Below are 112,354 nucleotides of genomic sequence, written 5' to 3' on the forward strand. Positions count from 1 at the left end.
CTGTGCCTTATAGCAATGATGTACTTGCGCATATGCGTCAAACATTAATGTTGGCATTGCGTGGACAGGGTGATATGCCATTTGATTGGCGTATGGACTGATCCAGAAAAATAGAATAAATACAGTATTCTATAATAAGAAAAGGAGGATAGGGTGCCACTAGATAGGTTGATTGATAAAGAACCTAGACAGTTCGCTTATTTTCATCGTTTGATGGGATATTCGATTCTGTCACTTATTTTGGTAATTTATGCATTTACCTCAACCAGTGCTAGCTATCAACTCTACCTTCTTCCTTTATTATTCATTTATTTTTTGCTCTGTCCTCGTTTAGAAAAATGGCTGCAATATAAATTTGATAAAAAAATAGAAAAAAATGTTCTGTTTGCCAATGAGGCGGTGATCGTCGCATTGGTGCTTGCTGCAATACATTTGAGTCTAGTTCCGACCTTTACCATTTTATTTGCACTGCTCTATGTCGGATTGAATAACCGAATTTCTTTGCCTGTTTCCTGTTTGATCGGGCTGATAGGTGTCATTACATTCTACTTCAGTACCTACATCATTTTTGGTGCAGAAGAGTATTTTGAACCTACCAATCCAGAACTGACCGTTGTGAGCCTTTTAGGCTTAATGATGTTTATTGTGATTGGTAATTATTATCAGCATCGTCGTTTGAATATTTTGGGGCAGCAACGCCAGCACTATCATAATCAAATGACGCGTTATATTGCTTTTGCCAATCAGTTGAGCCGTTATGCGCCGTTACAGTTGTGGCAATCAATTATGCGCGGTGAGGCAGAGGCAAAAATTGAATATAAGCGTAAAAAATTAACCATTTTCTTTTCTGATATACAAGGTTTTACGGAACTTTCTGAAACGCTAATTCCAGATGATTTGGCTTTCTTGCTGAATGATTATTTGAGTCATATGACTGAAATTGCCAAGCAGTACGAAGCAACCGTCGATAAGTTTATGGGTGATGCGATTCTTATTTTCTTTGGGGATCCAAACTCGCAGGGTGTCGAACAGGATGCAAAATCTTGTGTCGAAATGGCCATTGCAATGCGTCAGCAAATGAAACTGTTGCGTGAACGCTGGAAGAAGATGGGTTATCCTGCTTTACATATTCGTATGGGCATCAGTACGGGTTATTGCCACGTCGGTAACTATGGTGCTTCACATCGTATGGCTTATACCATTGTTGGTCGTGACGTAAACTTGGCAGCCCGTTTGCAGTCTGCGGCAGAAGTCGATGAAATTTTGATTGCCGATGACACCCATCAGCTGATTAAAAATGAGTTTTTGTGTGTGCCTAAAGTACCTATTTATTTAAAAGGTATTCAAGGTCCTGTTAAAACCTGGCAGGTGATGGAGAAATTCACAGGCAAGAAATCAGATACACAAAAATGGTTTGATTTCGATTATAAAGGTTTCCATTTAGTTTTGAATTTAGAAGAAGTACAGAACTATGAATATCCTGAACTGGTCGAGATCTTGGAAAATATGGTTCAGCGTATTAAGACCCAGCAAAAAATTACCAATGCACAGGGTATTCCTAAATTGACTCTGGATGATGAAGTCAGATAATCAAAACCAGCGTACCTTCTAAAGTTATTTTCTATGCGCATGCGTCTCATATAAATGATCAAACTCAGTAGCTAACGATGCCAATGTCGTGGCTTTAAGTTGTTGCGTCAGAATATTTTGTGCATCTTGTATTGCATGATTTAAAGCGGCATTCACCACACGTTCGACTAAGCATTCTGGATTTTCTCGTTCGTTGCCAATCGCAAAAATCGTTGGCTCACCCACGGCTTGATAAATATCCCACAGCGTAATTTTTTCTAAATCACCTGTTAACTGCCAACCACCACCTGCGCCTTTTTCTGAATGGACAAAACCTGCCTTTTTAAGACCTGACATGGTCCGTCTGACCACAACTGGATTAGTGGAAAGCATTTGTGCGATTTCATCAGAGGTAAAAGTCTTGTTTTGTCTTGCCATGTGAAGTAGCACATGAAGCATTCGTGAAAGTTTACTGTCTGTACGCATTGAATTTATAAAAATACAAAAAGGGATTACATTAAATGTAACATCAAAAGTTGCAAATTAAAATAAAAAGCATTAATGTAACTTTTAAAGTTACATTAATGGTTGAACTTATGCAGTACGATGTTGCGATTATTGGTGGAAGTTATGCGGGTTTGTCAGCAGCGATGCCCTTGGTAAGAGCGCGTAAAAAAGTGGCAGTGATTGATGCTGGGCAAAGGCGGAATCGCTTTGCAGCGCATTCACATGGCTTTTTAACGCAGGATGGGAGTAAAGCCAGTGAGATTGTACAGATTGCCAAGCAGCAACTTTTAGCTTATCAGACGGTTGATTGGGAAGATGGTCAGGTGAAACGTGTAGAAAAAGTTGAGGATGGTTTTGCAATCTGTATTGATGCCACTCGTTCAATCACTGCAAAACGTTTGATCATTGCCGCAGGCATCACAGATCGGCTACCTGAAATTTCAGGTTTAGCTGAGCGTTGGGGGAAAAGCATTTTTCATTGCCCTTATTGTCATGGTTATGAGCTTAATCAAGGTAAGATCGGGATTATTGCTAGTTCTGAGCATGCGGCACATATGGCGATGATGTTGCCAGATTGGGGGGATACCACGCTGTTCTTAAATGATTATCCTATAGCCGAGGAATTGCTTGATCAATTAGCCACCCGAGGTGTCCGCGTAGAAAAACGATTGATTCAAGAAATTATCGGACACAGCGATGTGTTACTCGCAGATGGTTCTGTTATTCAGTTGGATGGTATTTTTGCAACCACAAAATGTAGCATCGCTCAGGACTGGATATTCAAGTTGGGTTGTGAGATTGAACAGAATGCGATGGGTGAGGCAATAAAGACCAATGCAATGAAAGAAACATCAGTGACAGGTATTTTTGCCTGTGGTGATGTTGCTCGTTTAGGCGGCTCAGTGCCTTTGGCTGTTGGAGATGGCACCATGGCAGGTGCTGCTGCACATCGATCTTTAATTTTCGCTTAGAAAATAAAAAAGCTAGAGATTGACTCTAGCTTTTTTATGTTTGAGAAAGTCAGTTGAATTAATGATTTTCCGAAGCATGGTTGATGGTGTATTTAGGAATTTCGATTTCTAAATCTTCATCTACAATTTCAACTTGGCAAGACAGGCGAGAATCAGGCTCTAGGCCCCATGCACGGTCAAGCAAATCTGCTTCAACGTCATTCATTTCTTCAAGGCTGTCAAAGCCTTTACGCACAACCACGTGACAGGTCGTACAAGCTGCTGACATGTCACAAGCATGTTCAATTTTAATGCCGTTTTTTAATAAACTTTGGCATAAATTGGCGTTATGTTCGACTTCAAATTCTGCACCTTCAGGGCAAATTTGTGCATGAGGAAGAACTTTAATACGTGGCATATTGATCACCTATACCTTTAGTTTGAGTTTGACCAATCTTCAAGTTTTGTACCTTTTAAGGCATGGTCAATATGTCGGTTCATACGCAATGCAGCAAAGGCATCACTATGAATTTTAAGTTGCTGAACAGCATGTTCAATCGCTGCAAGCTCATCGGTTTTCAGACGGGCTTTTAACGCTTCAGCGGCAAGAATTAAATCTCGAGCTTGTTGCTGTGAGAGTAAATCCGTATCTGCTTTTAACGCTTGTTCGAGTGCTTCTAGCTCACGTTGCGCTTCGACTTTGGTTTCTTGCAAATGACGAAGGTGTTTGTCTTCTTCGGCATATTGGAAGCCTTCAACCAATAAACGTTCAGTATCCGCTGCGGATAAACCATAAGATGGTTTGATATCAATTTGTGCTTGAACACCAGAGGTGGTTTCTTTTGCTGAAACGGTGAGTAAACCATCCGCATCAACTTGGAAAGTCACTTCAATACGGGCTTGACCCGCAGTCATTGGTGGAATGCCATGTAACACAAAACGGCCCAATGAGCGGCAATGCTCAACTAAGTCACGTTCACCTTGCACTACATGAATCAACATCGCAGTTTGACCATCTTGATAGGTGGTAAATTCCTGACGGCGTGCTACAGGAATTGCGGTGTTTCGTGAAATCAAACGTTCAACCAGTCCACCCATGGTTTCTAGACCAAGAGAAAGTGGGGTCACATCAAGCAATAATGAACCATCTTGGCTATTACCAATCAACTGATTGGCAGTGATTGATGCGCCAATGGCAACCACTTCATCAGGGTTAATGGTGCATAATGGTTCACGTTGAAATAATTCACCCACCGCTTTCTGTACGGCATAAGAGCGCGTAGAACCACCGACAAGGACTACATGTTCGATTTCGTCGAGATCAAGCTTGGCATCACGTAATACACGTTTGCACACACTCATGGTTTTATCGAGTGCGACTTGAATAATTGCTTCAAAGGTTGGGCGATCTAAAGTGAGACGATCATCCAGTAATTTTAATTCGGCAGATTCGTGATCGGTTAAATATTCTTTGGCTTGACGTGCTGCCACAACAAAAACGGCATATTCTTCATCAGTTAAGGTTTCGATGTTGAGCTGTTTTTTAGCCCATTTTACGATTAAGCGATCAAGGTCATCACCACCAAGGGCAGTGTGTCCGCCAGTCGCAAGAACTTCAAACACACCTTGTGAAAAACGTAAGATCGAGACGTCAAATGTACCGCCCCCTAGATCGTAAATCACATAGTTACGATCGGTGCTGAGATTGGTGTCTTGATCCAATCCATAAGCAACAGCCGCTGCTGTAGGTTCGTTCAATAAACGTAAAACATTCAAACCTGCAAGCTGTGCAGCATCACGTGTTGCTTGACGTTGTGCTTCGTCGAAATAGGCTGGAACGGTAATCACAGCACCATTCACAGGGTTGTTGAGGCTGGCTTCGGCACGGTCTTTTAACTGTTTTAAAATTTCTGCAGAAATTTCGACAGGTGTTTTACGACCAGCCGCAGTTTCAAATGCAGGCATTTCATTTTCTGCACCAACGAGTGTATATGGGTGCTGGAATTTGATATCTGCTTGTGAACGACCCATAAAGCGTTTTACTGAAACAACTGTATTTTTTGGATCAGTCAGCATAAAGGGTTTAGCTTCATAGCCAAACGTCGTTGCATCCTTTGCATAGTGAACAATAGATGGGAGTAATACTCGCTCTTTGTCATCTTGTAGAACTTTCGGTTTTCCCGATAGCACTGTCGCCACTAAAGAGTGGGTTGTCCCCAAGTCAATGCCAATCGCAATACGATGTTGATGCGGGGCGGTAGATTGACCAGGTTCAGCAATTTGCAAAAGTGCCATGCGTGCGGTATCCCTTGAAAATAATTGGTAACAGCGGATTAAAAATCATCATCGAGGTCGAAGCTTTCTTCTTCGTCCAGCATGCGATCTTCAGCTTTATCAATATCATTCATAACACGTTGGAAAAAACGTAACTTACGAACAGTATCACGTGCTTCAGCCCAGTCTTCGTCAGCAAAATCAATTTTAAATTCGCGAACTAGACCATCGATCCATTGCTGAATTTCAACTTTTAAAGTGTGAAGTTGCTCTGTTGAGGTGGCTTCATCAAGTTGTTCGCGCATTTCGAGTGCAGATTGCAAAAATTCAAAATCGCTAATGGATTGGTCAAGATGGTGATCTTGTTTTTTTAAGGCAAGTAGATATGCCGCACGACTATCAACTTGTGAGAGTACTTTATACGCTTGGTTGATTTCGCTTGACTTGATCAAGGCCTGATCTTTGTCAGTGGCTTTATCTGGGTGATATTGCTGTTGCAAACTTAAAAACTGTTTTTTTAAAGCTGCTAAATCTATATCGAGTGCTTCGGGTAATTGGAACAACTCAAAATGATTCATGGGAGATGAATTCCGCTAGTGATAAATACGTTAAAACAGTGCGGAACACACTGTTTTGACGAGAAGAAAGAGGGTGTTTGCTTAGACGGTAAATGATTCACCGCAACCACATTCACCTTTTTGATTAGGGTTGCTAAATTCAAAACCTTCGTTTAAACCATTTTTGACATAGTCCATCTCTAAACCATCGAGATAAACTAGACTTTTAGGATCAACAAAAACTTTAACACCAAGTTGTTCAAAGACTTGATCGTGTGTATCGACATCGTCGACAAACTCAAGTACATAAGCCAACCCAGAACAACCCGAAGTTTTCACACCAATACGAATCCCTTCACCCTTACCGCGGTTTTGCAGGTAATTGCTGATGTGAGTCGCAGCATTTTCAGTTAAATGGATCATGAAAACTCCAATGTTATTTCGGTCATCAATTAAGCTTTCGCTTTTTTACCGCGATAATCTTCAATCGCAGCTTTAATTGCATCTTCAGCTAAGACAGAGCAGTGTACTTTCACTGGTGGAAGTGCAAGCTCAGTCGCGATATCAATATTCTTGATTGATTGAGCCTCATCAAGCGTTTTACCTTTTAACCATTCGGTTACCAGTGAGCTTGATGCAATTGCAGAGCCACAGCCGTAAGTTTTGAAGCGAGCTTCTTCAATTACGCCATTGTCATCCACTTGAATTTGCAAACGCATTACGTCGCCACACGCTGGTGCACCCACCATACCTGTGCCTACGTTTTCTGCATTTTTGTCTAAAACACCAACATTACGTGGGTTTTCGTAATGATCAATTACTTTTTCGCTATAAGCCATGTCGCTTCTCCAAACCTCGGGGTCAGCCTAATATTAATATGAGGGTTAAAACACGTTTTTCAATGAAGTGCTCAATTGAGCACTCAGCAAATTAGTGTTCAGCCCATTCAACTGTTGAAAGGTCGATACCTTCTTTGTACATATCCCAAAGCGGAGAAAGTTCACGCAATTTCTCAACCGCAGCTTTGGTAATTGTCAACACATGGTCAATGTCCGCTTCAGTTGTGTATTTACCAAAACTGAAACGAATTGAACTGTGTGCCAACTCATCAGATAAACCTAAAGCACGTAAAACGTATGAAGGTTCTAAAGTTGCAGATGTACATGCTGAACCACTTGAAACAGCAACATCTTTCAGTGCCATCATCAGTGATTCACCTTCAACAAAGTTGAAGCTGACATTTAGATAGTTTGCAACGTTTTGCGTTGGGTGACCATTCAAGAACACTTGTTCAAGGTCTTGTAAGCCATTCCAAAGTTTGTCGCGTAATTTACGAATGCGCTCTTGTTCTGCCTGCATGGTTTTGCCTGCAATTTCAAAAGCCTCACCCATACCAACAATTTGATGTGTCGCTAAAGTACCAGAACGCATGCCACGCTCATGACCACCACCGTGCATTTGTGCTTTTAAGCGAACACGTGGGCTACGGCGAACGAAAAGTGCGCCAATGCCTTTAGGACCATAAACTTTATGACCAGAGAAACTCATTAAGTCGACTTTCATGGTTGAAAGATCAATCTCAACTTTACCCGCAGCTTGTGCAGCATCGACATGGAAGAATGTCTTGTTGGCGCGTGTTAATTCACCAATCGCAGCAACGTCTGTCACTGTACCGATTTCGTTGTTTACCATCATCAGTGAAACAAGAATCGTGTCTGGACGTAAAGCAGCTTGAACCATTTCAGGGGTAATTAATCCTGTGCGTGGTTCAGGCTCTAAATATGTAATTTCAAAACCTTGTTCTTCAAGCTCACGGCAAGGGTCTAACACAGCTTTGTGTTCGATTTTACTTGTAATGATGTGTTTGCCTTTTGAACCGTAGAACTGAGCAATACCTTTTAATGCTAAGTTATCAGATTCTGTTGCGCCTGAAGTCCACACGATTTCACGTGGGTCAGCTTTGATTAAGTTTGCAACTTGCTCACGCGCATATTCGGCTTTTTCTTCTGCTTGCCAACCATAGGCATGTGAACGTGACGCAGGGTTACCAAAAGTTCCCTCGAACGTTAAACATTCCATCATACGTTCTGCAACTTCAGGCAGTACAGGAGTGGTTGCTGCGTAATCAAGATAAATTGGACGTTTCATGTCAGATACCTGTAACCGATAGAAGGGCTGAATCTAAACTTGGTGAATTTTGGCGTAGAGCAACGGTTTGAACGTTGTCACGCGCAATTAAATCAGCAAGGGTGATTTTTGCGAGATAATCGGCAATATGGTGGGAGAGTTCTTGCCATAAGTCGTGCGTTAAACACATTGCACCATTCTGGCAGTTGCCTTTGTGGTCACAACGAGTCGCATCAACAGTTTCATTTACAGCTTCGATAATTTCTAGCACTGTGATTTCACTTGCATTGCGCGCAAGGTGATAGCCACCATTTGCACCGCGAACGCTTGAAACTAACCCATGTCGTTTAAGTTTTGCGAATAACTGTTCTAAATAAGCGACTGAGATGGATTGGCGTGCTGCTATTTCCGCAAGCGTGATCGTTTGTTCAGTTGGCTGCAAAGCTAAATCAAGTAGAGCAGTCACTGCGTAACGACCGCGAGTTGTAAGACGCATGATTCGGTACACATGGTTAGACTAGATGACTAAATTTTATGAATTCCGACTAAAATAGTCAAGTTTTAAATTGCCATTATCAGCGTGAAAAGTAAAATATATTGGAATTATTGTATCCACGTATTATAAACAAAAAAGGCGATGAAAATAAAGCTCAATACCGCAAAGCTGATATTGATCAAGCGCTGACGTTTTTGTAGGCGGTGAATACGATTTTGATATTGTTTTACTTCAACCAGCAAAGTATTGATTTCTGAGCGCTGCTGGTCAATTTTATCCAAAAGTGGGGCAATACGTTGCTGAGATGCAACTGCTTCAGCTTCGTCGTTAAATAAATTGAGCCATTGTTTCCAGTTTGCCAGAATACTAGAGAGTGTGAGATGTGGAACTAAATCTAAGAACTCTTCTGCAAGAACTGCATCACCGAGAATGCGCATATTGCTAATACTGCGCTGATTGTTAAACACAAAAATCTTAATCAGATCGATGAGTGTGCTATTAATTTCCAAATCGATGTTACGATCCAACGCTTTCATATCAAATAAAAGACCTTTTTCGGTAAATTGGATATAAAAGTCGAAGAACGGAATATAGCTATTGATGCGAATAGTGATTTTTTTGTCGATCAATTTTTTCGCGTGCAAGCGCAACCCTGCATCGTGCGTCAGCATGAAGGAGAAAAAAGTTTCTAAAACAATGATGACAATGTTTAGCAACAAATGGGGGTGTTTATGTCTTTGTTGCGTATCACTCATAGATCTCTTTTTCCTTACCAATAACGTTATGAAACAATAAAATCTGTAAACTTGAGCATCCGTACTCAAATTGTGAAAAATAATTTACATGACTTTATTGCTTTGTAGAACAGTTTTTTAAAACGATCAAGTCTTAACTTTGATATTATAAAAACATTTTTATGGTTAAATACGACATACTGTTTGTAAAGAGCTTAGGAGTAATAGTCAATGGATAACTCAAACATAGAAAATCCTAGTGAAGAAGCTGAAGTAAAAACTAAGCCAAAATCAAAGAGTTCTAAAAAATCTGCACTTGATTTCAAAAAATACACACAACAAATCTGGCTGGCTGGTTTGGGTGCTTTTTCACGTGCGGAAGAAGAAGGAAATAAATTGTTTGACTCGCTGGTCAAGGTCGGTGAGGAGCTTGAATCAAAAACAGTCGATTTTGCCGATAATACCGTAGTGAAGGTAACAGAGAAGGCTAAAGAGTCAGTTACAGATACCAAAGACAAGGTTGAAAAGATTCTGGATACAGGTGTCAATCATTCTTTGAATCGTATTGGCTTGGTTACTCCCAAGGATCTCCAACACATCGAGCAGCTCCTTGTTCAGCTTCATATCAAGGTCGATGCGTTGATCGAAGAAAACCATCAATTGAAGGCTAAATTGAATAAAAAGTAAAAAAAAGGCAGGTAACTCGTCCGTTTATGTCGTATTTCAGTATTTATTTTAATTAAAAGGTCTTTCTAGTATTGCGTTCTCCCCCAAAGCATTGCTATAAAGGCGTCATGGCCTTTTAAACTATAGCCTTGGATCTTAACAAACGATATTAAGAGGATATTTTTTATCATGAATAAATCAGAATTAATTGATGCGATTGCTGAAAAAGGGGGAGTGTCTAAATCGGATGCTGGTAAGGCACTCGATGCGACAATTGCATCAATCACTGAAGCACTTAAGAAAGGTGACACGGTTACTTTAGTTGGTTTCGGTACTTTCAGCGTGAAAGAACGTGCTGCTCGTACAGGTCGTAACCCTAAGACTGGTGAAGAGCTGCAAATCAAAGCAAGTAAAGTACCTAGCTTCAAAGCTGGTAAGGGTTTAAAAGATTCGGTTGCGTAATCTTTTTAAATCAATAAACGCACCATTTAGGGTGCGTTTTTTATTTATTGAATGAAAAAGTTAATTTGATCCTTATTCTGCATTCATTCGTCTTTGTTTTTCAGTTAAAATTGCCCCGAAATAAAATATTGGAATTCTTATGGAATCGTTTCGTACTCTCATTAAGGGTTGGCTTGGCAAAGTCCTGCTAGTTTTGTTTTTGACCCCTTTAGCACTTGTAGGTATTGAAGGATATTTTAGTGGTAGCAATAAAGCAGACGTTGCGAAATCGGTAAACGGTCAAGATATTTCTAATAAAGAATTAGAAAGTGCAACCAAGAACTATAAAGACCAGTATTTGTCATTGGTCAAAGGTGACGAGTCCCTTTTAAATTTACCTGTCATTCAGGAAAAAGCATTGGATGCACTTGTTGCACGCAGTCTGTTGCAGCAGCAAGCTGAAAAGCTGGGTATGACTTTAAGTGATGTACAACTTGAACAAATGTTGGCACAGCAACCAAGTTTTCAAGAAAATGGACAGTTTTCGCAAAAATTATATGAAAACTATTTACGTTCTGTTGGGATGACTAACCAAGCCTTAATCGCGAGTTTACGCCAAGACCATGCATTGAAGATGATTTCAACATCTTTGATGGATTATGCATTGGTGAGTAAATCAGATGTGCAACAGTTAGCTAATCTACAAACAGAACAACGTACCTTACATCTAGCAAGCATTAAGTTAGATGATTATAAAAAAGGCGTAACGGCATCAAATCAAGAAATTACGGATTACTACAACAAGCATAAAACTGAATTTAAGCAAGTTGCCAGTGTCGATGTTGATTATGTGGTGTTAACCCCAGCATTATTGCCTAAAGCAAATCTTGCGGTAACTGAAGCAGATTTACAGCAGGCTTATACGGCTTTTGTTGATGAGCAAAAGAAAGCGATTAAACCTCAGGTTAAGCATATTTTAATTACCACGGATGCACGTGATGACGCTGCGGCACAGAAACTTGCCAATGAAGTCTATGCAAAAATTCAGGCAGGTATGAGCTTTGCTGATGCTGCGGCTCAATTCTCCGATGATCCAACCTCTAAGACCCAAGGTGGTTTAGTTGAAGCTTATGCGCCAGGCGCATTCTCGGCGGATTTTGATAATGCAGTCAATGCCTTGAAAAATGGTGAGATTTCAAAGCCTGTTAAAACGCAATACGGTTATCACATTATTGAAACAGAATCACCAATGCTCAAGTTACCATCGTTTGAAGCTGAAAAAGCACGTTTGACCGCTGAGGTTGAAAAATCAAAAGCTGCGAATTTATTTAGCGATACGGTTAACAACCTTAATGAAATGGTAGTTGGTGGTGATTCTTTAGATGTCGTTGCACAAGAAGTGAAGGGTGCGCGTGTTGAATCTGTAAATGGTGTAACACTGACCACTGATAATCCATATTTAAGTGATTTAGGTGTAAAAGCAAAATTGTTTAATGATGATGTGAAGAACGGTGACCGTAATGCATCTTCAAATATTCAATTGGCGAATGGTGATACCATCTGGATTAAAGTTCGCAATTATCATGCAGCGGGTATCAAACCTTTGGATCAAGCAACTGCTGATGTGAAAGCAAAAGTGATCGAAGCGAAGGCTTATAAAGCTGCGCAAGCGAAAATTGCAACGATTCTTGCAGACTTTAAAACTCAACCTGCGGCACAAGTGGTTGCGAAATCTCAAGTCACTTTTGAAAATGCAGGGACATTTGCACGTTCACAAGGCTTGAAGCGTGCGATTGAGCGTGCTGCGTTTAGCATTCCTGCACCAAGCAAAGAAGGGTTGTGGTCTGCAACCACTGCGAAACTTCCAAATGAACTCGTGATTGTTGCTGTTTCAAATGTAAATAGCAGTGTTGCGAGCACATTACCTGCTGAGCAGTTGCAAGAGTTGAACAAGCTTTATCAACAGTTCCGCGGTCAGCAAGTTTTGGAAGATTATACCGAATACTTGAAGTCGCAAGCAAAGATCAAATAATTTTGTTCTAAGCATAAAAAAGCCAGTTTGTAAAAACTGGCTTTTTTATTGGCGACTGTAAATTACTTTTTCTGAATGAATTTGGCTTCTTCAGATTGTGGGTATTGACTGAGCAACTTACTTCGGTATTGATTTGCCAAGGCTGTATTTTTATCGACTTCTTTGGCAATACTATACAATTGATAAACTGCACGCGATGCTTTGGCAGAATTTGGATAGCGTGTTGCGACAATATTATAGTTTTGCTTGGCTGCTTTGTAGTCAACAGGCTCAACGGCCAAGTAGAATTCAGCTAGCCAAAAATATGCATTGCCGACATAAATACCATTGGGGTGATTTTTAATGAAGTTTTGCATGGGTTGAATGGCTTTTTTGGCACCACCTTGCTTATAGGCATCAAGCGCAACGGTATAGGCTGCTTTTTCTAGCTCGATTTGATTGGTGGTATTACTTGTAGTCGCAGTGTTGGCTTGTGATGGTTGCTCGGCAGTTGGTGCTTGTGGCTTCACAGAAGATGTTTGTTGCTGTGTTGCGGGTGCTGTTGGTGCAATCACTGGAGCAGCAGCGGTATCCGTATTGCTTGCTCCGGCTACAGCACCATCTTGAGCTTCAGGGTTATCTTCTGGTGGATCAATTTTTTGAGATAAAAGCTCTAAGCGCTGATCAAGATCGGTATAGCGATTGGTTAGTTCTTTTTTTAACTGTTCAATTGCATTGTCATGTTCTTCAAGTTGACCACGTAACTTACGAATTTCTTCTTCAAGCTTCTGGTTTTTTTGCATGATTTCCCAGTTTAAACTTGGAGAGCCTGCAACAACATTATTGGCTTGTTGTTGACTTAAAGAGCGCGATTCAATTGGAACATTAGCATATAAGTGCGCACTACTGAGCAGGGCAATAAAAAGTACGGAATGCTTTTTTAGCATAAAAATTCATCCATAAGTTGAAATTAAAGCTGTGGTCGAACAAGTCTTCACTTTTTACTTGCAACACACCAGATATAGATTTTTGATTTAGCCATTAAAACAGCAACTCATTTAAATGCAATAAGCATTTACAATCTTCAAGCACTTTTGCAGGAAATTACTGGGTTGTTGTTTAATGTTTGTTCATCTTGAAAGTAAATAGATAACAAATATATAGCAGTTGATGATGAATTAGGCAGTTGAATGCAAAACTCGCTGAAAAACAGCAACAAGGCTTGCAACTCGGGTAAAAATCTCTATACTTTGTCAGGCAATGGTAGCCCTGCTGGTAGCTTCGCAATTGTACTCTACGAACCCCGCCAGGACCGGAAGGTAGCAACGGTAGTAGAACTATGATGTGCCGAAGTCATGCTAGTAGGGCTGCCACCAGTTATTCTTCTTCGCTCGTTCGAGCAATCGCTTTCATAATTACCCCCATATCAAACCCACGATATTGTAAAAATCGAATCTGTTTTGCTTTGATTTTTGGGTCAGTTGCAACTTCTTGTCCAAATTTTTTCAGTTTGAGTTGATATGCTTGGTCAAGCCAATCGACGTCTTGCAGCTCTTCAGTAATTAGCTCCGCATCCAGTTGCTTTGCTTTTAATGCCTGTTTGATCCGTTGTAAACCTTTGCCTTTTCTGAGTTGACTTGCCAGCGTCAGTTCTGCCACGCGTTGGTCGCTCTGATAATTTTGTTGTGCTAATTCTTCGACCAGCTTTGCGACTTCCTCTGGGTTGATCGCATATTGATTGAGCTTGGTGATTAACTCAGCTTGAGAATAGTCACGACGCGTGAGCAGGGCAAAAGCATAAGAGCGTAATCTTGAGCCTGTGAGGGTTTTGGGTTTTTCGGTTTTTTCGGAATTAAACATGCTTTCCTCATTAAAGAAAAACGCCCCGAAGGGCGTTTCAGTTTAGCTTTCTAAGAAATCTGGTTCTTCTTCTTCAATATCTGTGTTTTCGGCTGGCTTGTTCTTGGTAAGCAATTGTTCACGAATCAGCTTCTCAATTTCTTGAGCCATTTGTGCATTCTCTTCAAAATGACGAATTACGTTATTTTTACCTTGGCCAATTTTATTGCCTTGATAAGAGTACCAAGCACCCGCTTTTTGTACGATATCTTGTTGAACTGCAAGATCAACCAATTCACCGAGTTGGTTAGTCCCTTTACCATACATGATCTGGAATACAGCTTCTTTGAACGGAGGCGCCATTTTGTTTTTCACAACTTTAACGCGCGTTTCGTTACCCGTAATTTCGTCGCCTTCTTTTACTTGACCGATACGACGGATATCTAAACGTACAGAAGCATAGAATTTAAGTGCGTTACCACCGGTTGTGGTTTCTGGGCTACCAAACATCACACCAATCTTCATACGGATTTGGTTAATGAAGATCACCATACAGTTTGAGCGTTTCGCATTACCTGTAATTTTACGCAGCGCCTGACTCATTAAGCGTGCTTGCAAGCCCATATGTGAGTCACCCATTTCGCCTTCAATTTCGGCTTTCGGGGTCAATGCGGCAACAGAGTCGACAACGATAAGATCAATTGCACCTGAACGCACTAACATATCGGCGATTTCGAGCGCTTGCTCACCATGGTCTGGTTGTGAAACCAAAAGGTTATCAATATCTACACCGAGCTTACGTGCGTATTCAGGGTCCAATGCATGTTCAGCATCGATAAAGGCACAGGTACCGCCATTTTTTTGACATTGAGCAATGGCCTGCAATGTCATGGTCGTTTTACCTGATGATTCAGGGCCGTAAATTTCAATGATACGGCCTTTAGGTAATCCGCCAATCCCTAATGCGATATCGAGTGTTAAAGAACCCGTAGAAACTGCTTCAACTGCTTGTACGGTATTATCACCTAAGCGCATCACTGTATTTTTACCAAATTGTTTTTCAATCTGGCTCAATGCAGCTTGTAACGCCTTACTTTTATTATCATCCATCTCAAAACCTCAAAACTTTATTTCTTAACGACTAACCCAAGTGGATGTATTGAATCTCAACTTGTTGGGACTTGAGTATAGTGGCAGATTCTCATTGTTTATTCTACATCTGATCTGTGTCTATGCGACACAAGATGACGCGTCCAAAATGAGAAAATATCCATCTCATCTATTCATCATGATAAGACCAGGATTGGACATTTTCTTGCTTAAAACGATTGATATCACGACGATCTTTTTTACTTGGTCGATGATCGGGTCGGGCTAGATTATGCAATTTTCGTTGTGATGCATGCAACTCTCTACGCGCAATACTTTCTGTTGTTTCTTCATAAAGTAACTGAGCTGCTGGAGCACCGCCTCGGACGGCAGAAAGAGCCTTCACCACCACCGTTTTTTTCTCGAAACCTTGTTGAATGGTGAGTTCCATTCCAATCCGGACATCTCTAGAAACTTTAACCCGATCATTGTTGTGGTGAACTTTACCACCTTCAATCGCGGCCTTGGCAATCGAGCGTGTTTTAAAAAAACGAGCTGCCCAAAGCCATTTATCAATGCGCATGGCATCCATGCTGTCTGGTTCATGCTGTTTTGGCATCTGTTACCTGTTGGTTGGTTTCAAGATAATCAAAAAGTTCGGTTAAATGATCAAGGGCAGGGTACGGCAACTCAGTTGCGGCTCTTGCAGCTTTACTGCTGGAAGGCTGTAATATACTGAATAACTGTTGGATACCGAAGCCTTCTGCGCCTTTGAGTACAGCAACTGTGTCATCAATAAAGACCGCTTGTGCAGGGTCAAATGGATGTTGTTGCTGCAACTTTTGCCAGAATGCCACTTCTTCTTTGGCATGCCCGAGTTCTTCACTACTGATCATAAGTTCAAAGTAGGGGCTGAGTTCGACATTTTCAAGTTTAAGTTGTAGACCTGCACGATCAGCATTGGTCAATAGCCAACAACGATAGCCATGTGCATTCAACTGTTGCAAGAGCTGATGACAGCCAGTTCGTGCACGTATTTTTTCACGATGTTCGTATTGCAGTTGCAACACATCAACACCTACTTTAGCCGTCCAGTGCGCCGAAGAATACCAAGATAGTGTATGCTTATGTTGTTGGTAGAATTGAAATAGTGTTTGCTGGCTTTGCTCAAGTGTACATTGGTGAACTTGGGCGTGTCGTTCAGGCAGACAATGATTCCAGATAAAATCATCAAAGGCTAAATCGAGTAATGTACCGTCCATGTCAAACATGGCAATCGGTTGCTGCTGTAAATCTGAATATGACATAAGGTTGGTCTATGTTTATTAAAACGCTTGCTCCCCAAGATCAGTTAATCTCTCAACTTGTTCCGATCATGGCGCAGGCTAGTCAAATATTGCTGGAAGAATACCAAAGTTATTGTGCTGGGTGCGAGTTTAATATTCAGGAAAAAAGTGATGATTCGCCTGTCACACAAGCTGATTTAAAGGTAAATCACTTTTTATTAAAGCACTTAGCAACAGTTACGCCACAATTACCTGTGTTATCAGAAGAAAGTGATTATTCTGCCCGAGCGGCATGGCAACGCTGTTGGATGTTGGATCCACTGGATGGAACTAAAGAGTTTATCCATGAGCGTGATGAATTTACGATTAATCTTAGTTTGATTGAAGATCACCAAACCACGTTCGCGATTATTGCGGTGCCGTGTGAGCAGGTGATGTACATCGGACATACCTCGCAATTACCGTATAAATATAGTTTTAGCCGTCAAGAATGGTTCCAATATCAGCTTGAAGATCATGATTTTGCTGCACCGTTGCAAATTGGTTTGAGTCATAACAGTAAAAATCCAAAGTATAAAAACTTTATTGAGCCAATTTTACAGAGTCGTCAGGTAGAGCGTCGTGAAGCAGGCAGTGCTTATAAGTTTTGTATGATGCTGGAAGGGGAAATTGATATTTATCCTCGTTTCCATCCAACTTCGGAGTGGGATACGAGTTCAGGTCAAGCCCTGCTTGAAAGTATTGGTGGTGGTTTGATGACTTTGGATGAAAAACCTTTTATTTATAATCAACGTGAAACGGTTTTAAATGGTGGCTTTATCGCTTATCGAGATCAGCATTGCAAAAATATTGCATATGATGCGTTAAGTCGGTCTGGCATTTTAGATTGAGACTTATCTGGCTCATGCTATAGTGGGTTAAATTAAAGCTTGTATGTGAATATGACTCTGCATTTATTGCCTAAAAGCATGTTTGAAGCCATTGATTTACTTCCTGATGCTTCTACCCCTGTAACTTTATTTACGCGTCACTCTTTGCGTGAATTGGTCAATGGACAAGGTTTGGCTGGTTATGATCTTCAGTTAACTGAACAAGGTCGTGAGCTGGCCTATGCTTGGGGGCAATATTTAATCCAGAATACCGATCGGGCGATTCAACATTGTATTTCTAGCCCGATTCAGCGTTGTGTTGATACGGCAGCTTTAATGATTGAAGGTGCAGATGAAACGCGCAAAGCCGTCAATACGCATCAAATTGAAATTGTTGAGCAACGTCTATTGGTCGAACCCGGCAGCTTTGTTTTGGATATCCAGCAGGCAGCGCCTTATTTCCGTAAACAGGGTGCGCTAGGGTTTATCAATAGTTTTGTGAATAATGCCTTACCCGGAATGAAGCATCCGATCACAGGTGTATTTGATGTCTTAGAGCTGCTTTATCATACCCATCCGACCCAACAGGGTGGTTTAAGTTTGGCAGTGAGCCATGACACCATTCTTGCAGCAATCGTTGCGGTGATCTCTGGTAAAAATCAAATTGAACAAACCGATTGGCCAGAGATGATGGAAGGCCTCTTTGTATGGTTTGAAGGTGATGATTTTGCGGAAAGTCAATTAAAATGGATCTGGCGTGGTGAGCGGAAAACGTTAGAAATAAAGCAGTTTTTGAATCGTTAGTGTTGATTGATCATAGCAATGTTGCTTTGGAATATTAAAATAAAATCACATAGTGACTCGGCTGAGACATAGAGTGAAATTGCTGTTGATGTTTGAATCCAAACCTAACATCTGGATTCAAACATCAACATGATTGGATTGAAGTCTGATCAACCACATTTTCCAATTTTTTGTCCTTCGATCTGACTGAGCTTTGCTTGCAACTGAGTTGAAGCTGAGCAGTGAATATTACCTGAAATAATCGACTTATCTAAACTCAATGTTGTTGCAGCTTGTGCAATATCTATGTCACCACTGACACTTGAGTTGATTAATCTAATTGCTTTTGCTTGCTTAGCTTGAATGCTGCCTTGGATAGAAGAGCTATTTAAAATTAAACTGCCACCTTTCGCAATATTTACATCGCCTTCAATTGATGAATTGTTGAGTGTGCAATGTGCACCTGCGGGAACGCTGAGATCACTGATCGTGTTGTTCTCGATGGTATTTGTGCAGCTTGCAGCAAAACTTAGACTACTGCATGAAAAAAGTGTTACTGCGATGATGAGCTTCCCATTCTTGTTCATTTGGCTCTCCAATTTTTGTAGATTGATTGTTGCTCAAAATTTAAATTTAAATGAATTCTAACTGGATACAATAGGTGGTTTGAGTGAGGGAAATGTGGTGCTGGTGGGTGAGTTGTGTTTAATTTAGAAATGTAAATAAAATTGAATTGGGTTAAAAGTGTAATAAATCCAGCATTTCTTGTTTTTGCGATAAATTAATTTCCCTTCTTGTTGATTAAGTTGCTAATATGTATAACTATATGATTTATATTAATTTTAACTATTTAACGTAATTTGTCATTAACGATAATTTATCAAATTTTTCTTGGGGAAGTGTGATGCAATTGCAACTTAAGCATTTAACGGTCTGTTTACTGTCGATTATGATGGTTGCTTGTGGTGGTGGAGGTTCAGATCATTCGGGCGCCACAACCAATACTGAACCACCAAGCAATAATAATGTTGCTGGTGGCGGTAGCAGCATAATACCTGGTGAAGGCAGCAATGAATTACCAGGTGATGGAACATCCGAAACGCCTGACCAAGGTGAAGAAGAAACACCTTCGATTCCACCAGTGGGAGAAAAGTATCCAGAGCCACAAAGGGATATTGTTGATGAGGCCGTTTTAGGCTTTTATGATTACGATAAACTTGGGTTACCAAGGTTATTACGCAATGATTTAAATGGCAGTTTTGCTGCGATGCTACAATTTGCACAAAGTCATGTGGTCAATCCTAAAAATAATGAAAAAGATTCAATGCCGCGCTTAACCACAGAAAAAGATGCCTTGTTATTGGTGACACCACTTGCGGAAATGGGTGACCTACAGAAATTACAAGTTGAGATCTATCAAGGTAATCAACTGCTCAGAACGGTTAAGTTGAAAGAACCATCAAGAATTGCAGCATCTGATCAGTCCAATACGGATGGGCGCCCACCAGTGAGCTATTCAAAGCGAGCGTGGACAGTTGCCTTAAAATGGAGTGAGATCCGAGCTGGTCTACATCTTCGTGTGGTTGATCCACTGAATAATCGTAGTGGTGATTTAACTGCGAACAATATTGATTTAGCCGCACCGGGTGAATTGGTATTGCAAAATATCCGTCTAGGCCTATTGACCGACCCACCGAAATCTACAGGTCATTATATGCTGCTCGAGCCTGCAAAGGCGGGTACGGATTATTTCCAGACCATTCCTGCGGCACGCATGATTGTCGCTAAATATGATGACTTGAAACTGAATAAAGTTATGGTGGCAAGCGGTGTTATTTATGATGCGGTGAGTGCTACGACAGGTGATGTATATACTGGTGATATGCGTGAAGATACGGCCAAATCGACTTTTGGTGTAGGAATCAACTTGGCCAATGTTGGTGCGACCAGTGCATCTATGCTAGACCAAGTTCAACCAATGGTGTTTGATAATGTGGAGAAAAAATATAAACCACTTAATCAAAGTGTCGTTGCGCATTATGCACGTGGTAAATATAGCAACGGTGAGGCAACTCATGGCTTAAGTGGTGGTAATGGCATGTTGACGCTGATTGATTCTGTGGGCAATGAATTTAGCCATGAGATTGGCCATCATTATGGGTTGGGACATTATCCTGGCGCTGCAGGTACAAATATGTTTTGGGCGGCACATCATGCGGATAGTGGTTGGGGCTATATTGCCTTTAGAAATAAAATGCGTGGTAACCTCAATTGGACCACCACCAATTTAGGCGATGGTGCCAATGGCGTACCAAACTTCTTAAATAAATATGCCTATGGTTGGGATGCGATGTCGGGTGGTGCAACTGCAAGTGGTATCTCTAAATATACTCATTACACCGGTTATAGTACTTATTCAAGAATCCAACCTGCATTTGATCGTTATGTGTGGGATGCAAGTTCACCAACAGGCTATAAAAAATGGAATGCAACAACACGGGTGATGGAGGTTGCACAGCCTAAGACCCCAGACTCGGGCAATGTTTGGTATAACCGTACTGATGGCAATTACTTGAAACCTAAAATGTTTGGTGTACCAGTCTATACAATCTTGGGTGGATATGATCCAGAGGCGCAGATTGGCTTGGTTTATCCTGCCGCCAAAGGGAACTGGGGTAATGTATTTGATTTACCACAAGCCAATCCGAATGCAGCAACAGCAAGTTGTTGGCTGAATGTGCAGTTTGCCAGTACGAGTCAAAATATTGCTTTGGCGCCGCAGCGTATGGGTGCTAAAAGCAATGCCAATAAATTTCATGTCAACTTTGCACAAAGTGAGGCACCACAGCAAGTCAATCTATATTGTAAAAAGGCCAATCAGGCGGCAGTATTATTGTCGAGTATATCGATACCTGCCAATACCACTGTCCTAGCGCCAGCAGTTGAGATTGGTAAAGAGGCTGAATATTCAGCTCTGAGAACAATAGAACTGCCACAGTTAGAACAGGCTTTGCTAGAGAATAAAGATAAGGCAGTTGTCAATCTTTCGCCTGAATCTAAGTTGTTGTTTGATTCATACCGAACTTTTAAAGATCAACTATCACCTGATGCACAAAATGAAATGGTGCGTTATACCCAGCAGCAAATTAAGCTTTATCGACTCAATCGCTGGATCAATGTCTATCGTTCGGATTTAAATAATTTAAACACCGATGCAGTGAAAGCATTTCAGAGCTTTGTCGAAAAACTAGCGCTTAAAGGCGATCTGAATATTGTATCGAGTACCAGTCTATTGAATCGGAACAATTGCCTCAAAGCTGAAACGTTAGCAAATGGTCAGCTCAATGCATTTATCAGTGGCCCGATAGGTTGTGTGGGGGATGATTCTGAGAAGTGGGTCTATGATGCCTTGGGTAAAATTCATAACAAGCAATATATTGATCAATGTTTAACGACGACTGCAGGCAATGTGATTAATCTGATGCCGTGTAGTGGTACAACAAGTCAGGTTTGGGGAGTTGATGTGACTGCACAAGCGATTAAGCAGTCAAATCAGTGCTTTGATTTGGAGGGCGGTTATTTAAGCAATAATCGTGCACGCTTAATTCGTTATCGTTGTACCAGTGGTTCAAATCAGAAATGGACGATCCCTGTTGTCAATAACAGCTTGATGCTCGCTGGATTGTCTGCAAAGAATTTACCTGTTGCAATCAAGGTGCTGGCTGTTAGCCCTTAATTGCTTAACAAGTTTATTTAAATGTCATAAATCAATGATATGAAGTTCTGCGGAGCTTCATATTTTTTTATCCAGAATATAATTTTTGGAAAGTTAAAAAAATAATAAAAGTGCACTTTTAAAATCTGTCGTTTTTCGTCATGATAGGCTTATAAAAAGAGAAACTTGACACATAATTGGATAAAAAGATGTTATCAAACACGATTTATTTATGGGAGCCTGAAATTTTTACAGGTAAGGTTCCTGCAGAAGATGATTCACATCAAGTTGCCTTTGAATTGCATCAACAATATCGTCATATTTCTAGTCATGGCAGAACTTTGCATGCGTGGTTGGACTTATTTAGCAACAAGATTTGTGATCCACAGTACCAATCTTATTTTTCTGAACAAACGCAGCAATGGGTGCAGGGGATTAAGAGCAAGTTTGCTCAAGGATTGTATGCCAGTGTGCAAGTCGATATTTTGGAAAATGAGGCACAAAATGATGCGGTCTATCGAGTCTTTTATGAGGCCGCACATGAAACAGGAATTGGCTTCTATGAGTCGAATTATAATGTCTGGGCCATAGGGGAGTTACAATCTCCTGAAAATGCGGTGTCCAATATGTTGCAGCCTTATTTACTCGAGCCTTTGCAAGTCAAACAGCTTGAGTTTGCTCCTGAAGTTGAGCCTGCTGTATTAGTGAGCGATTTTCAGATGCCACGGAATATGCCTGAAGCAGAACAATTAATTAGCCAGTGGTTTGAACAACAAAAGGATACGCAGTATCTTAAGCTTGATGTCTTTAATGTTGTGCATGATTTTATTTCGAATTGGGGCAACATTGGCCGACCTGAGTTGGCATTGGATACAGGTTATCGTTGCTTTTTGCTGACCCAAAAACAGTTGGGGGTTTTTTATCAAATCAAGATGGTGCTTAGAAAGTTAACAGTTAGTCCAATGCTGTCTTTTGCGATGGATTTTACCGATCGGTTTATTCCTGAGCAGTTGCAAGAGCAGTTGTCTGAACGTTTGATTTTTCGCCTACGTTCAATGGATATCCATAAAAATACAGGACAGAAAAATAATAGTGAACTTTGTTTTGCATTGACGGGACGTTGGGATTCGCAGGCTGATATTCAGGATTTTTTCAAAAATTTAGATGCTTATATTGATTTTATCTTTACAAATCTAGGGCAAGGTCGACTAGAGGTGTTGCAGGCGTGGGCCTATGGCGAGATGCCGGCAGATTTTAAAATTGATCTGGATTTTCGTTTTGAGTTGATGATGATTGCATTAAGCCAAGATCTCGCATATTTAAAACAACGCTATCAATACCATAAGGCCGTATTGATGCAGAATAACGCACGGGCCAGTGATTTGGGTTTATTGGAAGAAAGCTATAAGTTCTGTCAGAAATTGATCAAGATTGTGATTGAGGCGGGTACAGGTTTACAGCCCTATATTCCAAAATAAAGACAATAAAAAAGCCCGAAAAATTCGGGCTTTTTTATATGCTTCAAATTAGTTAGCTAATGCTTTAACTTGAGCGTTTAAGCGGCTCTTATGACGAGCAGCTTTATTTTTGTGGATGATGCCTTTATCAGCCATACGGTCGATAACTGGAACAGCAGTTTTATAAGCTTCTGTAGCAGTAGCATAATCACCAGCAGCGATCGCGTTTACAGTACGTTTGATGTAAGTACGAACCATTGAACGCAAGCTTGCGTTGTGTTTACGTGCTTTAACGTTTTGACGAGCACGTTTTTTAGCTTGAGCAGAGTTTGCCACTCGTGCACTCCTTGAAAATAAGTTGGTCTGGGCGGGCTGAAGTTAAAACCAAAATAACATTGGCAACATTCACCAGCCCGTAAACAAGTGCCATATTTTGAGGAAACTAAGCCCCGAAGTCAAGCCTTGTGATACTTTTAAGTACATTTTACAGGTGATAATCGTGCAAGAAAACGTTACATTAGGTTTATTCATGGCTTAGAGCGAATAAAAATGAAAATAGGTGAGAAAAAAGCAATTATCATTGGTGCGACAGGATTGGTCGGTCAGGCGCTTGTAGATGAGTTACAGCATTCTGATGACTTCAGTGATATTACCGTGGTCGTAAGAAAAAAATCAGATACATTAAAAGCTTATAGTAAGGTCACTCAGCTTGTTTTAGAAGATTTTCTGCTGCTGAATGATGAAGATGTCAGTCGCTATACCCATGCATTTAGTTGCTTGGGAAGCACCATAAAACAGGCGGGATCGAAAGAGGCCTTCTATGCAATTGATTATGAAATCAATGCTCATTTTGCAGATTTGGTTCAGGATAAAAATATTCATTTATTGGTGGTCAGTGCGTTGGGAGCGAACGCTAATTCACCAGTTTTCTATAATAAAGTAAAAGGTGAGCTGGAAAATTACCTGAAAAGTCTGTCAATTTATAAGCTATCGATCTTCCAGCCTTCACTTTTAATTGGAAAACGCAGTGATGTTCGCTTGTTAGAAGATCTGGCACAGACAGCATTTAAGTTGGTCGAAAAAGCGTGGACCAGACCGTTTAAACTTAAACCTGTATCGGCAGAGCAATTGGCGCATACTATGTTGCTTGCGGCACAAACGCAGACAGCTGCATTCAAATGCTATGACAATTTAAGTATACAACAAAGCAAATAATGGAGAATTTCAGTGACAACGATCCCTTTTGTAACTTGTGATTTATTAGATGATAACCCTGAAAAAGATTTGCAAGTGGTCACACCATCCTTAGATGGCAAGTTTTTTAAAAGCTATGGAGCACGTAAAACTTTTGGTGGGCAAGTCGTCACTGTAAAGTGTTTTGAAGATAACTCCCGTGTAAAAGAGCTGTTGGCAACCGATGGTACAGGCAAGGTCTTAGTTGTTGATGGTGGCGCTTCAATGCGTTGTGCCTTGATGGGTGATTTAATTGCGGAGTCGGCGGTTAAGCATCATTGGAATGGTGTGGTGATTTATGGCTGTGTGCGTGATGTCGATGCCATTGCAGAACTTGATTTGGGTGTGCATGCATTGGCTGCGATTCCACAAAAAAGTAATCGTAAAGGCATAGGTGAAGTGGATATCACGTTGTATTTTGGCGGTGTAACCATCAATTCTGGCGATTATATCTATGCAGATAATAATGGCATTGTGATTGCAAAAGAAAAACTAACTGACTGTTAAAGGATAACCCGATGCTAAAAATGGTGAGCCACCAATTCAAGGTTTTACAATCTGTATGTGCAACGCTGATTGAAGGTGGGCGAGGTGTCTCTGGTACACCATTTCCCAATCAACCTGCAAAAGCACTTAAGCTCTATGAGTTTGAAGGTTCTCCATTTTGTCGCCGTGTCCGTGAAGTGATCACTTTGTTGAATTTGGATGTGGAGATTTATCCATGTCCAAAAGGTGGTCAAAAATATCGCCACATCGTGAAAGCTCAAGGTGGGAAAAGGCAGTTTCCATTTTTGATTGATGAAAATACGGGTGATCAGTTATATGAATCACAGCAGATTATTCATCATCTGTTTAAGCATTATGGGAAAACGGGTCAAACACCGAAAAAGTTTAGTCATTATCCAAAACTTCCTTATATCTCTGCGTTAGCGACTGTGGCGAATGCAGCACGTGGTGTGTGGATTAATCCGCAGATTGTTGAGCGTCCAGCACCAGCGCAGTTATTAGAGCTGTGGAGCTTTGAGGCAAGTCCTTATACACGTTTGGTGCGTGAAGTTCTGACTGAGTTGGAGTTGCCATATATTTTGCATAATGTGCCGAAAGAGCGTTGGCAGGATATGGGACCTGCAATTTTACGTTTAAAACCGGGCCAATATATTCCGTTGCCTAATGGTAAGCGCGAAAAGGTTGTTGAACTGATGGGCCGTGATATTCAAGTTCCGTATTTGATTGATCCTAATACCAGCGTGAAAATGTTTGAGTCGGCTAAAATTGTGGAATACCTTAAAAAACAGTATGGCCAATAAATTACGAGAAAGCATCTTTTAGAAGATGCTTTTTTTATAGGTGCAGTCAGTGGTTGCTTCAATGGATGATTTAGCGGTTTAATAGGCTCGAAAATCGCTATATGATCAATCCGAAAATGTTAAGCCAATTAAGCAACCTATTTAAAAGTTCCAAAGCAACGCCTGAGCAATTATTTTTGCAAGAACATGCTTTGAGCTTTGATGCTGAACAAGGGCCGATTCTGAATGGTATCGTCTTAAATGAGCTAGGCTTTCGTTTGGAATATTTTTCAAACCGAAAATTAGACCGGTTTGATGATTTAGAAAAGCTGTTTCGAATCGCACCGCAAATCAATGAAAAGATTGATTTAGAATTATACTCTCAGTGTTTTGTTGAGCGATTGGGGAATACGGAGGGAAATCTTAAAGAACTTAAGCAAGCGATTAAAGTTTTAAATGATTATTATGTGAAGTTTAAACGGGCAAGATAAGTCCTAGATTACAGACAAGACGGATGGATCATATGAAAAGATCGCTCAGTTGTTTGTCATTTTGTATTTGATTGAAAGTTAATACGAGAATAATTGAAATTCAATTTATAATTCAAAACATCGAGTGAATATCTGTTCGGTATTTCTCTTGGAATTCTATATTTCAATTTATAAAGATAATGATTTAGGGTCGATAAATGGCGCATCGTATTTATTTATATAATGTTGATCACGATAAACAAAATACTTATTCGGGATATTTAGGCGAGTGGAAATATGAAATTCCACAGCTGTTACTTCCTCTGTTTTTTATACAGCCAACACGCAAAGGGCATTTACTTTACTTTGATCGTTTGGGGGGTATTGCTTATTTACAACGGTTCTATGATTTGTTGAATGCAACCTATCAATTGGATGGTCAAGCTGATTTTGTTGAGGCTCAGCAGACGATGTTTGAGCTCTTGCAAAACTTACCTTATGAACAGTTTGAAATGGATGCAACTGATGTTTTTAACATGAATGAGGACAGCCATCGTCAACAAGCTCAGGACTGGCTAGAGGAAATAGTAGAAAAAAAATTCTTGTATGACCAAGCGATCACATTAAGGGATTTATCTGTTTTAAATCCGATATTGGCCAGAAGTGGTTATGAGAGCTTTCTTGAGATTTTACAGACAGATTGGATTCAGTGGGGGCTTGGTTATTGGGAAGCATGGCTTTACCGAGACGCAACCGAAAGTTTTGAAAAAAACGGTCTGTGGGGGTTAAAGAATCGTAAAGGAGAGACGGTTGTTACACCACAATTTAGTCAGATTTCAGCATTTAATCAGGACGGAATTGCCGTATTTACCTGCCATGAAAAAAAGGGTTACATCAATCATTACGGGAAGATTTTAGTTGAAGCTCAATTTTCTGAAGCCTATGAAAGTTTCCAAATTGAAGAACAAAATTATGCCGTAGTACATCCACAACACGCGCCTGAGCGGCAAGGGGTCATTTGTCTCGATAACGGGGAATGGAAGATCCCAGCTTGTTATGATGCTATTGAGCAACTACTTTATTCTGATACTTTTAATATTCTACATCAGGCTAAATATCAACTTTTTAATCTTCAGCATCAACTGGTTATTACAGAATCTTCGGGTAGTCCCTTTGAGCAACATTATTTAAATGAACAGCACAAGCTTTATTCTTATGAGCTAGTAGGAACAACAAAGAGACGGTATTTTCTGAGCGATGGAACTTACTTAGGCGAGTTTCTTGAAGATGTACTACAACCACTCAGTCATGGTTATTTATGGATTAATCCGAATAAGTTTCAACGCAAGATCTCGATATTAAAACCGAATGCTGAATTACTGATTGATGAGGTCGATCAACTCAAAGATTGGTCTGCCTATGGCTATACCAGCTTTGCTTATCGAAAACAAAAGAAATGGTATGTATATCAAACCGAAACCCATGAGTTTTTGCTGCAACAGGGAGTGGATAAACTAATAGAAGGTAATTATCTAAATGATCTTAATGATATTTACCCATTTGAAGATGCTGGGAAATATGGATTGTTTGATGCAGCTCAGCAAAAATGGTTAATTCCTCTTTCTCATCAGTTTGAACGTATAGAGCATGTCAGTCATGGTTTCTTTCAGTGTGTGGCGGCAACTGGACGCTCTTATTATGATGCTCAGACAAAGTATTTAAGTGAACATTTTGATTACATTGCGCCTGCGATTCTCCGTTATGACCTTGGATTAGGGCAATTGACATTATTTAAAGGGTTGGAATTATTCTTTATTAATCAGCAACGCCAACTGGAAAAAGCAGAACCAGATCAAGTCGGTCAATTTTATTTGCAGCGTTTTAATTTCCAAGGTAAGGATTTCAAGTTTTTCGAGCAATTTTATTTACGCTGGAAGACTGCCCAAGGCGATATTTATTTTGACCAACTCAAAGCCAAGACTTTGTTGAAAATAGCCCAATCTTTTGAAGAACATGATGATATTGCCCAAGCCATACAATATTATCAGGCTGCTGTAGATCAGGGTGATTGTGAGAGTATGGTGGCATTAGGCCTGATGTATGATAACGGTGAAAGCGTCGAGCAAGATTATACGCGAGCGTTGAACTATTATCAGCAAGCAGCGCATCTGGGCAATGCTTGGGGATGGAATAATTTAGGCTGCATGTATCTGAAAGGGCATGGTGTAGATCAGAATATTCAACAAGCCATTGACTGTTTTAAACAGAGTATACAGTTAGGAAATGGCCAAGCCTGCAAAAATTTAGCAGGACTGTATTATGATGGTGTTGAGGTTGAACAAGATCTTGAAGCCGCGCAAGACTATTACCAACGTGCCGAGAAACAATTGTATTTCTGTGGGGAGCAACTCGCTGATCTTTATTATAGAAAGGCGGCCTATGACCAACTGGCTAAATTGATCAAACGAGATAAAACTGATGCTTATACTGCAATCTATTATGGGTTGATGTATGAGGCAGGACATCAGTTTAAACAGAATATTAAAAAGGCAATTCAGTATTTTGAAAAAGCATTAGATTATGCTGATTATCATTATGTATTGAAGCAGTTGCTTTTTTATTATGGAGAGTCAGAGCAATTTAAAAATCCTGCAAAGTATAAACATTGGAAAAATTATATTGACAGCAATGAAATACAATTGAGCTAATCGTATCCTGATTCAATAGGGTATGGTCATCATAGAAACACCAGAAATAAAAAAGCTGAATCAAATGATTCAGCTTTTTTATGGGCAGATGAACAATTATTTTTCAATAATCGCCGTTACACCTTGACCACCAGCAGCACAGATCGAAACAAGAATACGACCTGAACCTTTTTCATTTAAGATTTTCGCAGCAGTCGCAATGATACGACCACCTGTTGCAGCGAATGGGTGACCTGCAGCTAAAGATGAACCTTTGATGTTCAGCTTGCTACGATCAATTGAACCTAAAGGTGCATCTAGGCCTAAACGCTCTTTACAGAATTTCTCGTCTTCCCATGCTTTCAAGGTAGAAAGAACTTGTGATGCAAATGCTTCATGGATTTCATAGTAGTCGAAATCTTGAAGTTTAAGACCAGCACGCTCAAGCATACGTGGAACTGCATAAGCAGGTGCCATCAATAAGCCTTCTTTCTTACCAACAAAATCAACCGCAGCAGTTTCAGAGAAAGTCAGGTAAGCAAGGACTTCATGACCATTTGCTTTCGCCCATTCTTCAGACGCTAAAAGTACACATGACGCACCATCAGTCAATGGGGTCGAGTTACCCGCTGTCATGGTTGCAGCTTCGCCTTTACCAAATGCAGGTTTTAATTTTGCTAATTTCTCAGCTGTAGAGTCAGCACGTAAGTTGTTGTCACGGCTTAAACCCAAGAATGGCGTGATTAAGTCATCGAAGAAACCTTCTTCGTATGCTTTTGCCATTTTTTGGTGAGAAGAAGCAGCAAGAATATCTTGCTCTTCACGTGGAATACCCCATTCAAGCGCAGTGATTGCTTGATGGTCACCCATTGATAAACCTGTACGTGGTTCACCATTCTTAGGTGCATCCATAAGATCTTTTACATTGATTTTCGCTAACGCTTTTAAACGGTCTTTACCTGTTTTAGCAATGTTAAGTTCAAGTAGGGCTTTACGTAAGCCATCACCGAAAGCGATTGGTGCGTCAGAAGTCGTGTCAACACCACCAGCAACACCCACTTCGATTTGACCTAAAGCGATTTTGTTTGCAACGAGGAATGCTGCTTGTAAACCAGTGCCACATGCTTGTTGAATGTCATATGCAGGTGTTTCTGGTGCAAGTTGCGTATTTAAAACACATTCACGTGTCATGTTGAAATCACGGCTGTGCTTTAATACTGCACCCGCAACCACTTCACCTAGGCGTTGACCTTGTAGGTTGAAGCGCTCAACCAAACCGTTTAACGCAGCTGTAAACATGTCGATGTTAGAAGCTGTGAAATAAGCGCCGTTAGAGCGAGCGAAAGGAATACGGTTACCGCCGATAATGGCAACACGGCGCACAGTGTTTTGGCTCATGGTTTTATCCTGTTGAACAGAAGGTTTGGTTGTTTTAGCTGTAGCTGCTTTGGTCGTTGTAGACGCAGCAGCACTTTTTGTCGTACTCGCACTACGTGTTGTAGAGCGAGCACGCGTTGTTTTTGGTGTCGTCGTTGCCGCTTTCGGAGTTGTGCTTGCAGTTTTACGTGAAGTTGAAGCTGCTTTTGATGTATTTGACACAGTCTCTTGAGCGGAAGTCTCGACTGCTGGATTTTCTTGAGTTGTTTTGCTCATAAGGCTTTTCCAAGCATAATTGCGATATTCTTGCTACAAACATACCATATTTCCGATAGTGCTGTATTGACTAGAATGACGCTTGAGACCACATTCAGGTCAAGACATCTAGACATGAACTCAAGTATGATTTGCTATGAGTCAATCAGACATTGATTTCATGCCATATCCCAACATGATTCATGTGTTTGTAACAAATTCATTTGTATGAGAGATAATAACCATGACTGATCAGTACCAAGCATTTACACAATCACCTTTAGGTAAGTTTGTCGTAAAAAACCTAGGTTTACCATCACCAGTAGCACTAGATCGTTTTGAAAGTGCTCAACCAGTTGTAAATGGTGCAGTATTGCTTGGCGCAGCACCATCTAGTACGATTTCTGCTGCGATTGCTCAAGTTTTGAGTAATATTCATGCAGATAGCTATGTCGGTAATAATGTTGAATTACAACAAACGGCTGCAAAGGTCGGTTTAAATCTTCGTCCTCTTAATGCCGATGACAAAGAATCTAAATTTAAAGCGGTTGTATTTGATGCATCTGGTATTCAAGATTCAGAACAATTAAAAGCGTTATACGACTTCTTCAATCCAATCGCGCGTCAAATCTCAAGTTCAGGCCGTGTGATCGTGATTGGTACCACACCTGAAACTGCCAAAAGAGTCAAACAAGCGATTGCACAACGTGCGCTTGAAGGCTTTATCAAGTCGGTTGGTAAAGAATTCAAAAAAGGGATTACTGCACAAGTGGTTTATGTGGACCAAGGTGCAGAAGCAAATCTTGAATCAACTTTACGTTTCTTGATTTCACCGCGTTCCGCTTATGTCTCTGGTCAAGTGATCCGTGTGTCTAAAGCAGATGTGGTTGATTTAGATTGGGCTAAGCCACTTGCGGGCAAAACAGCATTAGTGACTGGTGCGAGTCGTGGTATTGGTGAAGCGATTGCACATGTATTGGCGCGTGATGGTGCGCATGTCATTTGTTTAGATGTTCCGCAACAACAAGCCGATCTTGAGCGTGTTGCTGGTTCAATTGGTGGTTCAGTATTGGCAATCGATATCACTGCTGCCGATGCAGGTGAGAAAATCAAAACTGCTGCTGCAAAACAAGGCGGTTTAGATGTGATCGTGCATAATGCAGGGATTACCCGTGACAAAACTTTGGCAAATATGAAGCCAGAGCTTTGGGATCTTGTAATTAACATTAACCTGTCTGCAATCGAGCGTGTTAACGATTACTTACTCTCTCATGATGGTTTAAATGCAAATGGTCGTATCGTTTGTGTATCATCAATCAGTGGTATCGCAGGTAACCTTGGTCAAACTAACTATGCTGTGTCAAAAGCAGGTGTCATTGGTTTGGTTAAATTTACTGCGCCGACATTGAAGAATGGGATTACCATCAATGCGGTTGCACCAGGTTTTATCGAAACACAAATGACTGCCGCGATTCCATTCGCGATTCGTGAAGCAGGTCGTCGTATGAACTCGATGAACCAAGGTGGTTTACCTGTAGATGTGGCTGAAGCAATTGCTTGGTATGCATCAACGGGTTCAACTGGTGTGACCGGTAACGTTGTTCGTGTCTGCGGTCAAAGCTTGTTAGGTGCGTAAGCATTAGGGTTTTGAAGAGGGGTGCTTGTGCATCCCTTTTTTATAAAAAATATTGAAAGGTTTATTATGAATACACGTCATTTTAGTCAGTTGCCAAAACCTTATTTAGCTTATCCAAAAGTCATTCAAGGTCTGATTTTTAAAAAGCCAAAGGGCGAAAAGGTATTGCCACAGGTTGAATATGTGGTGGATACACTTAAAATTGATGCCAAGCATTTAGAAAGCTATAACGAGATTTGTGGTTTTAAAAATGATGGTTTCGTGCCAGCAATCTATTTGGCAGTTTTGTCGCAAAGTCTGCAAATGCACATGATGACCAGTGAAGCATTTCCATTCCCAATCTTAGGATTGGTGCATATTCGTAACCAAATCAAGCAAACACGCAAAATTGCTGTGAATGAGCAAATCACTTTATCGTGCAAGTTTGGCGAGCTAAAACCACATGACAAAGGTTTGCAGTTTGATTTCATCACGACTGCAAAAGTCGGTGGTGAAGTGGTGATGGAAAGTTTAACCACTTATTTATCACGCCAAAAAACAGAGAAAAAAGCGACTGAAAAAGCCAAAGAAGTGAAAGAACCTGCTTACCAGCCCCAAGCAGAATGGAATATTTCTGAAAATACAGGCCGTCGTTATGCCGTGATTTCGGGTGACTTTAACTTGATTCATATCCATGCTGTGACTGCAAAAGCGTTTGGCTTTAAACAGGCGATTGCACATGGGATGTGGAGTAAAGCTAAAGCTTTGGCAAGTATTGAGTTGCCAGCGGCTTATGAGGCCGATGTTTGGTTCAAGTTACCGATGTTCTTACCTTCTACAGTAGAGTTTTTAACTGCAGCTGAACCAAAACAGACCGACTTCTTAATTCGTAATGTGAAATCGAAAAAGCCACATGTTGCGGGTACAGTAAAAGCCCTTTAATACCATCATCTAGTGCAAATGATCCCTGTTGTACACAACAGGGAGATTATAAAAAACATAAATATCATAAGGAATTGAGCTGTGATTAAAGAAATACTATTTGCCGATACGCACCATTATCAGGGCAGTGTTGATGAACGCTTTATTGATTTAGCAAGCCAATTTAGTCGCTTGCAAGATGCGCGTAGCCAGCAAGGTGGTGCGGCATTGGTGGTGTATTTCCAAGGTCAAAAAGTGGTTGATATTTTCACAGGTAAGAAATCTCAACAAGAAGATTGGCAATCCGATACTTTAGCGATGTGCTACTCAACCGGAAAAGGTATTCTGGCAACACTTGCCCATATATTGGTCAGTGAAGGTGTGCTGGATTATGAACAGCCGATTGCCTATTACTGGCCTGAGTTTGCTCAGAATGGCAAAGCCAATATTACGCTACGTCATGTCCTGTCTCATCAAAGTGGTCTATTTGATATTCGCAATAGCATTGAAACTGCAACAGAAATGCTGGACTGGTCACATATGTTGGAGGTTATGGCAGCAGCGACACCACGTTTTGCAGCAGGACAAAGTTTTGCTTATCAGCCTTTGACCTATGGTTGGATTTTGGGTGGTGTGATCGAGAAAGCAGCTAAACAACCCTTAAGTTGGTTGATGCAACGTTATCTGGTGCAACCGCTTGAGCTGGATGGTGCGTATTTTGGTACACCAGCTTCAGAATTGGGTCGAGTGGCTCGTTTATTGGAAAAACCAAAAGCACCATCAACAAGTGCGCCACAAAGCAAGAAAAACAATGCCCCACGTAAAGCATCTTTGTCCGAAAGATTATTAGAGCTTTCAGGTCAAAACCCACAAGATTTTCAGGATGCCATGATCCCTAAAGGCATGCGCAATTTTAGTTTCTACAGTGATGAAGGGTTGCAAGCTGTCATTCCTGCGGCCAATGGCGTATTTACTGCGGATAGTTTGGCAAAAGTCTATGCCATGCTGGCCAATCAAGGACAATGGCAAGGGCAGCAACTGATTCGTCCAGAGGTATTTAAGCAACTTAGTACCGTACAAAGTAAAGCGCGTGATCGCGTAATGCCGATTCCAATGCATTGGCGTTTGGGATACCACCGTATTTTAACCATGGGCAAACGTGCGCCACATGGCTTTGGACATGTGGGCTTTAATGGTTCAGGTGCGTGGTGTGATTTTGATCGTGAACTGAGTTTTGCTTATACGCATAACTTTAACGTAACCTCGGCAACAGGGGATTATCGTCTGTGGGGCTTGAGTCAAGAAACGTTACGCTGTGCAGATGAACGATTAACAGGTCGCAAAGGCTGGTTCTAATTGGACTTTGCTTGATAGGGCGGAATATGATAAATCACGGCATCATATTTCTTTTCGGTTTTATGAGCAGCCACTGTTCCACCTAAAAATTCAGCCAGTTTTCGACTTGGCTGATTTTCAGTTGCAACTGGATATAAGAAATATAGAGCGGATAGATGCAAAGAAGCCCATTTGAATACTTCAAACAAGGCTTCTTTAGCAAAGCCTTGTTGATGGTAATCTTCTCGAATCCATAATCCTAATTCGGGTGTTGGGCTATCTAAATGATGTACGCCAATTAAGCCAATAAAGACCTGATCTGGTTTATTCCGTAACACAAAATGGCGATCTGTATGGTTGGTTTCAGCAGTCAGCCATGTTTGCCCAATCTGTTCGAGTTCGGCAAAGCTCTGCGCAGGTTCCCATGCCATATAACGGGTTAAAGTTGTTGTTACACAAGGATAGATGTCAATCAGATCATCCATTTCAAATCGGTATAAATCGAGTCTTGATGTGTGTAGTGCTGGTTGCATCATTTATTACTCATTTTACTTTTTAAATAGTTCGGCTTGAATAATGGCTTCGGTATGACGCTTAAAATCAGTCTCATTCAACCCTAGCAAACCTAACTTATAAATACCTTCTAGACCACAAACAAATGCGATGAGCCGCCATGCAATGTCATGGCTATTCGTATCAAATTGAAACTCGCCGTGTGCTTGGCCTTCATCAATCATACGGACAATGGAATGGTGCCAATCCTGCATGGCGATATTATAAGCCAGTTTGATTTCTTGATCTTGGTCGATTAAAACTTCTGCTTCGTTCCAAAGGCGTAAATAGGGTTGGATTTGTTCAATATTCTCACACCCAAGAAATAATGAGAGACGTTGTAGGTAATTGGCAGTCTGGACCTGATTTTCAATTTCGTCCAATTGCTGCATCAGTTTAATAAAAGCTTCAGCTTTGAGATGTGAGCTAGAGGCAAAGTGATGATGTACTTGCCCTGTTGAGGTTTGGGCTTCAGTGGCGATACGGCGAACCGTCATCGCAGAAAAACCTTCGTTTAAGGCAACCTGCATGGCGGCTTGCAAAATCATTTCACGGCGTTGTTCACGGTTCAAATAAGCCATTCTTTCTCTAGCACCTATCAGCATATACAAATCAGAAACAAACTCACTTAAATCCAAAAGTTGGACAAGTGTTCAATTTTGGTTATAATAACGCCAATTTGAACAGTTGTCCAATTTAGAGGCATTTATGTCACGCAAGTGGTTAATTCTTGCAATTGTTGTATTGATCTATATTCCTGTCGCGATTGATGCAACCATTTTACACGTGGCGACACCTACTTTAAGCGAGTCGCTTTCTTCTTCAGCCAATGAGCTGCTATGGATTATTGATATTTATTCACTGGTCATGGCAGGGCTGATTTTACCGATGGGTGCCTTAGGGGATCGTATTGGTTATAAACGTCTCATGATCATTGGTGCGGTGTTATTTGGTCTGGCCTCATTGGCAGCTGCATTTTCACCAACGGCATTGGCATTGATTGCTTCACGAGCTTTATTGGCCGTGGGTGGGGCAATGATTCTGCCTGCAACTTTGTCGGCAGTGCGTAATACCTTTCTGGATGAAAAGCAGCGTAACTTCGCTTTAGGGATCTGGGCGACAGTTGGTGGTGGTGGTGCAGCTTTTGGTCCCTTACTCGGTGGCTTTTTGCTTGAGCATTTCCATTGGGGCTCAGTCTTCCTGATTAATGTGCCTATCATGATCACCGTGGTGGTATTGGCAGCATTTTTGATTCCAAAACAAACAGGTCAGCCAAAACAGAATCTCAATTTGTTACAAGCATTGGTCTTGGTGATCGCCATCCTGAGTATGATTTACGCCGTGAAATCGGTGATGCATGGCTTTACTGTGTGGTCGATTTTAATTTTTGCCGTTGGTTTCAGTTTGTTGGTTGGTTTTATTCGTCAGCAGTTAACATCAAAATCACCAATGATTGATATTCAATTGTTCAAACACCCCGTTATTGCGACTGGTGTGGTCATGGCGATTGTATCGATGATGGCCTTGGTGGGGTTCGAGCTGTTGGTTTCGCAAGAGCTGCAATTTGTGTATCAGCTTTCGCCATTGGCCGCTGGGGCATTTATTTTACCGTTCATGATTGCGATTAGTTTAGGTGGTCCAATTGCCAGTCTGTTGGTGAACCGTTTTGGTCTACGTTCTGTGGCTTCACTGGGTATGCTGATGAGTGCGATCAGTCTGTGGGGCTTGGCCAATACCGACTTTATGCAAGCACAAATCCATGCATGGGCATGGATGGTGTTATTAGGTTTGAGTGTGGAAATTGCCTTGCTGTCTTCAACTTCAGCAATTATGTCCTCTGTTCCACCAAGTAAAGCGACAGCTGCGGGTGCGATTGAAGGGATGGCATACGAGTTAGGTGCAGGTTTGGGTATTGCATTTTTTGGTCTGATGCTCTCATGGTTCTATGCCAACTCGATTGTGATTCCAAGTGATGTACCGAATAACATGCTGCAACAGGCGAGTAGTTCAATTGGAGAGGCGATTCAAGCGGCGAAACAATTACAGCCAACGCTTGCTGAACATTTGATTCAAGCAGCGAAACAGGCTTTTAGCCAATCGCATCGTTCCGTATTGAATGTGGCTGCATTATTGTTCTTGATTCTGTCGATTTTTATTTGGTTTGCTTTACCAAAAAGAGTCACCGTGGTCGAGGAATAATGATTGACCCTGATCTAAATTAAGTTTAGGTCAGGGTGTTTGTTAAGGCGCACTTATTCCAAACTGACGTAAGATCTTACACAGTTGAATCATGGGTAAGCCCATCAAGGTGGTTTGATCATCACCAACCATTTTTTCAAATAAGCTAATCCCCAAGCTTTCACATTTAAAGCTGCCCGCACAATGCAAGGGTTGATCAATTGCAATATAACGCTCAATTTCAGCCAATGTCAGCTGACGAAATTTGACTTGGTAATGCTCAACCAGTGTGGTTTCAAAGCCAGATTGCAAATGTTGAACACTGAGTGCGGTACTAAAAAATACAGTTCGACCGGAATTTTCCTGTAATTGCTGAATAGCATTTTCAAGGCTTAAAGGTTTACCAATAAAATCATAGGGGGCATGTTCGCGCCAAGCCACTTGGTCTGAACCAATCACAATCGCATCAGGATGTTGTTGCGCAATGACACGCGCTTTCTCAAAAGCAAGTCGCTTGGCTAAATCATCGGCATGTACTTCACCATCTGCTGACTCATCAATATCAGGTGAAATACAGCGATAATTGAGCCTTAAACGATCCATCAGATCTTTACGGGTTTGACTGCTTGAAGCCAAAATTAGTTCATGTTGATACATTAGACCGCGTATTCCACAAGAATATTCAAAGGAACATAATGTAGAACGGCATTGTGGCAAGCATTCAATTTAATCGGTGGCGCTTGTCCTGCCTGATAAGCCTCAACCCAACGGGTCACACAGATACACCAGAAATCACCTGGTTTAAGCCCTGGAAAGCCCACCTCAGGTAAGGGGGTGATCAAGTCATTGCCGACTTTTTGTGAGAAATTTAAAAACTCAGAAGTCATTTGCGCGCACATGGTGTGCTGACCAAGATCGGAGACCGCCGTGTGACAAAAACCATTACGAAAATACCCTGTGATTGGGTCATAACAACAGCTGGCTAAAGGTTCGCCAAGGACGTTTAAACGATTAATTTTAGGATCTGGATGAATAGACATAATAATATAAAAATTTAGTGATCTCGATTATCATAATCAAATCTGAAGCTTTCGGCAGCTTTTCTGCAAAAAAACTCACCTTTATTTCAGAGAATCATTTAAAATTACGCCGTTTTTAAAATCAACTAGAGAGCCATCCATGAATTTTCAGCGCATGACTGATCTTGATTTAGCAGGTAAACGTGTCCTTATTCGTGAAGACTTAAACGTTCCTGTAAAAAATGGGGAAATTACCAGTGATGCACGTTTACGTGCAGCATTGCCTACAATTAAAGCGGCTTTAGAAAAAGGCGCGGCAGTGATGGTATTTTCTCATTTGGGTCGTCCTGTAGAAGGTGAGCCAAAGCCAGAACAATCACTTGCACCAGTCGCTGCTTATTTAAGTAAAGCATTAGGTCAAGATGTAAAATTATTCACAGATTATTTAGAGGGCGTTGAAGTTGCTGCGGGTCAAGTGGTTTTACTTGAAAACGTTCGTTTCAACCATGGTGAAAAGAAAAATAACCAAGAACTTGCAAAAAAATATGCAGCTTTATGTGATGTATTCGTGATGGATGCATTTGGTACGGCGCATCGTGCAGAAGCTTCAACTGAAGGCGCAGCACGTTTTGCACCAATTGCAGCAGCAGGTCCTTTATTGGCTGCTGAGCTAGATGCACTTGGTCGTGCAATGCAAACTCCAGAAAAACCAATGGTTGCGATTGTTGCAGGTTCTAAAGTATCAACTAAACTTGACGTCTTAAATTCATTGTCTAGCATCTGTGATCAACTCATTGTTGGTGGTGGTATTGCCAATACTTTCCTTGCAGCAGCAGGTTATAACGTTGGTAAATCACTCTATGAAGCTGATTTGGTCGAAACGGCAAAACAAATTGCTGCAAAAGTAAGTGTTCCATTGCCAACGGATGTTGTGGTTGCTGATGCAAGCCAAATCAACTTTGAAGACTTCTTGGGCTCATTGGCAAACGCTCAAGCTGTGGTGAAAAACGTTGCTGATGTAACTGATACCGATATGATCTTGGATGTTGGTCCTGAAACTGCCAAAGCATTTGCAGAGATCTTAAAAACGTCAAAAACCATTCTTTGGAATGGCCCAGTGGGTGTATTTGAGGTAGATCAATTCGGTGAAGGGACTAAAACACTTTCATTGGCAATTGCTGAATCTGCTGGTTTCTCAATTGCGGGTGGTGGTGATACGCTTGCTGCGATTGATAAATATCAAGTTGCTGATCAAATTGGTTATATCTCAACAGGTGGTGGTGCATTCTTGGAGTTCGTAGAAGGCAAAACTTTACCTGCTGTTGCAGTTCTTCTTGAGCGTGCATAATCAAGTTTCAATGAATTGATTAGTCAAAAGATATTTCAAAAAGAGTCGATGTTTATCGGCTCTTTTTACTTTTGTACAACGTTGTCGTCATCAAAATGTCATATATCTGAAATATGCTTGTCATAAGTTAACCAAGTAACTGTGGAAAGCCGTGATGAAATTTAAATTAACCCTTGCCGCTCTTATTATTGCTCCAATTATGCTGACTGCATGTGCAAAGAAAGAAGAAGTGAAAAATGCTGAACAGCAAGATCAAGCAGCTTCTGCTGTAACAACACAAACGACTCCAGAGCAACAAGCTGCAATTGATGCGATTGATAAGCCGAATTTAGATGAAAACAATACTGATGTTGCAGAGCAAGGTGCAGCATCTGAAGTCGCTGCGAGCGAAGCGCACTAAGTGACAAAGCAGAAAAAAAAGCCGATGTTTCAAACATCGGCTTTTTTGTGTTTACGCGTTGGCTTTACAGTAGAAAGTCAAGGTCGTTTGATAATCATCATCTTTTGCTAAAGAGGCATTTTTACCAGTAATCGTACCAATTACGCCTGCTGCTGCCTCAACCATTTTACCTGTTTGTTCATCGACAACACCTTTTAATACCCCTTGGTATGCAGTTTTTTCATCTACAACGACTGGGGAAGTGTTACGGGTACAGGTTTTCTGAGCAGCAGTAACTGCATTATTTTTCGCAATTAAGCTGGTTTTACCAATACCAGTCACTTCATATTGATTATTTTCTTTCTGGATCGCCAATGTGTTAGTTGGTGTTGATGCACACGCTGTTAAACCAAGGGCTAAGCCACCCAGTAAACTCATGATGAAAGTTTTTTTCATGTTTTTCTCAAGTTGCTGTTTAATTGTATTATTTGAACACAGAAATTCTGAGCGCTTTTGCAGGTTCTGTACAGTTTATGCAGGGACTCTGTTAATTTTTTCAAATGAATGATGGATTTAGCATCAATAGTATTTTCAATTTAGCTACCAAAATCTATAAATACACTTGATACAAGCACGAAGAAAGCATAGTGGAAATCATTCAGATTATGCTAATCTAGCGCCATCCTTGTGTTAGTTAGATTCATTTCAATGACGGACTCAAATATAGAGACAATTCATCAAAATATTCATCAACGTCAATCTATTGGACAACTTATTGAGCCAGCGCCAAATACAGAACAACTCGAAAAAGCAGTGCAGGCAGCACTGACTGCGCCTGATCATCATCGTTTGAAACCAACCCGTTTCGTGATTATTACACCTGAACAGCGTGCGGCTTTTGGTGAGCATTTAGCTAAAGCTTTGGCTGACTTGGGTGAAGTTGATCCAGCGCAGCTTGATCGAGTTAAACAGCATCCTTTCCGTGCACCATTATTGGTTTTAGCTTTAACAACGATTCAAGATCATCCTAAGGTTCCGCATTTTGAACAGATCTTAAGTACGGGTGCGGCAATTCAAAACTTCTTGCTGTCTTTACAAGCACAAGGTTTTGCAACAATGTGGCGTTCTGGTGCTGTGGTTGAATCGAATTGGCTAAAACAGCAGTTAGGTTTAAAACAACAGGATTTAATTTCAGGGATTATTTATATTGGTACGGCAGCTAAAGCGATTGCACCGAGAGCAGAAATAAGTAGCCAAGATTTTGTAAAAGAATGGCAAGCGAGCTAAGCTTTTTCAGCCATTTATTAAAGAAAGAAATTCGTTTCAGGATAAAAAATGTCAGAGTTAAATTTTAGCGATTTGGTCGAGCCAGTTGCCGTAGATCAGAAAACAGCATTAAGAATTACCGTCTTAGGTGGTGGTAGTTTTGGTACGGCCATGGCAAATTTAGCGACCAGAAATGGCTGCGATACCATGATTTGGATTCGTGATGCTGCTGTTGCCGAAGAAATTAATCAAACGCATATCAATAAACGTTATTTACCTGATTATCCATTGGAACAGGGATTACGTGCGGTTGCCGATTTGGAGCTTGCTGTGCGTGATCGTGACATTATTCTGGTTGCGATTCCAAGTCATTCATTCCGTGATGTATTAAAACAAATTGCACCGTTTATTAGCTCACAAGCAGTCGTTTCATTGACTAAAGGGATTGAAGCAAAAACCTTTAGTTTTATGAGCGATATCATTCGTACTGAATTACCAGAAGTGCCTTATGGGGTACTATCAGGTCCAAACCTTGCCAAAGAAATCATGGCAGGCATGCCATCTGGGACGGTGATTGCCAGTGAGTCGGAGTTAGTCCGTTATGCCGTTCAACATGCGCTACACAGTGCATTATTCCGCGTATTTGGTAGTGATGATGTACATGGTGTTGAGTTGGGTGGTGCATTAAAAAATATTTATGCAGTTGCCATGGGGATGGGTGGTGCGTATAAGATTGGTGAAAATACCAAGAGCATGATTTTGACCCGTGCTTTGGCAGAAATGAGCCGTTTTGCGGTGAAGCAGGGGGCTAATCCTTTGACTTTCCTCGGTCTGTCTGGTGTCGGTGATTTATTTGCCACCTGTAACAGCCCACTAAGTCGTAATTACCAAATTGGTTTTGCGTTAGGCTCTGGGAAAACCCTAGATCAAGCGACCAAAGAGCTTGGTCAGACGGCAGAAGGGATTAATACCATTGTTCAGGTGCGAACCAAAGCCGAAGAACTGGATGTGTATATGCCGATTACCAACGCATTGTATGATGTAATTTTTGAAGGTGCACCGCCAATGACCATTGCATTGTCTTTGATGAAAAATGGGCATCGCAGTGATGTGGAATTTGTTTTACCGCATCAAGAAGTCTAATCAAAAAACTGTCATCAATCTTGGTTATGATATAGGAATAAAAAATAAGGTCGTTTTATGCAGTTAACTTTAGTTCGTCACGGTGAAGCATCTCCAGCTATTAATGGAAATGATATGCAGCGTCCATTAACAGTGCGTGGACATCAACAAGCTGAGCAAACAGGACATTTCTTAAAGGATGTGATTCAACCTGAAATCTTTGTGGTGAGTCCTCTATTACGTGCTCAGGAAACTTTGGCTCACATCAAAGAACATTTTCACGGTATTCCTGTGCTAATTTGCGATAAGATTAAACCTGATGATGATGCCAAAGATGCAATCGAATGGTTGTCAAAATTACCCTATGAGTCAATTGCAGTGGTTTGTCATATGAATGTTGTGGCGCATATTGCAGAACAATTGACTCATGAAAATTTTAATCCATTTGCATTGGCCGAAGCACGTATTTATGATCAAGCGGTGATTGCGAATGGCTTATCGACGCAAAAGAATCGTTTTACACCAACATTATAATTTTATCTATCCTCAATAGGATAAGGGTACTGAACACCGATGCTGTATATATGGATGCTTTAAGTCTGAAAATGCAGCTTTTTAATTATTTTGTTGATTAAAAATATAATAAAAACAACACAATAAAAGACATCTTTGAGTTTGTTTATTAAGTTCTAGCCACCCATATTTACATCAAAAACACCACTATTTTTACTACTTTTTCAGAAATATTGGTAGAATTGAAAATTATCTACACCAAATCTGCACCAAGAATGAAGCTACCTAAACCTATTAAACGTGGTGAAACGTATCGCATCACTGTGACTTATGAGAAGAAACGCTACTCATGCACACGGGACACAATAAAAGAGTGTGAACAATGGGCCGCTATGAAACTTTTAGAGCTTAAAACTGGAAAAGCTTTAGAAGAGCAAGGCGTTAAACCAAATTTACCATTCAGAAGTCTTTGTGAACGATATTACTTAGAAAAAGGTTTAAAGCTAAAATCTAAAGATGGTATTCGAAACAAATTCGACAATATTGATAAGATACTTGGAGAGCTTGCAGATAAATCTATTTTTGATATTAAGCCAAACGATATTGTCAAATGGAGAAATAAACGAGTTAAAGAAGTCCAAAGCAGTACAGCACTATACGAATTTTCTATATTTTCTTCTGTTTTCACATACGCTCAAAAAGAACTATTTTTAATTGAAAGTAATGTATGGCAATCAGTTGTAAAGCCAGAAAAGGGTAAAAGCAGAAATCAGCGCATTACAGACGAAGATTTAACTAAAATACTTAAACAAGCTAAGTGGGACAATACAACTATACCTTTTTATGTGAAGCACTATGTGTGTTGGGCATTTTCATTTGCCCTAGAAACTGCGATGAGGCAGGGTGAAATTCTAGCCATGAAAAGAGAAGACATAAAAGATGACTTTATACATTTACCTATTACTAAAAATGGCGACTCTAGGAATGTCCCTTTATCAGCTGAAGCAAAAAGACTTTTGACTCTTATACCTACTGGAAATGATCTTTTACTCCCAGTAAATATCAAAACATTTAAAAGAACTTGGATAAAAATAAGAGATGCAGCAGGATTAGATCAAATTAACTTCCACGATACGCGCCATGAAGCTATTACAAGAATGGTTAGAAATCGAAAATTACCAGTAGAAGTTTTGGCTAAAATCACAGGGCACAAGACAATTGGTGTCTTAATTAATACTTATTACAATCCAAATGCACAGGATTTGGTCGCAATGTTTAATGGTGAGGAGAGCTAATTAGCTCTCTTTCTACCACGCTTAGTGCTTTCCTTTTGTGTTAGCAACTGGTGAGCTAGTTCTGGATTGTACATGTGTTTACCGCCAGTACCTTGATTAATAGTGATCAATTTGTCCCTGATAGTTGGCACACTCCAATTATAAATTTTTGCTAACTCAGCAGCACTTACTAGCTCTTGCTTTTCCTGCTCAAGTTTGGTGACAATAGCGCCACCAAGATTCTGTCCGAGTAGAATATGTGGAGGAGAATCAGCCTCTACAGTAATTGTATATTTGTATGCTCCCATTGATTAAACCTCCACAACATATCCAATGCGAGAAAAAACACTTTCTGCATCTTCAGTGGCTTGTAAAGTAAGTGGCTTGTCCGTTCCTCTAATTTTCCCATTATATTTTGGGTTGAAGGTTTTTATAAAAGCAGTCTCAACATTATTTAAATCCTGCTCAGGAATAGGGAGTAAATACACCCGATCAAAAACCTTTTTTCCTTCTAATACATGATTAGCAATACGAGAGGCTGGTGATGTGCTTTGACCAACATAAACTACTTCATTTCCAAAACATAAGAAATAAATTCCAGAGTTAAAGCCATACTTTGGGACTTGCTGAAGGTTGGGTAGATTGCTAATGGCTGATGGGGGATATACGCTAATCTTCTCCGCAGGAACTGTAATCTTCAGTTCATAGGGTAAATCAGTTCCATCACAACGGCCCATCAAGTTTTTAGCTATCCAATTTTTTACTTCTCCAGACTTGTAAAGAAATTCACCCCCATCAATTCTATAATGGGGAATATAACCAGCTTCGGTATAAGCAATAAGCTTCTCAAGAGGCAATGTGTCACTTCCTGCAATTTCTAAAGCAGTTTTAAGGGCACTTGGATATTCGCTAGTTTTATGCATGACTACATGTTGTTGAATCTGCATATTCACCCCTCCGCATCCGCTTTAAAATCAATTCTAAGTTCTCGACCGTCTTCACACTGAAAGCTATGTCGCTGGTCTTTCTTTTGATCATCATGCCAAGTGATTTCATCAAGGCCATTGTGAATATCTAGTGCTTCACAATTAGCTTTAAAAGCTATAATGCCATCAGCAAGCTCAGACATGCAGTCATGTAGTCTGTCAGAAGGAACCTTTAATAAGTCAGACAAGGTTCGAATCTCGTAAGAATTAGACATCATGATTCCTCCGCATCCGCTTTTGGTTCTTCTAAAAGTGGTTGCCAATGCGTAATTTCATATTCATCCGCATAGGCATCACTTTCTAAATCACCTTCATATCTTGCCCAACACCAACCATCATCTTCGTCATATCTTTCATATACCCACCAAGTGAACTCACCATCTCTATAAAAGCCTGCAAAAACAGGAGCTCTAAATTCTGGTAACCTATCATTCACACTAATCCAATTACTCATTTCCGCCCCTTGCTGCTTCTACAACTAATTGCCAAACTTTCCCATGATCTAAATCTGCCATAGGTATGAAACCATCACTTTCACTATTAACTACTGAGATATCATTTGAATACATATATAGAGCATCATCAAATGAATCAGGCATTTCAACAGGCACCACCACGCAGCCTTCGAGTTTTTCTTCGGCACGAAGGGCAGAGGCTTGCCAAGCTTCCCAACTATCATTAATGAATTTCACCCAACAAGGATCATCGAGCCAGGCTTCATGCCGACGATACTTATTTTCTTGGTCGATGTAAGTAAAAGAAACCAAAGGTTTAGAACATGGCAATTTTGTACTGATATATGCCTCAAAAGCCTCGCGTTCTTTTTCAATATTAAGCATCAGCCTTCTCCCGTAGCTCAACTTTAAAATCAACTTCTGGTGCAGGAATAAATATTGATCTAGGCAACTCTTTAACCAGTCCAGCCATTTTTAATAGTTCCCAAACCAACTTGCCTTCAGCGGTGACTTTTAAACATGGATAATTAGGATCACATGCATCAGCAGCAGGGACAGATTCAAGCAATCCTTTATCAATCAACGCTTGTGTAGACTTTGATGGGATATGTACAAACTGCTCTACAGAAGCGAAGTAAGTAAAAGATTCGATTTGTCGACGACTAAGGTTCAGGTTGAATGCACCGCCAGTCGTATACTCGATAAAATTATGATTCATTCTGCCACCTTCGCTTTAATACGCTCTTGATATAGTTTTGAGTAGTACTCTTGAGCGTGTGGAATTTTGTCTTTGATCTTCTGAATCATTGATTCATCACGTTCATAACGAACAGTTGTCAGGCGTTCGCGCAAATCAATCTGCTCAACAAGATCAATCAATTGTTCTCTGTCATCCCAATCGCTTGTGAGTTCGACAGGGCAAGGGAATAGCCAGAAATCGACCTCAGCTGCTTCGCAGTTGTATAGCCACATGTAGCCTTGCATCTGCCAGTCGTAACCAGCTTTCTTTGCCTTCTCTTGAGCCTCATCCTGAAAGAAGGGGTGAGTGCCAATATCCCATGTACATTTCGTGTCGATGATTAAGCTATTGTTTAGGTCAAGCACATCACACTCACCTGTGATCAAGTCATTGCTGACTCGACCACTGTGTTTTTGAAGCTGACGAAAGCGAACCTTTCCAGATAAATCAATCGCAATATCTTCAAACGCATTGCCTTTAGCTGTGTACTGATTGCCCTTGAAAGATTTAAATGTGGTCAAGTCTTCTTTAACAATTGTTCTGATTTCTGACTTTGCTGTGTCAGATAAAGATTGAACCTTGAGTTGATCAATCATTTCGTTTTCAGCGTCAGAACGTTTACGCTTCTTGATTAGAGCATCAATTTCATCAGTTCTAAGCTCTTGAGCGATGCTTTGAGCATCACCCATTAACTTAGATAGGCTTGAACATCGGAATAGCTTCATAGTGCATTCACCTCAACTTTTTGAGCATCCGTAAGCGCATAACCTTCTAGAACATAGTCCTTAGAAATTGCATCAGCTTTGAGTTGATCGATTAGGGAAGGGAAGTCCTGCTCTGAAACAGTAGGCTTTTGCACTTCAACTTCACCAACTTCCTTAGATACTGCATTTTTAAACCAATCCTTTGGTGTACTCATTCCATCGCGCAGACTTGTGAAAATCTTGCGTAAAGACACAATGTTCGCAGCAGTAATAGCCTCAAGACGACGTTGGATGTAATCCTCAATATCCTTCTTACTTACACTGAACTGTTCAAATGCTTGGACCAGTTTCTGTACTGCTTCTGGTGAAGTATCAGCACTTGCATGAATTGTTCTTTCACATTGAGCAACTGCATCATCGATAACATCACCTGGAATAACACCCAAGATACAAGCGCGAAGTCGACGAGCACCATTGTTCGCTACAAGTTCGTAAATATCCCGTGGATCAGAAAGCTTTTTAGATCCATTGCGTGTGTAACGCATGTGTGGCACTTGGAACACTTTGGTCTGACGTGTATTTGTTTCCACATCCCAAGCAAATGCCTCAACAGTAGATTCACCATTTTCCGAAGATAGTTCCCGAATACCGTACTGAATATTCCCCCAGTTTTGAGCAAGCATTTCAGCCAGACGAATAGAAGGTCCTGTAACTGAGCTGCCACCACGGGCATAAGAATAAACAGCAGATTGAGCCAAGCCTGAACGCTGGCAAGCATTCATGATCTTGTCGTAAGCTTCAATCGGATTGCGTGGGAACTGTTTTGCAATAACCAAAGCAGCTTGAACCTCAGCAATTGCACGTTGACTATCTGATTGAACAGTTGACATTGCTTGAGTAGTAGGGGCTGATACCGCAAAAGGATTCTGCCCTACGTGTTGTACTGGCGCATTCATTAGCAAGCCTCCCCGATATAATTCTGTTCAATGTCAGTTTTGATTTTTGTGAAATCTCTGACCAAATTTTTTGCATAGTTGATGCGATCAATTGTCTTGAAAGCTTCTGATAGACCAAGACCGAATATCTCTGAGCCTCTGCCTAAATAAATCACTTGAAACGAGTCTTGATTAATCGTCGCAATCACATCTTCTGCTACTGCTGTCAAAGCTATGATGCTGTGAGCTAAAACAATCACTTCCGCATTTAACTTTGCCAATTCAATGCTTTCTAAGTTGACTTGAGCGTTCATTGTTGTGGCTCCAAATATTCAACATGTGCAAAGATAAATAGTTCATCTTTTGACATTTTTTCTTCATTGATTGGCTGACCACATTTGCAACTTTTTGCAGCAACTGGTTGTCCCATGCATCCGCATTGATTTCCAGAACAGCATCCTAAAAACACAATTCCCGTGTCTTGGCAGATAGAGCATTTCATCCCTTAATCCCCCTCAGCGCTGCAACAACTTGCTTGATTTCTTCTTCTGTGCGCCATGCGCCAATAGTGAAAGGAGTGTCATTAGGATCAAGTTCCATCAATCCATACCCATCAGGGAAACCATCATTAAGATAGTAGACTTGACCTTTCATCTGTTCTGCATCACTCAATGGGACTGGAATCTCTAGCTCAATCTTTATGGTGCGGGGTTTGAGGCGGAAACTCCAAGTTGTGTCTTTGTTAAGAAAAACCCCAAGGTTGTACTGATCCCAAAAATGGTCAGTAATTGTTATCCATCTGTCTTTAACGGGATCTTCAGAGCATGAGTACTGAACAATTCCTTCAGCTACACGCTCAAGTGCTTCACGCCCACTAATCAGGCCTTGTTCTTGGATAGGCTCTCGAGACCACAAGATCTCTGCACCTGCATCGCCATTCTTGATTTCCTCAACAGAAAACGAGCATAAATTCCAGCTGCCATCTTCATAAAACCCTTGTCCAGATTGAAAGTGGTAATCTTTATCATGAGGCCAATAAACATAGAGTTCTGCCTCATCAGGTACTTCAATAAAGTTTTCAGGAGGGCATGACATACAAGTCCAATTAACTAGTTTGTATGTGCCATCATCTTGAGGTTCAAGAAACTCAATTGATTTAGCCTTACTTTGTGCAACAAGGTCTCGAAGCTGAGGTAGGGTGAGTTCTTTTTTCCCACATTCGTTAAAAGTCGAATGGTAATCACCACACCACAAACCTAAATCTTCTGAGGTGTACAGGTATGGAGAATTCATATTAGATGTAGTTGTGCAACCACTTAACCATGTGTAACCCAACTTAAAAAACAACTCCTGAGCCTCTTTACTTTCAGCCTCATCATTCACTTTGATTTTGTAGTTACTCATCTCAATCACCTTGATAACGACCAGCAGGGTAGATCGGATTAGCGACGTACCAAGACGGTAAGGTTTGTTTAATTCGTACATTTGATTTTGTTGGCACTGGTCCATAATTCGGATTCTTGCAAGTGCCTTTGCCGCTTTCTTTAAACCACTTCTCGAAGCGTTCAATTGCTGCTACTGCATCACTCATGCTGACCACCAACACGAGCTGTCATCTCAATGACTTCGCCTTTTTCTAGTTGTTGGAGAAGGGCTTGGGTTTCAAGTTCTTGTTTAGTCTGGTAATAAGCTGCAATGTGAAGCACCAAACCAATAAATGAAATGCACATCACTAAGACAGCAAGTAAGGCAATCGACTGAAGAACCACAGATTTAATCGTGGTGAACTTCTTAGTGTTCTGACGCTTGATGCACTTAGCAATGAAGGCTTGATGCTCTTCGTTGACTACGTTCGTTTTTATGTTCATGACGTAGACTCCTCTACTGGATGAACATAGCTATCACACATGCTTAAAAGCATTAATTTGTGTTGATTCCAAAAATCAAGCGCATTACTATCCATGAGCGAAATGCGTTCATCATCAAATGATTTCCATTCTTCTACTTTGTGATTTTGACAACCAATCCGCATATCCCCAGTGCCATTGATAACCACATCCCAGCGAAGGCCATAAATGACCAGTGGAGCTGCTTTGGCACCGCTAAGGTTGGCATCGCGAAGGTAGGCACCGTAAAGGTTGGCACCGTAAAGGTTGGCACCGCTAAGGTAGGCACCGTAAAGGTTGGCACCGCTAAGGTTGGCACCGCTAAGGTTGGCACCGTAAAGGTTGGCACCGCTAAGGTTGGCACCGCTAAGGTCGGCACCGCTAAGGTTGGCATCGTAAAGGTTGGCACCGCTAAGGTAGGCACCAGCAGCTATCGCAGCCTCAGCAACATGACGAGCAATCATTCCTGATTCCATTCCTTCAGGAATTTCACAAGTAAATAGAACTTCGCCAGTCCAACGGTTTTTGATTTCATGATTTTGTGTCATACTTATCTCCGCATGTAATGCAAACCGCCTAGACTTCGATCCCTATGGCGGTTTTTGTTTATTTGATGAGATAAATATAAGAAAACTTAGTTTTATTGTCAATAAGAAATCTTATTTTTTATTAAGAAACCTTATTTTTTTGTTTTAATAGACAAAAGAAAACCCACGCTGGGTGGGTTGAATGTTAATAAACGTTAATAATTCTTGATGTACATGATAGCTTTATCTATAATGCATTCATGGATTGGGCATTCCCGGTCGGCAAAGAGCTTTGGTGCATACATCAAGGCTCTTTGTTTTTTTAAGGGTATATTTTTAAACCATATCCATTATAGTTACTTCCAACTGCACCTCTACCACCTTTGCAATAAAACTTAGCTTTTAATATGTCAAATGCTCTATTTGATTGAGAAGGGTTAATAACATGTCTTCCGATTGGTCTAGCCACTAGATCCGCAAATTGCAAGCCAGATGAATTGGTTTTTTTTGAAGCAAAAATTATTTCAAAAGGGAGAGTTTTCTTGTGATAGTTTCCAGATGGATCACAAATTCTTCTAAAACCAAGCTCTAGTTGTGAATCTTCGTTTTTTCCTCTTGATTCAACAACAATATGCGTTAAACGACTGTTTTGATTCTTTTCTCTAAGAAAAAAATAAAGTCGCTCTAGGCAAAACTTCATTGCTACTTCATAAGGATTTGCATCACGCTTGATTAACTTATCTTTGCGAATAACAGAACTAATCAAAATAAAGTTATTATCACTCATTAATCCATTTAGGTCACTCATTAGCGATTCCATGCGGATTCTATCGAGACCTGCAAAATGTGAAGTTCTTTTTCTTATATCTCTTTCATGCAAGATTATTATATCGTGCCCGAAGTGCTTGAACTTTAATTGCTCAACCGATTTGACTACTGTATCTGTGTAATATCTCTTATGAAAAACACAAAAAGATAAAACAAAAACTGGAAAGTCTGGATCATTGTTAAGCATATCAACACTTCCACTTTCATCAACGTAAACTATGAAGTCACTGTACTCCACTTTATTATCCTTATTTTTAACTTTTCCTAACACGCTTTGGACGTGAGCCACCTAATGGTCTAAATGCATCAATTACCAAACCCACAAGCTCCATTCCATCCTCAAATTCAATGATATTCGGGTTAAAGTTTGGGTTAAGTGCTTGTAAATACTTGCGTTCATCGCTTTCAATGACAAGTTTTTTAAAAGTTGCATCTGAGTTATTTCGAACAACAATTAAATCTTCAGAGAGAAGGTCACACACTTGATAGTTAGGATTCACCAAGATGTAATCGCCTTCCATATAAATAGGGAAGTTACTTACACCCACTACACGTAAATAAAAACAACCATCTGGATCATCAGCACTTAATGGCGGTAGCCATTCATTTATTTTGTTTGGATCAATTGCTTCTACTGATGTCATAGCACCAGCTTGCACCCATGAGAGTACAGGAATCAGTTTTGTGCTCACTGGAACAACGTTATTGTCAAGTTGAGGTCCACTCTCATCACCATGGGTAATGTAAGAAGTAGACACCCCAAAATAAGAAGCCATCTTACTTAAAGGATCAGCCTTTGGCGCATAAGCATCCTTTTCCCATCCTGTCACATTAGGCGCACTAACTCCCACGATTTTCGCTAAATCGCCCTGAGTTAAATTCTTTTCACGTCGTAGGGCGCGAATACGCTGACCCATTGTTTCAAGTTTTTTCATATAAGTTATCTTACATGTTGCAAAAATAAGTTATCTTTGTTTTAATACTAAGAAATCTTATTTTTGAGATGAGAGAAATGACCAAACAAGAAGCATTCAAATTGCTTGGTGTTAATGGTGTCGAACTCGCTGGAATGTTAGGGATTGCACCATCAGCCATCTATCAATGGCCTGAACAAAAGATCCCTTTAGCTCGTGAGTATCAGATCAGAGACCTTGCAGGTGGCAAAGAGCCATTAAAACGAACTACAGCAACAGCTTAAGGAAACTCAAATGAGTCTCGAAAAAAAATCGACGCATGTGCGTTTATCTCCTGAAAACCATGAACGAGCAAAAGTTCTGGCTGAAATTAAAGGTAAAGACCTTGCTCAATATCTTGCATATCTCCTTGAGAAGGAAATAGCAGGTGAGTGGCATGTACTTAATTTACAAGCAAAATCATTTGAGCGCTTGGGATTAGGCGCTTTGATGCGGGATCTCTCAACAGAAGTAATTTTTGCTGAGGGATCGGAAGGGATTACAGGGAATTTAGACAAATAAAAAGCCTGATTTCGTGGATCAGGCTCAGTGTTCAATCGGAGCAAGCCAAATGAACTATCAAATATTAGCAGACATTGAACTAAATCGGAAGATTAGTTTATTCCAAAAAGCGGTTGAGGCTTACACGCTTCATCGTTCACTCAAGAATGCAGCTGCTTTGGCAAAAGCTAAAGCTGAGTTGGCTTTGCATGCGTGGGGTGGATGATGAACGTAGGTTTTGACTTAGATAAATTCCTAAAGCAGGCGACACCAGTGGAAGACAAATACACTAGAACGCCAAACTATTTGGTGGACAAAGGCTATGTGTCTGAGATGACTGGTAGCGCTTTGAAATGCTATGTGGTGATCAATCGTTTTACCGATGGTTTCTCACGTACAAACTGGTCAATCACTTCTAACTTTTTGCAAGAAAAGACTGGCATCAAGAAACTCAAAACTTTAACTGATTCTGTTCGTCAACTTGAGCAACTTGGATTAATTTCTGTCGTTCGCTCTACTGGTGAAACGAACAAATTTTCGATCATTCATCCTGAATTTGAACTACCTGCCAAAATGGATGGTAGTGCCGATAATGGTATGGAGACTACCCCCGAAAATAGTACGGGGAGTACCCACCAAAATGGAGTGGAGACTACCCCCGAAAATGGCGCTACTAAGAAAGAAACAAATAAGAAAGAAAATATTAAGAAAGATATATGTGAGATTTTCGAGTTCTGGAAAACCACATTCAGCAAAAATGAAAAAACGATTCTCTCTGACAAACGAGCTAGAAAAATTCAAGCACGTCTTGTCGAAGGCTACATGGTTGATGACATCAAGCATGCAATCCTGAATTGCTCTAAGTCTGATTACCACGTTCAAGGCGGATATACCGATATCGAATTGATTTGCCGTGAGCCTGAAAAGTTGGATCGTTTTATCAACATGTTCCCAAATGTAGATCAAAACTTAGTTCCTGAATTACCAGGAAACTATGAAGCTGACATGGGAGATTGGTAATGAGTCATATTCACAACATCCCAATGGAACAAGCTGTGCTCACAGCATTGATGACAGTTGCAAACTCTTTTGATGTGGTGAGCAATGATCTTGATGAAGACTGCTTCTTTCCAGAGCGACACAAGCAAATTTTCAAAGCAATTGCAGAATTGGCAAATGAAAACAAACCTTATGATTTCGTAATGGTTGAGCAACAGCTTAAACAAAAAAATGTAATTCATTTGATGGGTGGCTCTGAATACTTGCTTCAAATGAGTAGTGAAGCACCTTCGAGTTTTTACAATCTTGAGTCATACACAGCAGAACTAAACAAATTCAAGGCTCACCGTGAAGTTGAGAAGATGGGTGAAAGTATTGCGCAAATTTCGCAAGACTTAACCATTCCAGATATTCACATTGCGGCTGAATCAATCCTTGATGGAAAAAAGACTGGCAACGATGTTGAGAAGTCTAGTTTCACATTTGAAGAGGCTATCACACGCGCGACAGACCGCTTAATTCAGAAAGCAGAAGCTAAGGCAAACAAGCAATACACTGGTGTGCAATTCAACCTTACTCATGTTGATCATCTAGTAGGAATGATTCAAAAAGGTCATTTCTGTGTAGTCGGTGGTCGTCCGGGCTCAGGTAAGTCAACACTCGCTCAAATGCTTGTGATCCAGACTGCAATCCAGTATCGCGAACCTGTTCTTGTGGTGTCAGCAGAGATGGATGTAGAGACATTCACAAATCGCTGTATCTCTGCTTTGACATATATCCCTTATGACAATATTCACAACGCTGAACTGTTTGATGGAATGTTGGGCCAGTTTGCAGATGCTCAAAAGCGTTTCAGTAAATTACCAATTCATATCGAAGATAAGCAGAAGCCTACTATTGCAGAAATCCATTCTTATGCACGTAAGGCTAAACGCAAATATAAGCGCCTTGGCTGCATTGTTGTTGATTATTTGCAGTTAGTACGCGACCCAAGCAAGAAAGACCGCTATCAAGAAGTCAGTTCAATTAGTCGTGATTTGAAAGCGCTGGCTAAAGAGTTCAATTGTCCTGTGATTGCTTTGGCTCAGTTAAACCGTGAATCAGAGAAGGGTAAGCGACCAAAGGCCTCGGATCTAAAAGAATCAGGTCAGATTGAGCAAGATGCAGATCAAATCATCTTGGCTCATCCAATTCTCAATAACGATGACGAATTACCAAGCGGCATTACAGAAATCATTGTTGCGAAAAACCGACATGGCAAGCGCGGTGTAGTGCGTGTTTTAGACCGTTTAGATATCTGTCGATTTGCAAGTATCAAAGATGACGTTGGAGGTGCAGCGTGAAACATAACCTCATGTTAGGCGATTGCCTTGAGCGTATGAAGGAAATTGAAACGGGTTCCGTGGATATGATTCTTTGTGATTTGCCTTACGGTACCACTTGCTGCAGTTGGGACGCGGTTATTCCATTCGAGCCACTTTGGGAACAGTACGAGCGAGTAATTAAAGAGAATGGCGCAATTGTTTTGTTTGCAGCTCAACCATTCGCAGCAGTACTTGCGACATCAAACCTAAAACTATTTCGCTATGAGTGGATTTGGGAAAAGCCTGCAGCTACTGGATTCTTTAATGCGCATTTTCAGCCATTAAGGGCGCATGAAAATATCTTAGTTTTTTACAAGTCAAAGCCAACGTTCAATCCAATCAAAACTTTTGGTCATGAACGAAAGACAGCTAAGCGTAAAGATATTGGGTCAGAGCACTACGGCAAACAGGTAAATATCAAAGCTTATGACTCAACTGAGCGGTACCCGCGATCAGTTCAGTTGTTCAGTAGTGATAAGCAGAAATCAAACTTCCATCCAACACAAAAGCCTGTAGCTCTTTGTGAGTACTTGATTCGTACATACACAAATGAAGGTGAAACAGTACTCGACAACACAATGGGAAGCGGTACCACGGGTGTTGCTTGTGTAAATACAGGCCGCGCATTCATCGGAATTGAACAAGAGCAGAAGTACTTCGGCATAGCTCAAGAACGTATTGCTCAGGCAGGTACCGAGAAAGACATGCAGCCTGATCTATTTGGAGAAGCGGTATGAGCAGGGTCCTAGCTTTAAAAGAAAAGAGAGAGTCTATTCAAAATTGCATGGATATTTTGATCTATGCAACACATGCAACTATGCCTTTCAAACTATCCGAACTTAGACGTGATGTCGTTGAGTCAACCAAGGCTAAAGCATACAGCATCATCATAATTTTGATGGACTTGGGTTATATCGAGAAGGTGACATGTACAACTTATCAAGCAACTGAATTTGCTAAAGGATTGTTTGGTGTGAACGTGACCACCCGTGACGGAGAAGGGCGATGAATGCAATGACTCAAAATAAGTTATTCGGTTTGGCAGATAACAGGACAGATGTGTGGGCAACGCCTCAAGACTTCTTCAACAAGCTGAATGCGGTATTTAACTTTGATCTTGATGTGTGCGCTTTGCCTGAGAACGCAAAGTGTGAACGGTTCTTCAGCCCAGAACAGAATGGTTTGAAACAAGAGTGGACAGGGGTTTGCTGGATGAATCCGCCATATGGCAGAGAGATTATTGAATGGGTTGCTAAGGCAGCACACACGGCTGAACAGGGTCATACAGTTGTTGCACTTGTTCCAGTTCGTACAGATGCAAGATGGTTCCAAGATTATTGCTTAGGGCGTGAAATCCACTTTATTCGCGGTCGATTGAAATTTGGTGGCTCTTCATCAAATGCGCCTTTCGGTTGTTGCGTAGTTGTATTTCGTCCAAGTCTTAATGATGTGAAGTGGGAGCAAAGTTGATGACAGAAGATGAAAAAATGTGCATCGAGTGCGGTTCAGCTGAACTCTATTCAAATAGTGAAATAAAAGAACCGATGATGTGTGTTGATTGTTACGGGAAAATGATTGGGTTCGCAAGAGTTGGGTGGAGCTTTGCGGATGTTGATGATTTAGTTGAGGAGCAAAGCCAATGAACGCACATTTATTCATAGAACAATTTGGTATAGAAAACGCTGATCGTATAGTGGAGAACAGGGTTTTTGACGCTACACATTACAGTGAAAAAACAGGTAGTTATTATTCGAGCTATAAGAATGGTGCAGTAGAAATTAAAAAACTAATTCTAGTAATTCGTGAATATAAACAACTGGCTTTAGCAAAAGCAGCATATGAAACAAGGCTTGAGCATTGGAACTGTTCGCTTAACAAAGCAATTGGAGGTGAGCATGTTTAAGGTCGGGGATAAGACACTAACAATAGACCCTTGGTTTGGGAATGACTTACTAACAATTGTCGAGTTTAGAAGAAGTGGCTCTACAGATTATGCAATTTTCTCAGATGGCGGTTTCTTCAGAACATCAGCTTTAAGACACGCCAACCCAGAAGAAATCCAGTTAGGCCACAGAATTGATAAAACACCACTAATGCAACACTTGGATAAATGTGAGGAAGTTGTTAAGACATGGCCTAAATGGAAGAAAGAAAGTATCCGTGATGCATTTGGAATTCCAGGTTTAGAAGCCCTGCGCGACTGTGACACATCCCCGAATTGCAAGAAATATGAAAGGTGAAGTGATGAGAAGTGATTTCCATGATGTTTTTAAGGATGCATATGATTACTGGATTGATGACGCATGTGCCCACAGATACCACGCATCAAAAAGCTTAGCTCTACAGGTTTGGAATCACCGCCAGACCGAGGTGGATGAGCTGCAAAAGCGGGTGGATGCCCTAGAAAAGGCAGAATTCAAATTAGCTCAAATTAGGGCAATTCTAGAAAACAATCCAAAGCTAATTGAAAGTTTATTGGTTAAGAGGTTAGAGCAAGCGCTCAAGGGTGGTTGTGATGAAGCGAATTAAAGACACATGGGCTGCTTGGAAGTATTACCTATTGTGCATAGCAATACTTTTGATTGGGCCGACTCAATGCGCTTATGACAACTATGTGAAGTGGAAAGTTGCTGAAGCTGTAATTCATTTGACGGAGACAAAATGACCACATTCAAAGAGGCTCATAGAAGTAGATCAAAACCTGTGGCGCGTTCTAGCGTGCCACAGAAGTTTGGAAAGAAGGTCAGTAAGGGTGAGGCTCTTTTAGAGAATCACCTGAATGCTTTGAAGATTCCATTTACTAAAGAATTTCGCTTTCATCCAGAGCGTAGATGGCTGGCAGATTTCCGAATTGATGATATGCCTATCCTGGTAGAGGTTGAAGGCGGTGTGTTCAGTAATGGTCGTCACACAAGAGGTGAAGGCTACACAAAAGACTGTGAGAAGTATTCGGCAGCAGCGGTGAATGGTTGGTTTGTGATTCGTGGCACCACAGCACAGATCAAAGAAGGATTAGTCATCCAGTGGATTGAGAAGCTTATTGAACGGTTGAGAGGTGGGTGATGGACTTAAAAGATTTTGACCAGTTTCTTTATTCAAAAGGAAAATATTGGTTATTCGAGCATTGGAATGAATGTGGAACAAATATCTATAGTAAATCCAAATACCCAACTAAAGATGATTTTCTCAAAGGTGCAGGCAAGCTTTTAAATCAAAGTCAGACCGAAGCATTGGAGCGAAAAGAAAGCATTACCTTGAAGCAAGAAGATGGCACAACATTATTTTTCAAATATATAGATTTATAAAATTTGAGGTGACGGTATGAAATTAAAGGTTGATGTAGACGCATTAAAGCTCACATTGCAATGGCAAGGATTCTTTTTAAAGGGTTGGTTTAAAGACCAATGGCATGACTTAAAAGACTATGTAGAAGCTTCTTTAAAAATACTCTTAATCATCATTAGAGTGCTGTTCTCACCGATTTTAATTATCTATGTGATTTGGCAAACAAAAGGGATGTATAGACAAATCGCTAGTGGAGGAACAAATAGAGAAAAAGTCAGAAATCACATCAAGAAATACGGAAAGTAAGGGGAAGGGTATGAATGCGGCAGTAGCACAACGTGAAGACAACTTTGAGTGGTTAGGTAAAGAAATGCGAGCTAAGAGCATGACTTACGAGGTAAGTGTTCGTGCTACTGGTGAGAAGCCTATTGGCTGGGAGGATAAAGCAGGAGCATTCGCAAAAATGGATGATGAATTGCAGAAAGACCTTGCCTATATCATCGCAACAGGTGATTTTGCTGATAATAAGGCGGCATATAAACGAGTCATAGTGTTTCTCACAAAAAGCATTCTTGCAGTTGCAAGTAATGAGAAGAAGTACAAGAAGGATAAGTTGCCAACGATTTGTCGAAAGATTGCCGAAATGGAATTGTTTTTCTTCTTGTATGATTTCTTGAGAGAAGACTATACATTGCAAGGGAAGCTACGCTTTGTTGGTCTGCTTGAGCATCTGGAAGTTAAGACATATCAGAACCAATGGCAACATTATGGCGATGCAATTCGCTTGATGTTAGGTGAAGCAAAAGGCACTGCTTATCTTCATATTGAACGTTATCGAATTGAGCTATACAAAAACAGTTGATTTTTATCCCGAATTGAGTATGATTTACTAAGATGGTCGTATTATTGATATGATCATTGATTGATTGAAGTCATGCGCGGCATGTGAATATTATTAGTGTTGAGTACCCTCAAAAGGACAACACAAAGCAAGAGATCGCAACTTGCCAATCAACAATCATTAAAGCTCATCGAAAGGTGGGCTTTTTTATTGCCTATCGAAAAGTGAGAAGAAGAATGTCAAATGAAAAACAAATCGAGCAGGAAATTCAAGACAAAGGTTTGAATGCTCCGCGCTTAACTCCCGATCATATTGATTCTGTCATTGCTGGTGAAACATATACCAACCTGCCAGATGGTCGAACAGTTATCTGCCAGTTAACTTTGCAGAATGGTTATACGATTGATGGTAAATCGGCATGTGTGAGCAAAGAAAACTTTAACCAAGAGATTGGTAATAAGATTGCTCGTCAAAATGCCCGTGAAAAGATCTGGGAATTAGAAGGCTACCTCTTAAAAGAAAAGCTTTATCAAGCCGAGTTGGATAAACAGTTCTAAGTTCATCTTTATGCCCTGCTTCGGTGGGGTTTTTTAATTTAGAGAAGTGAATGCCGCTGCGAACGGGAAGACTCCCATTCACTTCATCTAAGTTAAAAACAGGATTGTATATGAACACAATCGAAGCGAAGAAGAATCTCAAACGCTATGAAGCGGAAATTGATAAATATCAAAACCTATCTCGCGGATTGATGAGTCGAGATGAAATGCTGGTTATTGATAAAAAGATTTCTCAACTTAAAGAGTGGATCAAGAACCTTCGGTTAAATCTAAATGCGTGATGCAAAGAGACTGGAAGCGATAAGAAAGTTGCCATGTGTGCGGTGTGGGTGGGATGCTCCAAGCGAAGCATGTCATGCGAATTGGTCTGAGTATGGCAAAGGCAAGGGAATCAAAGCAGATGATAAATACACTATTCCGTTGTGTCATGTCTGCCATTGTGATTTTGATCAATACAAAACTATGGGTAGAGAAGAATCAAAAGAATGGTTCGCAAAGTTGCTAGTAAAGACTGAGCGGATGCTGAATTTGAATAACAATGATGAGGTGTTCTAATGAATTGGCAAAAAATAGAAACTGGTGAAGTTATGCAATCCTTCGCAAGATTTAGTGATTCATGGGACGAGCAGAAAACTAAGATTGATGGCAATGCTGAATCTTCAAAAAACATTGAGGCATTCAACATGACAGCAGACGGGGTTCCATTCTCATTTAGACGTGTTGGGAACAAGCACTCTATTATCTTTGGTGGTAATTCAGAATTAATTAAGAAAAGCACATTTGAGTATTTTAAAGGTCTTTGCGTCAAGTTTTTTGAAGATAGCAAGGCAGTATTAAACTAAGCCACCTTCGGGTGGTTTTTTATTGCTATTATTCCTTTATAGAGAGGATTTAATTATGTCGTTTAAAGAGTGGTGCATTGTTTTAGTTCTCCCATTGCTTGTCCTATTGGGGGTAGCTCAGTGCTCATATGATAACTATGTGAAATACAGGATTTCTAAAGCTGCTGATAAAGTGGCAGAAGGAAAATAATAAATAAGTTTGTGAAGTAAGTATAAGGACGCTATTAGGCGTCTTTTTTATTGCGAGGTTGAAATGCAAATTACTATACGCAACCACGCTGATATTACTCCAGTACTTGGTTATCTAAATACAAATCATGCCCAAGCTGCATTAGAAGGCAAGCCACTTGTAGTGACAATAAAGCCATTTGAGAAAGATCGATCTAAGGCTCAGAATAGGCTTTATTGGCTATGGATGGCTCAATGGGCTAAACATCAAGGCACAGATAAAGATTCAGAGCATCTCTACTTCAAAAAGAAGTTCTTAGCTCGAATCTATGATCGTGATGATGTAGGTCAATACAGATCAACCTTTGCCGCTGTGCGAAAACTCAAAGAAGAGCAGCACTCAATGTATCAGCAAGTCGCTGATGGGTTGAATGAACTAATAAGCACTACTGACGCATCAATAGCTCAATTCACCGAATACTTAAACGACATACATGCATTTTGTTTAAAACAAGGGTGTTATTTGGAAACACCTGATGATTTGATGTATGCATTAGAAAGATAGGAATAAACATGGAACAAATCAAAGGCGCAGAACCTTTAAAGAATCTACGTCATGAAGAGTTCTGCCATGAATTTTTAAAAACTCTAAGCGCTCAAGAAGCTGGAAAAGCTACAGGCTATAAGAACCGTCAGAATGCTTGGGATGTGTTGCAGCGAGAAGATGTCGAAGAGCGTATCGCATATCTCAATACACAGCGTTTAAACCGCGTTGATGTTGATGCTGACTATGTTCTCAAGCGTCTTGTTGAAATTGACAAGATGGATGTTTTAGACATCATGGATGATAACTACTGTCTTAAACCAATCGGTGATTGGCCTCCTATTTGGCGCCAATACGTCTCTAACATCGAAAATACAGAAGAATTTGATGGTCGTGGTGATGATAAGTCACAAACAGGTTGGCTCAAAAAGATCAAATGGCCTGATAAGGTAAAAAATTTGGAACTTCTTGGTAAACATATTGCCGTGGGTGCATTTAAAGAAAAGGTTGAGCATGATCTTGCTGATCCTCTCAAGGAATTGTTAGAGCGTGCAAGCGGAAATACTTTAAAACCAAAAGGATAGAACTATGACATCGGACGAGCTAGAAAAAAACTTGTCTGATCCATGGTGGCGTCTTACAAGTGGTTTTTTATATCAAATCCTGATTAAAGGTGATGATGAGACAGAAGGGTTAAAAGCCCCTTTTATTCCAAATGAGCATCAAATAAATTTCATTGAGAATTTGTGGTATCGAAATATCATCCTGAAAGCCCGTCAGTTAGGTTTTACCACGATGATTGCGATCTATTATTTGGATTGCTGTTTATTTGGTAAGGGCGATACTCGTGCAGGGATGATTGCACAAGACAAGTACGCAGCAGACAAGCTTTTCCGAGATAAAGTTAAGTTTGCCTATGACAATCTTCCGCCAGAAATCAAGTCTAAATTCCCTTTAGCTCGTGATAGTGCAAGTGAATTGTTATTTGCTCACAACAATAGCTCTATTACTGTTGGAACATCAATGCGTTCAGGAACATTGCAGTATTTGCATGTTTCTGAGTTTGGAAAGATTTGTGCAAAGTATCCAGATAAAGCGAAGGAAGTCTTAACAGGTTCTATACCAGCAGTTTCAACAAATGGAATTGTAGTAATTGAATCTACAGCAGAAGGTGATGAAGGTGCATTTTTCAATATGTGCGAAACAGCACGCAATAAGAAAGCATCAGGAACTGAATTAAGCAAAAAGGATTTTAGATTCCATTTCTATCCATGGCAGGGAGCCACAGAGTACTCTCTTGATGCGAATATTCACATTACATCTAAAGAACATGAGTATTTTGACCGAATAGAGCAAGAAAGTGGTGACACTATTGGCGCATCACAGCGTAATTGGTACATTGCAACTCGTGACAACGACTTTCAGGGCTCATCTGAACTAATGTGGCAGGAATATCCATCCACTCCAGAAGAAGCGTTTAAGAAGTCTAAAGAGGGGTGCTGGTACACAGAGCAATTCATCAAAGTTCGCAAAGAACAGCGTATATGTTCTCTACCTATTCGCACAGATGTTCCAGTAAACACCTTTTGGGATATTGGTAACTCGGATGGTACGGCTATTTGGTTTCATCAACGAGTTGGTATGCAAGATCTATTCATTGACTTTGAAGAAGGATGGGGCGAGCCATACGAATATTTCGTGAAGATTATGCAAAGCAAAGGATATTTGTGGGGTAAACACTATTTGCCACATGATGGAGCGCATGTAAGGCAAGGTGAAAGTCAAAACCTATCACCGCAACAAATGCTTAAGAATCTTGGGTTAACTGATGTTGATATTGTTCCCCGTGTTTCTGAATTGCTGCATGGTATCAATAAAACACGTGATGCCTTGATGAATGATGTCTGGTTTGATGTAGATCGATGCAAAGATGGTTTAAAGCATCTTGAAAACTACACTCGGAGATTTAATTCTCATGCACAAACTTACACAAGTGAGCCAGTGAAGACGGATGGTAATTCAGAAGCTGCAGATGCTTTCCGTCAGTTTGCACAAATCCGAGAACAAATTGGCGTAATAAAAAAACCACCAAAAGTTCAAGTAATCCCTACAGCACATCGCTGGAACAATTAAATTTAAGTGAGGTCAAGTTGTGGCTAAAGAAGAACAACTTGCGAATCTTCACGCCCGTGCAAAAAAGCAATTCGACACTATTCAAAGTGCTGTTAGAGATGAACGTCAACAGTGCTTAGAGGATCGTCGTTTCTATTCGATTGCTGGCGCCCAATGGGAAGGCCAATTGGGTGAGCAGTTCGCAAATAAACCAAAATTTGAAGTCAACAAAATCCACTTGGCTGTCATTCGTATTATCAACGAGTACCGTAATAACCGCATCACTGTAGATTTTGTTTCTAAAGATGGATCTAAGAATGATGATCTAGCTGATACATGCGATGGGTTGTATCGCGCTGATGAGCAAGATTCTGGTGCAGAAGAAGCCTATGACAATGCTTTTGAAGAAGCTGTTGGAGGTGGCTTTGGTGCATTCAGATTACGTGCATGTGAAGAGGATGAAGAAGACGAAGAAAATGAACGTCAACGCATCCGAATTGAGCCAATCTTTGATGCAGATTCATGTGTGTTCTTTGATTTAGGTGCTAAGCGTCAAGATAAGGCAGATGCTAAGTTTTGCTTTGTTTTGTCTTCAATGACACCTGATCAATATAAAGAAGAATACGACGATGACCCTGCATCTTGGGATAAAGATATTCGCAATGATGAGTTTGACTGGTGCACTCCCGACATTGTTTATGTTGCGGAATACTACGTTGTAGAGAAAGTCAAAGAGAAGGTGCATATCTTCCAATTGATTGATGGTACTGAGGAACGACACACTGAAGAAGAGCTTGAAAAAGATACTTCTATCCGTGAAAAGCTGGATGCAACAGGTGCTCAAGAGCTTCGCATCAAAACAAATGAGCGATGCAAAGTTCATAAGTACATCATGAGTGGATCAAAGATTCTTGATGATTGCGGTTATGTTGCCGGTCGATACATTCCAATTGTGCCTGTCTATGGTAAGCGTTGGTTTATTGACAATGTAGAGCGTTGCATGGGGCATGTACGTCTTTGTAAAGATCCACAGCGTTTAAAAAACATGAGCCTAAGCCGATTAGGTGAGATAGCTGCATTATCACCAATTGAAAAGCCAATTCTAGACCCTGAGCAAATAGCAGGGTTTGAGAACCTGTGGGCAGAAGACAACCTTAAAAACAATCCATACTTGCTTGCAAATGCTTTACGTGATGCTCAAGGCAATGTCATAGCAACAGGGCCAACTGCATATACAAAGCCACCTCAGGTACCACCGGCATTAGTCGCCATGACTCAGATTGTTGATACAGACATTAAAGAGCTTCTTGGTAACCAGGAACAAGGTGAAAAGATCAGTGCAAATGTAAGTGCAGAAGCGATTGATCTGGTTCAAGGCCAGCTAGGTATGCAGTCCTATATCTATGTAGACAACATGGCTAAAGCAATCAAGCGCTGTGGTGCAATTTGGTTATCAATGGCTAAAGAGCTTTATGTTGAAGAAGGTCGTCGCATGAAGACGATTGGCAAGCAAGATGAAGTTGATAGTGCTGAGTTGTCACGCCCTATCGTCGGTGAATCTGGTCTTGAATATGAAAACGACTTAACCAAAGCATCCTTCGATGTTGGTGTTGATGTTGGTCCAACGTCTTCAAGCAAGAAATCTGCAATTGTTCGCTCTATGCAAGCGTTGCTTCCTTACACCACTGATCCTCAAGACTTAAAAATCCTCCTCGCAATGATCTACATGAACATGGAAGGCGAAGGTATCAAAGACTTCCGCAACTATTACCGCAAGTACTTGGTACAAGCTGGTGTGGTTGAACCGACTGAGGAAGAACAACAGCAAATGATGGAAGCTGCACAGAATCAACCACCTGATCCGCAAACAGAATTAGCACAAGCTCTTGCAGCAGAAGCACAGTCGAAGGCTATGAAAGCTCAGGCCGACACTTACCTAACTGCCGCTAAGACAGAGCAAACCAAAGCTGATACAGCAAAAACCTTATCTGATATGGAAATAGGGAAGAGAGATTCTGCCTTGGCTTTATATCAACAAATTAATGAAAGTATGGCGTCCGCTCAGCCTATGAGTGAGGGAGTTACAAATGTCTGAACAAGAGCAAGATCAATTCGAAACCGAAGAACTAGATACAGAACCTCAAGAGCAGGAAGAACATCGAGATGATGGACAGCCTGACACTGAGAAACCTGAATCAGAAGAGTTCTTCATTGGTATTGAAGGTGAAGAACCGCAACAGCAAGAAGATGAATTTCATGGACAGCCAGCACCTAAGTGGGTGAAGGAAACCCGTGAAGAAAATCGAGCTAATAAAAAGCGGATTCGTGAACTTGAAGCGCAACTGGCAAGTCAAACCAAACCACACGAAATCGAATTAGGTGAGAAGCCTACTTTGGACAGTGTGGGTTATGACACGGATGAATATGAGCGCCAAGTAACAGATTGGTATGCAAAGAAAGCTCAATTTGAACAGCAAGAACAGGCCAAAAAAGCGGAGCAGGAAAAGGCAGCACAAAACTGGCAAGAGCGAGTCAATAGTTATGAGACTAAGAAGACAGCCATTAAAGCCAAAGTAGCTGATTACGATGTTGCTGAAGAAATAGCGCGAGATGTGCTTAACCAGACACAGCAAGGCATCTTAATCCATGGTGCTGATAATCCTGAATTGCTTATCTACCACTTGGGTAAACATCCTGAAAAAGCCAAGGAGCTTGCAGGGATTACAGACCCAATCCAATTCGCGTTCAAAGTCGCAAAAATCGACGCTCAATTAAAAGTTCAGACACGAAAACCACAAACATCACCTGAGCGAAAAGTTCAAGGCTCTGCACCCCTAAGTAATGTTGCAGATGCCAAAGAAGCTGAACTTGAGAAAAAAGCACTCGAGACGGGTGACCGTACAGAATTAATCAAATATCGAAAATCAAAAGGTAAATAAATATGGCTACAAGTTTTACTAAACAAGAACAGGTAATGTTTGATAAGGTCATCGAAGGCTTTGAGGACTTGCTTGTTATTGCAAAAGGTGCCGATCTTTATGATCCAATTACTGCTCAAGAAGCTGTGAATTCACGTGATAAGTTTTGGGTTCCTGCGCCAATGATTGGGGCATCATATGATGGCTTTGATCAAACAGCAAACTTTGATGGCTTAACTCAGTTAAACGTTCCCGCATCTGTTGGCTACCATAAGTCAGTACCAAAGGTTCTTTCTTCTAAAAACCTTCGTAATACTTATGCAATGGAACAGTTCGGAAAGGCGGCTAAGCAAAAGCTTGCTTCTGATGTGAATGCCGCTTTGTTTAATACTGCTGCACTTTATGGCTCTATTGTTTCTAAGCGCACAGGTGCGCCAACAGGTTATAAGGATGTTGCAGACCTTGATTCACGTATGACTCGTATCGGCGTGCCATTGGATGGTCGTCAGGCGTTCTATTCTCCAACTGCAATGAATGACATGGCAGGTGATCTTGCAGGTCGTTCAGAAGACACAGCTCGTTCTCGCAATGCATATGAAGAAGCTTTGATTCGCCATAATGTTGCAGGATTCAAAGTTTACAAAAACGATCAGGAAATTCGCTTGGCAGCAGCTGCAGGTGGTGCAATTACTGTGAATGGTGCAAACCAACGCACTATTCCAGCTGCAACAATTACTTCTGCTGGATTGGAAGAAAACAAGGATAACCGCTATACAGACTTAGTTGTTGCGGGTGCAGGGTATGCAAGTATCAAAGTTGGTGATGCATTCACATTACCAGGTGTTTTTGAACTTCATTTGATTTCAAAACAAAATACAGGTCAGTTAAAAACTTTCCGTGTTGTTGATAAGCCTGCAGCAAATACAATCCGTATTTATCCTGCAATTATTGATGCTGCCGAAGGATCAATTGGTTCGAAAGAATATGCAAACGTTTCAGCAGCACCGGCTGATGCGGTCGCATTAACTTGGTTGAATACAGTTGCTGCACCATTAAACCCATTCTTCCGTAAAGAAAGCTTAATCCTGATTCCTGGTTCATTCTCAGTTGAAGCAGATGACGGCTGGCAAGTTATGCGTGCCACTACAGATCTTGGTATTGGTATCACATATACACGTCAAGGAAATATCAACGACCTTTCATGTAAGGCGCGTTGGGATATCGACTTTGGTACTGCGCTACTCAATCCTGAGATGGCGGGTGTCCAGTTATTTAACCAAACCTAATCTAATTTAGATTCAGTGACGACAAATGCCCGCTTATTGCGGGCGTCGTCATTTTTGGAGTATTGAAATGTCAAATAACTACCCTCGTGCTTTATATGTTGGTGATTCTAAAAACAATGAATATGTGATTGCTGATGGGGAAGAACATGAAGCCCAGTTGCGCCAACAAGGTTATGTTCATTTCCTAGAATTACCTGAGCATGTTCCGGAAGTCGAAATTGTAGGTAAAGTAATTGATCCAAATGATGAGCTGGAACAGACCAAACAAAAACTTCTTGAAGCACTTAAAACAATTGAATCTAAAGATGAAGAAATTCTTGATCTAAAAGAAACCTACATTGCTGAAAACAACAAGTTGCGCCAACAGATCCGCCAATTAGAACTAAGCAAATTAGATGCTGGTGAACTACGCAAAATCCTTGATGAAAAACAAGTGAAATATGGTGCACGTGATAGCAAAGATGAGCTTGTGAAGCTTGTTTTTGATGCTGAATATCCTAAAGGGGAATAAGCCATGTCATGGACTAAGCGGCAAATCATTGATCAAGCATTTGAGGAAATAGGTCTTGCAGCAACGTCCTTTGATTTGCAGCCAGATCAGTATGAAAGTGCCAGACGCAAAATGGACACTATGGTAGCTGTGTGGTCATCAAAGAACATTCAGATTGGATATCCATTGCCAGGTGAAGCAAATAGCAGCGACTTGGACCAAGAAACCAATGTCCCTGATTATGCAGTTGAAGCCGTTTATTTAAAGCTGGCAATTAAGATTGCTCCAGCCTTTGGCAAGGCCATCTCACCTGAAACAAAAACACAGGCCGCGGAAGCTTATAACAACTTGGTAGCTATGGCAGTAAAAATGCCACCACAGATGAAATATAGCTGCACCTTGCCAAGTGGTGCTGGCCATAAATACCGTTGCGATAAGTTTATCGTTAATAAGCAAGACAACAATGTCTTGTCACCAAAACAAAATGTGGAGTTCTTTAATGAGTAAGCGCTTAAATACCACAGACAAAGTTGGAGTGGGCGACCAGTTTGTTTTGTATAAGGCTAATTGTTCTGATTTTCGCGCCTTACCACAGGATGTTCTGTTGGATTGGTTAAACACAAACCTGTCTGAAACACCGTCATTATGGAAGCCAATAGTTCAACACTACAATCCAAATGGCAATTTTAATCTGCTAGTTGAAAACCACAAAGAAGGAACATACTTACTTTTAAATCCTTCAAATAGTATTGAAAATGGAACTTTGGTTTTACCTGACAATAGTGAAGTAGCTGATCAGCAACTCATTCTATTTTCATGTTCAAAACAAATTACCAACCTAGTCATTAATGGTAGTGGGGCTGTTGTTGTTGGGGCTCCCAACGCAATTTCTGCCACAGCATTCTTCAAGATACAATACGATAAGCTTTCAGGTACTTGGTATCGAGTGGGGTAACTATGCAAATCCCTATCTTAAATGGCATTTACACTGATCAGAACTCAGATTTCCGCACATCATACCCAAGAAACATGATTCCTGTCCCTAAAGAACAAGGAATTTCGCAAGGTTATCTTAGACCCGCTGAAGGCATTGAACAGTTTGCTAATGTTCCTGCTGTGGATCGTGGTGGTATTGAATGGAATGGTGTCTGTTATCGTGTTGCTGGTAATAAACTCATTAAAGTTGATGCCAATGGCGTAGTGACAGAAATAGCTGAATTGATGGGGTATGGGCAATGTAATTTTGACTACTCTTTTGATTATCTAGCCATTAACTCTTATCCATATCTGTATCTCTACAACGGCACTGAGCTAAAACAGATAACTGATAATGATTTAGGTATTGTCAAAGATGTAGTTTGGGTTGATGGCTACTTCATGACAACTGATGGGGAGTTTCTTGTAATCACTGAGTTGAATGATCCATTTCAAGTGAATCCATTGAAATATGGTTCATCAGAAGTTGATCCTGATCCTATCAATTCGATTATCAAGATCCGCAATGAAATCTATGCTCTTAACCGGTACACAATAGAAATATTCGACAACGTCGGTGGAGATAACTTCCCATTCTCACGTATTGATGGGGCGATGGGTACACGTGGCACTCTTGGTACAAGAACTTGCTGCAAATACATGGATGCGGTTGCATTCCTTGGTAGTGGAAAGAATGAACCTGTTGCTATATGGCTATCTGCTAATGGTTCTACCAATAAAATCTCGACACGAGAAATTGAGCAAATCATTCATCAGTACAGCGAAGAAACTCTATCTGAATGCCTAATGGAATCGCGTTTAGTTGATGGTCACAACTGGCTTTATCTACATTTACCTGATCAGACGCTTGTTTATGATTCAGCAGCATCAGAAGCGACTCAACAGCCTGTCTGGTTCACTTTAAGTTCAGGGCTGACCCAAAGCCAATACTTAGCTCAAAACTTTGTGTGGTGCTATGGAAAATGGATTGCAGGGCACCCTGTTCTTGCAAAGCTTGGTGTTATCACAAATGAACTTGGTGAGCATTGGGGTAATGAAGTTTCTTGGGAGTTTGGCACAATGATTCTCTACAACGAATCACGTGGTGCAATCTTCCATCAGATCGAATTGGCTTGCCTAACTGGTCGAGTTGCTTTGCATAAAGATCCATTCATTTCCACATCTTGGTCGTCAGATGGCGTGAACTGGTCCAATCCAAAACAGATTAAATCTGGAAAAGTTGGGGAGCAGAATAAGCGGCTTGTCTGGTTTCAGCAGGGCTATATGAGCAATTTCCGCATTCAAAAGTTCTCAGGCACATCAGATAGTAGACTCACTATAGCGCGTATAGAGGCTTATATAGAGCCATTGGGGGTTTAGATGGCACTCATTGATCCTAAGACACCACTTCGCTCTGATTTAGAGCGAATGTGTGGTGGCAATCAACGGCTAGTCAAAGCATTTGAGAAGCTATTCCAAGTGCTGCCAACTTTGGCGGATCCAAATAGCGAAGCAATCGAAGCTGCTCAAATAACTGCTGACAACGCAGGTACACAAGCATTTTTAGCAATCGCACTTATTGAAGCTGTTACTCAAGTGGCTGAGTTGATAGCTACTGAGCCAAAACATGCCTGTATTTGCGCACAGAATGACGATTTAAGCCCACGTACAGAAATTATTGTTCCAGATATCATCCTTCCATCAAGTCAGCTTACAGAGCCGATGAATATCAATTTAGAGGTCTATTAAAATGACTGTAAAAATTAAAAATATTATCCCCACTAAGTTTTTAGAAAATACAGATACGATTCAGTTCACCGCTGCTGCCAATACAACAATTGATAAGTTCACAGTAACCAATACATCAGCAGCCATAGCTAAATTTAGCTGTAATTTGGTTTTAGTCGGTGGTACTGCAAGTGCATCTAATCTAGTTATCAAAGATAAAGAAGTGAATGTGGGAGAAACCTATGTTTGTCCTGAACTTGTAGGGCATTCTCTTGAAGCAGGAAGCTTCATTAATACAGTTGCAGATACAGCATCAGCTCTAACAGTTCGTGCTTCAGGTCGGGAGATTACTTAATGAATAATTTTCATATCCTGACCACAGCAGACACAAACCCATTGATGCTCAATATCAAACGTCATCCAGAATTATGGAAGGAAGACACTTATCTTCGTGATTATCCTCAAGGACCGTTTGGAGAAATCGATTCTATTATGCTTCGTTTCCCTGAAAAGCGTGTTTTTGAGCAAGAAGAAGATTTAGAAAAATATAAACGTGGGGAAGGTCAGTTTGATCAGCATGAGAGCATTGATTATCCAGCATTCTCAGTTCTTACAGAAGCGCGTCAAATCGTATTTGGGTTAATGGCATTGGTTCAAGGTGAACGTCTTGGTCGTGTGATGATCAACCGTATTCAACCAGGTGGGCGCATTTACCCACATGCTGATACGCCAGAGCATACTGATTACTACACACGCTTTCATATTGTTTTGCAGTCGGCAGCAGGCTGTATTCTTCGTGCAGGAGATGAGCAGCTAAACATGAAAACAGGCGATGTTTTTTGGTTCAACAATAAACTCGAGCATGAAGTCATCAATAACTCAGCAATTGACCGACTTTCAATGGTCGTGGATATTAAGGTGAGAAAATGATTACAGCACACGTAGAGAGTTTTGAAGAAAACTTAGACTACTTAAAGCCGCTCTTGCCAATCCACTACCAAGAGTTAGCCTTAAATCAAGATAAGGTTCCGCTCTCACCACAATTTGATAAATACATCGCCGCTGAACATAGCGGCGAATTGCTATTTATAGGCCTAAGAAATGCTGGTGAGCTGATTGGATACTTCATTGGATTTGTTGCACCCGGATTGCACTATTCAACCTGTCTGACCTGTCAGATGGATATTTTTTATGTCCATCCTGATCATCGTGGTTCAGGTGCAGGATTCCAACTTTTCAAGTTTGTAGAAGATCAGTGTAAAAAACGTGGTGTGCAACGCTTGTTTGTCGGCTCAAAGCTTCACAAAGATGCCTCATGGCTCTTTGAACGTTTGGGTTATGCACCTGTAGAAACTTATTATTCAGCATGGCTAGGGGATTGATATGGTAGCAGCAGCAATGGCAGCAACGGCTGCGGTAGGTGCTTATTCATCTAATCGTGCAGCTAGCGCTCAACGAAAAGCAGCAGGGCAAGCATCATCTGCACAAGAAGCAGCAAGTATGGCAGCTATTGAAGAACAACGTCGACAGTTTGACGCAATGCAAGAGCTACAAAGGCCATTTGTAAATGCTGGTATGGGCGCACTACAGGGGCAACAAGATTTACTTGGCTTGAATGGCTCTCAAGCTCAGCAAAATGCGATAAATGGCATCCAGAATAGTGCTGAGTTTCAGACATATCTAAACCAAGGCGAGAACTCTCTTCGCCAGAATGCTTCTGCTACAGGTGGGTTGCGGGGTGGAAATATGCAGGGCGCTTTAGCTCAATTCTCACCCCAACTATTAAACCAAATGATTAACCAGCGCTACACAAATCTCGGTGGATTAACTGCCTTGGGTCAAAACTCTGCTGCTGGTGTTGGTAATGCGGGCATGCAGTCTGCAAATAATATTGGTAACTTGCTACAACAGATGGGCGCAGCGCAGGCCGGCAATTCACTAGCACAGGGTAATGCATCAGCAAATCAATGGGCGGCAATTGGAAATATTGCTGGTCAACTTGGTGGCATGTACGCAGGTTCAAAATTTTAAGAGGTTATTATGGTTCAGCCAATTGATTACACACTTGATGTCTTAAATCCCGTTCAGTCTACATTACAAGGCTTTACAGGTGGCATGCAGCTAGGTACAGCAATGGCTGACCGTAAACGTGCTTTGGCTCAACAAGAACGCGAGCAACTTGCCAAGCAGCAAATGAATGATGACCTTTATAATTTGTCTGTAAATCCTACTTATGAAGGATATACGCAGGTAATGACTCGTTATCCTCAACTTTCTGAAAACCTTAAACGTGCTTACGACACAATGGACGCAGGTAAGCAACGCACAACTTTAAACCTTGCTTCGCAAACATATGCTGCTTTGAATAGCGACCAGCCTGATATTGCTAAAGATGTTTTGGGGAATGGTGCTACTGCTTATGAGAATTCTGGAAATAAGCAAGATGCAGCTGTATTACGTGGCTACATGAAGATGATTGAGAACAATCCAGAGGCCGCAAAAACATCAATAGGGATGTTATTAGCATCAACAAATCCAGATAAGTTTGCAGATATCTTCAGCAAGCTTGGAGATGAGACCCGTGCAAATCAAATGCAGCCATATGATATTGCAAAAACCCAAGCTGAAACAGGCAAGATCAAAGCTGAAACCCAAGGCCAGACAATTGAAAATCAGTACAAGCCTCAACAACTTCAAAGTGGCATAGAGCAAACTCAATCGCAAACAGCATTAAACAATGCAAACATTAGAAATCTAGCTGATAGATTACGATTGGATCAGGACAAGCTTCAAAGCGATGTCGAACTTAAATATATGGAGCTAAACCCTTCAAATATTAAGCTTTCTGATGGTGCACAGAAGATAGTTAATGACAACATGGTTGAATCAGTAGGTTTAGAGCAATCAGCAAATAAAATGGATGACCTAGCTAATCGCTTTGAAAAAGAATCTCAGGCAGGTGGTTTGTATACGAAGGGTTGGGCAGGCTTCAAACGGATCACGGGCTGGTCTAATGATGACCAGAATGCCATGATTCGTGAATATTCTAGACTACGCAATAGTGAAGCTATTAAATCACTTCCTCCCGGTCCTGCAACTGACCGAGACATTGAACTTGCTCTACGTGGTTTGCCTCCTGAAACAGCAGATTCAACTACATTAACTTCTTTCTTGCGTGGGTATGCCAAGCTGAACCGCATGGATTCCGCCTACAAACAAATGCAAGCAGAATGGGTCAACCAAGTTGGCAACATGGGCAGCAATAAGCGTGATGTTGAAGTGCTGGGTATTAAGGTTCCAGCAGGGACAACTTTTAGTAATTATGCTTCAAAGAACCTAGATAAAACTTTAAAGCGTCAAGCAGATCAGGCTATTGACCGTCAGATAGCAACTGGTCAACGAAGTTATATGTCTGCTGTACAGTGAGATTAAATCTGATATTCTCTCTTCATTATTGAGGAGGGAATATAATGTTAAAACTATTGCCTGTTATTTTATTATTAAGTTCATTAACACATGCTGATGTTTATAATCCTTATTATAATCCGCCATATGATTACTCTATAAAAACTAAGGACGCATCTACAAGTGCTTTTGATGGTTATGAGCAGGGATTGAGAATTGCCTCACAAAGAGAATCAGCAAAACAACAAAGAGAATTGCATCAAGCCAAGGTTGCTCAATTAAAAAGGGCAGAAGAGTATAGGGATGAGCTAAAAAACTTATATACAAATAAAGGTGGATTAAGTGATGAAAGCTATCAAAAGTTATTAATTTTATATCCTGAATTCTCGGAATCAACGTTAAAGCTAAAAGAATCCCTAGATAAACTTAAAAGTGAGTAGTTAATGAAACTGTTCGTTATTGTAATATGTTTAGCTTTAGCGGCCTGTACAAAAGAAGATTTCAACTCTAAATCAATTTATGGGAATGAATCAGGGCTTCCTGCAAATTGCAGGGCATATATTCAGGTTGCTATAAATGAATGGAGAAGAGGGACTTATGAAACAGAAACAACGATGGATGCTATTGAAAGAAACTGTGGAGAGCAAGGAGCTTTGTGGGACTATAAACCTAAATAAGGATCAAGTTTAGGTTTTAAGAAAGTAATCTACTAAATCAAATCATAGATTTTTTAATAAACCCGTCAGCAATGGCGGGTTTTTTATCATCTAAGGAAAAGTTATGGCTAACAGTTTTAAAGATCCATACTGGGCAAACCTATCAGCAAATACAGAAAAGTTATTAAAGTTGCCTGCAGGCTTACTTCAAAACATTGTAATGCATGGTGAACGCTCGAATGCAGACCAAGTGAGTAGTGCTGGTGCAAGAACTGTTTACCAAATCACTCCCACAACAAGAAATCTTGTCCTAAAAAAGTATGGTGTTGATGCATATTTGAATGATAAGAACTCAGCTATGGCTGCAGGGCTGCTTTTGCAAGAATCACTTAAACGTAATAATGGGAATGTTGAGGCAGCAATAGGCGAGTACCATGGTGGAACAGATCGAAAAAATTGGGGACCAGTTAACAAAGCGTATCGAAATCGTGTAATGTCAGCTCAAACAGGTAGCTCTCAACAAGAACAACCTCAAAGTACATTTCAGCGGGTCAAGGCCAACTATCAACAAGATCAAGCCCCAACCATTGCCAAAGTTTATGATGTATATAAATCAGGTGGACTTAGTCCTGAACAGAAAGATGATTTTGAAGCGGATGTAAAATCAGGGAAAATTATGTTGCCAGATGGGGCTAAACTTCTTGGAAAGGCCAATACACAAGCTGTAACTCTGCCTCAATCTGTTTCGGATGCATATGCAAGTGGAAAGCTCAATAGTCAACAACGTGCCGATTTAGAAGCAGATATTAAAGAAGGAAGGGTAAAACTTCCTGTTGCGTCTAAATTCAAGCAAACAGTTCCCGACTTCAGTGAGCAAGGTGTTGCACAACCAATACCAACAGAACAAGGTATTTTGCCACCACAATCGCCTGATCCAACATTCTTGGATAAAGCTCTTGGTGCAGCAGAGGCAACTGGCACAGTGGCTTCAGGTTTAACAACTGGTGCAGTGGGGCTTATTGGTGGATCAATTCAAGGATTAGGGCAAGAGTTGCTTGGTGGTGAGTTTGGCACTCCTGAAGCAGCACGACGAGTTGAGCAGAGAGCTGCGGACTATGCTGATCGCCTAACCTATTCGCCAAGAACGGAAGTTGGCCAACAGTATGCACAAGCTACTGGTGAGGCGTTGGCTCCATTGGTTGCTTTATCTCCTGCAACAGCAGAGATTGGTTTAGCTGCACAAGCAGCAAGAGGTGTGTCTCCAATTGCCCAAGGTGCTGCAGTACAAGCAGGTAAGACTATATCTGATACCGCACAACAAGCAGCAAGAGCAGCACAAAGACCAATCCAAGCTACATCAAATGCAGTTCGATCTGGTGTGGATAGTCTTAGAGATTTAACAGGCTTAAATCGAGCAGATAATAATGGACCAGCACCTGCTAACATTGGAGCGGCTCAAGTTGATCCCGCAACAATACGACAAGCAATGTCGCAAGACTTACCTTATCCTGTTGACCTGACTGAAGGACAAATGAGTCGTGATCCAAGTCAATTGAAATTTGAAGTTGAGACTTCAAAAGATCCACGTCTTGGTGATCCATTACGCCAACGCTATGAAGATCAACATCAAGTTATGCAACAGAACATCGATGCATTTATTGACTCAACTGGGGCTCAATCTACAAACATGCGTGAAGTAGGTCTAGCAGTAGATTCTGCGCTTCAAAAACAATTGCAAGCAGATAAGAATCGTGTGCGTGTTGCTTATAATAAGGCGGATAAATCGCCAGAGGCTCAAACGCCTGTAGATTTGACTGTGCCAATTAATAATGGTGGCAATCCGACCACCATTCTGGACTATTTAAATTCACAACCTGACCTACCAACAACACCGATTCTTTCAACTGCCAAAAAAACTGCTGAAAGCATTGGTATTGCTCAACGTGATGCAAATGGAAATCTTGTTTCTAAAAGCCCTACTATCAAACAGATGGAAACTTGGAGGCAGGAGATCAATGCAAATACGAATATTGAAGCACCCAACATTCGACAGGCTTCAATTCTGAAAGGAATGATTGATGAACATGTGGGTCCAGTAGAAGGCACTCTCTATAAAGCAGCAAGAAATGAGCGAGTGAGAATGGGGAAACGTTGGGAAAATACAGCAATCATGCAGGATTTAACCAAGAAAAAACCTAATTCTAATGACCGCATTGTTGCATTAGAAGATGTGCAAAAACGCATTATTCACGATGGTTCACTTGATGATCTACGGACTGCACGCAGAACCTTATTAACTTCAGGTGATGAGGGTAAGCAAGCTTGGAAGGATATTCAAGGTCAAACCCTGCAAGAGATTAAGAATGCTGCAACAGCAGGTGTGTCACCTGATGCACGTGGTAATCAAATGATTAGTCCAGCAGCATTAAACAAAGCAATTAAGCGATTAGATGATTCAGGTAAGCTTGATTTTATCTTTGGACAACAAGGCGCTGAAAAGCTTAGAGCTCTTAATGATATCTCTAAAACTTTGTTTACAGTTCCAGCATCTGCAGGTGTTAACCATAGCAATACTGCTGCAACACTTCTTGCTGCTATTGATATCACCATGTCTGGACTATCTGGATTCCCTGCGCCAGTTGCTTCTGCTCTTCGTATTGCCACAAAACACATTAAGGACAATAAGACCAGAGCACGAGTTCAAAAGGCTCTAAATCCGACTCCGAGGAACCTATAATGAGCAACAGAGTCTCAACTCCTTTTCCCATATACAGTGACACAGATGGAAGCCCGCTAGATGCGGGCTTTGTCTTTATTGGTAAGGTAAATGCAAACCCAATTAATTCACCTATTGAGATTTTTTATGATGCAGAACTGACGATTCCTGCCGCTAATCCTGCAAGAACGCGAAATGGATATATAGCCAAGAATGGCGCACCACGACAGTTGTTCTGCGCTGAACCGTTAGTATCAATTGCTGTTCAAAACAAAAAAAATGAAGATGTTTGGAATTCAGCAAATATCAATCTTAATCCGGGTGTTACAACAGATGCAGTGATTGATACAGCAAGCGGTAAGTCGCAAGCTGAGATCAATGCAAATACATTGAAGAAGTCAGAAAACCTTGGCGATTTGGAAAACAAAGAGCAGTCACGTGCAAATCTATCTGTCTATTCAAAAACAGAAGTAGATGACAAAACCAAACAGGCAACCGAAGAGATTCAAGGTACAGCCAAAGTCGCAACTGATGAGCTCGCAAAAGGCATCACTGATGACGCAACCATTCTCACGCCCAAAAAGGCTCCAATTGCAGTTAAGGCTACTTTGAATATTTCTGGTGAAGCACCAATCTACTGTTGTCGTGCATGGGTGACCTTTAGTGGTTCATCTGGAGCGATAAAAGCGAAAGGCAATGTGACAAGCGTTACAAGGAATAGCGTTGGTGATTACACAATCAAGTTTGAAAAAGAGCTTCCTACAGCTGATTTTGCATGGAATGCAAGTGCAAAGGATGTAGTTGAATATGGCGCTGTAATTATAGGGCAACCAAATTCAGGCGTTAAATCAAAAACGCAATTACGAATTAAAACAGTTGGTTTGACTGCGCCACTTGATCCAACAGAGATAACTTTATCTGTTATTTGCTAGGAAATAATTATGAGTAATATTCTAACACCTCCGCACTTATTGTTAACTGATGTAGATGGAAGCCCGCTAGATGCGGGCTTTGTCTTTATTGGGGTGAGTGGGCTAGATCCAGAGACAAACCAAATCAATGCTTATTGGGACCGCGAACTAACAATTTTAGCTGATCAACCCATTCGCACAAGAAATGGGTTTTTCTCTAAAAATGGTGAGCCAAGCACAATTTACGTTGAAGCTAGTTCATACTCACTATTAATTAAAAACCGTGATAAAGACTTGATTAGCAAGTTTCTGAATTTTGAAAGGTTTGAGGATGCAGATAATGTAAAAGATGGTGATGAGAACCAAAAACAAATCAATCTTCGCTTAAAAACGATGTTTGTTTTCCCTGAGCATTTTAATGATGACATTGTTGCTGCAGCTGAGTTTGCAGCTTTGAATAATGCCACCTTAGTAACAAAGAATAAAACATATCAGCTGGATCAAGAGTTTGTATTGCCTGAAAATTTATCTTGGCTAAGTTGTTTTACAACAATTGAACAAGTGGGGGATGCACTGGGAAGCAAGACAGCATCGGGTCTTGCACCTAGATCAAATGTTAGTATATCTGGTCATTTAACGATTGATATGGGCACTCCAACAACTAACCCTTGGGGTGAAAAATGCCATGTACGTTTAGATAGTTTTAATAATATAACTCCGCAAGTTCGTGGATTCTATTTTGACACTCTGAAATTTAAGGGTGGACATAAAAACATCACAGGATTCGCCATGGCTGGCGGAGCTTCTTTAGTACGTGGTAAGCGAATAGAATGCGATGATAATGATATTATTGCTCGTGTATTTATGGCCCACTGGGGTAATTTCACACAGCATTATTATGATTCTGCATCAGGTAAATATAAGCACACTGTAGGCTGGCAACCTACAACACACCCGCACGATTGCATTATTGATGAAATTGTTACAGGGGATCTGACTTGTAACACGACAGATGTGAGTGCAATTGTTTGTATCTCTGCTGGTTATGATATCGAGATCAAAAAAATAAATGGAAACCTTCTCGATAGTTCGCAAACGGACAAAGGACTTGTTGTTATCACACCAGGTGATTTAGGTTTTGCGTATGCATCTAGCAAAGAAAAAGCCCACAAGATGCGTAGATTAAAAATTGGATCAATTGAGGGTAAGACTTTTGCCTATGGACTGGATCTGATTCCTTGGGCGCTATATGGTGCGAATGATGATCTAACAAATGTTCCTGTGCCACCAACATATGATGACTATCTAGCACAAATTGAGTTGGATATAGATTACATGGATGCGACAGGTGACTACACAAGGAATGTTTCATCCAATCTTGCGATTGGCGGAAGAACAGGAAAAGGGCGATTAGGCATTGGTGTTGCTAAGGCTACAAGTTTTTATTCAGCACTTTCTGCAAGAAATCTTAGTTTCAATATTACTATTAATGAGTTAATCGTTAGTGATTCAAAGCTAAACCCTATCGTTGTTGAAGGCACAGGCGCAACACCTTCTGTTTTCCCTAAAAACATTTTAGTAAATAAGCTTGTTCTAAACCGATACGGCATTACATCGACTAATAATGCTTATCGCACTGGGATTACGAACAAAATGTCCTTTAATTGTCGAGTTGAAAATATTGTCGTTGAAGAACATGGAAATGCATATTGTATAGCAGATACTGCAAATGGCACGACAGGTCGGGATTTCAGTATTGGTCACATACATGTTAATGATCCCTTATACACTCAAACATTTTTAATAAGTAATTCAAATGTTGTGAATGATCCTATTTCTTTGGATGGTCATAGTGTTGCTTCTGGCTCTATTTCATCTGCGATTCAGGGTGGTGTTGTTAAGAAAACCAATGGAGTTTACAGAGAGTACTACTCAACACCATCTGCTGTGACTGGCTTAAACGTCAAAGTAAATGATTATGTTAATTTAGCTGGTGTTGGGGTTGGTGCTACAAATAGGTTTAGAGTTGTTGGGGCTGGGGCTTTCGGCACTACAGCTATTGTTGAAAAAACAGAATCACGCCCAACCAGTCTAATTCTGAACTCAGTAACCATACCTGCAAATAGCCAAGTAAAAGTAATTGATAGTGGCGTAATTTCAGGCTTATTAACTACAGATCAATTGCAAGTCACAGCCGATGTTCCACTTCTTGGTTGTAAAATAAATGCAGAGGTTATTTCGGCTGATACGTTTGATGTCTGGATATATAATCCGTCCAGCTCAAGCAAAACTATCACACCGAGTGGACATGTTTACATGAAAATAGTTTAAGTTTGGAGTGGGCTCTATGCAAATACAGTATAAGAAATATGGCGGAATCAGTGATGGTGAATTAATAGTTTTAGATGAGAACTCATACCGTACAAACGACGGTTATGTAAGAGTGAGGGATTATATTTATTTAGGTGGATCAAAATACATGACTGAGTATTTTATTTTCGAAGGTGATTTAAGCTCTTCAAGAGAGAAAGCTGAAAAAGATTTTAGAAGATCTTTTAGTCCTATTCTTATTTAACATTACATAGTGTTGGGGTATATCACCCAACCAAACAACACAAGCCTTAGCTTTAAATGAGCTAGGGCTTTTTTATTACTAGAAATAAGGTACGACTATGCAAGAAAACGCTATTCCATGGGTGTTAAAAATCTTTCCAGCTGTAATCGGGGCAATACTTGCACTTGTTTTGAGTGGGGATATTGATAAAGAAGGGAAAATTCAAGTGTCAGTAGGTGTTATCACTAAGTTTGTATGTAGTGTGACAGTTAGCTTATATGGTGGTTCAGCATTCATTGAACATTATGGTTATTTAGAAAACTCAATCATGTTCCAAGGCTTTGTAATGCTGATGTTTGCAGTGTTCGGGTTGCTATTCATAGGCATTGCATACCAATCCTTTGCACTCTTAAAAGGTAAAACCATTTCAGAAGTAATTGCAGAAATTAAATCCGCATTCACATCCATTATTAGTGGCAAGGGAGGCGAGTCATGAATTTTGATAAAGCATTTGAACGACTAATAGGACATGAAGCAGGGTATTCGATTGATAAGCGTGATCCTGGCAACTGGACTGGTGGGAAAGTAGGTGTAGGGGCATTAAAAGGCACTAAGTTTGGTATTGCTGCCAACACCTATCCGAACCTTGATATCAAGAACCTAACTGTTGAACAGGCAAAGCAGATATACAAGAAGGATTGGTGGGATAAGTTGGGTGCAGATAGTTTACATTCCTCTATCGTCTTTCAGCTTTGGGATTTTGCAGTTAATGCAGGTAAGTCTCGAGCCATTAAAGAACTACAGCAAGTTGCACGCGTTCCCGATGACGGAATCATAGGTCCTAAGACCATTGCTGCAGTAAAAGCTATGGATGTGAATGATGTGTTGTTAAAACTCAATGCGGAGCGTTTGAAGTTCTACACATCTTTAAGTACATGGGCTACATATGGCAAAGGTTGGACCAATCGTGTTGCGGAGAACCTAATCTATGCAGCAGAAGATAATTAAGAAGCATTGTAAAAGGTCAAAACTTGCTTCGCTTGTCACAGTGCTGTGCCTCTTATTTTCAGGATGCACAGCTCACACCATTAAAACTAATGTCTCAATCAGTGTTTGCTTGCAATGTGTGCAACATTAGCAAGCATCACTCTCTCACAATCTCCACGCCTTTAAGTTTTCTACCTCTAGTCACCATAAATCTATCAACTTCTCTTTTTTCTAAAAACTTTATGGCCTCATCTTTGGTATCTAAAAAGACATACTGCTGAGTGATCATGCCGTTTATGTCTGAGTAGTCTTGGTAATCTTCAAAAAGTGATTGTTGGATGTGAAGATATTGCTTGCCTTTCTTGATGTAGAAGTAGCGCATTTTTAGTTATCTTTGAATATTTTGTTTTCATACATATAAAAGTAATGTAATTGGTTTACAATAAAAAGATGGATAAAAAGATTAAGTGTTGAAAAGTATAAACACCAAATCTACACCAAATTTATTTAACTTATTAACTTTATTGGTTTAAATTTATGCTGTATATATGGATGCCCGAAACCAATGGAACATGGTATTGGTCGGCAGGGGAAAATTGGTTGCAGGCACAAAGTCTTGAACAGTTGATTCAGGACTTGCAAGAGCATCATGGAAAAGAGGCTGTGGTTTATTTTCCAAGCCGAAATGCACAATTATTACAACAACCTATGACCAAAGTGCATTACAAACAATTGGGACAGGAAGGTGTTAAATACCTCTTGGAAGAGTTTGTGACCTTGCCAATTGATCAAATGAAAGTGGTTCATCATTTTCAAAATGATCAGCTTAACATCTTGGGTGTCGCACAATATTCGATTGAAACATGGCAACATGCACTCAGTCTTTTGCCGATCCAGATAACAGCATTCTTACCTGACTTTTTGATTGCACCTGAGCCAGAGCAGGATCAAGTAGTACTGCTCAATCTTTATGATCATTTATTGGTGAGAGAAAATGTCTGGTCAGGAAACTCGGTGGATGACCTCGCCTTATATCTTGAGTTTCAAACTGCAGAAACACAGTTTAAATTTGCGAATTTAAATGTAGGGCAGTTAGAAAGTTTGGCGACGGCATCGAGCAAAGATCAGCGTACTGAGTTCAGTTATCAATTCGCGCCGTTATTAAGACCGAAACAGCATCCTTTTAATGTTTTACCCAAAGCAAAAAATGCAGAAACGCAATGGTCAGGTTATTGGAAGGCTGCTGCAGCCGTATTATTGGCCGTGATTATCGTACAACTAGGGTATGACGCTCTACGTTGGTCAAAGCTGAAAAAAGTGGCTGATCAAACTGCAAATCAAGCGATTGAGCAATATAAAGCTTGGTTCGGTGAAAATATACGAGTGACTGAGCAAAACCTGAAAAGCTCGTTTGAAGCGCAACTGCGGATGAGTCAGTTAGGTGATACACAAGCACTTTCATTATTAAGCCGGGTCGGTCCAATCTTGATGCAAAAACAAATTGTTGCGCAACAAGTGAGTTATGATGCCTCGACTTTAGCAATGTCGCTTAAAGCAAAATCTGCAGACGATTTACAAGGATTAACGCAACAATTAAACCAACAGGGTTTCCAAGCCGAGCTCGGTAATGTGCAGGCGGATAGTGTTGGGGCAATCGGGGTGGTGAAAGTAAAATAATGAAAGCATTAACTCGATTACAAAACAGCTTCGATCAGAAAGTTGAAGCATTAAATGAATATCTACAAAGTTTATCTGTTCGAGAACGGGTAATGGTAATTTTTACCACAATTTTTGTGATTGTTGCTGTCATTGGCTTTTCTTTGTGGCAAATGCATGCCTTGGCAGATAAGCAACAGAAGCGTTTAAACGATTTAAAAGATATTACCGTGTGGATGCAGAGTAATGCGGCGACCATGAAACCTGCTGGCGATTCAGGTTTGACTGTAGCGGATAAAATTCAACGTACTGCACAACAACAAGGTTTGGCTGTGTCTTCGCAACAAAATGGAGAACAAATCCAGCTGGTGGCTGAACATCAAAACTATGCGGTATTGGCTAACTTTTTGATGCAACTGTCACAAGCAGGCATCAGTATTCAAAAAATGGATATGGTGTCTAACAATAATCAGATTAAATTAACGGCAACAGTACAATAGTATTTATCTGTGTTTTGGCTATGCGCTAAATTTTTAGTTGATCATTTTAGATGTCTGATATTAATGTTTGAGTTGGGGCGATTGATTTTATCAAATTGACGCCCTTTTTTATTTTAATTGTTGAATTATTAGTTGAATTGTTTTGTTTTTAATTATTTTTTTATTTTTATTTTTCTTAATTGTTTTTCGTTAAAACAAACCTAATGAATAAGCAATATTAATTGCTTTTGAGCGACTGTCTACAGAAAGTTTTCCATAAATATTACGCAAGTGAGATTCAATGGTGTAACGTGATAATCTAAGTGAGTTTGCAATATCTTGATTATTTAAGCCTTGTGTTACAAGTTCTAAAATTTCTAACTCTCTAGCAGAAAGAGTTTCCGTCATATTTGATCTTGTAGGTGAGGGTTTAATTTCTGTTGATAAAATCATTTGAATTAAAAAGGGATCGATTGGTAGTCCCCCTTTTAAAATTTGTTTAATCGACATTAGCACTTCGAAATCATCACGCTCTTTAAGCAGGTAACCTGTTGCACCAGCTTGTATTGCCTTTAAAACGGCCTCTTTCGTGTTCAATGCTGAGATAACTAAAATTGGAATAGTGGTGTTCTTTTGTCTTAATTTTTTTATTAATTTCGTTCCATCTCCATCGGATAAACTTAAATTGACTAATGCAAAAGAGATATTTTGATTTTGTGCAATTAATAAGGAGTGATGGAGGCTTTCTGAAAAAATCAAATCATTATTTTTATAATTAAGCTCTGTTAATATGTTTTTTAATCGTTCTTTAATTATTTTGTCGTCTTCAGCAATTAATACCGGTGCAGACGGTATAAAACTGGAAGCGTGTGTCTCTAAGGAGTTTTCTATTGCCCTTGCTTGTGAGATCATAATATTTTCATTTTTTAAAAATAATTATGATTATAAGCGTGAAATATTTATTTTTTATCATTATTGTTAAATAATTTTAAGTGTTTAGATTTTTTAAATAGTTTTTAAAAAATATCTCTATAATTTTAGAATTAGGTCTAATTAATATTAAGCCTGTTTTGAATATGACCGTCATATGCTTATTAGCAGATTTTAGCGACTGTTGCACTCTAAAGCGGCTGATCATTTACATAGAGCATAATTTTGAGACCAGTTGGAACGCCCCATGTGGTACAAGCATCACCACAGACACATTAACTGGCACTTACGGGAGTACTAAGTAATAGCGATACTTACACAAACATTTCCAAAGATAGGAAAGTCAAAGCATACATCTCCATGGCGATAAGAAGTATGGATACATGCGCTGGGGCCTAATGCCGCTACATTTGTACTACGCAGTTGGTTTTGTACTGACTCAATCGTATTCGTTGATTTAATAGCAGATCATTGTTATTTATCGCTACCTTCACCATTAAAGCCAACTTTTGTATAGTCTGGTACTACTTGTAGGGCACATTGACATCCGCTCAAGATTTTTACTTCCTTTAATATTTATAAAAGTGATCGCTCATACTTAGATGGTTTTTCCAAAATTCGCCCCATTTTTTGTGGTTTCTGGTGTCCACAACAAATCCTAATGCGACCAGATGAGATCGCATTAAGATTGAAAATCGATGTGTTTAAATTGTTTTATTGGCGAGAAGGGTAGATACCTTCTAAACTGATGATGTAGTACAAAGCCAAATAAGGATTGGTAATATCAACAGGTTGGTTAGCCCCTGTGAATGATGTGGTTTGTTGTGGTAGGGAGACTTGAGCTGTTCCAGCGACTGTCTTCATATTCACCAATGAGTTTGTACTTTGAGTAAAAGTGTCATATACACTCCCTGTACTTGAATCATTGGCATTTGCCCAAACAGCATTGCTTGGATCACTGCTGCTTCCACCGAGTCCGCTTGCTTGTGGTGTTAAGGATACTGTCGAATTAATATTTTGAGCTGCAATAAGGTGATTATGTGCAGGCAAATTATTGAGGGTTAGAGTCGTGGTTTGACTACCAGCTGTTTGGCCAATTTGAAAATTACTATTTACTCCAAGTGCGAAACGACCACCTAGGTTTGGTAGGGCGAAATTGCTCACCCCATTCCCCCCATAAGTCGTACCTAATAAGCTAAATAGCGCTTGATTTTGAGCAATTGGTAATAGTTGTCCATTACATGCAGCCCATCCTCTTGGGACGAAGTTGTATGGAACGAGTATAATTTCACCAAGATATGGGTCGGCGCTCATATTTTTCCCCTTTTAGTTTTTAAGACATGTTGTTGATGTTTTTGTAGTTTTAATTTAATGGCATTCTTCTAGGGTGAATATCCCCAAAACATCGTATTTTATTTGAATGCACTTATATTTTCGGTTGATTGATTTTCTGTAGCTGTAGATCGTTTCTATGCTTAGATTTAATCGTAGTGAAATGTCTGTACTACAAAGATCTTGAGCTAATAGCTGAGCAATAGTGTGTTCTCTTGGTGAGAGGGTAGTTAGAAATTCAGAATAGTAGGGGGAAAACTGAATTAAACTGGCGCGATGGTGGATATTAAGCTTTTGATAAATATTTTCTTGATGCGTGGTAACGGTTCGTTCACTGATATGAATTCTTTTCGCTATTTCTTTAATACGATAGCCATGTACCAACATTTAAAAAAATCTGGCATTCGCGTTTGCTTAATTGACTTATAGTTTCCATTTTGAATCCTTTTTATCTATCGTTGTTAAAAAAGTTGCTCCGTAGCGTTGAGTTATTAAAGATAAATTAAGATGTTTTGACATCATTGAAATTTGTTATTTAGACGATTTTTTTGAAGTTTTTTTAATTTTTCTACCAAATTTCAATGATTCATTTGTGCGAAAAATGTTCTCTAATTTATGTGGTTATATTCACAAAATGAAGGGAATAATATGAATACTATCTTTAAAAAAATTTGGAGTAGATCTCTAGGGTGTGTGGTTGTTGTTTCTGAAAATGCAACCAGTGAACATAAAACAAGTCGAATAGGTCATGTAAGAAAAGATTCTCAAACTTTCAAAAATGATAAACCTCAAGAAACATTGCGCTTAAAACCAATTGTTATTGCTCTAGGGGTTTGCATATCAACGTTAATAACTCAGCAGGTTTTTGCGGAACAAGTGATCACATGTGGCGCAAAAGGTGCAAATACTAATCCAGGGATTGCTGCTACAACGCACGGAAATTCTATTGTGAGTCAGCAATATTGGGGGGCCATCAATTGTTATAACAATTCACCAATTTCTGACGACAAAATAGTAAATGATGATTTTGATGTCACAGTCAATGCCGATACGCTAAAAGTTGGAGCAGGAGGTATTACTTCTAAAGGTTCTTTAAGTGGATCGGCGGGTAACGGAACGATTTCATTTAATAATAATAAAATTACAAATTTAACAAATGGAACGTCTGTAAATGATGCGGTTAACTTCGGGCAATTAAATTCGCTAGCAAGTGTTTTTGGAGGAGGCGCTGGTTTTAATAATGGCGTTTTTTCAGGACCAACATATACGATTCAAGGGTCTAATTATAGCAATATTGGGAGTGCTTTTACTGCAGTCAATACGAAGTTGACTAGTTTACAAAGTCAGATTGATGCAATACCGACTGGGGCTGGTGCAGATGGTAAAAGTGCTTATGAACTAGCAGTCGCTGGTGGATATGTCGGTACCCAAAGCCAATGGCTAACCTCACTTAAAGGCGATAAGGGAGATAAAGGTGATAAAGGGGATAAAGGTGACAAAGGGGATGTCGGAGCTCAAGGTGCACAGGGTGTAAAAGGCGATACTGGTGCTACAGGGGCGCAAGGTGTCCAAGGAGATAAAGGCGATAAGGGCGATAAAGGAGATATCGGAGCGACAGGTGCTCAAGGCGCACAGGGCGTAAAAGGTGATACTGGTGCTACAGGGGCGCAAGGTGTCCAAGGAGACAAAGGCGATAAGGGTGATAAAGGAGATATCGGAGCGACAGGGGCTCAAGGTGCACAGGGTGTAAAAGGTGATACTGGTGCTACAGGAGCACAAGGTGTCCAAGGTGATAAAGGCGATAAGGGCGATAAAGGAGATATCGGTGCGACAGGTGCTCAAGGTGTTCAAGGTGATAAAGGTGATAAAGGTGACAAAGGAGATGTCGGAGCTCAAGGTGCACAGGGCGTAAAAGGTGATACTGGTGCTACAGGGGCACAAGGTGTCCAAGGAGACAAAGGTGATAAGGGTGATAAAGGAGATATCGGAGCGACAGGGGCTCAAGGTGCACAGGGTGTAAAAGGTGATACTGGTGCGACAGGAGCACAAGGTGTCCAAGGAGATAAAGGTGACAAAGGAGATGTCGGAGCTCAAGGCGCACAGGGTGTAAAAGGTGATACTGGTGCAACAGGAGCACAAGGTGTTCAAGGTGATAAAGGTGACAAAGGAGATGTCGGAGCGACAGGTGCTCAAGGCGCACAGGGTGTAAAAGGTGATACTGGTGCAACAGGAGCACAAGGTGTTCAAGGTGATAAAGGTGACAAAGGAGATGTCGGAGCTCAAGGCGCACAGGGTGTAAAAGGTGATACTGGTGCGACAGGAGCACAAGGTGTCCAAGGAGATAAAGGTGACAAAGGAGATAAAGGTGACAAAGGAGATGTCGGAGCTCAAGGCGCACAGGGCGTAAAAGGTGATACTGGTGCGACAGGAGCACAAGGTGTCCAAGGAGATAAAGGCGATAAGGGGGATAAAGGAGATATCGGAGCGACAGGAGCTCAAGGTGCGCAGGGTGTAAAAGGTGATACTGGTGCGACAGGAGCACAAGGTGTCCAAGGAGATAAAGGCGATAAAGGAGATAAAGGCGATAAAGGAGATATCGGAGCGACAGGGGCTCAAGGTGCACAGGGTGTAAAAGGTGATACTGGTGCGACAGGAGATAAAGGCGATAAGGGTGATAAAGGATATATCGGTGCGACAGGAGCTCAAGGCGCACAGGGTGTAAAAGGTGATACTGGTGCGACAGGAGCACAAGGTGTCCAAGGAGATAAAGGTGACAAAGGAGATGTCGGAGCTCAAGGCGCACAGGGCGTAAAAGGTGATACTGGTGCTACAGGGGCGCAAGGTGCCCAAGGCGATAAGGGCGATAAAGGAGATATCGGAGCGACAGGGGCTCAAGGAGCGCAGGGTATAAAAGGTGATACTGGTGCAACTGGTAAGAGTACTTTTGACATCGCTGTCGATAATGGCTTTAAAGGGACAGAACAAGAATGGTTAGCATCGCAAGGTGGAAAAACCCCATTCCTTGACGCTCAAGCAAATAGTGCAACCTCAGGTGCGAAAGCAACAGGCAATGGCGCAATTGCGCTTGGTGATGGTGCCAATGCTGATGGTGCAGATAGCACTGTGATTGGGGCTGGTGCTTCAGCCAAAGGGGAGGCAAATACGGTTATTGGTAAAGGCAATAAAGTCGAAGGTAATCGCTCAGGCGCTTTTGGTGATCCAAATGTAGTTCAGGCTGATGGTAGTTATGCGATTGGAAATGATAATACCATTACGGGAGATAATAGTTTTGTTGTTGGTAATAACGTCAATACTTCAGCAAAAAATGCTGTGGTTTTAGGCAATGATTCAGCTTCATCTCGAGATAATACTGTTTCAGTTGGAGCCGCGACTAAGGAACGCCAAATCATTCATGTCGCAGCAGGAACTGAAGATACTGATGCTGTAAATCTAAAACAAATGAAAGAAGCGGACGTTAAGACCTTAGCTGAAGCGAAAGCTCATGCTGACGCCGGAGATAAAGCTACATTAAATAGCGCAAAATCCTATACAGATGAACGTGAAGTCATTGTGCGTAAAGATTATATTACAGCAGATGCCAAAGTCCTTAATGATGCAAAAAACCATGCAGATGAGGGGGATAAAGCCACCTTGAGCAGTGCTAAAACCTATAGCAATGAACGTGAAGCTGTGATGCGCCAAGAGTACAAAACAGCAGATGCGAAAGTATTATCCGATGCAAAAGCATATACCGATACTAAAGTCACTGATCTCGAAAATAATTTTAGAGATGTTTCGAAGCGTGTCGATCAAACCAGTCAAGACCTAAGAAGGAATCGTGAGATTGCTGCACAGGGTATCGCAGGTATTAGTGCGATGACCAACATTCCAATGCCTGCAGATCAAGGTGCCTCATCAGTTGGTGTCGGTATGGGGTATTATGATAGTCAGTCTGCAATTGCAGTGGGGGCGAGTCATTATTTTGATAATGGTGTCGCAATCAAAGGTGCTTTTTCAAGTGGCTTTAATAATGGCAATACCGCTGCCGTTGGGGCAGGTGTTTCCTATTCTTGGAAATAATAGAGCTTTAACTGAGTGGTTGGGTAAAAGTAGGTGTCTTAAATGCACCTACTTTTTGTTAATGGGTATACGCATTTCGACTTTCAAAAGTAATGAATAAAGTAGACATATAGTCATCATAAATTCATAAAATTGCTTAAACGTGAAGCATTAGAGCAAGCTCTCTACAAAATAACCCTATGTCAGGCATGGCGTTTTGATACGCCTATGCCTATAATATGCCTACTTGAAAAATTAGTAGACTGTGATTGGTATGTTATATTCATTGGCTCGCCCTTTGTTGTTTACTTTAGCGCCAGAGCGTGCACATGAACTCACACTTTCTATGCTAGATAAAGCCCATAAACTTGGCTTTATGCATCAGAAAGTTGCTGCAAAACCTGTGACTTGCATGGGAATTGAATTTCCAAATCCTGTTGGTCTTGCTGCTGGTCTAGATAAAAATGGTGCACATATTGATGCTTTGGCGGCACTCGGTTTTGGTTTTATCGAGATTGGAACCATTACACCACGCCCACAGGCAGGCAATCCTCAACCTCGTTTATTCCGTATTCCTCAAGCTAAGGCTATTATTAACCGTATGGGTTTTAATAATGATGGTGTGGATAAACTGATTGAAAATGTAAAAGCGTCGAAATTTAAAGGTGTTTTGGGCATCAATATTGGCAAAAATGCGGATACACCTGTTGAAGATGCGGTATCTGACTATCTGATCTGTCTAGAAAAAGTTTATAATTACGCTTCTTATATTACGGTTAATATTTCATCTCCAAACACTAAAAATCTTCGCAGTTTGCAAAGCGGCGATGCGCTGACTGAATTGTTGCAAACTTTAAAAGATCGTCAGCTTGAACTGGCAGATCAATATAACCATTATGTTCCATTGGTGCTTAAAGTTGCACCTGATTTAAGCTCCGAAGATATTCACTTTATTGCAGCACAATTATTGCAATTCAAGATTGATGGTTTGATTGTGACCAATACCACTTTAGGTCGTGATGGTGTGGAAAACTTGCCAAATGGAAATGAGGCAGGTGGCTTGTCTGGTGCGCCAGTATTTGAAAAGAGTACTGAATGCTTACGCCAATTTGCTGAAGTATTGGCAGGTCAAATTCCATTGATCGGTGTTGGTGGTATTTTAATGGGTGAGCAGGCGGTTGCAAAACAGCAAGCTGGTGCAAGCTTGGTACAAGTGTATAGTGGCCTCATTTATACTGGCCCAACATTAGTCAAAGACTGTGTTGATGCGATGACTGTGTGAAATGAACACACTTGATATCATCATTCTGATCATCTTGCTCATTGGAGGGCTGAACGGTTTGCGTCAAGGATTTATAAAAGCCTTTGCGAACTTGATCGGATGGATATTCGCATTGATCATTGGGGCAAAATACGCTGTGGTGTTGGCACCTGCAATGAGCAGTCTCAGCCAAGACCCTGTGGTGCAAAAAATTGCAGCCTTTGCCTTTATTGTGCTGATCATTGTGGTGTGTACATGGATTGTGTCTGCATTACTGAATGGGCTCTTGAAAAGTTTGAAATTGGGCCCATTAAATCGTTTAGCAGGTGGTGCATTTGGTTCCCTCAAAGGGCTCCTTATTGTGCTGATCGCCATGCAGGGTTTAGGTCCTTGGGTCGAGAGCTCACCGCATTGGAAACAGTCTAAATTCGTACAAATTTTATTACCTTACGCACCTTTGGCGACAGAGTTATCCAAAGATGCGGCAAATCAAGCTTTAAATCAAATGACATCAGAAGGTGCGTTATTACATCGCCCTTCGCAAGAAATGGACGAATCGGAACGTGCTTCTGTGAATGAGCGTTCCGATCATTCGACGAAAAATCCTTTTTATTAATCGCTAGCTTGTCGCGAGGTTGCTATGTGTGGAGTTGTTGGGATAGCCGGTAAATCACCAGTGAACCAAATGTTATTTGATGCCTTAACGATGCTGCAACATCGAGGACAAGATGCTGCAGGGATCGTAACCTGCCATCAAGGGCGTTTATTCCTCCGCAAAGATAACGGTATGGTACGCGATGTATTCCATACTCGTCATATGCGTGCATTGCTTGGAAACTATGGGATTGGGCATGTTCGCTACCCAACTGCAGGTTCATCAAGCAGTGCTGAAGCACAACCCTTTTATGTAAACTCACCCTATGGTATTACCCTTGCTCACAATGGTAATTTGACCAATGCTGCTGAAATTCATGATGACCTGTTCAAAACGGATTTACGTCACATGAACACCGATTCTGATTCTGAAGTGTTACTCAATGTGTTTGCACATGAGTTACAGAAGATCGGTACTTTGAACCCAACACCTGAAGATATTTTCCACACAGTATCTCGTGTGCACGAGCGTTGCAAAGGTGCTTATGGTGTCGTCGCGATGATCACAGGCCATGGTCTGGTTGGTTTCCGTGATCCAAACGGGATTCGTCCTTTGGTTTACGGTTCGCGTGAAACCGAGCAAGGTGTTGAATATATTATTGCCTCTGAATCAGTAGCAATTACTGCGCTTGGTTTTAAGGTTGAACGTGATATCGCACCAGGTGAGGCAGTTTTCATTGATGCCAATGGTCAATTATTCACAAAGCAATGTGCTGCAAATCCTGAATATCGTCCATGTATTTTTGAATATGTGTACTTTGCACGTCCAGATGCAACCATTGATGGCATTTCAGTATACAAAGCCCGTTTAAAAATGGGTGAGAAGCTGGCGCACAAAATTCTAAAAGAATGGGGCGAGCAACATGATATTGATGTGGTGATTCCAATTCCTGATACCAGTCGTACTTCTGCTTTAGAATTGGCGAACATTCTAGGGGTGAAATTCCGTGAAGGTTTTATGAAAAACCGTTACATCGGACGTACCTTTATTATGCCTGGTCAGCAACAACGTAAAAAATCAGTACGTCAAAAGCTAAACCCTGTTGAGCTTGAGTTTAAAGACAAGAATGTACTGTTGGTCGATGACTCGATTGTTCGTGGTACTACTTGTAATGAAATCATTCAAATGGCCCGTGATTCAGGTGCGAAGAAGGTATTCTTTGCTTCTGCTGCGCCGATGGTGAAATATCCAAACGTCTATGGTATTGATATGCCAGCCAAGGCAGAATTGATTGCATCAGGGCGTACAGTCGAAGAAATTCGTGAAAATATTGGTGCAGATCGTTTAATTTTCCAAGATTTGGAAGATTTAAAAAATGCAGTTCGTACCAGCAAGGTGCCTGATCTCACTGAATTTGATTGTTCTGTATTTGATGGTGTCTATGTTGCCGGTGGCATCGACAAAGAATATCTCGATGCACTTGAGCAAAAGCGAAGTGATTCTGCGAAAAAGAAATCAGATGGCTATATTGATGTGAACATTGATGCAGCCTCAGTTGATCTCACTGGGATTAAAGAAGAGTAATCATCTTAATCTATAGAAAAGCGGGAATTCCCCGCTTTTTTATTTTATGATAGGCAGTACGACAACCCTAACTGAAACAATGTAATCAGGAAAACTTACATTGAAAGAAATGAGCCATTATCTAATTGAAAATAAAAACATTGCATGGTCAGTCAGTTTCTGTCTTCTGGCAATGTTACTTACCGTCTTTATTCTCAATTTAATTTTGGGATTGGTTGTTCATTTCTTTGATTATTCACAACCGATCTGGTGGCATGTTCTCAGTCCATATTTTATAGTCCTACTCATTTTTGTTTTAGTGTGGTCTGTTGGTGCGGAACTTTATGTGCTGCGTGAAGGCGGGCACTCTTTAGCAAAACAGCTCAAAGCACGTCGTTTGGTCTTTGATGAAAGTACCCCAGAAGAAAGTACCGCATTAAAAGTGGTTGAGCAGGTTGCAAAAAGCTTTGATATCGATACGCCCGCAGTCTATGTATTGCCTGATGAAGTTGGGGTAAATGCCTTAACCGCAGGATTTAGATCACAGGATATTGTGATTATTTTGACGTGGGGGGCATTACAAAATCTGGATGAGCTTGAGCTATATGGTTTGCTCAGTTATGAATTTAACCAGATTTTATCCGGTGAAGCGGTTGAAAATACCAAGCTGAAAATTTTATATAGCGGCTTAACCACCTTTAGCCAATGGGGGAGTAAGCTTGCTCAGGCGGGCTATAATCCATACGCGACCTCATATCGAAATAAGTTTGAGACGATTTTTGTGGCGATTGGTGGAGTAATTTGGCTGATTGGGAGCTTGGGTATTCTCATTACCCGTTGTATCAAATATCTCACTTTGAGTGGTCGTACCTTCCGTAATGATCTTAAAACTATGCGTTTGATGAATAATAATGCCAATATTCAAACCTTATTACGGATTTATGTTCATCACTCAGGCTCACAAATTCATAGTGCTTATTCTGAGTCGATCTCACATATGTGCTTTGCTAACTCGCTTAGTCCGCAAAGCTGGATGAACATTCATCCGAGTATCAAAGAGCGGATTTATGAGTTGAATCCAACTTTATTACAGGATTTACAATTAGAAAATTTAAGAAAGCTTCGCAATCGTCCCTTATTTAGTTTATTCCGTTCATTAGAAGAAGAAAGTGCGGATATTACAATGCCGTGGAGTTCACCACAGCCATTGCCTTTGTTGCGATTATCTCCGATTAGCTTTGCTTTAAATGATGCAATCAAACCCCTCAATCCTGAAGTACGTAAAAATAAAAAGCGTCCTGAATTAATTCAGCGAGCGATGCAGACTGCTACGGGTTCACGTGAGGTGATGGTTGCGATTTTGATGATCCGCCAATATCGTGAATTTATTCCACAAGAAGCGCCTGTGAGTCATGCGATTGTTGATGCATTGTTAAATCTAGATGGTCGTATTCATGTGCAGATTTTCCATGATGCCTGTAAAAATATTGGACATATGCCAACCAGTATTGCACGTCAGTTTTTAACTAAGCTGGCTTGTATTATTCAAGAAGATGGCGAGGTGGGGTTGCTTGATGCCCTATTGTTGGAACGGGTGAAGCAAGAGTTGAATTTAATGCCTGCACATTTGCCTGCTGCATTTGAAGATGTGAAGTCGCAAATTGTGCATTTGATTGATGCGCTGTTACATGTTCAACAGATCAATAGCCCAAATCAGCTCGAGGTTCGCGAACGCATTTTGCAAATGCTTCTAACAGCAGATGAAATGCAAACCTATGCCGACATTTCAGACGAGCCACTTGATTTGGCTGAAATTCTAAATGATGTTTCTGGTTTATTGTTACGTGACCGCCTCAATATTCTGTCGATTGCAGAAAGATGTCTCTGGAATGATCGAATCATTACCCAAGATGAATTAGACGTGTTGGAGCTTTTGTATTGGCGTTTGGGCTTTGATACCCATGAAGTGGTTGAACAAATGCAAAAGAAAAATAGTTTGATGATTATTTAATGCATTACTTTGATGAATTGGAATCTGTTTATTCAACCGTTACGTGACAATCACATAAAGAGCTTACATTTCAGGGTAAGCTTGCCATTTATTTTATACTTGTATTACCTACTTTTTGAGTAAGTTATGGAACATATTGAAATTTTAAAAGCCTTATTTTTAGGTTTTATTGAGGGTCTTACCGAATTCTTACCCATTTCAAGCACAGGTCATTTGATTTTATTTGGTCATATGATTGACTTTCATTCTGATGATGGTCGTGTATTTGAAGTTGTTATTCAGCTTGGTGCAATTTTGGCTGTGTGCTGGTTATATCGTCAAAAGATTTTTGACTTGGTCAAAGGTTTCTTTAGTGGAGATGCAGAAGCGCGGCATTTTGCTTTTAGTGTCTTACTCGCTTTTATTCCAGCTGTTGTGATTGGTATTTTTGCGGTCGATTTCATTAAGAGTGTCTTGTTTAGCCCGCTTGTAGTGGCATTTGCTTTGATTATTGGTGGTTTAATCATTTTCTGGGTTGAGTCTAAGAACTTTGATCATAAAACCACAGATGCCACCAAAATCACTTACAAACAAGCATTTTTAGTAGGCTGCGCGCAATGTGTCGCGATGATTCCAGGGACTTCACGTTCAGGTGCAACCATTGTGGGGGGGATGTTTGCAGGCTTGTCTCGTAAGGCAGCGACCGAGTTTTCCTTCTTCTTGGCCATGCCAACCATGTTGGGGGCAGCAGTCTTTGACTTAGCACGTAATGCCGATGTATTGACGCAAGACAATATGTTGAATATTGGTGTTGGTTTTGTGGCAGCCTTTATTTCAGCGCTGTTGGTGGTGAGTGCGTTGGTAAAGTTTGTTGAACGCCATACTTTACGTGTGTTTGCTTGGTACCGTATCGTGCTTGGTATTATCTTATTGTTTGTATTCCTATAAAAAATAAAAAAATCTCCCTTTTTGCAACTGCAGAAAGGGAGATTCTCCGCTAAAATTTTTCTTCTTCATTTCTACATCCCAAATCTGGTTCGATAGCACAATGACAATAGCGAAAATGAATGCTCGAGACTTAATTATTGATTTATTGCTAGGTCTTCAGGGACGAGCGATTTCCATTAAGCAAATTATTCTTGCGGCGCAACTTTTTGAAATTAGTGAAAACAGTATTCGGGTTGCTGTGACGCGACTCTCGAGTGAGGGTGTGATTGAAGCAATTGAGCGTGGTGTATACCAGTTTACAGTTCAATCGCATGAATGGGCCAATGTCATGCTCAATCGTAAACATGGGATTCAACAAACCAAGAAGTGGAATCAGCAATATTTAGCCGTTTTTACCGGTGAATTGGGGCGTGTTGATCGTACAGCCTTGCATCGTCGAGAAAGAGCGCTCAAGCATTTCGGTTTTAAAGAACTTGAACAAGGTATTTATCTTCGTCCAGATAACTTAGTCATTGGTTTTGATCAGCTTGTCGCTGAATTAAAAAGCTCTGGTTTAGAAAACAGTGCAAAGCTTTGTCAAATTAGTCATTTTGATGCCAAAACCTTAGCTGCAATTCCTGAACTTTGGTCAAGGCAAACCTTAAATCAGAATTATCAGAAATATAGTCAAATGATCCAAACATGGTTATCGACAGCACATCAATTGAGTTTGGAAGACGCGGCTAGAGAGTCATTGTTATTGGGGCGTCAAACGATTTCGTTATTGATGAACGATCCATTGTTGCCAGAAGGTTTTGTCGATGTGGAGCTTCGTGAACAATTTGCGCAAAGTGTGCAACAGCTGGATCAAACAGGTTTGAACTCTTGGCGAAAATTCTATGAGGGTCAAATCGAGTGATTACAAATATTACATTAAATTTAATTTTAATAGATTGACAGAAATATTACTTAATTTAAAATAAAAATATAAATTGTGTAGTTTTAAAATAAAACAAATACAGGATAGGGATATGAATACACGTGTGGCGATTAGTGATTTATTCTCTCGCGAAGAGATTACTGAATTAACAGCGAAGTCCGATGTTCATGGCAGTTGGGCCGTGTTTTCGACATGGGCCGTCATTGGCGGCACATTTGCTGCGGTTGCAAGCACTTGGGAATATTTACCTGCTTGGGGTAAATTGCTTATGTGTATTGCAGCTTTGGTGATTTTGGCTGGTCGACAATTGGCATTGGCAATTATCATGCATGATGCCTCACATCAGAGTTTATTTAAAACCAAATGGTTGAATGACACCTTAACGGATTGGTTGTGCGCGCGCCCGATTTGGAATGATCTACATAAATATCGTGCACATCACATGCGTCATCATAGTAAAACCTCTACGGTCGACGATCCAGATTTATCGCTTGTAGCTGGTTTCCCGACGACTAAAAAATCACTCATGCGCAAATTTATGCGGGATTTGTCGGGTGTAACTGGATTTAAGTTTGCGGTTGGCCGAGTGTTGATGGATATTGAGAAGATGGAATGGACGGTCTCGAATGATCGTCGTTGGATTCCTCAAGAAGGGCGACATTGGACCGATTATCCCAAAGCATTCTTAAAGAATAGTGGCGGTGCAATTGTAACCAATGCGGCTTTATTTTCAGCATTGTGGGCGGCAGGTCATCCTAAACTCTATGGGTTATGGGTATTGGCTTATTTAACCCCGTTTCCATTGTTCCTACGTGTTCGTTCAATGGCGGAGCATGCTGGAATGGAGACTAGTCATAGCGCTTTAACCAATACCCGTACCACAAAGGCGGGTTATCTGGCACGAGCTTTGGTCGCACCGATTAATGTGAACTATCATAAAGAACATCATTTAATGGCAGCTGTACCGTATTTTAAATTGCCACGGATGCATCAGATGTTACGTGAACGTGGGCATGTAGCTGCTCCACCAAGCTATTGGCAAGTATTGAATGAATTATCAGATAAAGCGGATTAAGCAATGGATTTTGGATTTCAGTTGTCAATCTGAAGAGCTATAACATAAACAATTGGAGTGATGCATGGCGGCTACGAAAGAGGAAATCATGGGATTCTTGGCGCAAGAATTTCCACAGGCGCTTAAGAAAAGTGTAATTGAAGAGATTACGCCCAAAGGTGCACAGCTACTTTATCGTGTTGATGCAGGGGATCTACGTCCAGGGCAAACTGTTTCTGGTCCAACGCTTATGTTGATCGCAGATTATGTGCTCTATATTGCCATCTTGGGGCATTTAGGTTTGGTCGCGATGGCGGTCACGACCAATATGACCATTAACTTCTTTCGTAAACCCAATGGCAATCGGGATATACGGGCGGTTTGTAAGTTAATTAAAGTGGGGAAAACCTTGGTTACAGGGGAAGTCTGGTTATATTCGCTAGATGATGAGGAACCTGTTGCACATGTGATCGGGACTTATGCACGACCACCTCAATAGAAACATGATAAAAACTAAAGTATTCATTTCACTTGCATGTGGTTTTAGCCATATGGAGGTGAAATTTATTCGAAAGCAAATTCTTAAATGAAATGATTTTTAAAGATTGATTGACTGCAAATACATTAAAAATTGAAATCTCGTCATAGGATCGTGTCAACAAATAAGTTGAGATAAAGAGATAAAACAAATCTTATCTGGGAAGAACGAGATGATGATTAAAAATGGTTTAATTGCTTTGGCATTATTCGGGTTCGCTGCTACAACACAGGCGAAGCAAACGGTTTGTGTATTTGATCCAGTCGGTAAATCTGGTGATGCATTTGCATTGGCAAAAGATTATGCACTCGAAGCTAAAAAATGGGGTGCGGATATTGATTTAAGAGCCTATGTTGATGAACGTGTCGCCGCTGAAGATTTGAAAGTTGGACAATGTGATGGCGCAATTATTAGTGGTTTGCGTGGACGACAGTTCAATAAATATGTTGGTTCACTTGATGCTGTTGGCGCTTTAACTGATTTAAAAACCGCTATTCTTGCTTATCAATTGTTATCTAAACCCCAAGCGGCAAAAAACATGCTGAATGGTCCCTATGAAATTGCGGGTCTGGGAACCATTGGCCCAGCTTATCTATTTGTTGCAGATCGAAATATCAATACACTGGCGAAAGCCGCAGGTAAGAAGGTAGGGGTGTTTGCCTATGACGAAGCACAACCTAAACTGGTTGCTCAAATTGGCGCACAAGCGGTTTCAGTCGATGTGACCAATGCTGGTGCAAAGTTTAATAATCATCAGATTGATATTGTGCCTGCACCAATCGTCGCCTACAAACCATTTGAACTGTATAAGGGGTTGGGAGATAAAGGCGGAATCGTAAAGTTTCCACTGACGCAAATCTCGGCAAATTTCATTATTCGAAAAGATAAATTTCCCGAAGGATTTGGGCAGAAATCTCGTGAATGGGTGGCGGGGCAACTCGGTCGTACTTTTAATATTATTTCAAAATACGAAAAAGAAATTCCAACCAAATACTGGATGGTTATCCCACCTGAAGAACAAGTTAACTATATGAAGATGATGCGTGAAGCACGTATCTCACTCACTAAGGCAGGAATTTATGATCCAAAAATGATGAACTTCTTGAAAAAAGTTCGCTGCAAACAAAATCCAAACAACTTTGAATGTGCCCTCAATGATGAGTAACGCATGATTTGATTCATGAACCCGCTTTATTGATTGTAATTGAGAGGGTTTTTTATTGATAAGTCAGCAGAAATTGTTAAAAATCATAACAACATTTAAGTATGCGAAAGCCTAAGAACATGCTACAACTAAAAATGTTCAAATTTATTTGTTCTTACGATTTCCAACGAATATGACGCTACCGCACGACTTAACACCTTTATCGCAAATTGAGTCAAATCAAGAACATATTTTAGCGATTAAGCGTAATGACTTATTACCTTTACTCAATGACCCGCATCGCCTCAATCATTATGCGGATCATTTAGTACAAGCCCAAAGTGTCTTATTGAATGGGGTTGATCCTAAGCTGAATCAACAGTTGAGTGAAGTGATTACTCAGATTATTCAGCAGCTGTCTTTATCAAAAAAACATTTGGGCACACGACGTTTTAATGCACTACAAAAATGGCTCGGGATTGATATTGAGTACGATGCAGGGCAGGTGAAGTATGTCAAAGATCTTGATCGTTTAATTCATGAGGCCAATCATTTAAGTCAACGCTTGCAGATCGAAATTCAAAAATCACAGTCTCGTTTGCAACAGGTCGTGGGTTTAAGGGAACAGATGGCTGCCTATATTCAGGCAGCTGATGAGTTTTTAATAGAATATCCTCAATTTACCAAACAGCAAGTACTCGATCATTTTGTCGAGCGACTATCTAAAAAAATCAATACCTTACAGACATTACAAAGCAGTAATGATATTGCGATGAAACAGATGCAATTGTCACAGTATTTGTCTTTCAGTCTTCTGGATCGTTTTAAAGAAGCACAACAGGTCTTAATTCCAGCATGGCAATATTATTTAAAGCAAAGTCGAGAATCTAACTCGACAGCAACATTGGATCAACTCGATAAAAGTCGAGAGGATCTCATTCAAAATTTGAAAAAATCATTACAGAAATAAGAGGGAAATATGATGTCAGATTCAGAACTTAGCAAAGCATCTCATGCGCTTGAAATTAAGCCAGAGCAGCGTTTTGAGCAGTTGAACTTAAAAGACTTAGGTCTTCAACCTCAAGATTTTGCTGAAGTGATGGATGCACATAAAGAACTGGCCGATATTAGCACGACTGTTGTTGCAGAATACGGTAAAAATATTGCCAACAAGACATCGACTTATACCGATGAATTATTGAGTTTGGTTCAAAATAAGGACTTAGATGCCACAGGTCAAAAGTTGAATGAGGTGGTTCAAGTTGCACAGCAGTTAAATACGTCAAGTATTTTAAATAAGTCTAAAAGTTCAGGTTTTTTCGGTGGTTTACTGAGTAAGTTTAAGGGTGCCAAGCAAAACTTTGATCAGCACTTTAATACCACCAAAGAACAGATTGATGTATTGGTTAAAGAGATTGAAAGTTCACAGTCGGGTTTAAAGGCACGTGTTGGAACGCTAGATAAAATGTTCGATGCGGTACAAGATGAATATAAACAACTGGGTGTTTATATCGCTGCGGGGCAATTAAAACAGCAAGATATTCAACAACAGATTTCGATGCTTACAACACAGGAGCAAGATCAGCAAAGTACTCAACAGATCTATGATCTGAATCACTTGGCAAATAACCTTGAAAAAAGAGTCAGTGATTTGCAGGTTCTGCAACAATCTGCGATGCAGACCTTGCCGATGATTCGGATTATTCAGTCGAATAATTTAATGTTGGTGGATAAGTTTTATGCCATTAAGAACATTACGCTACCTGCCTGGAAAAATCAGATTAGTCTAGCGATTTCATTACAAGAACAAAAGAACAGCGTACAACTCGCCAAGGCGATTGATGATACCACCAATGAATTATTACGTCGTAATGCTGAGCTATTGCATCAGAACTCTGTGGACACAGCCAAAGCCAATCAGCGTTCTGTAATTGATGTTGAAACACTTGAACATGTACAAAACACCCTCATTAAAACCGTAAATGATGTGATTCAAATCCAAAAAGAAGGCATGCAAAAGCGGGCTGAAGCGACCACACGTTTGCGTGCTTTGCAAGAGAATTTGAATCATTTGGTGCTTGAGAATAGCCAACCACCTCAATCTTGAGATGTTTTTAATCGTTAAAGGAAAGATCATTGTCACCCATAGAAGATTTTAGCGTACAACCGATTGACCAGCGTTTAGCGCTTTTAAAAAAGCGTCAGCGTCATTTGATGATCTGGTTTGTTCTCGCCAGTAGCTTAGTCGTTGTGACGGTTGCATCGTTATTTTTGCAAAAAGAATTTATCTATCGTTTCTTTGATCTTTCTACACATGTTCAGGTTTTAGATCTGCCTTATCATGTTCAAGAGCTTATTCCATTTAAGCAACCTGCAGATTACTTCTTTAGTTTGTTGTCATGGTTCGGTTGGTTGTTGCTAAAAATTTTTGTTGCATTCATTGGTGCTTTTTTATTGGTCAGTTGGGTGAGGAAATTTAAGTTTTTTCAACAGCGTTTCCAGGCATGGTCACAACGGATTTTGGCTTGGATCATTGCATTTATTTTGCTTTGGTCAAGTCTCAGCTATATCCAATATGATTGGAAAGATGAAACTGAGCAGGCTTATCAACAATGGATGAGTTATCAAAGCAATATTGTTGAAAGCCGAATTGCACAAGATTTACAGCAAGCAGATATTGCTGCAACTGAAAAAGCCTATGTCTTGGCACAAGTCGCATTATTGCACCAACCTGTTGATCGTAAGACTGCTAATATTTATGTAAATCAATTGATTAGTGCTGAAAAAACGAATCCAACCCAATTTAAAAGCTACGATTTTAAGCCTGAGCAATTATGGGTCATGCAGCAGCAGTTGTATGGCAAAAGTATCACCTCAGTCACCCAACCTCTAGATCAACGTGCGCAGCAAGCAGAGCGTGTGTCTCAGATCATAAATGTGATCTTGTGGGGGATAACAATATTGGCAATTGCTTTAAGTACAATTTTATATGTACTTGCCAAAAATTTGAAAAATCGGCGTGTTCGAATTACCCAAAAGCTTGATGTCTCATAAATCTATATTCGGTTTATCCGATCAAACTCATAAAAACATACTGTTTTACCTATTTAGTACTTTTGCGTACTATAGCCTCATTGAATGAATTTAGCTGATTTAAAAGCCTTAGCCTTTGGAGAAATACATGTTAGATCAAAATATTAAAACTCAATTAAAAGCTTACTTAGAACGTTTAGAAAGTCCAATCGAGTTGGTTGCTGCTTTAGATGAATCAGACAAAGCTGCAAAAATCAAAGAACTCGTGACTGAAATTGCTGAACTTTCTGACCAAGTTACGGCGCGTTTTGACGGTTCAAACGCTCGCCGTCCTAGTTTTGGTGTGGCCAAAGCAGGTGAACAACCACGTGTGTTCTTTGCTGGCTTACCGATGGGACATGAGTTTACTTCTTTGATCTTGGCATTATTACAAGTGTCTGGTTATGCGCCTAAAGTGTCTGATGAAGTACTCACTCAGATCAAAGGTCTCAACTTAAGCGCAAACTTTGATGTGTTTGTATCTTTAAGCTGCCACAACTGTCCAGATGTCGTACAAGCTTTAAACTTAATTGCGATCAACAATCCAAATACCACAGCAACCATGATTGATGGTGCTTTCTTCCAGGACGAAGTTGAAGAACGCAAAATCCTGGCAGTACCGATGGTATTCCAAGACAACCAACATATTGGTCAAGGTCGTATGACTTTGGAAGAAATCGTAGCCAAACTGGATAGCAATTCAGCTGAGAAAGATGCCGCTGCAATCAATGCCAAAGACGCATTTGATGTATTGGTGATTGGTGGTGGTCCTGCGGGTGGTACTGCTGCAATCTATGCAGCACGTAAAGGGATTAAAACTGGGATTGTCGCTGAACGCTTCGGTGGTCAGGTCATGGACACCATGGACATTGAGAACTTCACGACCGTTCAAAAAACCGTCGGCCCACAGTTTGCTCAAGACATGGAAGCCCATGTGCGTGAGTACGGTGTGGATATCATGAACCTGCAACGTGTCAGCAAGATCACTGGTGCAGATCAAACAGCCAATGGTCTGGTTGAGGTTGAACTGGAGAATGGTGCCAAACTTGAATCGAAAACCATTATCCTGTCTACAGGTGCGCGTTGGAGAGAAATGAATGTACCGGGTGAAGCTGAATACCGTACCCGTGGTGTAGCCTACTGCCCACACTGTGATGGTCCATTATTCAAAGGCAAACGTGTTGCCGTGATTGGTGGTGGTAACTCAGGCGTAGAAGCAGCGATTGACCTTGCAGGCATTGTAGAGCATGTAACTTTGGTTGAGTTTGATACCAAACTTCGTGCTGACCAAGTATTGCAAGATAAATTAAACAGCTTGCCAAATACCACTGTGATCTTGAATGCTCTCAGTACCGAAGTGGTGGGTGATGGTGCTCAAGTAACGGCCTTGAAATACAAAGACCGCGCCACAGATGTTGAACACACAGTCGAGCTTGCAGGGATTTTTGTACAGATTGGTTTATTACCAAACACAGATTTCTTGAAGAATAGTGCGGTTGAACTGAGTAATCGTGGTGAGATCGTGATTAATGATCGTAATGAAACCAATGTCAAAGGTGTCTTTGCCGCAGGTGACTGTACTACAGTGCCATATAAGCAAATCATCATTGCCACAGGTGAAGGCGCGAAAGCATCACTATCTGCTTTTGATTATATGATCCGTTCTGGCGTATAAATGATTTGATCTAAAAAAGCCCCACATTGTTGGGGCTTTTTTATTGTATTTAGTGCTTGGGTTTATATAAACCATGATCGACAAGGTGTTCACGTAAAATACGTCGTAACTCTAGAACAGCTTCAGGTGTCTCTTGGATTGAGTGACCGCCTGTGAAAATCTTCTCGGAAACGGCGCCATCTAAATGAGCACTTTTATAAGGAACAATCCCATCTGTAATGACATTTGGATCATCACTTTTGGTAATGTTACCCATAATCGAGTGAAAAATCAGTCCATTTTCTGGCGGAATAGAGGCAGTTAACTCCATAAATTTGGATTTTTTACTGAGATCACTTGGCCCATTCTGAATCACATCATTGGTTAGGGTTTTAACGAATTCTTTTAAATCCATGTCATCACTGGTGAGTGTATCTGCCAAAGTGGTCAAGAAGGTTGCAGGGAGTTTGATGATTTTACGTGCCGCCAGTGTAAACCAACGATCGGCAAAATCAGTTCCTTTATGTGGAGCAGCCAAGAAAATGGCACGATCAAAATTAGTAATCGGTTCCATTTTGAGTCGTTCACCAATGACAGGGTGTTTACGTAAACGCGTTTGTTGACGGTTACTCATCATGGTGAGTGCCTGCTGGGAAATATCAGCTTTGCTCACCAAGAGTCGGCTGATAATCCCGCCCATACTATGGCCAATTAACACCGCATCTTGGGCTGCTGCATCCTTATCATTCAAGGAGCCAAAAGCTTGTTTTAAAAGCGCATAAATCTGAAAGCGACTTTCCAGAATTGGCATATTGGTTGAGTAAAAGACCTGCCATACTTGATAATGCTCTCGTAATACGGCATCACCCATAATGTCATTGGTTACGGCAATCCATGCTTCTGGGCTGCTGGCAAGACCATGTACCAATACGATTACTTTTTTGTTCGGATTATAGGGTTCCAGCATATATAGATGTGGCATGGTGAGATGCTGATCACGATCAATTAAGGTTAAATAGGCTGCTGCACCTAAATTATTTTCAGCTAACCAAAGACCATAAGGTGCAGAGAAATTGGCGGCAAGCGAATATTCTTTACCTGCAATACTCACTTTCTCTACGCTATAAGGGTCATAAACCTTTACTTCAAAGTTTGGGTTATTTAAAACATCGTTAATCGTTGCGGCGGCATTCTTGGGCTGCGCAATGATGGTTGCAGCCAAATAACGTGCTTTATGAATATTGGGGTTAAGTCCATTCGGATAGCTATAACTTAATGGATCAAGAATATATTTATTTTCACCATGGGCAGCATCCGTTGACGGAAATACTGCAACGAAATCTGAACCGAAACCATCTCGGCGGTTAATCGCTCTTAAGCCTGAAAAGTTCATGTTATAGCTGGAAATAAATTTTTCCAACTTCATATTTTGTAGACGTTGATAGGACTGAATATCGATGGTGTAGGTGCTTTTGCCAATCTGAATTGTGGGATTAATCGTTTTAGCTGGGTTTCTTAAACTATGCACATTCACCAGCTTGGTTAGAGCTTGATTGTAAAAGTCTCGAATTTGAACCTGACGGTTATCAAAAATGCGTTCTTGCGGTTGGCGTGCTGTTTTGAACAAATATGCATAGCTATAGCGAATACTTTTGTCTAAAGCTTCTAACTCTTGATCTAAGCATTGCTCATAAGTCTTTTGAATGGTTTTCTGTTCTTCTTCTGGTTTGTGTTTTGTCAATTTACTGATTTTGCATTCGGAAGAATCCGAAAGGGTGAGTGCCTTGGAAAGATATAATTCACTCGCAGTCGATAATAATTGCTCATCCTGAATTTGTGGGATTTTATGTAAGTCTGCAATGCACTCATTTGGTGTTTGCATACACACTTTGGCTTCTTTGCCAGACATCGACAGGACATTGAGGCTGGCTTCGCTGAGCTTTTTTTGCGTAAGAATACTATTACGTTCGTTAGCAATCGTTACATTCACTGCTTGCTGCTTAAGACTGACAACTTGGCAGCCACTGATCAGCATGGTGCTGAATAGAGAGATAAAAAATAAACGTTTATTGGGGTTAAATGCTAGCATGATATGTCAGCAAGTTCGTTGGGAGATTCTTGCTATAATACGAAAATCGAATGTTTTTTCAATGACAGATAAAAAAATAGACTGTACACGACAGTCTATTTTTACAAATCTAACCAGTTCCAATTAGTTGAGAACTTGCCATACATTCCAGCGTTTGCCAGTTTCAACTTCTTTGATCAAGCGGTCAGTCACTTCCGCTTCATCTGGATAGCTTACTTTGTAGTTTTTCAAAGTTTGAATCGCATTTTTCTTTTGCTCTAACCAGAGATAGTTGTTGGCAGCAGAAAGATAAGCTTCTTGAACACCACCTTTCATGGCTTTGTCTAAATAAGGAATGGCTTCACGTTGACCGCCACCTTCAGACAAGCCAAAACCAAACCAGAAGTTAGTTTCTGGGTCATTTGGGTTAATTGCAAGAATACGTTGTGCATAAGTCAAGGATTTTGAGGTGTAAGCGGTACCTAAGTCGAGGTTACGTGCCATCACACTTGCTTTAAAAGCACGCGTCAATACGTCTAGAGAGGCATTTGGCTTTTCAGCTAAAGCATCTAATTTCTGTGTCGTTTCTCTTAACTTGACTTCATAACCTTTACGTTCTTGACGTTCAGGGAAACGAGGTGGGTAGTGGCGGGCTTTACCTTCTACCAGTTGTAAAAAGTCATCAATTTCAGTGACATCAACTTCATTATCACCAGCAAGAACTGCATATTTCATGCTGCGTTGCTTGTTATCAATGGTTGGAATAATCAGTTTGTTGATATCCAGCGTGGTTGATTTTGTTGGATCGCTTTGTAAGGTCACGACCATTTTTGTGACAGGCTGAGCAGCTGCATCTTTGATCGCAACTTCAAAGCTTGGTGGAGCATCATATTTAACTGGATTTAAAGCATAGAATGCAGGAGTTGGATCTGGTTCCTTGAACACAAATGGTTCAGCAACCTTGTCTTTTTTAACTGGGGCGATGCCACAGGCCGTCAAAAAAGAAGTTGAAAGTACAAGTAATGCCAAAGGCTTAAAATTCATGCTTTACATCCATTAATTTTAGTTAAATGAGAAGTAGATCGTTGGTTTCACCAGTCTAGGAAAAGCAAAACCAACTTGCAATGAAAAGCGTGTTACATTTTTTATATATGTGACTATGTTGCTGAAGTTTTGTTCTGTGCTTCGCACTCACGTCTAACTTCTTCAATAATTTTGAGTTCTTCTTTACTCAATGGTTGAGTTTTTGAGTTTTGTGGTTTGAAACTTGGATCAAGTTCAGACAATCGCTTGCAGAGTACATTCATTTGTTGTTCATTTTTCTGCATACGATCTAATAAAACACGAATACCTTCCAGAATTGGATCAGATTGATCTTGGGTCGTGGCATAAGGTTGGAAACCAATGCTTTCAGCATAGTCACGACGGCTAGCTTCGTCTGGTTCAATTTGAGTCTTGTCTTTAAAAATATAGCGGGCAGGGTTGCCGACAGCAGTTACACCTTCTGGAACCTCTTTGGTGACGACAGCATTTGAACCAACCTTAGCGCCTTTATGTACCGTAAATGGTCCTAAGATTTTTGCACCAGCCCCAACCACTACACCATCTTCGAGGGTCGGATGGCGCTTACCTTTATTCCATGTTGTTCCACCTAAGGTCACGCCATGATACAAGGTGACATCATCACCAATTTCAGCTGTTTCACCAATCACCACCCCCATGCCGTGGTCGATAAAAAAGCGTTTGCCAATTTTTGCACCAGGATGGATTTCAATTCCAGTGGCAAAACGGCTAAATGAAGAGAGTAGGCGAGCACTGCCTTTGTATTCTTTTTTCCAGAGTTCATGCGCCATGCGGTGCATGATCAAGGCATGAATCCCAGGGTAGGTGGTGAGGACTTCGAGCGTATTGCGGGCCGCGGGATCACGTGCAAATACAGCTTCGATATCTTCTTTTAGCTGTTTAATCATGAGTATGATCCTCCGTATTTGTTTTTTTCCATGAACCTTTGGCAAGCGCCTGTACGCGACTGAAAATCCCGCGCAATAAATGGTACTCCATACGATCTAATTGTATCCTTCCGAACAGGCGACGCAAGCGTAATGGCAATAAACGAGGATTATTCGGATCAAGAAACTCGATTTCTGTCAGCATTTTTTCTAGATGGGGATAGAACTGTTCCATTTGCTGTTGCGTGACTAAAGGCTCATCCCACTCCATGCTTTGTTGCTGTTTGAGTTGCATGTGATCAGTTGCTGTTTCTGTCACAGTGCTGTTTTGTTCCAATGCAGCCATTCTAAGTTCATAACAAACCACTTGAATGGCTTGAGCGACATTCAAAACACCGTATTCAGGATTTACTGGAATGGTTAAGTGATAATTGGCTAAAGCCAATTCTTCATTGGTGAGGCCACGATCTTCACGACCAAATACAATTGCAATATGCTGTGCTTTGGTTGCGGCTTGTAGTGCTTCCTGTGCAGCAGGGCGAACATCCAGTAATGGCCATGGAATAGTGCGGCTACGGGCACTTGTTCCAAAAACCAAATGACAATCTTGAATCGCTTGTTCTAAGGTCTCAACAATTTCAATTTGTTCAATTAAATCTTGTGCACCTGCTGCCAAAGCATCGATATCGGGATGTGGGTAGGTTTTTGGTGCAACCAAGACCAGTTTTGATAAACCCATGGTTTTCATAGCGCGTAAGGCGCTACCAATATTGGCTGGCAGAGTGGTATTGACCATAACAATACGCACATGATCCAAATGTTTGGACACGCTATTTGAGTCAAACAGGTTCATATATCATCCAAAATTAAGAATATTGAGAGACATCGGCTTGGTAAAGATCAAGCGCTTCATCCATAGACATATTGTCTGGTGGCGGTGGCACAACACTGACTTTCGGTGCTTCAGCGACTTTGGCCGCTTTTGATTTTACTTGGTATTCGATGAAGATCGATTCTTTACCAAAATAATCACGAAGCTTACCAAGCAACTCATCCAGTGGCACCACTTTCCATTGCGGACCGAGATGGAGTTCCGCATTTGCAAAGCTTTGTTCTAGTTGAATTTGTAATCCAATGTGCTGGCACATATCGACATTGCAATAAGGCAATAGAATATTTTGCAAATCTTTGGCCAAAGATTTGGTCATGAGATCATGAGGCAGGCGAACCTGAATACTTTGCGCGCGTTTCTGACGAATTTCATTTAAGTTGAAGGCTTTGCTGAGGCGTGCCATTGGGCGATCAAAGCCTTCACGCTCGTAAATTTCACCTTCAATCACCACGACTTGTTCTAAGCGAATAATGTCTTTATAGCGCTGGAAACGTTCGTGGTTACAACTGATCTCAACACGGGCTGTACCATCATCTAGTGTGATCATGATACGGTTTGGGAAGTTGGCAATATCCACCACCAAACCCGCAAAAACCGTGGTAACACCTCGACGAGTCGGCGTCAGCTCATTGAGTTTTGCAGGGATAAATGATTTTAATTCAGGGCGATACACATCAATTGGATGACCTGTTAGGTAGAGACCAAGTGTATCTTTTTCACCTTTTAAACGGACTTCATCCGACCATGGTTTGACGGGCTTGGCGGGTTTGCGCTGAACTTCTTCAACTTCACCAAACAGATCCATAATCCCTGTTTCACGGTTGCTACGTGCTTGTTCAGCCGCTTGTACCGCTTCAGGTAACTGTGCCATCAGGCTAGAGCGTTCAATCCCCAGACAATCTAATGCACCTGCACGGATCAGTGCTTCTAAGGTACGCTTATTGATTTTTTTCAGATCAATACGATGGCAGAAATCAAATAAATCTTTATATGGACCTTCATTGATACGTGAATCGATGACCGATTGCATCGCTTGTTCACCGACACCTTTGATTGCGCCTAAACCATACACAATGGTTGCTTCGTCGCTGGCATGGAAATGATACAAAGACATATTTACGGAAGGTGGCAGTACCTCGAGTTTATTATTACGGCAGTCATCAATCAAAAACACGATACTGTCGGTATTCTGCATTTCCGAAGATAAAACGGCTGCCATAAATTCAGCAGGGTAATGCGCTTTTAACCAAGCCGTGTGGTAGGCAACCAAGGCATAAGCAGCCGCATGGGATTTGTTAAAACCATAGCCTGCGAACTTTTCCATATAGTCGAAGATATGGTTCGCAGTCGCTTCATCAATATCCTTTTTCGACGCACCTTCGATAAAGATCTGGCGCTGTTTCACCATTTCTTCAGGTTTCTTTTTACCCATAGCTCGACGGAGTAAATCGGCGCCACCGAGGGTATAGCCAGCACAGAACTGTGCAGCCTGCATCACCTGTTCTTGGTAAACCATAATCCCGTAAGTGGGTTCTAATACACCTTCAAGCAATGGGTGCAGATATTCAAACTCACCCCCATGCATACGATGGATGAAGTCTGGAATCAGATCCATCGGGCCAGGACGATACAAGGAAACGAAGGCAATAATTTCTTCGAATTTACTTGGTCTTGCTTCCTTGAGCATTTTTTTCATGCCCACGGATTCAAACTGGAATACCGCGGTGGTGTTGGCTTCCGCAAAGACTAAATAGGCATCTTTATCGTCAAGTGGGACATTGGAGATATTCAGTGGAATCTCAGATTTGATGCGTTTATTAATATTTTGAATCGCATCTTCAATGACGGTTAAGTTACGTAAGCCCAAGAAGTCGAACTTGACCAGACCCGCGGCTTCAACATCATCTTTATCGTATTGCGCAACACGGTTGGTGCCATCGGCATCACACAGGACTGCGGAATAATCCGTAATTTTCCCTGGCGCAATAACAACACCACCCGCATGTTTCCCGGTATTACGGGTGATCCCTTCGAGTTTGAGCGCCATTTCCCAAATTTCAGCCGCATCGTCATTGTCAGGGTTGGATGGGTTGGTGACGATATCTTTAAGCTGTGGCTCCATGTCAATCGCTGTGACCAAATCGACACCCAGCGGTTTAGTTGGAATCATTTTGGAAATACGGTCAGCAAGACCATAAG

At 40.7% G+C, this 112,354-nt stretch carries 131 protein-coding genes, 1 other RNA gene and 1 pseudogene (2 of these 133 cut by a window edge); 87 read left to right on the forward strand and 46 right to left on the reverse strand.

Annotation, left to right across the window (positions count from 1 at the left end; translation table 11 throughout):
• Positions 1-101 carry the end of an HIT domain-containing protein gene (locus V6E90_RS11805; RefSeq protein WP_004652971.1) on the forward strand. The gene continues 334 nt to the left of window position 1, outside the view, so only the last 101 of its 435 coding nucleotides appear in the window; the start codon falls outside the window, past its left edge; it ends in the stop codon at positions 99-101.
• Between the two features lie 52 nt (positions 102-153).
• The gene (locus V6E90_RS11810) at positions 154-1,590 is read left to right on the forward strand and encodes an adenylate/guanylate cyclase domain-containing protein (RefSeq protein WP_016541113.1); all 1,437 of its coding nucleotides are present in this window, start codon (positions 154-156) and stop codon (positions 1,588-1,590) included.
• A 24-nt stretch (positions 1,591-1,614) separates the two neighbouring features.
• Here the strand turns inward: V6E90_RS11810 and V6E90_RS11815 are convergent, their stop codons facing one another.
• Positions 1,615-2,055 carry an Rrf2 family transcriptional regulator gene (locus tag V6E90_RS11815; RefSeq protein ID WP_332605421.1) on the reverse strand — a complete coding sequence of 147 codons (441 nt, stop codon included), beginning with the start codon at positions 2,053-2,055 and terminating at the stop codon, positions 1,615-1,617.
• A 110-nt stretch (positions 2,056-2,165) separates the two neighbouring features.
• Between V6E90_RS11815 and V6E90_RS11820 the strand changes: the two genes are divergently transcribed.
• Positions 2,166-3,047 carry an NAD(P)/FAD-dependent oxidoreductase gene (locus tag V6E90_RS11820; protein WP_332605588.1) on the forward strand — a complete coding sequence of 294 codons (882 nt, stop codon included), beginning with the start codon at positions 2,166-2,168 and terminating at the stop codon, positions 3,045-3,047.
• A 58-nt stretch (positions 3,048-3,105) separates the two neighbouring features.
• Here V6E90_RS11820 and fdx read toward each other — a convergent pair whose 3' ends face one another.
• The 8 genes from fdx to V6E90_RS11860 form a co-directional block, all read right to left on the reverse strand.
• On the reverse strand, positions 3,106-3,444 hold the full coding sequence (gene fdx, locus V6E90_RS11825; RefSeq protein ID WP_004652975.1) for an ISC system 2Fe-2S type ferredoxin: 339 nt from the start codon (positions 3,442-3,444) through the stop codon (positions 3,106-3,108).
• Between the two features lie 17 nt (positions 3,445-3,461).
• A complete protein-coding gene (hscA, locus tag V6E90_RS11830) occupies positions 3,462-5,321 on the reverse strand; it encodes a Fe-S protein assembly chaperone HscA (protein WP_065342833.1) in 1,860 nt (619 codons plus the stop codon).
• Positions 5,322-5,359: 38 nt separating this feature from the next.
• Positions 5,360-5,878 carry a Fe-S protein assembly co-chaperone HscB gene (hscB, locus tag V6E90_RS11835; RefSeq protein WP_004652978.1) on the reverse strand — a complete coding sequence of 173 codons (519 nt, stop codon included), beginning with the start codon at positions 5,876-5,878 and terminating at the stop codon, positions 5,360-5,362.
• An 81-nt stretch (positions 5,879-5,959) separates the two neighbouring features.
• Positions 5,960-6,280 carry an iron-sulfur cluster assembly protein IscA gene (gene iscA, locus V6E90_RS11840; protein WP_004652979.1) on the reverse strand — a complete coding sequence of 107 codons (321 nt, stop codon included), beginning with the start codon at positions 6,278-6,280 and terminating at the stop codon, positions 5,960-5,962.
• Positions 6,281-6,309: 29 nt separating this feature from the next.
• The gene (gene iscU / locus V6E90_RS11845) at positions 6,310-6,696 is read right to left on the reverse strand and encodes a Fe-S cluster assembly scaffold IscU (RefSeq protein ID WP_004652980.1); all 387 of its coding nucleotides are present in this window, start codon (positions 6,694-6,696) and stop codon (positions 6,310-6,312) included.
• A gap of 91 nt (positions 6,697-6,787) precedes the next feature.
• Positions 6,788-8,005 (reverse strand): IscS subfamily cysteine desulfurase, encoded by a 1,218-nt coding sequence (locus V6E90_RS11850; RefSeq protein WP_004652982.1) that lies wholly within the window; start codon positions 8,003-8,005, stop codon positions 6,788-6,790.
• 1 nt (position 8,006) lies between these two features.
• Complete coding sequence (locus V6E90_RS11855; RefSeq protein ID WP_004771673.1) at positions 8,007-8,480, reverse strand: Rrf2 family transcriptional regulator; 474 nt, start codon at positions 8,478-8,480, stop codon at positions 8,007-8,009.
• 107 nt (positions 8,481-8,587) lie between these two features.
• Positions 8,588-9,235, reverse strand: a complete 648-nt coding sequence (locus V6E90_RS11860; RefSeq protein ID WP_016541118.1) for a hypothetical protein — start codon at positions 9,233-9,235, stop codon at positions 8,588-8,590.
• 210 nt (positions 9,236-9,445) lie between these two features.
• Between V6E90_RS11860 and V6E90_RS11865 the strand changes: the two genes are divergently transcribed.
• The 3 genes from V6E90_RS11865 to V6E90_RS11875 all read left to right on the forward strand — a co-directional run bounded on the left by V6E90_RS11865 (position 9,446) and on the right by V6E90_RS11875 (position 12,353).
• The gene (locus V6E90_RS11865) at positions 9,446-9,901 is read left to right on the forward strand and encodes a phasin family protein (RefSeq protein ID WP_016660354.1); all 456 of its coding nucleotides are present in this window, start codon (positions 9,446-9,448) and stop codon (positions 9,899-9,901) included.
• Between the two features lie 168 nt (positions 9,902-10,069).
• On the forward strand, positions 10,070-10,342 hold the full coding sequence (locus V6E90_RS11870; protein ID WP_004639426.1) for an HU family DNA-binding protein: 273 nt from the start codon (positions 10,070-10,072) through the stop codon (positions 10,340-10,342).
• A 139-nt stretch (positions 10,343-10,481) separates the two neighbouring features.
• On the forward strand, positions 10,482-12,353 hold the full coding sequence (locus V6E90_RS11875; protein ID WP_023270019.1) for a SurA N-terminal domain-containing protein: 1,872 nt from the start codon (positions 10,482-10,484) through the stop codon (positions 12,351-12,353).
• A gap of 62 nt (positions 12,354-12,415) precedes the next feature.
• On the opposite strand, the gene V6E90_RS11880 is transcribed toward V6E90_RS11875, so the two are convergent.
• On the reverse strand, positions 12,416-13,279 hold the full coding sequence (locus V6E90_RS11880) for a YbgF trimerization domain-containing protein (protein WP_332605422.1): 864 nt from the start codon (positions 13,277-13,279) through the stop codon (positions 12,416-12,418).
• 323 nt (positions 13,280-13,602) lie between these two features.
• Here V6E90_RS11880 and ffs point away from each other — a divergent pair.
• An RNA gene (gene ffs, locus V6E90_RS11885) (signal recognition particle sRNA small type) lies at positions 13,603-13,699 on the forward strand.
• Between the two features lie 10 nt (positions 13,700-13,709).
• Here the strand turns inward: ffs and V6E90_RS11890 are convergent.
• From V6E90_RS11890 to V6E90_RS11905, 4 genes are all read right to left on the reverse strand, one after another.
• Positions 13,710-14,192: a regulatory protein RecX gene (locus V6E90_RS11890; protein ID WP_262758682.1), complete on the reverse strand. Its 483-nt coding sequence runs from the start codon at positions 14,190-14,192 to the stop codon at positions 13,710-13,712.
• Between the two features lie 42 nt (positions 14,193-14,234).
• Positions 14,235-15,281, reverse strand: a complete 1,047-nt coding sequence (recA, locus tag V6E90_RS11895) for a recombinase RecA (protein WP_004652989.1) — start codon at positions 15,279-15,281, stop codon at positions 14,235-14,237.
• Positions 15,282-15,450: 169 nt separating this feature from the next.
• On the reverse strand, positions 15,451-15,879 hold the full coding sequence (locus V6E90_RS11900) for an RNA-binding S4 domain-containing protein (RefSeq protein ID WP_004652990.1): 429 nt from the start codon (positions 15,877-15,879) through the stop codon (positions 15,451-15,453).
• A complete protein-coding gene (locus tag V6E90_RS11905) occupies positions 15,863-16,567 on the reverse strand; it encodes an HAD-IA family hydrolase (protein WP_262758681.1) in 705 nt (234 codons plus the stop codon). The genes V6E90_RS11900 and V6E90_RS11905 overlap by 17 nt, the downstream gene beginning before the upstream one ends.
• Before the next feature lie 11 nt (positions 16,568-16,578).
• Here V6E90_RS11905 and V6E90_RS11910 point away from each other — a divergent pair, with 11 nt between their 5' ends.
• Positions 16,579-17,436, forward strand: coding sequence for a 3'(2'),5'-bisphosphate nucleotidase CysQ family protein (locus V6E90_RS11910; protein ID WP_016541124.1), 858 nt, complete (start codon positions 16,579-16,581; stop codon positions 17,434-17,436).
• Positions 17,437-17,487: 51 nt separating this feature from the next.
• Positions 17,488-18,219, forward strand: coding sequence for a histidine phosphatase family protein (locus tag V6E90_RS11915; protein WP_262758680.1), 732 nt, complete (start codon positions 17,488-17,490; stop codon positions 18,217-18,219).
• 149 nt (positions 18,220-18,368) lie between these two features.
• Here the strand turns inward: V6E90_RS11915 and V6E90_RS11920 are convergent, their stop codons facing one another.
• Positions 18,369-18,785: a hypothetical protein gene (locus V6E90_RS11920; RefSeq protein ID WP_262758679.1), complete on the reverse strand. Its 417-nt coding sequence runs from the start codon at positions 18,783-18,785 to the stop codon at positions 18,369-18,371.
• Positions 18,786-19,102: 317 nt separating this feature from the next.
• Between V6E90_RS11920 and V6E90_RS11925 the strand changes: the two genes are divergently transcribed.
• On the forward strand, positions 19,103-21,934 hold the full coding sequence (locus tag V6E90_RS11925) for a M66 family metalloprotease (protein ID WP_332605423.1): 2,832 nt from the start codon (positions 19,103-19,105) through the stop codon (positions 21,932-21,934).
• A 188-nt stretch (positions 21,935-22,122) separates the two neighbouring features.
• Positions 22,123-23,391, forward strand: coding sequence for a hypothetical protein (locus tag V6E90_RS11930; RefSeq protein ID WP_332605424.1), 1,269 nt, complete (start codon positions 22,123-22,125; stop codon positions 23,389-23,391).
• Between the two features lie 48 nt (positions 23,392-23,439).
• On the opposite strand, the gene rpsT is transcribed toward V6E90_RS11930, so the two are convergent.
• Complete coding sequence (gene rpsT, locus V6E90_RS11935; RefSeq protein ID WP_004652997.1) at positions 23,440-23,706, reverse strand: 30S ribosomal protein S20; 267 nt, start codon at positions 23,704-23,706, stop codon at positions 23,440-23,442.
• Positions 23,707-23,919: 213 nt separating this feature from the next.
• On the opposite strand from rpsT, the gene V6E90_RS11940 reads away from it, so the two are divergent.
• From V6E90_RS11940 to V6E90_RS11960, 5 genes are all read left to right on the forward strand, one after another.
• The gene (locus tag V6E90_RS11940) at positions 23,920-24,585 is read left to right on the forward strand and encodes an NAD(P)H-binding protein (RefSeq protein ID WP_065342825.1); all 666 of its coding nucleotides are present in this window, start codon (positions 23,920-23,922) and stop codon (positions 24,583-24,585) included.
• Positions 24,586-24,597: 12 nt separating this feature from the next.
• Complete coding sequence (gene rraA / locus V6E90_RS11945) at positions 24,598-25,110, forward strand: ribonuclease E activity regulator RraA (RefSeq protein WP_016541130.1); 513 nt, start codon at positions 24,598-24,600, stop codon at positions 25,108-25,110.
• Between the two features lie 11 nt (positions 25,111-25,121).
• Complete coding sequence (locus V6E90_RS11950) at positions 25,122-25,910, forward strand: glutathione S-transferase N-terminal domain-containing protein (RefSeq protein ID WP_332605425.1); 789 nt, start codon at positions 25,122-25,124, stop codon at positions 25,908-25,910.
• Positions 25,911-26,026: 116 nt separating this feature from the next.
• Positions 26,027-26,380, forward strand: coding sequence for a hypothetical protein (locus V6E90_RS11955; protein ID WP_332605426.1), 354 nt, complete (start codon positions 26,027-26,029; stop codon positions 26,378-26,380).
• A 197-nt stretch (positions 26,381-26,577) separates the two neighbouring features.
• A complete protein-coding gene (locus tag V6E90_RS11960; protein ID WP_332605427.1) occupies positions 26,578-29,067 on the forward strand; it encodes a tetratricopeptide repeat protein in 2,490 nt (829 codons plus the stop codon).
• 96 nt (positions 29,068-29,163) lie between these two features.
• Here V6E90_RS11960 and V6E90_RS11965 read toward each other — a convergent pair whose 3' ends face one another.
• Positions 29,164-30,699, reverse strand: a complete 1,536-nt coding sequence (locus V6E90_RS11965; RefSeq protein ID WP_065342821.1) for an acetyl-CoA C-acetyltransferase — start codon at positions 30,697-30,699, stop codon at positions 29,164-29,166.
• Between the two features lie 223 nt (positions 30,700-30,922).
• Between V6E90_RS11965 and V6E90_RS11970 the strand changes: the two genes are divergently transcribed.
• From V6E90_RS11970 to V6E90_RS11980, 3 genes are all read left to right on the forward strand, one after another.
• A complete protein-coding gene (locus V6E90_RS11970) occupies positions 30,923-32,314 on the forward strand; it encodes a 3-oxoacyl-ACP reductase (protein WP_332605428.1) in 1,392 nt (463 codons plus the stop codon).
• Between the two features lie 66 nt (positions 32,315-32,380).
• Entirely contained in the window at positions 32,381-33,235 is an 855-nt protein-coding gene (locus tag V6E90_RS11975; protein WP_016541135.1) for a MaoC family dehydratase, read from the forward strand.
• Positions 33,236-33,316: 81 nt separating this feature from the next.
• Entirely contained in the window at positions 33,317-34,570 is a 1,254-nt protein-coding gene (locus V6E90_RS11980) for a serine hydrolase domain-containing protein (protein WP_332605429.1), read from the forward strand.
• On the opposite strand, the gene V6E90_RS11985 is transcribed toward V6E90_RS11980, so the two are convergent.
• Together V6E90_RS11985 and V6E90_RS11990 are read right to left on the reverse strand one after the other, a co-directional pair.
• Complete coding sequence (locus V6E90_RS11985) at positions 34,567-35,085, reverse strand: GNAT family N-acetyltransferase (protein WP_332605430.1); 519 nt, start codon at positions 35,083-35,085, stop codon at positions 34,567-34,569. The genes V6E90_RS11980 and V6E90_RS11985 overlap by 4 nt on opposite strands.
• 12 nt (positions 35,086-35,097) lie before the next feature.
• On the reverse strand, positions 35,098-35,682 hold the full coding sequence (locus V6E90_RS11990) for a TetR family transcriptional regulator (protein WP_016541138.1): 585 nt from the start codon (positions 35,680-35,682) through the stop codon (positions 35,098-35,100).
• Between the two features lie 127 nt (positions 35,683-35,809).
• Between V6E90_RS11990 and V6E90_RS11995 the strand changes: the two genes are divergently transcribed.
• A complete protein-coding gene (locus V6E90_RS11995; RefSeq protein WP_065342818.1) occupies positions 35,810-37,300 on the forward strand; it encodes an MFS transporter in 1,491 nt (496 codons plus the stop codon).
• A 42-nt stretch (positions 37,301-37,342) separates the two neighbouring features.
• Here the strand turns inward: V6E90_RS11995 and V6E90_RS12000 are convergent, their stop codons facing one another.
• Both V6E90_RS12000 and V6E90_RS12005 read right to left on the reverse strand, forming a co-directional pair.
• Positions 37,343-37,936, reverse strand: a complete 594-nt coding sequence (locus tag V6E90_RS12000) for a Maf family protein (RefSeq protein WP_332605432.1) — start codon at positions 37,934-37,936, stop codon at positions 37,343-37,345.
• Positions 37,936-38,319 (reverse strand): DUF2237 family protein, encoded by a 384-nt coding sequence (locus V6E90_RS12005; protein ID WP_016660352.1) that lies wholly within the window; start codon positions 38,317-38,319, stop codon positions 37,936-37,938. Before V6E90_RS12005 ends, V6E90_RS12000 begins: the two co-directional genes overlap by 1 nt.
• A gap of 139 nt (positions 38,320-38,458) precedes the next feature.
• Here V6E90_RS12005 and V6E90_RS12010 point away from each other — a divergent pair, with 139 nt between their 5' ends.
• Together V6E90_RS12010 and V6E90_RS12015 are read left to right on the forward strand one after the other, a co-directional pair.
• Positions 38,459-39,646 carry a phosphoglycerate kinase gene (locus V6E90_RS12010; RefSeq protein ID WP_065342816.1) on the forward strand — a complete coding sequence of 396 codons (1,188 nt, stop codon included), beginning with the start codon at positions 38,459-38,461 and terminating at the stop codon, positions 39,644-39,646.
• Between the two features lie 154 nt (positions 39,647-39,800).
• Complete coding sequence (locus V6E90_RS12015) at positions 39,801-40,046, forward strand: hypothetical protein (RefSeq protein ID WP_016541143.1); 246 nt, start codon at positions 39,801-39,803, stop codon at positions 40,044-40,046.
• Positions 40,047-40,097: 51 nt separating this feature from the next.
• Here V6E90_RS12015 and V6E90_RS12020 read toward each other — a convergent pair whose 3' ends face one another.
• A complete protein-coding gene (locus V6E90_RS12020; protein WP_332605433.1) occupies positions 40,098-40,481 on the reverse strand; it encodes a hypothetical protein in 384 nt (127 codons plus the stop codon).
• Positions 40,482-40,733: 252 nt separating this feature from the next.
• Between V6E90_RS12020 and V6E90_RS12025 the strand changes: the two genes are divergently transcribed.
• From V6E90_RS12025 to V6E90_RS12040, 4 genes are all read left to right on the forward strand, one after another.
• Positions 40,734-41,312: a nitroreductase family protein gene (locus tag V6E90_RS12025; protein WP_016541145.1), complete on the forward strand. Its 579-nt coding sequence runs from the start codon at positions 40,734-40,736 to the stop codon at positions 41,310-41,312.
• 48 nt (positions 41,313-41,360) lie between these two features.
• Positions 41,361-42,434: an NAD(P)H-dependent glycerol-3-phosphate dehydrogenase gene (locus V6E90_RS12030; RefSeq protein ID WP_016541146.1), complete on the forward strand. Its 1,074-nt coding sequence runs from the start codon at positions 41,361-41,363 to the stop codon at positions 42,432-42,434.
• 57 nt (positions 42,435-42,491) lie between these two features.
• Positions 42,492-42,947 carry a phosphohistidine phosphatase SixA gene (gene sixA, locus V6E90_RS12035; protein WP_332605434.1) on the forward strand — a complete coding sequence of 152 codons (456 nt, stop codon included), beginning with the start codon at positions 42,492-42,494 and terminating at the stop codon, positions 42,945-42,947.
• A gap of 254 nt (positions 42,948-43,201) precedes the next feature.
• Positions 43,202-44,221, forward strand: coding sequence for a tyrosine-type recombinase/integrase (locus V6E90_RS12040; RefSeq protein WP_332605435.1), 1,020 nt, complete (start codon positions 43,202-43,204; stop codon positions 44,219-44,221).
• On the opposite strand, the gene V6E90_RS12045 is transcribed toward V6E90_RS12040, so the two are convergent.
• From V6E90_RS12045 to V6E90_RS12115, 15 genes are all read right to left on the reverse strand, one after another.
• The gene (locus V6E90_RS12045) at positions 44,218-44,508 is read right to left on the reverse strand and encodes a DNA-binding protein (protein WP_332605436.1); all 291 of its coding nucleotides are present in this window, start codon (positions 44,506-44,508) and stop codon (positions 44,218-44,220) included. The two genes, V6E90_RS12040 and V6E90_RS12045, sit on opposite strands and share 4 nt — an antisense overlap.
• Positions 44,509-44,511: 3 nt before the next feature.
• A complete protein-coding gene (locus V6E90_RS12050; protein ID WP_332605437.1) occupies positions 44,512-45,147 on the reverse strand; it encodes a GIY-YIG nuclease family protein in 636 nt (211 codons plus the stop codon).
• 2 nt (positions 45,148-45,149) lie between these two features.
• On the reverse strand, positions 45,150-45,401 hold the full coding sequence (locus V6E90_RS12055; RefSeq protein ID WP_332605438.1) for a hypothetical protein: 252 nt from the start codon (positions 45,399-45,401) through the stop codon (positions 45,150-45,152).
• Positions 45,401-45,640: a DUF551 domain-containing protein gene (locus V6E90_RS12060; protein ID WP_332605439.1), complete on the reverse strand. Its 240-nt coding sequence runs from the start codon at positions 45,638-45,640 to the stop codon at positions 45,401-45,403. The genes V6E90_RS12055 and V6E90_RS12060 overlap by 1 nt, the downstream gene beginning before the upstream one ends.
• On the reverse strand, positions 45,633-46,025 hold the full coding sequence (locus V6E90_RS12065) for a hypothetical protein (protein WP_332605440.1): 393 nt from the start codon (positions 46,023-46,025) through the stop codon (positions 45,633-45,635). The genes V6E90_RS12060 and V6E90_RS12065 overlap by 8 nt, the downstream gene beginning before the upstream one ends.
• The gene (locus V6E90_RS12070) at positions 46,018-46,359 is read right to left on the reverse strand and encodes a hypothetical protein (protein ID WP_332605441.1); all 342 of its coding nucleotides are present in this window, start codon (positions 46,357-46,359) and stop codon (positions 46,018-46,020) included. The genes V6E90_RS12065 and V6E90_RS12070 overlap by 8 nt, the downstream gene beginning before the upstream one ends.
• Entirely contained in the window at positions 46,356-47,105 is a 750-nt protein-coding gene (locus V6E90_RS12075; protein WP_332605442.1) for a hypothetical protein, read from the reverse strand. The genes V6E90_RS12070 and V6E90_RS12075 overlap by 4 nt, the downstream gene beginning before the upstream one ends.
• Positions 47,102-48,040 (reverse strand): hypothetical protein, encoded by a 939-nt coding sequence (locus V6E90_RS12080; RefSeq protein WP_332605443.1) that lies wholly within the window; start codon positions 48,038-48,040, stop codon positions 47,102-47,104. Before V6E90_RS12080 ends, V6E90_RS12075 begins: the two co-directional genes overlap by 4 nt.
• Complete coding sequence (locus tag V6E90_RS12085; RefSeq protein ID WP_332605444.1) at positions 48,040-48,333, reverse strand: hypothetical protein; 294 nt, start codon at positions 48,331-48,333, stop codon at positions 48,040-48,042. The genes V6E90_RS12080 and V6E90_RS12085 overlap by 1 nt, the downstream gene beginning before the upstream one ends.
• 184 nt (positions 48,334-48,517) lie before the next feature.
• On the reverse strand, positions 48,518-49,423 hold the full coding sequence (locus V6E90_RS12090) for a hypothetical protein (protein WP_332605445.1): 906 nt from the start codon (positions 49,421-49,423) through the stop codon (positions 48,518-48,520).
• 1 nt (position 49,424) lies between these two features.
• Positions 49,425-49,610: a hypothetical protein gene (locus V6E90_RS12095; RefSeq protein ID WP_332605446.1), complete on the reverse strand. Its 186-nt coding sequence runs from the start codon at positions 49,608-49,610 to the stop codon at positions 49,425-49,427.
• A complete protein-coding gene (locus V6E90_RS12100) occupies positions 49,603-49,887 on the reverse strand; it encodes a hypothetical protein (protein WP_332605447.1) in 285 nt (94 codons plus the stop codon). The genes V6E90_RS12095 and V6E90_RS12100 overlap by 8 nt, the downstream gene beginning before the upstream one ends.
• Positions 49,884-50,453, reverse strand: a complete 570-nt coding sequence (locus tag V6E90_RS12105; protein WP_332605448.1) for a pentapeptide repeat-containing protein — start codon at positions 50,451-50,453, stop codon at positions 49,884-49,886. The genes V6E90_RS12100 and V6E90_RS12105 overlap by 4 nt, the downstream gene beginning before the upstream one ends.
• A gap of 301 nt (positions 50,454-50,754) precedes the next feature.
• On the reverse strand, positions 50,755-51,531 hold the full coding sequence (locus V6E90_RS12110; RefSeq protein ID WP_332605449.1) for a DUF3800 domain-containing protein: 777 nt from the start codon (positions 51,529-51,531) through the stop codon (positions 50,755-50,757).
• Entirely contained in the window at positions 51,515-52,195 is a 681-nt protein-coding gene (locus V6E90_RS12115) for a LexA family protein (RefSeq protein ID WP_332605450.1), read from the reverse strand. The genes V6E90_RS12110 and V6E90_RS12115 overlap by 17 nt, the downstream gene beginning before the upstream one ends.
• A 77-nt stretch (positions 52,196-52,272) precedes the next feature.
• Between V6E90_RS12115 and V6E90_RS12120 the strand changes: the two genes are divergently transcribed.
• From V6E90_RS12120 to V6E90_RS12335, 44 genes are all read left to right on the forward strand, one after another.
• The gene (locus V6E90_RS12120; RefSeq protein WP_332605451.1) at positions 52,273-52,458 is read left to right on the forward strand and encodes a Cro/CI family transcriptional regulator; all 186 of its coding nucleotides are present in this window, start codon (positions 52,273-52,275) and stop codon (positions 52,456-52,458) included.
• 10 nt (positions 52,459-52,468) lie between these two features.
• On the forward strand, positions 52,469-52,735 hold the full coding sequence (locus tag V6E90_RS12125; protein WP_332605452.1) for a hypothetical protein: 267 nt from the start codon (positions 52,469-52,471) through the stop codon (positions 52,733-52,735).
• Positions 52,736-52,784: 49 nt separating this feature from the next.
• Positions 52,785-52,940: a hypothetical protein gene (locus V6E90_RS12130; RefSeq protein ID WP_332605453.1), complete on the forward strand. Its 156-nt coding sequence runs from the start codon at positions 52,785-52,787 to the stop codon at positions 52,938-52,940.
• The gene (locus V6E90_RS12135; protein ID WP_332605454.1) at positions 52,940-53,734 is read left to right on the forward strand and encodes a hypothetical protein; all 795 of its coding nucleotides are present in this window, start codon (positions 52,940-52,942) and stop codon (positions 53,732-53,734) included. The genes V6E90_RS12130 and V6E90_RS12135 overlap by 1 nt, the downstream gene beginning before the upstream one ends.
• Positions 53,734-55,056: a replicative DNA helicase gene (locus V6E90_RS12140; protein ID WP_332605455.1), complete on the forward strand. Its 1,323-nt coding sequence runs from the start codon at positions 53,734-53,736 to the stop codon at positions 55,054-55,056. Before V6E90_RS12135 ends, V6E90_RS12140 begins: the two co-directional genes overlap by 1 nt.
• An 11-nt stretch (positions 55,057-55,067) precedes the next feature.
• Positions 55,068-55,814, forward strand: coding sequence for a DNA-methyltransferase (locus V6E90_RS12145; RefSeq protein ID WP_332605589.1), 747 nt, complete (start codon positions 55,068-55,070; stop codon positions 55,812-55,814).
• Positions 55,811-56,086, forward strand: coding sequence for a hypothetical protein (locus tag V6E90_RS12150; RefSeq protein WP_332605456.1), 276 nt, complete (start codon positions 55,811-55,813; stop codon positions 56,084-56,086). Before V6E90_RS12145 ends, V6E90_RS12150 begins: the two co-directional genes overlap by 4 nt.
• A complete protein-coding gene (locus V6E90_RS12155) occupies positions 56,083-56,547 on the forward strand; it encodes a DNA N-6-adenine-methyltransferase (protein WP_332605457.1) in 465 nt (154 codons plus the stop codon). The genes V6E90_RS12150 and V6E90_RS12155 overlap by 4 nt, the downstream gene beginning before the upstream one ends.
• Entirely contained in the window at positions 56,547-56,720 is a 174-nt protein-coding gene (locus V6E90_RS12160) for a hypothetical protein (RefSeq protein ID WP_332605458.1), read from the forward strand. The genes V6E90_RS12155 and V6E90_RS12160 overlap by 1 nt, the downstream gene beginning before the upstream one ends.
• Entirely contained in the window at positions 56,717-56,980 is a 264-nt protein-coding gene (locus V6E90_RS12165) for a hypothetical protein (protein WP_332605459.1), read from the forward strand. Before V6E90_RS12160 ends, V6E90_RS12165 begins: the two co-directional genes overlap by 4 nt.
• Positions 56,973-57,317: a hypothetical protein gene (locus V6E90_RS12170; RefSeq protein ID WP_332605460.1), complete on the forward strand. Its 345-nt coding sequence runs from the start codon at positions 56,973-56,975 to the stop codon at positions 57,315-57,317. Before V6E90_RS12165 ends, V6E90_RS12170 begins: the two co-directional genes overlap by 8 nt.
• Positions 57,307-57,606 (forward strand): hypothetical protein, encoded by a 300-nt coding sequence (locus tag V6E90_RS12175; protein WP_332605461.1) that lies wholly within the window; start codon positions 57,307-57,309, stop codon positions 57,604-57,606. Before V6E90_RS12170 ends, V6E90_RS12175 begins: the two co-directional genes overlap by 11 nt.
• Before the next feature lie 132 nt (positions 57,607-57,738).
• Positions 57,739-58,140 carry a hypothetical protein gene (locus V6E90_RS12180; RefSeq protein ID WP_332605462.1) on the forward strand — a complete coding sequence of 134 codons (402 nt, stop codon included), beginning with the start codon at positions 57,739-57,741 and terminating at the stop codon, positions 58,138-58,140.
• The gene (locus V6E90_RS12185; protein WP_332605463.1) at positions 58,140-58,382 is read left to right on the forward strand and encodes a hypothetical protein; all 243 of its coding nucleotides are present in this window, start codon (positions 58,140-58,142) and stop codon (positions 58,380-58,382) included. Before V6E90_RS12180 ends, V6E90_RS12185 begins: the two co-directional genes overlap by 1 nt.
• A 16-nt stretch (positions 58,383-58,398) precedes the next feature.
• On the forward strand, positions 58,399-58,668 hold the full coding sequence (locus V6E90_RS12190) for a hypothetical protein (protein ID WP_332605464.1): 270 nt from the start codon (positions 58,399-58,401) through the stop codon (positions 58,666-58,668).
• Positions 58,669-58,678: 10 nt separating this feature from the next.
• Positions 58,679-59,224 carry a hypothetical protein gene (locus V6E90_RS12195; RefSeq protein ID WP_159725035.1) on the forward strand — a complete coding sequence of 182 codons (546 nt, stop codon included), beginning with the start codon at positions 58,679-58,681 and terminating at the stop codon, positions 59,222-59,224.
• 215 nt (positions 59,225-59,439) lie between these two features.
• Positions 59,440-59,760 carry a Gp49 family protein gene (locus V6E90_RS12200; RefSeq protein WP_332605465.1) on the forward strand — a complete coding sequence of 107 codons (321 nt, stop codon included), beginning with the start codon at positions 59,440-59,442 and terminating at the stop codon, positions 59,758-59,760.
• Positions 59,761-59,870: 110 nt separating this feature from the next.
• Complete coding sequence (locus tag V6E90_RS12205; RefSeq protein ID WP_332605466.1) at positions 59,871-60,041, forward strand: hypothetical protein; 171 nt, start codon at positions 59,871-59,873, stop codon at positions 60,039-60,041.
• A complete protein-coding gene (locus tag V6E90_RS12210; protein ID WP_332605467.1) occupies positions 60,034-60,315 on the forward strand; it encodes a hypothetical protein in 282 nt (93 codons plus the stop codon). Before V6E90_RS12205 ends, V6E90_RS12210 begins: the two co-directional genes overlap by 8 nt.
• Complete coding sequence (locus V6E90_RS12215) at positions 60,315-60,602, forward strand: hypothetical protein (RefSeq protein WP_332605468.1); 288 nt, start codon at positions 60,315-60,317, stop codon at positions 60,600-60,602. The genes V6E90_RS12210 and V6E90_RS12215 overlap by 1 nt, the downstream gene beginning before the upstream one ends.
• A gap of 253 nt (positions 60,603-60,855) precedes the next feature.
• Positions 60,856-61,335, forward strand: a complete 480-nt coding sequence (locus V6E90_RS12220; RefSeq protein WP_332605469.1) for a hypothetical protein — start codon at positions 60,856-60,858, stop codon at positions 61,333-61,335.
• Between the two features lie 8 nt (positions 61,336-61,343).
• Entirely contained in the window at positions 61,344-61,898 is a 555-nt protein-coding gene (locus V6E90_RS12225; protein ID WP_332605470.1) for a terminase small subunit, read from the forward strand.
• Positions 61,899-61,902: 4 nt separating this feature from the next.
• Positions 61,903-63,447, forward strand: a complete 1,545-nt coding sequence (locus V6E90_RS12230; RefSeq protein WP_332605471.1) for a terminase — start codon at positions 61,903-61,905, stop codon at positions 63,445-63,447.
• A gap of 19 nt (positions 63,448-63,466) precedes the next feature.
• Complete coding sequence (locus tag V6E90_RS12235) at positions 63,467-65,521, forward strand: portal protein (protein ID WP_332605472.1); 2,055 nt, start codon at positions 63,467-63,469, stop codon at positions 65,519-65,521.
• A complete protein-coding gene (locus V6E90_RS12240) occupies positions 65,514-66,365 on the forward strand; it encodes a hypothetical protein (RefSeq protein ID WP_332605473.1) in 852 nt (283 codons plus the stop codon). Before V6E90_RS12235 ends, V6E90_RS12240 begins: the two co-directional genes overlap by 8 nt.
• Positions 66,366-66,367: 2 nt before the next feature.
• Positions 66,368-67,630 carry a P22 phage major capsid protein family protein gene (locus tag V6E90_RS12245; protein ID WP_332605474.1) on the forward strand — a complete coding sequence of 421 codons (1,263 nt, stop codon included), beginning with the start codon at positions 66,368-66,370 and terminating at the stop codon, positions 67,628-67,630.
• A gap of 67 nt (positions 67,631-67,697) precedes the next feature.
• Positions 67,698-68,141 carry a hypothetical protein gene (locus V6E90_RS12250; protein WP_332605475.1) on the forward strand — a complete coding sequence of 148 codons (444 nt, stop codon included), beginning with the start codon at positions 67,698-67,700 and terminating at the stop codon, positions 68,139-68,141.
• 3 nt (positions 68,142-68,144) lie between these two features.
• Positions 68,145-68,627, forward strand: coding sequence for a packaged DNA stabilization gp4 family protein (locus V6E90_RS12255; protein WP_332605476.1), 483 nt, complete (start codon positions 68,145-68,147; stop codon positions 68,625-68,627).
• The gene (locus tag V6E90_RS12260; RefSeq protein ID WP_332605477.1) at positions 68,620-69,075 is read left to right on the forward strand and encodes a transcriptional regulator; all 456 of its coding nucleotides are present in this window, start codon (positions 68,620-68,622) and stop codon (positions 69,073-69,075) included. The genes V6E90_RS12255 and V6E90_RS12260 overlap by 8 nt, the downstream gene beginning before the upstream one ends.
• Positions 69,076-69,077: 2 nt before the next feature.
• A complete protein-coding gene (locus V6E90_RS12265) occupies positions 69,078-70,475 on the forward strand; it encodes a packaged DNA stabilization protein (RefSeq protein ID WP_332605478.1) in 1,398 nt (465 codons plus the stop codon).
• Complete coding sequence (locus tag V6E90_RS12270) at positions 70,476-70,844, forward strand: hypothetical protein (RefSeq protein ID WP_332605479.1); 369 nt, start codon at positions 70,476-70,478, stop codon at positions 70,842-70,844.
• 1 nt (position 70,845) lies between these two features.
• Positions 70,846-71,178, forward strand: a complete 333-nt coding sequence (locus tag V6E90_RS12275; protein ID WP_332605480.1) for a hypothetical protein — start codon at positions 70,846-70,848, stop codon at positions 71,176-71,178.
• Positions 71,178-71,753, forward strand: a complete 576-nt coding sequence (locus V6E90_RS12280; protein WP_332605481.1) for an aspartyl/asparaginyl beta-hydroxylase domain-containing protein — start codon at positions 71,178-71,180, stop codon at positions 71,751-71,753. Before V6E90_RS12275 ends, V6E90_RS12280 begins: the two co-directional genes overlap by 1 nt.
• Positions 71,750-72,205 carry a GNAT family N-acetyltransferase gene (locus V6E90_RS12285; RefSeq protein ID WP_332605482.1) on the forward strand — a complete coding sequence of 152 codons (456 nt, stop codon included), beginning with the start codon at positions 71,750-71,752 and terminating at the stop codon, positions 72,203-72,205. Before V6E90_RS12280 ends, V6E90_RS12285 begins: the two co-directional genes overlap by 4 nt.
• 1 nt (position 72,206) lies before the next feature.
• Complete coding sequence (locus V6E90_RS12290; RefSeq protein ID WP_332605483.1) at positions 72,207-72,854, forward strand: hypothetical protein; 648 nt, start codon at positions 72,207-72,209, stop codon at positions 72,852-72,854.
• Positions 72,855-72,863: 9 nt separating this feature from the next.
• Positions 72,864-74,249: a hypothetical protein gene (locus V6E90_RS12295; protein ID WP_332605484.1), complete on the forward strand. Its 1,386-nt coding sequence runs from the start codon at positions 72,864-72,866 to the stop codon at positions 74,247-74,249.
• Positions 74,250-74,293: 44 nt separating this feature from the next.
• Entirely contained in the window at positions 74,294-74,668 is a 375-nt protein-coding gene (locus V6E90_RS12300) for a hypothetical protein (protein WP_332605485.1), read from the forward strand.
• A gap of 3 nt (positions 74,669-74,671) precedes the next feature.
• Positions 74,672-74,905 carry a kynureninase gene (locus V6E90_RS12305; RefSeq protein ID WP_332605486.1) on the forward strand — a complete coding sequence of 78 codons (234 nt, stop codon included), beginning with the start codon at positions 74,672-74,674 and terminating at the stop codon, positions 74,903-74,905.
• Between the two features lie 103 nt (positions 74,906-75,008).
• Positions 75,009-77,621: a transglycosylase SLT domain-containing protein gene (locus tag V6E90_RS12310; RefSeq protein WP_332605487.1), complete on the forward strand. Its 2,613-nt coding sequence runs from the start codon at positions 75,009-75,011 to the stop codon at positions 77,619-77,621.
• On the forward strand, positions 77,621-78,532 hold the full coding sequence (locus V6E90_RS12315) for a hypothetical protein (RefSeq protein ID WP_332605488.1): 912 nt from the start codon (positions 77,621-77,623) through the stop codon (positions 78,530-78,532). The genes V6E90_RS12310 and V6E90_RS12315 overlap by 1 nt, the downstream gene beginning before the upstream one ends.
• Positions 78,533-78,541: 9 nt before the next feature.
• Positions 78,542-80,842 (forward strand): phage tail protein, encoded by a 2,301-nt coding sequence (locus tag V6E90_RS12320; RefSeq protein ID WP_332605489.1) that lies wholly within the window; start codon positions 78,542-78,544, stop codon positions 80,840-80,842.
• A 16-nt stretch (positions 80,843-80,858) separates the two neighbouring features.
• Positions 80,859-81,086, forward strand: a complete 228-nt coding sequence (locus V6E90_RS12325; RefSeq protein ID WP_332605490.1) for a hypothetical protein — start codon at positions 80,859-80,861, stop codon at positions 81,084-81,086.
• A 97-nt stretch (positions 81,087-81,183) separates the two neighbouring features.
• A complete protein-coding gene (locus V6E90_RS12330; protein ID WP_332605491.1) occupies positions 81,184-81,561 on the forward strand; it encodes a hypothetical protein in 378 nt (125 codons plus the stop codon).
• A complete protein-coding gene (locus V6E90_RS12335) occupies positions 81,558-82,073 on the forward strand; it encodes a glycoside hydrolase family 108 protein (protein ID WP_332605492.1) in 516 nt (171 codons plus the stop codon). The genes V6E90_RS12330 and V6E90_RS12335 overlap by 4 nt, the downstream gene beginning before the upstream one ends.
• 136 nt (positions 82,074-82,209) lie before the next feature.
• Here V6E90_RS12335 and V6E90_RS12340 read toward each other — a convergent pair whose 3' ends face one another.
• Positions 82,210-82,434 carry a hypothetical protein gene (locus V6E90_RS12340; RefSeq protein ID WP_332605493.1) on the reverse strand — a complete coding sequence of 75 codons (225 nt, stop codon included), beginning with the start codon at positions 82,432-82,434 and terminating at the stop codon, positions 82,210-82,212.
• 155 nt (positions 82,435-82,589) lie between these two features.
• Between V6E90_RS12340 and gspL the strand changes: the two genes are divergently transcribed.
• A complete protein-coding gene (gspL, locus tag V6E90_RS12345; protein WP_332605494.1) occupies positions 82,590-83,729 on the forward strand; it encodes a type II secretion system protein GspL in 1,140 nt (379 codons plus the stop codon).
• Complete coding sequence (gene gspM, locus V6E90_RS12350; protein WP_065342812.1) at positions 83,729-84,208, forward strand: type II secretion system protein GspM; 480 nt, start codon at positions 83,729-83,731, stop codon at positions 84,206-84,208. The genes gspL and gspM overlap by 1 nt, the downstream gene beginning before the upstream one ends.
• A gap of 189 nt (positions 84,209-84,397) precedes the next feature.
• Here gspM and V6E90_RS12355 read toward each other — a convergent pair whose 3' ends face one another.
• The 3 genes from V6E90_RS12355 to V6E90_RS12365 form a co-directional block, all read right to left on the reverse strand.
• On the reverse strand, positions 84,398-85,099 hold the full coding sequence (locus tag V6E90_RS12355) for a response regulator transcription factor (protein ID WP_065342811.1): 702 nt from the start codon (positions 85,097-85,099) through the stop codon (positions 84,398-84,400).
• Between the two features lie 732 nt (positions 85,100-85,831).
• Positions 85,832-86,431, reverse strand: a complete 600-nt coding sequence (locus V6E90_RS12360) for a phage tail protein (RefSeq protein WP_016541151.1) — start codon at positions 86,429-86,431, stop codon at positions 85,832-85,834.
• Positions 86,432-86,485: 54 nt separating this feature from the next.
• Positions 86,486-86,836 (reverse strand): LuxR C-terminal-related transcriptional regulator, encoded by a 351-nt coding sequence (locus V6E90_RS12365; protein ID WP_332605495.1) that lies wholly within the window; start codon positions 86,834-86,836, stop codon positions 86,486-86,488.
• 261 nt (positions 86,837-87,097) lie between these two features.
• Here V6E90_RS12365 and V6E90_RS12370 point away from each other — a divergent pair.
• The 15 genes and pseudogenes from V6E90_RS12370 to ahpF all read left to right on the forward strand — a co-directional run.
• Positions 87,098-87,151: pseudogene (locus tag V6E90_RS12370) on the forward strand (ESPR-type extended signal peptide-containing protein); the annotation flags it as partial.
• A 246-nt stretch (positions 87,152-87,397) separates the two neighbouring features.
• The gene (locus V6E90_RS12375) at positions 87,398-90,529 is read left to right on the forward strand and encodes a hypothetical protein (protein ID WP_332605590.1); all 3,132 of its coding nucleotides are present in this window, start codon (positions 87,398-87,400) and stop codon (positions 90,527-90,529) included.
• A gap of 253 nt (positions 90,530-90,782) precedes the next feature.
• Positions 90,783-91,790: a quinone-dependent dihydroorotate dehydrogenase gene (locus V6E90_RS12380; protein WP_016543165.1), complete on the forward strand. Its 1,008-nt coding sequence runs from the start codon at positions 90,783-90,785 to the stop codon at positions 91,788-91,790.
• Between the two features lies 1 nt (position 91,791).
• The gene (locus V6E90_RS12385; protein ID WP_016543164.1) at positions 91,792-92,385 is read left to right on the forward strand and encodes a CvpA family protein; all 594 of its coding nucleotides are present in this window, start codon (positions 91,792-91,794) and stop codon (positions 92,383-92,385) included.
• Positions 92,386-92,409: 24 nt separating this feature from the next.
• Positions 92,410-93,948 (forward strand): amidophosphoribosyltransferase, encoded by a 1,539-nt coding sequence (gene purF, locus V6E90_RS12390; protein ID WP_023270002.1) that lies wholly within the window; start codon positions 92,410-92,412, stop codon positions 93,946-93,948.
• Positions 93,949-94,048: 100 nt separating this feature from the next.
• Entirely contained in the window at positions 94,049-95,938 is a 1,890-nt protein-coding gene (locus tag V6E90_RS12395; protein ID WP_016543162.1) for a M48 family metalloprotease, read from the forward strand.
• A gap of 126 nt (positions 95,939-96,064) precedes the next feature.
• The gene (locus tag V6E90_RS12400) at positions 96,065-96,865 is read left to right on the forward strand and encodes an undecaprenyl-diphosphate phosphatase (RefSeq protein WP_016543161.1); all 801 of its coding nucleotides are present in this window, start codon (positions 96,065-96,067) and stop codon (positions 96,863-96,865) included.
• A 100-nt stretch (positions 96,866-96,965) separates the two neighbouring features.
• Positions 96,966-97,763, forward strand: coding sequence for a PaaX family transcriptional regulator (locus V6E90_RS12405; RefSeq protein ID WP_332605496.1), 798 nt, complete (start codon positions 96,966-96,968; stop codon positions 97,761-97,763).
• A 112-nt stretch (positions 97,764-97,875) separates the two neighbouring features.
• Positions 97,876-98,859 (forward strand): fatty acid desaturase family protein, encoded by a 984-nt coding sequence (locus tag V6E90_RS12410; RefSeq protein ID WP_332605497.1) that lies wholly within the window; start codon positions 97,876-97,878, stop codon positions 98,857-98,859.
• Between the two features lie 64 nt (positions 98,860-98,923).
• Positions 98,924-99,337, forward strand: coding sequence for a PaaI family thioesterase (locus V6E90_RS12415; protein WP_023269999.1), 414 nt, complete (start codon positions 98,924-98,926; stop codon positions 99,335-99,337).
• 211 nt (positions 99,338-99,548) lie between these two features.
• Complete coding sequence (locus V6E90_RS12420) at positions 99,549-100,541, forward strand: putative solute-binding protein (RefSeq protein WP_332605498.1); 993 nt, start codon at positions 99,549-99,551, stop codon at positions 100,539-100,541.
• Between the two features lie 172 nt (positions 100,542-100,713).
• Positions 100,714-101,490, forward strand: a complete 777-nt coding sequence (locus tag V6E90_RS12425; protein WP_332605499.1) for a tellurium resistance protein — start codon at positions 100,714-100,716, stop codon at positions 101,488-101,490.
• A gap of 12 nt (positions 101,491-101,502) precedes the next feature.
• Entirely contained in the window at positions 101,503-102,627 is a 1,125-nt protein-coding gene (locus V6E90_RS12430; RefSeq protein ID WP_332605591.1) for a toxic anion resistance protein, read from the forward strand.
• Positions 102,628-102,656: 29 nt separating this feature from the next.
• Positions 102,657-103,574: a hypothetical protein gene (locus V6E90_RS12435; protein ID WP_262758784.1), complete on the forward strand. Its 918-nt coding sequence runs from the start codon at positions 102,657-102,659 to the stop codon at positions 103,572-103,574.
• Positions 103,575-103,701: 127 nt separating this feature from the next.
• The gene (ahpF, locus tag V6E90_RS12440) at positions 103,702-105,267 is read left to right on the forward strand and encodes an alkyl hydroperoxide reductase subunit F (RefSeq protein ID WP_332605500.1); all 1,566 of its coding nucleotides are present in this window, start codon (positions 103,702-103,704) and stop codon (positions 105,265-105,267) included.
• A 49-nt stretch (positions 105,268-105,316) separates the two neighbouring features.
• On the opposite strand, the gene V6E90_RS12445 is transcribed toward ahpF, so the two are convergent.
• The 5 genes from V6E90_RS12445 to dnaE form a co-directional block, all read right to left on the reverse strand.
• Positions 105,317-107,335 (reverse strand): esterase/lipase family protein, encoded by a 2,019-nt coding sequence (locus tag V6E90_RS12445; protein ID WP_332605501.1) that lies wholly within the window; start codon positions 107,333-107,335, stop codon positions 105,317-105,319.
• Positions 107,336-107,458: 123 nt separating this feature from the next.
• Positions 107,459-108,358, reverse strand: a complete 900-nt coding sequence (locus V6E90_RS12450) for an ABUW_2363 family tetratricopeptide repeat lipoprotein (protein ID WP_016543256.1) — start codon at positions 108,356-108,358, stop codon at positions 107,459-107,461.
• Between the two features lie 113 nt (positions 108,359-108,471).
• The gene (cysE, locus tag V6E90_RS12455) at positions 108,472-109,284 is read right to left on the reverse strand and encodes a serine O-acetyltransferase (protein ID WP_016543257.1); all 813 of its coding nucleotides are present in this window, start codon (positions 109,282-109,284) and stop codon (positions 108,472-108,474) included.
• The gene (locus V6E90_RS12460; protein ID WP_016543258.1) at positions 109,277-110,116 is read right to left on the reverse strand and encodes an RNA methyltransferase; all 840 of its coding nucleotides are present in this window, start codon (positions 110,114-110,116) and stop codon (positions 109,277-109,279) included. The genes cysE and V6E90_RS12460 overlap by 8 nt, the downstream gene beginning before the upstream one ends.
• 13 nt (positions 110,117-110,129) lie before the next feature.
• Positions 110,130-112,354: the 3' portion of a DNA polymerase III subunit alpha gene (gene dnaE, locus V6E90_RS12465; RefSeq protein WP_332605502.1), read on the reverse strand. Its footprint extends 1,339 nt past the window's final position; only the last 2,225 of its 3,564 coding nucleotides appear in the window; the start codon falls outside the window, past its right edge; the stop codon is at positions 110,130-110,132.

The organism is Acinetobacter sp. ESBL14 (assembly GCF_036668815.1).
In the GTDB taxonomy this organism is placed as follows: Bacteria; Pseudomonadota; Gammaproteobacteria; order Pseudomonadales; family Moraxellaceae; genus Acinetobacter; species Acinetobacter gyllenbergii.

What these genes read in the sequence shown, in the direction of transcription:
- V6E90_RS11815 (WP_332605421.1), bottom strand. Translation starts at nt 2,055, where the DNA reads ATGCGTACAGACAGTAAACTTTCACGAATGCTTCATGTGCTACTTCAC.
- V6E90_RS11820 (WP_332605588.1), top strand. Translation starts at nt 2,166, where the DNA reads ATGCAGTACGATGTTGCGATTATTGGTGGAAGTTATGCGGGTTTGTCA.
- fdx (WP_004652975.1), bottom strand. Translation starts at nt 3,444, where the DNA reads ATGCCACGTATTAAAGTTCTTCCTCATGCACAAATTTGCCCTGAAGGT.
- hscA (WP_065342833.1), bottom strand. Translation starts at nt 5,321, where the DNA reads ATGGCACTTTTGCAAATTGCTGAACCTGGTCAATCTACCGCCCCGCAT.
- hscB (WP_004652978.1), bottom strand. Translation starts at nt 5,878, where the DNA reads ATGAATCATTTTGAGTTGTTCCAATTACCCGAAGCACTCGATATAGAT.
- iscA (WP_004652979.1), bottom strand. Translation starts at nt 6,280, where the DNA reads ATGATCCATTTAACTGAAAATGCTGCGACTCACATCAGCAATTACCTG.
- iscU (WP_004652980.1), bottom strand. Translation starts at nt 6,696, where the DNA reads ATGGCTTATAGCGAAAAAGTAATTGATCATTACGAAAACCCACGTAAT.
- V6E90_RS11850 (WP_004652982.1), bottom strand. Translation starts at nt 8,005, where the DNA reads ATGAAACGTCCAATTTATCTTGATTACGCAGCAACCACTCCTGTACTG.
- V6E90_RS11855 (WP_004771673.1), bottom strand. Translation starts at nt 8,480, where the DNA reads ATGCGTCTTACAACTCGCGGTCGTTACGCAGTGACTGCTCTACTTGAT.
- V6E90_RS11860 (WP_016541118.1), bottom strand. Translation starts at nt 9,235, where the DNA reads ATGAGTGATACGCAACAAAGACATAAACACCCCCATTTGTTGCTAAAC.
- V6E90_RS11865 (WP_016660354.1), top strand. Translation starts at nt 9,446, where the DNA reads ATGGATAACTCAAACATAGAAAATCCTAGTGAAGAAGCTGAAGTAAAA.
- V6E90_RS11870 (WP_004639426.1), top strand. Translation starts at nt 10,070, where the DNA reads ATGAATAAATCAGAATTAATTGATGCGATTGCTGAAAAAGGGGGAGTG.
- V6E90_RS11875 (WP_023270019.1), top strand. Translation starts at nt 10,482, where the DNA reads ATGGAATCGTTTCGTACTCTCATTAAGGGTTGGCTTGGCAAAGTCCTG.
- V6E90_RS11880 (WP_332605422.1), bottom strand. Translation starts at nt 13,279, where the DNA reads ATGCTAAAAAAGCATTCCGTACTTTTTATTGCCCTGCTCAGTAGTGCG.
- V6E90_RS11890 (WP_262758682.1), bottom strand. Translation starts at nt 14,192, where the DNA reads ATGTTTAATTCCGAAAAAACCGAAAAACCCAAAACCCTCACAGGCTCA.
- recA (WP_004652989.1), bottom strand. Translation starts at nt 15,281, where the DNA reads ATGGATGATAATAAAAGTAAGGCGTTACAAGCTGCATTGAGCCAGATT.
- V6E90_RS11900 (WP_004652990.1), bottom strand. Translation starts at nt 15,879, where the DNA reads ATGCCAAAACAGCATGAACCAGACAGCATGGATGCCATGCGCATTGAT.
- V6E90_RS11905 (WP_262758681.1), bottom strand. Translation starts at nt 16,567, where the DNA reads ATGTCATATTCAGATTTACAGCAGCAACCGATTGCCATGTTTGACATG.
- V6E90_RS11910 (WP_016541124.1), top strand. Translation starts at nt 16,579, where the DNA reads ATGTTTATTAAAACGCTTGCTCCCCAAGATCAGTTAATCTCTCAACTT.
- V6E90_RS11915 (WP_262758680.1), top strand. Translation starts at nt 17,488, where the DNA reads ATGACTCTGCATTTATTGCCTAAAAGCATGTTTGAAGCCATTGATTTA.
- V6E90_RS11920 (WP_262758679.1), bottom strand. Translation starts at nt 18,785, where the DNA reads ATGAACAAGAATGGGAAGCTCATCATCGCAGTAACACTTTTTTCATGC.
- V6E90_RS11925 (WP_332605423.1), top strand. Translation starts at nt 19,103, where the DNA reads ATGCAATTGCAACTTAAGCATTTAACGGTCTGTTTACTGTCGATTATG.
- V6E90_RS11930 (WP_332605424.1), top strand. Translation starts at nt 22,123, where the DNA reads ATGTTATCAAACACGATTTATTTATGGGAGCCTGAAATTTTTACAGGT.
- V6E90_RS11940 (WP_065342825.1), top strand. Translation starts at nt 23,920, where the DNA reads ATGAAAATAGGTGAGAAAAAAGCAATTATCATTGGTGCGACAGGATTG.
- V6E90_RS11950 (WP_332605425.1), top strand. Translation starts at nt 25,122, where the DNA reads ATGCTAAAAATGGTGAGCCACCAATTCAAGGTTTTACAATCTGTATGT.
- V6E90_RS11955 (WP_332605426.1), top strand. Translation starts at nt 26,027, where the DNA reads ATGTTAAGCCAATTAAGCAACCTATTTAAAAGTTCCAAAGCAACGCCT.
- V6E90_RS11960 (WP_332605427.1), top strand. Translation starts at nt 26,578, where the DNA reads ATGGCGCATCGTATTTATTTATATAATGTTGATCACGATAAACAAAAT.
- V6E90_RS11965 (WP_065342821.1), bottom strand. Translation starts at nt 30,699, where the DNA reads ATGAGCAAAACAACTCAAGAAAATCCAGCAGTCGAGACTTCCGCTCAA.
- V6E90_RS11970 (WP_332605428.1), top strand. Translation starts at nt 30,923, where the DNA reads ATGACTGATCAGTACCAAGCATTTACACAATCACCTTTAGGTAAGTTT.
- V6E90_RS11975 (WP_016541135.1), top strand. Translation starts at nt 32,381, where the DNA reads ATGAATACACGTCATTTTAGTCAGTTGCCAAAACCTTATTTAGCTTAT.
- V6E90_RS11985 (WP_332605430.1), bottom strand. Translation starts at nt 35,085, where the DNA reads ATGATGCAACCAGCACTACACACATCAAGACTCGATTTATACCGATTT.
- V6E90_RS11990 (WP_016541138.1), bottom strand. Translation starts at nt 35,682, where the DNA reads ATGGCTTATTTGAACCGTGAACAACGCCGTGAAATGATTTTGCAAGCC.
- V6E90_RS11995 (WP_065342818.1), top strand. Translation starts at nt 35,810, where the DNA reads ATGTCACGCAAGTGGTTAATTCTTGCAATTGTTGTATTGATCTATATT.
- V6E90_RS12000 (WP_332605432.1), bottom strand. Translation starts at nt 37,936, where the DNA reads ATGTATCAACATGAACTAATTTTGGCTTCAAGCAGTCAAACCCGTAAA.
- V6E90_RS12005 (WP_016660352.1), bottom strand. Translation starts at nt 38,319, where the DNA reads ATGTCTATTCATCCAGATCCTAAAATTAATCGTTTAAACGTCCTTGGC.
- V6E90_RS12010 (WP_065342816.1), top strand. Translation starts at nt 38,459, where the DNA reads ATGAATTTTCAGCGCATGACTGATCTTGATTTAGCAGGTAAACGTGTC.
- V6E90_RS12015 (WP_016541143.1), top strand. Translation starts at nt 39,801, where the DNA reads ATGAAATTTAAATTAACCCTTGCCGCTCTTATTATTGCTCCAATTATG.
- V6E90_RS12020 (WP_332605433.1), bottom strand. Translation starts at nt 40,481, where the DNA reads ATGAAAAAAACTTTCATCATGAGTTTACTGGGTGGCTTAGCCCTTGGT.
- V6E90_RS12025 (WP_016541145.1), top strand. Translation starts at nt 40,734, where the DNA reads ATGACGGACTCAAATATAGAGACAATTCATCAAAATATTCATCAACGT.
- V6E90_RS12030 (WP_016541146.1), top strand. Translation starts at nt 41,361, where the DNA reads ATGTCAGAGTTAAATTTTAGCGATTTGGTCGAGCCAGTTGCCGTAGAT.
- sixA (WP_332605434.1), top strand. Translation starts at nt 42,492, where the DNA reads ATGCAGTTAACTTTAGTTCGTCACGGTGAAGCATCTCCAGCTATTAAT.
- V6E90_RS12040 (WP_332605435.1), top strand. Translation starts at nt 43,202, where the DNA reads ATGAAGCTACCTAAACCTATTAAACGTGGTGAAACGTATCGCATCACT.
- V6E90_RS12045 (WP_332605436.1), bottom strand. Translation starts at nt 44,508, where the DNA reads ATGGGAGCATACAAATATACAATTACTGTAGAGGCTGATTCTCCTCCA.
- V6E90_RS12050 (WP_332605437.1), bottom strand. Translation starts at nt 45,147, where the DNA reads ATGCAGATTCAACAACATGTAGTCATGCATAAAACTAGCGAATATCCA.
- V6E90_RS12055 (WP_332605438.1), bottom strand. Translation starts at nt 45,401, where the DNA reads ATGTCTAATTCTTACGAGATTCGAACCTTGTCTGACTTATTAAAGGTT.
- V6E90_RS12060 (WP_332605439.1), bottom strand. Translation starts at nt 45,640, where the DNA reads ATGAGTAATTGGATTAGTGTGAATGATAGGTTACCAGAATTTAGAGCT.
- V6E90_RS12065 (WP_332605440.1), bottom strand. Translation starts at nt 46,025, where the DNA reads ATGCTTAATATTGAAAAAGAACGCGAGGCTTTTGAGGCATATATCAGT.
- V6E90_RS12070 (WP_332605441.1), bottom strand. Translation starts at nt 46,359, where the DNA reads ATGAATCATAATTTTATCGAGTATACGACTGGCGGTGCATTCAACCTG.
- V6E90_RS12075 (WP_332605442.1), bottom strand. Translation starts at nt 47,105, where the DNA reads ATGAAGCTATTCCGATGTTCAAGCCTATCTAAGTTAATGGGTGATGCT.
- V6E90_RS12080 (WP_332605443.1), bottom strand. Translation starts at nt 48,040, where the DNA reads ATGAATGCGCCAGTACAACACGTAGGGCAGAATCCTTTTGCGGTATCA.
- V6E90_RS12085 (WP_332605444.1), bottom strand. Translation starts at nt 48,333, where the DNA reads ATGAACGCTCAAGTCAACTTAGAAAGCATTGAATTGGCAAAGTTAAAT.
- V6E90_RS12090 (WP_332605445.1), bottom strand. Translation starts at nt 49,423, where the DNA reads ATGAGTAACTACAAAATCAAAGTGAATGATGAGGCTGAAAGTAAAGAG.
- V6E90_RS12095 (WP_332605446.1), bottom strand. Translation starts at nt 49,610, where the DNA reads ATGAGTGATGCAGTAGCAGCAATTGAACGCTTCGAGAAGTGGTTTAAA.
- V6E90_RS12100 (WP_332605447.1), bottom strand. Translation starts at nt 49,887, where the DNA reads ATGAACATAAAAACGAACGTAGTCAACGAAGAGCATCAAGCCTTCATT.
- V6E90_RS12105 (WP_332605448.1), bottom strand. Translation starts at nt 50,453, where the DNA reads ATGACACAAAATCATGAAATCAAAAACCGTTGGACTGGCGAAGTTCTA.
- V6E90_RS12115 (WP_332605450.1), bottom strand. Translation starts at nt 52,195, where the DNA reads ATGAAAAAACTTGAAACAATGGGTCAGCGTATTCGCGCCCTACGACGT.
- V6E90_RS12120 (WP_332605451.1), top strand. Translation starts at nt 52,273, where the DNA reads ATGACCAAACAAGAAGCATTCAAATTGCTTGGTGTTAATGGTGTCGAA.
- V6E90_RS12125 (WP_332605452.1), top strand. Translation starts at nt 52,469, where the DNA reads ATGAGTCTCGAAAAAAAATCGACGCATGTGCGTTTATCTCCTGAAAAC.
- V6E90_RS12130 (WP_332605453.1), top strand. Translation starts at nt 52,785, where the DNA reads ATGAACTATCAAATATTAGCAGACATTGAACTAAATCGGAAGATTAGT.
- V6E90_RS12135 (WP_332605454.1), top strand. Translation starts at nt 52,940, where the DNA reads ATGAACGTAGGTTTTGACTTAGATAAATTCCTAAAGCAGGCGACACCA.
- V6E90_RS12140 (WP_332605455.1), top strand. Translation starts at nt 53,734, where the DNA reads ATGAGTCATATTCACAACATCCCAATGGAACAAGCTGTGCTCACAGCA.
- V6E90_RS12145 (WP_332605589.1), top strand. Translation starts at nt 55,068, where the DNA reads ATGTTAGGCGATTGCCTTGAGCGTATGAAGGAAATTGAAACGGGTTCC.
- V6E90_RS12150 (WP_332605456.1), top strand. Translation starts at nt 55,811, where the DNA reads ATGAGCAGGGTCCTAGCTTTAAAAGAAAAGAGAGAGTCTATTCAAAAT.
- V6E90_RS12155 (WP_332605457.1), top strand. Translation starts at nt 56,083, where the DNA reads ATGAATGCAATGACTCAAAATAAGTTATTCGGTTTGGCAGATAACAGG.
- V6E90_RS12160 (WP_332605458.1), top strand. Translation starts at nt 56,547, where the DNA reads ATGACAGAAGATGAAAAAATGTGCATCGAGTGCGGTTCAGCTGAACTC.
- V6E90_RS12165 (WP_332605459.1), top strand. Translation starts at nt 56,717, where the DNA reads ATGAACGCACATTTATTCATAGAACAATTTGGTATAGAAAACGCTGAT.
- V6E90_RS12170 (WP_332605460.1), top strand. Translation starts at nt 56,973, where the DNA reads ATGTTTAAGGTCGGGGATAAGACACTAACAATAGACCCTTGGTTTGGG.
- V6E90_RS12175 (WP_332605461.1), top strand. Translation starts at nt 57,307, where the DNA reads ATGAAAGGTGAAGTGATGAGAAGTGATTTCCATGATGTTTTTAAGGAT.
- V6E90_RS12180 (WP_332605462.1), top strand. Translation starts at nt 57,739, where the DNA reads ATGACCACATTCAAAGAGGCTCATAGAAGTAGATCAAAACCTGTGGCG.
- V6E90_RS12185 (WP_332605463.1), top strand. Translation starts at nt 58,140, where the DNA reads ATGGACTTAAAAGATTTTGACCAGTTTCTTTATTCAAAAGGAAAATAT.
- V6E90_RS12190 (WP_332605464.1), top strand. Translation starts at nt 58,399, where the DNA reads ATGAAATTAAAGGTTGATGTAGACGCATTAAAGCTCACATTGCAATGG.
- V6E90_RS12195 (WP_159725035.1), top strand. Translation starts at nt 58,679, where the DNA reads ATGAATGCGGCAGTAGCACAACGTGAAGACAACTTTGAGTGGTTAGGT.
- V6E90_RS12200 (WP_332605465.1), top strand. Translation starts at nt 59,440, where the DNA reads ATGTCAAATGAAAAACAAATCGAGCAGGAAATTCAAGACAAAGGTTTG.
- V6E90_RS12205 (WP_332605466.1), top strand. Translation starts at nt 59,871, where the DNA reads ATGAACACAATCGAAGCGAAGAAGAATCTCAAACGCTATGAAGCGGAA.
- V6E90_RS12210 (WP_332605467.1), top strand. Translation starts at nt 60,034, where the DNA reads ATGCGTGATGCAAAGAGACTGGAAGCGATAAGAAAGTTGCCATGTGTG.
- V6E90_RS12215 (WP_332605468.1), top strand. Translation starts at nt 60,315, where the DNA reads ATGAATTGGCAAAAAATAGAAACTGGTGAAGTTATGCAATCCTTCGCA.
- V6E90_RS12220 (WP_332605469.1), top strand. Translation starts at nt 60,856, where the DNA reads ATGCAAATTACTATACGCAACCACGCTGATATTACTCCAGTACTTGGT.
- V6E90_RS12225 (WP_332605470.1), top strand. Translation starts at nt 61,344, where the DNA reads ATGGAACAAATCAAAGGCGCAGAACCTTTAAAGAATCTACGTCATGAA.
- V6E90_RS12230 (WP_332605471.1), top strand. Translation starts at nt 61,903, where the DNA reads ATGACATCGGACGAGCTAGAAAAAAACTTGTCTGATCCATGGTGGCGT.
- V6E90_RS12240 (WP_332605473.1), top strand. Translation starts at nt 65,514, where the DNA reads ATGTCTGAACAAGAGCAAGATCAATTCGAAACCGAAGAACTAGATACA.
- V6E90_RS12245 (WP_332605474.1), top strand. Translation starts at nt 66,368, where the DNA reads ATGGCTACAAGTTTTACTAAACAAGAACAGGTAATGTTTGATAAGGTC.
- V6E90_RS12250 (WP_332605475.1), top strand. Translation starts at nt 67,698, where the DNA reads ATGTCAAATAACTACCCTCGTGCTTTATATGTTGGTGATTCTAAAAAC.
- V6E90_RS12255 (WP_332605476.1), top strand. Translation starts at nt 68,145, where the DNA reads ATGTCATGGACTAAGCGGCAAATCATTGATCAAGCATTTGAGGAAATA.
- V6E90_RS12260 (WP_332605477.1), top strand. Translation starts at nt 68,620, where the DNA reads ATGAGTAAGCGCTTAAATACCACAGACAAAGTTGGAGTGGGCGACCAG.
- V6E90_RS12265 (WP_332605478.1), top strand. Translation starts at nt 69,078, where the DNA reads ATGCAAATCCCTATCTTAAATGGCATTTACACTGATCAGAACTCAGAT.
- V6E90_RS12270 (WP_332605479.1), top strand. Translation starts at nt 70,476, where the DNA reads ATGGCACTCATTGATCCTAAGACACCACTTCGCTCTGATTTAGAGCGA.
- V6E90_RS12275 (WP_332605480.1), top strand. Translation starts at nt 70,846, where the DNA reads ATGACTGTAAAAATTAAAAATATTATCCCCACTAAGTTTTTAGAAAAT.
- V6E90_RS12280 (WP_332605481.1), top strand. Translation starts at nt 71,178, where the DNA reads ATGAATAATTTTCATATCCTGACCACAGCAGACACAAACCCATTGATG.
- V6E90_RS12285 (WP_332605482.1), top strand. Translation starts at nt 71,750, where the DNA reads ATGATTACAGCACACGTAGAGAGTTTTGAAGAAAACTTAGACTACTTA.
- V6E90_RS12290 (WP_332605483.1), top strand. Translation starts at nt 72,207, where the DNA reads ATGGTAGCAGCAGCAATGGCAGCAACGGCTGCGGTAGGTGCTTATTCA.
- V6E90_RS12295 (WP_332605484.1), top strand. Translation starts at nt 72,864, where the DNA reads ATGGTTCAGCCAATTGATTACACACTTGATGTCTTAAATCCCGTTCAG.
- V6E90_RS12300 (WP_332605485.1), top strand. Translation starts at nt 74,294, where the DNA reads ATGTTAAAACTATTGCCTGTTATTTTATTATTAAGTTCATTAACACAT.
- V6E90_RS12305 (WP_332605486.1), top strand. Translation starts at nt 74,672, where the DNA reads ATGAAACTGTTCGTTATTGTAATATGTTTAGCTTTAGCGGCCTGTACA.
- V6E90_RS12310 (WP_332605487.1), top strand. Translation starts at nt 75,009, where the DNA reads ATGGCTAACAGTTTTAAAGATCCATACTGGGCAAACCTATCAGCAAAT.
- V6E90_RS12315 (WP_332605488.1), top strand. Translation starts at nt 77,621, where the DNA reads ATGAGCAACAGAGTCTCAACTCCTTTTCCCATATACAGTGACACAGAT.
- V6E90_RS12320 (WP_332605489.1), top strand. Translation starts at nt 78,542, where the DNA reads ATGAGTAATATTCTAACACCTCCGCACTTATTGTTAACTGATGTAGAT.
- V6E90_RS12325 (WP_332605490.1), top strand. Translation starts at nt 80,859, where the DNA reads ATGCAAATACAGTATAAGAAATATGGCGGAATCAGTGATGGTGAATTA.
- V6E90_RS12330 (WP_332605491.1), top strand. Translation starts at nt 81,184, where the DNA reads ATGCAAGAAAACGCTATTCCATGGGTGTTAAAAATCTTTCCAGCTGTA.
- V6E90_RS12335 (WP_332605492.1), top strand. Translation starts at nt 81,558, where the DNA reads ATGAATTTTGATAAAGCATTTGAACGACTAATAGGACATGAAGCAGGG.
- V6E90_RS12340 (WP_332605493.1), bottom strand. Translation starts at nt 82,434, where the DNA reads ATGCGCTACTTCTACATCAAGAAAGGCAAGCAATATCTTCACATCCAA.
- gspL (WP_332605494.1), top strand. Translation starts at nt 82,590, where the DNA reads ATGCTGTATATATGGATGCCCGAAACCAATGGAACATGGTATTGGTCG.
- gspM (WP_065342812.1), top strand. Translation starts at nt 83,729, where the DNA reads ATGAAAGCATTAACTCGATTACAAAACAGCTTCGATCAGAAAGTTGAA.
- V6E90_RS12355 (WP_065342811.1), bottom strand. Translation starts at nt 85,099, where the DNA reads ATGATCTCACAAGCAAGGGCAATAGAAAACTCCTTAGAGACACACGCT.
- V6E90_RS12360 (WP_016541151.1), bottom strand. Translation starts at nt 86,431, where the DNA reads ATGAGCGCCGACCCATATCTTGGTGAAATTATACTCGTTCCATACAAC.
- V6E90_RS12365 (WP_332605495.1), bottom strand. Translation starts at nt 86,836, where the DNA reads ATGTTGGTACATGGCTATCGTATTAAAGAAATAGCGAAAAGAATTCAT.
- V6E90_RS12380 (WP_016543165.1), top strand. Translation starts at nt 90,783, where the DNA reads ATGTTATATTCATTGGCTCGCCCTTTGTTGTTTACTTTAGCGCCAGAG.
- V6E90_RS12385 (WP_016543164.1), top strand. Translation starts at nt 91,792, where the DNA reads ATGAACACACTTGATATCATCATTCTGATCATCTTGCTCATTGGAGGG.
- purF (WP_023270002.1), top strand. Translation starts at nt 92,410, where the DNA reads ATGTGTGGAGTTGTTGGGATAGCCGGTAAATCACCAGTGAACCAAATG.
- V6E90_RS12400 (WP_016543161.1), top strand. Translation starts at nt 96,065, where the DNA reads ATGGAACATATTGAAATTTTAAAAGCCTTATTTTTAGGTTTTATTGAG.
- V6E90_RS12405 (WP_332605496.1), top strand. Translation starts at nt 96,966, where the DNA reads ATGACAATAGCGAAAATGAATGCTCGAGACTTAATTATTGATTTATTG.
- V6E90_RS12410 (WP_332605497.1), top strand. Translation starts at nt 97,876, where the DNA reads ATGAATACACGTGTGGCGATTAGTGATTTATTCTCTCGCGAAGAGATT.
- V6E90_RS12415 (WP_023269999.1), top strand. Translation starts at nt 98,924, where the DNA reads ATGGCGGCTACGAAAGAGGAAATCATGGGATTCTTGGCGCAAGAATTT.
- V6E90_RS12420 (WP_332605498.1), top strand. Translation starts at nt 99,549, where the DNA reads ATGATGATTAAAAATGGTTTAATTGCTTTGGCATTATTCGGGTTCGCT.
- V6E90_RS12425 (WP_332605499.1), top strand. Translation starts at nt 100,714, where the DNA reads ATGACGCTACCGCACGACTTAACACCTTTATCGCAAATTGAGTCAAAT.
- V6E90_RS12430 (WP_332605591.1), top strand. Translation starts at nt 101,503, where the DNA reads ATGTCAGATTCAGAACTTAGCAAAGCATCTCATGCGCTTGAAATTAAG.
- ahpF (WP_332605500.1), top strand. Translation starts at nt 103,702, where the DNA reads ATGTTAGATCAAAATATTAAAACTCAATTAAAAGCTTACTTAGAACGT.
- V6E90_RS12445 (WP_332605501.1), bottom strand. Translation starts at nt 107,335, where the DNA reads ATGCTAGCATTTAACCCCAATAAACGTTTATTTTTTATCTCTCTATTC.
- V6E90_RS12450 (WP_016543256.1), bottom strand. Translation starts at nt 108,358, where the DNA reads ATGAATTTTAAGCCTTTGGCATTACTTGTACTTTCAACTTCTTTTTTG.
- cysE (WP_016543257.1), bottom strand. Translation starts at nt 109,284, where the DNA reads ATGATTAAACAGCTAAAAGAAGATATCGAAGCTGTATTTGCACGTGAT.
- V6E90_RS12460 (WP_016543258.1), bottom strand. Translation starts at nt 110,116, where the DNA reads ATGAACCTGTTTGACTCAAATAGCGTGTCCAAACATTTGGATCATGTG.